Source organism: Mycobacterium paraense, assembly GCF_002101815.1.
Classification (GTDB): Bacteria; Actinomycetota; Actinomycetes; order Mycobacteriales; family Mycobacteriaceae; genus Mycobacterium; species Mycobacterium paraense.
The window spans coordinates 57,672-168,642 of sequence record NZ_LQPM01000008.1; the positions used below are offsets into that span (position 1 = coordinate 57,672).

General features: G+C 69.2%; 114 protein-coding genes and 2 pseudogenes (2 of these 116 only partly in view). 78 read left to right on the forward strand and 38 right to left on the reverse strand.

The window, feature by feature from the left end:
* On the forward strand, positions 1-341 hold the 3' portion of the coding sequence (locus tag AWB89_RS06975; RefSeq protein ID WP_085098320.1) for a manganese catalase family protein. The gene continues 553 nt to the left of window position 1, outside the view; the window shows 341 of its 894 coding nt (coding positions 554-894); the start codon falls outside the window, past its left edge; it ends in the stop codon at positions 339-341.
* 59 nt (positions 342-400) lie between these two features.
* Here the strand turns inward: AWB89_RS06975 and AWB89_RS06980 are convergent, their stop codons facing one another.
* The gene (locus AWB89_RS06980) at positions 401-979 is read right to left on the reverse strand and encodes a hemerythrin domain-containing protein (protein WP_085098323.1); all 579 of its coding nucleotides are present in this window, start codon (positions 977-979) and stop codon (positions 401-403) included.
* Between the two features lie 87 nt (positions 980-1,066).
* Positions 1,067-2,158, reverse strand: a complete 1,092-nt coding sequence (locus AWB89_RS06985; RefSeq protein ID WP_085098326.1) for a F420-dependent hydroxymycolic acid dehydrogenase — start codon at positions 2,156-2,158, stop codon at positions 1,067-1,069.
* A gap of 51 nt (positions 2,159-2,209) precedes the next feature.
* On the opposite strand from AWB89_RS06985, the gene AWB89_RS06990 reads away from it, so the two are divergent.
* Both AWB89_RS06990 and AWB89_RS06995 read left to right on the forward strand, forming a co-directional pair.
* On the forward strand, positions 2,210-2,815 hold the full coding sequence (locus AWB89_RS06990; RefSeq protein ID WP_085098329.1) for a GNAT family N-acetyltransferase: 606 nt from the start codon (positions 2,210-2,212) through the stop codon (positions 2,813-2,815).
* A 45-nt stretch (positions 2,816-2,860) separates the two neighbouring features.
* The gene (locus tag AWB89_RS06995; protein WP_085172479.1) at positions 2,861-3,217 is read left to right on the forward strand and encodes a hypothetical protein; all 357 of its coding nucleotides are present in this window, start codon (positions 2,861-2,863) and stop codon (positions 3,215-3,217) included.
* Positions 3,218-3,254: 37 nt separating this feature from the next.
* Here AWB89_RS06995 and AWB89_RS07000 read toward each other — a convergent pair whose 3' ends face one another.
* Positions 3,255-3,929 carry a TetR family transcriptional regulator gene (locus AWB89_RS07000; RefSeq protein ID WP_085098335.1) on the reverse strand — a complete coding sequence of 225 codons (675 nt, stop codon included), beginning with the start codon at positions 3,927-3,929 and terminating at the stop codon, positions 3,255-3,257.
* Positions 3,930-3,999: 70 nt separating this feature from the next.
* Between AWB89_RS07000 and AWB89_RS07005 the strand changes: the two genes are divergently transcribed.
* Genes AWB89_RS07005 through AWB89_RS07020 form a run of 4 tightly spaced genes read left to right on the forward strand, consistent with a single transcriptional unit; the run spans position 4,000 to position 7,846 of the window.
* Positions 4,000-5,094: a ferredoxin reductase gene (locus tag AWB89_RS07005; RefSeq protein ID WP_085172481.1), complete on the forward strand. Its 1,095-nt coding sequence runs from the start codon at positions 4,000-4,002 to the stop codon at positions 5,092-5,094.
* A 26-nt stretch (positions 5,095-5,120) separates the two neighbouring features.
* Positions 5,121-6,227 carry a fatty acid desaturase family protein gene (locus AWB89_RS07010; RefSeq protein WP_085172483.1) on the forward strand — a complete coding sequence of 369 codons (1,107 nt, stop codon included), beginning with the start codon at positions 5,121-5,123 and terminating at the stop codon, positions 6,225-6,227.
* A gap of 54 nt (positions 6,228-6,281) precedes the next feature.
* Positions 6,282-6,806 (forward strand): SRPBCC family protein, encoded by a 525-nt coding sequence (locus AWB89_RS07015; protein WP_172405519.1) that lies wholly within the window; start codon positions 6,282-6,284, stop codon positions 6,804-6,806.
* Positions 6,806-7,846: an LLM class flavin-dependent oxidoreductase gene (locus AWB89_RS07020; protein WP_085172487.1), complete on the forward strand. Its 1,041-nt coding sequence runs from the start codon at positions 6,806-6,808 to the stop codon at positions 7,844-7,846. The genes AWB89_RS07015 and AWB89_RS07020 overlap by 1 nt, the downstream gene beginning before the upstream one ends.
* Here AWB89_RS07020 and AWB89_RS07025 read toward each other — a convergent pair.
* The gene (locus tag AWB89_RS07025; protein WP_085172489.1) at positions 7,843-8,946 is read right to left on the reverse strand and encodes a DUF1214 domain-containing protein; all 1,104 of its coding nucleotides are present in this window, start codon (positions 8,944-8,946) and stop codon (positions 7,843-7,845) included. The genes AWB89_RS07020 and AWB89_RS07025 overlap by 4 nt on opposite strands.
* Positions 8,943-9,518: a TetR/AcrR family transcriptional regulator gene (locus AWB89_RS07030; protein WP_085172491.1), complete on the reverse strand. Its 576-nt coding sequence runs from the start codon at positions 9,516-9,518 to the stop codon at positions 8,943-8,945. Before AWB89_RS07030 ends, AWB89_RS07025 begins: the two co-directional genes overlap by 4 nt.
* A gap of 28 nt (positions 9,519-9,546) precedes the next feature.
* Between AWB89_RS07030 and AWB89_RS07035 the strand changes: the two genes are divergently transcribed.
* Entirely contained in the window at positions 9,547-10,782 is a 1,236-nt protein-coding gene (locus AWB89_RS07035) for a sulfotransferase family protein (protein WP_085172493.1), read from the forward strand.
* 33 nt (positions 10,783-10,815) lie between these two features.
* Positions 10,816-11,706, forward strand: a complete 891-nt coding sequence (locus AWB89_RS07040) for an alpha/beta fold hydrolase (protein ID WP_085172495.1) — start codon at positions 10,816-10,818, stop codon at positions 11,704-11,706.
* 22 nt (positions 11,707-11,728) lie between these two features.
* Here AWB89_RS07040 and AWB89_RS07045 read toward each other — a convergent pair whose 3' ends face one another.
* Both AWB89_RS07045 and AWB89_RS07050 read right to left on the reverse strand, forming a co-directional pair.
* A complete protein-coding gene (locus AWB89_RS07045; RefSeq protein ID WP_066917306.1) occupies positions 11,729-11,941 on the reverse strand; it encodes a TOBE domain-containing protein in 213 nt (70 codons plus the stop codon).
* A gap of 38 nt (positions 11,942-11,979) precedes the next feature.
* Complete coding sequence (locus AWB89_RS07050; RefSeq protein ID WP_085172497.1) at positions 11,980-12,597, reverse strand: TetR/AcrR family transcriptional regulator; 618 nt, start codon at positions 12,595-12,597, stop codon at positions 11,980-11,982.
* A 125-nt stretch (positions 12,598-12,722) separates the two neighbouring features.
* On the opposite strand from AWB89_RS07050, the gene AWB89_RS07055 reads away from it, so the two are divergent.
* On the forward strand, positions 12,723-14,039 hold the full coding sequence (locus AWB89_RS07055) for a cytochrome P450 (protein ID WP_085172730.1): 1,317 nt from the start codon (positions 12,723-12,725) through the stop codon (positions 14,037-14,039).
* A gap of 4 nt (positions 14,040-14,043) precedes the next feature.
* Here AWB89_RS07055 and AWB89_RS07060 read toward each other — a convergent pair whose 3' ends face one another.
* The 3 genes from AWB89_RS07060 to msrA form a co-directional block, all read right to left on the reverse strand.
* Positions 14,044-15,258: a PucR family transcriptional regulator gene (locus AWB89_RS07060; RefSeq protein ID WP_085172499.1), complete on the reverse strand. Its 1,215-nt coding sequence runs from the start codon at positions 15,256-15,258 to the stop codon at positions 14,044-14,046.
* A gap of 80 nt (positions 15,259-15,338) precedes the next feature.
* Positions 15,339-16,952 carry a benzoylformate decarboxylase gene (mdlC, locus tag AWB89_RS07065; protein WP_085172501.1) on the reverse strand — a complete coding sequence of 538 codons (1,614 nt, stop codon included), beginning with the start codon at positions 16,950-16,952 and terminating at the stop codon, positions 15,339-15,341.
* Positions 16,953-17,153: 201 nt separating this feature from the next.
* A complete protein-coding gene (gene msrA / locus AWB89_RS07070) occupies positions 17,154-17,669 on the reverse strand; it encodes a peptide-methionine (S)-S-oxide reductase MsrA (RefSeq protein WP_085172503.1) in 516 nt (171 codons plus the stop codon).
* Between the two features lie 234 nt (positions 17,670-17,903).
* Here msrA and AWB89_RS07075 point away from each other — a divergent pair, with 234 nt between their 5' ends.
* The 3 genes from AWB89_RS07075 (at position 17,904) to AWB89_RS07085 (ending at position 19,897) form a co-directional block, all read left to right on the forward strand.
* Entirely contained in the window at positions 17,904-18,407 is a 504-nt protein-coding gene (locus tag AWB89_RS07075) for a nuclear transport factor 2 family protein (RefSeq protein WP_085172505.1), read from the forward strand.
* A complete protein-coding gene (locus tag AWB89_RS07080; protein ID WP_085172507.1) occupies positions 18,408-19,439 on the forward strand; it encodes an NAD-dependent epimerase/dehydratase family protein in 1,032 nt (343 codons plus the stop codon).
* Between the two features lie 74 nt (positions 19,440-19,513).
* Complete coding sequence (locus AWB89_RS07085) at positions 19,514-19,897, forward strand: DUF427 domain-containing protein (protein ID WP_085098380.1); 384 nt, start codon at positions 19,514-19,516, stop codon at positions 19,895-19,897.
* On the opposite strand, the gene AWB89_RS07090 is transcribed toward AWB89_RS07085, so the two are convergent.
* A complete protein-coding gene (locus AWB89_RS07090; RefSeq protein ID WP_085172509.1) occupies positions 19,877-20,284 on the reverse strand; it encodes a nuclear transport factor 2 family protein in 408 nt (135 codons plus the stop codon). The two genes, AWB89_RS07085 and AWB89_RS07090, sit on opposite strands and share 21 nt — an antisense overlap.
* Positions 20,285-20,374: 90 nt before the next feature.
* Between AWB89_RS07090 and AWB89_RS07095 the strand changes: the two genes are divergently transcribed.
* Together AWB89_RS07095 and AWB89_RS07100 are read left to right on the forward strand one after the other, a co-directional pair.
* Complete coding sequence (locus AWB89_RS07095) at positions 20,375-21,286, forward strand: DNA-3-methyladenine glycosylase family protein (protein ID WP_085172511.1); 912 nt, start codon at positions 20,375-20,377, stop codon at positions 21,284-21,286.
* Positions 21,287-21,359: 73 nt separating this feature from the next.
* The gene (locus tag AWB89_RS07100) at positions 21,360-21,908 is read left to right on the forward strand and encodes a Dps family protein (protein ID WP_085098389.1); all 549 of its coding nucleotides are present in this window, start codon (positions 21,360-21,362) and stop codon (positions 21,906-21,908) included.
* Here the strand turns inward: AWB89_RS07100 and AWB89_RS07105 are convergent.
* Positions 21,905-23,338, reverse strand: coding sequence for a chloride channel protein (locus tag AWB89_RS07105; RefSeq protein WP_139830685.1), 1,434 nt, complete (start codon positions 23,336-23,338; stop codon positions 21,905-21,907). The two genes, AWB89_RS07100 and AWB89_RS07105, sit on opposite strands and share 4 nt — an antisense overlap.
* A 111-nt stretch (positions 23,339-23,449) precedes the next feature.
* On the opposite strand from AWB89_RS07105, the gene AWB89_RS07110 reads away from it, so the two are divergent.
* The 8 genes from AWB89_RS07110 (at position 23,450) to AWB89_RS07145 (ending at position 31,487) form a co-directional block, all read left to right on the forward strand.
* Entirely contained in the window at positions 23,450-24,412 is a 963-nt protein-coding gene (locus AWB89_RS07110; RefSeq protein WP_085172513.1) for a pirin family protein, read from the forward strand.
* A gap of 2 nt (positions 24,413-24,414) precedes the next feature.
* The gene (locus AWB89_RS07115) at positions 24,415-25,050 is read left to right on the forward strand and encodes a TetR/AcrR family transcriptional regulator (RefSeq protein ID WP_085098395.1); all 636 of its coding nucleotides are present in this window, start codon (positions 24,415-24,417) and stop codon (positions 25,048-25,050) included.
* Positions 25,051-25,188: 138 nt separating this feature from the next.
* On the forward strand, positions 25,189-26,130 hold the full coding sequence (locus tag AWB89_RS07120) for a class I SAM-dependent methyltransferase (RefSeq protein ID WP_085172732.1): 942 nt from the start codon (positions 25,189-25,191) through the stop codon (positions 26,128-26,130).
* Between the two features lie 15 nt (positions 26,131-26,145).
* Entirely contained in the window at positions 26,146-27,087 is a 942-nt protein-coding gene (locus tag AWB89_RS07125; RefSeq protein ID WP_085172515.1) for a class I SAM-dependent methyltransferase, read from the forward strand.
* Positions 27,087-28,013: an SAM-dependent methyltransferase gene (locus AWB89_RS07130; protein ID WP_085172517.1), complete on the forward strand. Its 927-nt coding sequence runs from the start codon at positions 27,087-27,089 to the stop codon at positions 28,011-28,013. The genes AWB89_RS07125 and AWB89_RS07130 overlap by 1 nt, the downstream gene beginning before the upstream one ends.
* 146 nt (positions 28,014-28,159) lie before the next feature.
* Positions 28,160-29,599: an aldehyde dehydrogenase family protein gene (locus AWB89_RS07135; RefSeq protein WP_085172519.1), complete on the forward strand. Its 1,440-nt coding sequence runs from the start codon at positions 28,160-28,162 to the stop codon at positions 29,597-29,599.
* 54 nt (positions 29,600-29,653) lie between these two features.
* Complete coding sequence (locus AWB89_RS07140; RefSeq protein WP_085172521.1) at positions 29,654-30,514, forward strand: SDR family oxidoreductase; 861 nt, start codon at positions 29,654-29,656, stop codon at positions 30,512-30,514.
* A gap of 4 nt (positions 30,515-30,518) precedes the next feature.
* Positions 30,519-31,487 carry an NADPH:quinone oxidoreductase family protein gene (locus AWB89_RS07145; RefSeq protein WP_085098412.1) on the forward strand — a complete coding sequence of 323 codons (969 nt, stop codon included), beginning with the start codon at positions 30,519-30,521 and terminating at the stop codon, positions 31,485-31,487.
* Between the two features lies 1 nt (position 31,488).
* On the opposite strand, the gene AWB89_RS07150 is transcribed toward AWB89_RS07145, so the two are convergent.
* The 4 genes from AWB89_RS07150 to AWB89_RS07165 form a co-directional block, all read right to left on the reverse strand.
* Entirely contained in the window at positions 31,489-33,207 is a 1,719-nt protein-coding gene (locus tag AWB89_RS07150) for a PE-PPE domain-containing protein (protein WP_085172523.1), read from the reverse strand.
* A 191-nt stretch (positions 33,208-33,398) separates the two neighbouring features.
* Positions 33,399-35,060 carry a PE family protein gene (locus AWB89_RS07155; protein WP_085172525.1) on the reverse strand — a complete coding sequence of 554 codons (1,662 nt, stop codon included), beginning with the start codon at positions 35,058-35,060 and terminating at the stop codon, positions 33,399-33,401.
* A 102-nt stretch (positions 35,061-35,162) separates the two neighbouring features.
* The gene (locus AWB89_RS07160; protein ID WP_085098421.1) at positions 35,163-35,984 is read right to left on the reverse strand and encodes a tyrosine-protein phosphatase; all 822 of its coding nucleotides are present in this window, start codon (positions 35,982-35,984) and stop codon (positions 35,163-35,165) included.
* A complete protein-coding gene (locus AWB89_RS07165) occupies positions 35,977-37,197 on the reverse strand; it encodes an acyl-CoA dehydrogenase family protein (protein ID WP_085172734.1) in 1,221 nt (406 codons plus the stop codon). Before AWB89_RS07165 ends, AWB89_RS07160 begins: the two co-directional genes overlap by 8 nt.
* A gap of 78 nt (positions 37,198-37,275) precedes the next feature.
* Between AWB89_RS07165 and AWB89_RS07170 the strand changes: the two genes are divergently transcribed.
* The 4 genes from AWB89_RS07170 to AWB89_RS07185 all read left to right on the forward strand — a co-directional run bounded on the left by AWB89_RS07170 (position 37,276) and on the right by AWB89_RS07185 (position 40,701).
* Positions 37,276-37,737, forward strand: a complete 462-nt coding sequence (locus tag AWB89_RS07170; protein ID WP_085172736.1) for a nuclear transport factor 2 family protein — start codon at positions 37,276-37,278, stop codon at positions 37,735-37,737.
* Between the two features lie 112 nt (positions 37,738-37,849).
* Positions 37,850-38,941, forward strand: a complete 1,092-nt coding sequence (locus AWB89_RS07175) for a Re/Si-specific NAD(P)(+) transhydrogenase subunit alpha (RefSeq protein ID WP_085098423.1) — start codon at positions 37,850-37,852, stop codon at positions 38,939-38,941.
* Positions 38,942-39,280: an NAD(P) transhydrogenase subunit alpha part 2 gene (locus tag AWB89_RS07180; RefSeq protein WP_085098426.1), complete on the forward strand. Its 339-nt coding sequence runs from the start codon at positions 38,942-38,944 to the stop codon at positions 39,278-39,280.
* The gene (locus AWB89_RS07185; protein WP_085098429.1) at positions 39,277-40,701 is read left to right on the forward strand and encodes an NAD(P)(+) transhydrogenase (Re/Si-specific) subunit beta; all 1,425 of its coding nucleotides are present in this window, start codon (positions 39,277-39,279) and stop codon (positions 40,699-40,701) included. Before AWB89_RS07180 ends, AWB89_RS07185 begins: the two co-directional genes overlap by 4 nt.
* Positions 40,702-40,714: 13 nt before the next feature.
* On the opposite strand, the gene AWB89_RS26940 is transcribed toward AWB89_RS07185, so the two are convergent.
* Complete coding sequence (locus AWB89_RS26940; protein WP_108637325.1) at positions 40,715-40,840, reverse strand: hypothetical protein; 126 nt, start codon at positions 40,838-40,840, stop codon at positions 40,715-40,717.
* Positions 40,841-41,001: 161 nt separating this feature from the next.
* On the opposite strand from AWB89_RS26940, the gene AWB89_RS07190 reads away from it, so the two are divergent.
* The gene (locus AWB89_RS07190) at positions 41,002-41,625 is read left to right on the forward strand and encodes a TetR/AcrR family transcriptional regulator (protein ID WP_085098432.1); all 624 of its coding nucleotides are present in this window, start codon (positions 41,002-41,004) and stop codon (positions 41,623-41,625) included.
* Between the two features lie 12 nt (positions 41,626-41,637).
* Here AWB89_RS07190 and AWB89_RS07195 read toward each other — a convergent pair whose 3' ends face one another.
* On the reverse strand, positions 41,638-43,158 hold the full coding sequence (locus tag AWB89_RS07195; RefSeq protein WP_085172737.1) for a PE family protein: 1,521 nt from the start codon (positions 43,156-43,158) through the stop codon (positions 41,638-41,640).
* 133 nt (positions 43,159-43,291) lie between these two features.
* Entirely contained in the window at positions 43,292-44,191 is a 900-nt protein-coding gene (locus tag AWB89_RS07200; RefSeq protein WP_085172527.1) for an alpha/beta hydrolase, read from the reverse strand.
* A 104-nt stretch (positions 44,192-44,295) separates the two neighbouring features.
* Here AWB89_RS07200 and AWB89_RS07205 point away from each other — a divergent pair, with 104 nt between their 5' ends.
* The 5 genes from AWB89_RS07205 to AWB89_RS07225 all read left to right on the forward strand — a co-directional run bounded on the left by AWB89_RS07205 (position 44,296) and on the right by AWB89_RS07225 (position 48,421).
* Positions 44,296-45,396: an NAD(P)H-dependent amine dehydrogenase family protein gene (locus AWB89_RS07205; protein WP_085172529.1), complete on the forward strand. Its 1,101-nt coding sequence runs from the start codon at positions 44,296-44,298 to the stop codon at positions 45,394-45,396.
* Between the two features lie 17 nt (positions 45,397-45,413).
* Positions 45,414-46,154: a glucose 1-dehydrogenase gene (locus tag AWB89_RS07210; RefSeq protein WP_085098441.1), complete on the forward strand. Its 741-nt coding sequence runs from the start codon at positions 45,414-45,416 to the stop codon at positions 46,152-46,154.
* Between the two features lie 106 nt (positions 46,155-46,260).
* A complete protein-coding gene (locus AWB89_RS07215) occupies positions 46,261-46,680 on the forward strand; it encodes a WhiB family transcriptional regulator (protein WP_085098444.1) in 420 nt (139 codons plus the stop codon).
* Positions 46,681-46,705: 25 nt separating this feature from the next.
* Positions 46,706-48,055, forward strand: a complete 1,350-nt coding sequence (locus AWB89_RS07220) for an FAD-binding oxidoreductase (RefSeq protein ID WP_085172531.1) — start codon at positions 46,706-46,708, stop codon at positions 48,053-48,055.
* Positions 48,056-48,070: 15 nt separating this feature from the next.
* Complete coding sequence (locus tag AWB89_RS07225) at positions 48,071-48,421, forward strand: hypothetical protein (protein WP_085172533.1); 351 nt, start codon at positions 48,071-48,073, stop codon at positions 48,419-48,421.
* On the opposite strand, the gene AWB89_RS07230 is transcribed toward AWB89_RS07225, so the two are convergent.
* Genes AWB89_RS07230 through AWB89_RS07245 form a run of 4 tightly spaced genes read right to left on the reverse strand, consistent with a single transcriptional unit; the run spans position 48,418 to position 51,176 of the window.
* The gene (locus tag AWB89_RS07230; RefSeq protein WP_085098453.1) at positions 48,418-48,948 is read right to left on the reverse strand and encodes a TetR/AcrR family transcriptional regulator; all 531 of its coding nucleotides are present in this window, start codon (positions 48,946-48,948) and stop codon (positions 48,418-48,420) included. The genes AWB89_RS07225 and AWB89_RS07230 overlap by 4 nt on opposite strands.
* Before the next feature lie 31 nt (positions 48,949-48,979).
* On the reverse strand, positions 48,980-49,813 hold the full coding sequence (locus AWB89_RS07235) for a thioesterase family protein (protein WP_085098456.1): 834 nt from the start codon (positions 49,811-49,813) through the stop codon (positions 48,980-48,982).
* Between the two features lie 19 nt (positions 49,814-49,832).
* Positions 49,833-50,651 (reverse strand): SMP-30/gluconolactonase/LRE family protein, encoded by an 819-nt coding sequence (locus AWB89_RS07240; protein ID WP_085098458.1) that lies wholly within the window; start codon positions 50,649-50,651, stop codon positions 49,833-49,835.
* 33 nt (positions 50,652-50,684) lie between these two features.
* Positions 50,685-51,176 carry an SRPBCC family protein gene (locus AWB89_RS07245; protein WP_085098461.1) on the reverse strand — a complete coding sequence of 164 codons (492 nt, stop codon included), beginning with the start codon at positions 51,174-51,176 and terminating at the stop codon, positions 50,685-50,687.
* A 98-nt stretch (positions 51,177-51,274) separates the two neighbouring features.
* On the opposite strand from AWB89_RS07245, the gene AWB89_RS07250 reads away from it, so the two are divergent.
* The 3 genes from AWB89_RS07250 to AWB89_RS07260 are packed head-to-tail and all read left to right on the forward strand — an operon-like array spanning position 51,275 to position 54,247.
* The gene (locus AWB89_RS07250) at positions 51,275-52,165 is read left to right on the forward strand and encodes an acyl-CoA thioesterase (protein ID WP_085172535.1); all 891 of its coding nucleotides are present in this window, start codon (positions 51,275-51,277) and stop codon (positions 52,163-52,165) included.
* 15 nt (positions 52,166-52,180) lie between these two features.
* Positions 52,181-53,095 (forward strand): LLM class F420-dependent oxidoreductase, encoded by a 915-nt coding sequence (locus tag AWB89_RS07255; protein WP_085098466.1) that lies wholly within the window; start codon positions 52,181-52,183, stop codon positions 53,093-53,095.
* Complete coding sequence (locus AWB89_RS07260; protein ID WP_085172537.1) at positions 53,096-54,247, forward strand: acyl-CoA dehydrogenase family protein; 1,152 nt, start codon at positions 53,096-53,098, stop codon at positions 54,245-54,247.
* A gap of 69 nt (positions 54,248-54,316) precedes the next feature.
* Here the strand turns inward: AWB89_RS07260 and AWB89_RS07265 are convergent, their stop codons facing one another.
* Positions 54,317-54,982 (reverse strand): DUF427 domain-containing protein, encoded by a 666-nt coding sequence (locus AWB89_RS07265; protein ID WP_085172738.1) that lies wholly within the window; start codon positions 54,980-54,982, stop codon positions 54,317-54,319.
* Between the two features lie 65 nt (positions 54,983-55,047).
* Between AWB89_RS07265 and AWB89_RS07270 the strand changes: the two genes are divergently transcribed.
* From AWB89_RS07270 to AWB89_RS07330, 13 genes are all read left to right on the forward strand, one after another.
* Positions 55,048-56,217 carry a CaiB/BaiF CoA transferase family protein gene (locus AWB89_RS07270; protein ID WP_085172540.1) on the forward strand — a complete coding sequence of 390 codons (1,170 nt, stop codon included), beginning with the start codon at positions 55,048-55,050 and terminating at the stop codon, positions 56,215-56,217.
* Between the two features lie 91 nt (positions 56,218-56,308).
* Complete coding sequence (locus tag AWB89_RS07275; protein ID WP_085098475.1) at positions 56,309-56,860, forward strand: hypothetical protein; 552 nt, start codon at positions 56,309-56,311, stop codon at positions 56,858-56,860.
* Positions 56,860-57,564 (forward strand): NIPSNAP family protein, encoded by a 705-nt coding sequence (locus tag AWB89_RS07280; protein ID WP_085098787.1) that lies wholly within the window; start codon positions 56,860-56,862, stop codon positions 57,562-57,564. The genes AWB89_RS07275 and AWB89_RS07280 overlap by 1 nt, the downstream gene beginning before the upstream one ends.
* Entirely contained in the window at positions 57,561-58,772 is a 1,212-nt protein-coding gene (locus AWB89_RS07285) for a cytochrome P450 (protein WP_085172543.1), read from the forward strand. Before AWB89_RS07280 ends, AWB89_RS07285 begins: the two co-directional genes overlap by 4 nt.
* 1 nt (position 58,773) lies before the next feature.
* Positions 58,774-59,742, forward strand: a complete 969-nt coding sequence (locus tag AWB89_RS07290; protein WP_085172545.1) for a zinc-binding dehydrogenase — start codon at positions 58,774-58,776, stop codon at positions 59,740-59,742.
* Positions 59,739-60,479, forward strand: a complete 741-nt coding sequence (locus AWB89_RS07295; RefSeq protein ID WP_085172547.1) for an HpcH/HpaI aldolase family protein — start codon at positions 59,739-59,741, stop codon at positions 60,477-60,479. Before AWB89_RS07290 ends, AWB89_RS07295 begins: the two co-directional genes overlap by 4 nt.
* Positions 60,476-60,874, forward strand: coding sequence for a nuclear transport factor 2 family protein (locus tag AWB89_RS07300; protein ID WP_085172549.1), 399 nt, complete (start codon positions 60,476-60,478; stop codon positions 60,872-60,874). The genes AWB89_RS07295 and AWB89_RS07300 overlap by 4 nt, the downstream gene beginning before the upstream one ends.
* Positions 60,871-61,599 (forward strand): SDR family NAD(P)-dependent oxidoreductase, encoded by a 729-nt coding sequence (locus AWB89_RS07305; protein WP_085172551.1) that lies wholly within the window; start codon positions 60,871-60,873, stop codon positions 61,597-61,599. Before AWB89_RS07300 ends, AWB89_RS07305 begins: the two co-directional genes overlap by 4 nt.
* Positions 61,581-63,071, forward strand: a complete 1,491-nt coding sequence (locus AWB89_RS07310; RefSeq protein ID WP_174627815.1) for a flavin-containing monooxygenase — start codon at positions 61,581-61,583, stop codon at positions 63,069-63,071. Before AWB89_RS07305 ends, AWB89_RS07310 begins: the two co-directional genes overlap by 19 nt.
* Positions 63,068-64,009: an alpha/beta hydrolase gene (locus tag AWB89_RS07315; RefSeq protein WP_085172555.1), complete on the forward strand. Its 942-nt coding sequence runs from the start codon at positions 63,068-63,070 to the stop codon at positions 64,007-64,009. Before AWB89_RS07310 ends, AWB89_RS07315 begins: the two co-directional genes overlap by 4 nt.
* A 20-nt stretch (positions 64,010-64,029) precedes the next feature.
* On the forward strand, positions 64,030-65,337 hold the full coding sequence (locus AWB89_RS07320; RefSeq protein ID WP_085172557.1) for a hydroxyacid-oxoacid transhydrogenase: 1,308 nt from the start codon (positions 64,030-64,032) through the stop codon (positions 65,335-65,337).
* Positions 65,338-65,340: 3 nt separating this feature from the next.
* Positions 65,341-65,796 (forward strand): acyl-CoA thioesterase, encoded by a 456-nt coding sequence (locus AWB89_RS07325; protein WP_142282480.1) that lies wholly within the window; start codon positions 65,341-65,343, stop codon positions 65,794-65,796.
* A 60-nt stretch (positions 65,797-65,856) separates the two neighbouring features.
* Positions 65,857-66,297 (forward strand): SRPBCC family protein, encoded by a 441-nt coding sequence (locus AWB89_RS07330; protein ID WP_085098502.1) that lies wholly within the window; start codon positions 65,857-65,859, stop codon positions 66,295-66,297.
* Here AWB89_RS07330 and AWB89_RS07335 read toward each other — a convergent pair.
* Complete coding sequence (locus AWB89_RS07335) at positions 66,294-66,998, reverse strand: GntR family transcriptional regulator (protein ID WP_085098506.1); 705 nt, start codon at positions 66,996-66,998, stop codon at positions 66,294-66,296. The two genes, AWB89_RS07330 and AWB89_RS07335, sit on opposite strands and share 4 nt — an antisense overlap.
* A gap of 138 nt (positions 66,999-67,136) precedes the next feature.
* On the opposite strand from AWB89_RS07335, the pseudogene fadD5 reads away from it, so the two are divergent.
* The 14 genes and pseudogenes from fadD5 to AWB89_RS07405 all read left to right on the forward strand — a co-directional run bounded on the left by fadD5 (position 67,137) and on the right by AWB89_RS07405 (position 82,840).
* A pseudogene (gene fadD5 / locus AWB89_RS07340) lies at positions 67,137-68,806 on the forward strand (fatty-acid--CoA ligase FadD5).
* Between the two features lie 159 nt (positions 68,807-68,965).
* Entirely contained in the window at positions 68,966-69,820 is an 855-nt protein-coding gene (locus tag AWB89_RS07345) for an MlaE family ABC transporter permease (RefSeq protein ID WP_085098512.1), read from the forward strand.
* Position 69,821: 1 nt separating this feature from the next.
* Entirely contained in the window at positions 69,822-70,691 is an 870-nt protein-coding gene (locus AWB89_RS07350) for an MlaE family ABC transporter permease (protein WP_085098515.1), read from the forward strand.
* 2 nt (positions 70,692-70,693) lie between these two features.
* Positions 70,694-72,034 carry an MCE family protein gene (locus AWB89_RS07355; protein WP_085098518.1) on the forward strand — a complete coding sequence of 447 codons (1,341 nt, stop codon included), beginning with the start codon at positions 70,694-70,696 and terminating at the stop codon, positions 72,032-72,034.
* Positions 72,031-73,071, forward strand: a complete 1,041-nt coding sequence (locus AWB89_RS07360; RefSeq protein ID WP_085172561.1) for a virulence factor Mce family protein — start codon at positions 72,031-72,033, stop codon at positions 73,069-73,071. The genes AWB89_RS07355 and AWB89_RS07360 overlap by 4 nt, the downstream gene beginning before the upstream one ends.
* Positions 73,068-74,657 carry a virulence factor Mce family protein gene (locus AWB89_RS07365; RefSeq protein WP_085172563.1) on the forward strand — a complete coding sequence of 530 codons (1,590 nt, stop codon included), beginning with the start codon at positions 73,068-73,070 and terminating at the stop codon, positions 74,655-74,657. The genes AWB89_RS07360 and AWB89_RS07365 overlap by 4 nt, the downstream gene beginning before the upstream one ends.
* Positions 74,654-76,273, forward strand: a complete 1,620-nt coding sequence (locus tag AWB89_RS07370; RefSeq protein ID WP_085098528.1) for a virulence factor Mce family protein — start codon at positions 74,654-74,656, stop codon at positions 76,271-76,273. Before AWB89_RS07365 ends, AWB89_RS07370 begins: the two co-directional genes overlap by 4 nt.
* A 152-nt stretch (positions 76,274-76,425) precedes the next feature.
* Positions 76,426-77,565: a virulence factor Mce family protein gene (locus tag AWB89_RS07375; RefSeq protein WP_085098530.1), complete on the forward strand. Its 1,140-nt coding sequence runs from the start codon at positions 76,426-76,428 to the stop codon at positions 77,563-77,565.
* Positions 77,559-79,109: an MlaD family protein gene (locus AWB89_RS07380; RefSeq protein ID WP_085172565.1), complete on the forward strand. Its 1,551-nt coding sequence runs from the start codon at positions 77,559-77,561 to the stop codon at positions 79,107-79,109. The genes AWB89_RS07375 and AWB89_RS07380 overlap by 7 nt, the downstream gene beginning before the upstream one ends.
* Entirely contained in the window at positions 79,079-79,942 is an 864-nt protein-coding gene (locus AWB89_RS07385; RefSeq protein WP_372515355.1) for an Mce protein, read from the forward strand. The genes AWB89_RS07380 and AWB89_RS07385 overlap by 31 nt, the downstream gene beginning before the upstream one ends.
* On the forward strand, positions 79,939-80,928 hold the full coding sequence (locus tag AWB89_RS07390; protein WP_085172567.1) for an RDD family protein: 990 nt from the start codon (positions 79,939-79,941) through the stop codon (positions 80,926-80,928). The genes AWB89_RS07385 and AWB89_RS07390 overlap by 4 nt, the downstream gene beginning before the upstream one ends.
* Complete coding sequence (locus tag AWB89_RS07395) at positions 80,925-81,479, forward strand: mammalian cell entry protein (protein WP_085098539.1); 555 nt, start codon at positions 80,925-80,927, stop codon at positions 81,477-81,479. Before AWB89_RS07390 ends, AWB89_RS07395 begins: the two co-directional genes overlap by 4 nt.
* A complete protein-coding gene (locus AWB89_RS07400) occupies positions 81,446-82,159 on the forward strand; it encodes a hypothetical protein (RefSeq protein WP_085172569.1) in 714 nt (237 codons plus the stop codon). Before AWB89_RS07395 ends, AWB89_RS07400 begins: the two co-directional genes overlap by 34 nt.
* 3 nt (positions 82,160-82,162) lie before the next feature.
* Positions 82,163-82,840, forward strand: a complete 678-nt coding sequence (locus AWB89_RS07405; protein WP_085172571.1) for a YoaK family protein — start codon at positions 82,163-82,165, stop codon at positions 82,838-82,840.
* On the opposite strand, the gene AWB89_RS07410 is transcribed toward AWB89_RS07405, so the two are convergent.
* The 4 genes from AWB89_RS07410 to AWB89_RS07425 all read right to left on the reverse strand — a co-directional run bounded on the left by AWB89_RS07410 (position 82,837) and on the right by AWB89_RS07425 (position 87,005).
* A complete protein-coding gene (locus AWB89_RS07410; RefSeq protein ID WP_142280217.1) occupies positions 82,837-83,946 on the reverse strand; it encodes a phosphodiester glycosidase family protein in 1,110 nt (369 codons plus the stop codon). The two genes, AWB89_RS07405 and AWB89_RS07410, sit on opposite strands and share 4 nt — an antisense overlap.
* 79 nt (positions 83,947-84,025) lie before the next feature.
* Positions 84,026-85,420 carry a YhgE/Pip domain-containing protein gene (locus AWB89_RS07415; RefSeq protein ID WP_085172575.1) on the reverse strand — a complete coding sequence of 465 codons (1,395 nt, stop codon included), beginning with the start codon at positions 85,418-85,420 and terminating at the stop codon, positions 84,026-84,028.
* Between the two features lie 36 nt (positions 85,421-85,456).
* Entirely contained in the window at positions 85,457-86,182 is a 726-nt protein-coding gene (locus AWB89_RS07420) for a pirin family protein (protein WP_085172577.1), read from the reverse strand.
* A 10-nt stretch (positions 86,183-86,192) separates the two neighbouring features.
* The gene (locus tag AWB89_RS07425; protein WP_085172579.1) at positions 86,193-87,005 is read right to left on the reverse strand and encodes a MarR family transcriptional regulator; all 813 of its coding nucleotides are present in this window, start codon (positions 87,003-87,005) and stop codon (positions 86,193-86,195) included.
* Between the two features lie 104 nt (positions 87,006-87,109).
* Here AWB89_RS07425 and AWB89_RS07430 point away from each other — a divergent pair, with 104 nt between their 5' ends.
* On the forward strand, positions 87,110-88,249 hold the full coding sequence (locus tag AWB89_RS07430) for an NAD(P)H-dependent amine dehydrogenase family protein (protein WP_174627816.1): 1,140 nt from the start codon (positions 87,110-87,112) through the stop codon (positions 88,247-88,249).
* On the opposite strand, the gene AWB89_RS07435 is transcribed toward AWB89_RS07430, so the two are convergent.
* Positions 88,250-88,822, reverse strand: coding sequence for a TetR/AcrR family transcriptional regulator (locus AWB89_RS07435; RefSeq protein WP_085172744.1), 573 nt, complete (start codon positions 88,820-88,822; stop codon positions 88,250-88,252).
* Positions 88,823-88,929: 107 nt separating this feature from the next.
* Between AWB89_RS07435 and AWB89_RS07440 the strand changes: the two genes are divergently transcribed.
* On the forward strand, positions 88,930-89,799 hold the full coding sequence (locus AWB89_RS07440) for an SDR family oxidoreductase (protein ID WP_085172583.1): 870 nt from the start codon (positions 88,930-88,932) through the stop codon (positions 89,797-89,799).
* Here the strand turns inward: AWB89_RS07440 and AWB89_RS07445 are convergent.
* Together AWB89_RS07445 and AWB89_RS07450 are read right to left on the reverse strand one after the other, a co-directional pair.
* Positions 89,790-91,220, reverse strand: coding sequence for an alpha/beta hydrolase domain-containing protein (locus AWB89_RS07445; protein ID WP_085172585.1), 1,431 nt, complete (start codon positions 91,218-91,220; stop codon positions 89,790-89,792). The genes AWB89_RS07440 and AWB89_RS07445 overlap by 10 nt on opposite strands.
* Positions 91,217-92,342 (reverse strand): annotated as a pseudogene (locus tag AWB89_RS07450) (sigma-70 family RNA polymerase sigma factor). Before AWB89_RS07450 ends, AWB89_RS07445 begins: the two are co-directional and overlap by 4 nt.
* Between AWB89_RS07450 and AWB89_RS07455 the strand changes: the two are divergent.
* Genes AWB89_RS07455 through AWB89_RS07470 form a run of 4 tightly spaced genes read left to right on the forward strand, consistent with a single transcriptional unit; the run spans position 92,290 to position 96,544 of the window.
* Entirely contained in the window at positions 92,290-93,129 is an 840-nt protein-coding gene (locus tag AWB89_RS07455; protein ID WP_085172589.1) for an alpha/beta hydrolase, read from the forward strand. The pseudogene AWB89_RS07450 and the gene AWB89_RS07455 sit on opposite strands and share 53 nt — an antisense overlap.
* A gap of 45 nt (positions 93,130-93,174) precedes the next feature.
* Positions 93,175-93,924 (forward strand): DUF2786 domain-containing protein, encoded by a 750-nt coding sequence (locus AWB89_RS07460; protein WP_085098579.1) that lies wholly within the window; start codon positions 93,175-93,177, stop codon positions 93,922-93,924.
* Positions 93,921-94,421: a TIGR04338 family metallohydrolase gene (locus AWB89_RS07465; RefSeq protein ID WP_085172591.1), complete on the forward strand. Its 501-nt coding sequence runs from the start codon at positions 93,921-93,923 to the stop codon at positions 94,419-94,421. Before AWB89_RS07460 ends, AWB89_RS07465 begins: the two co-directional genes overlap by 4 nt.
* Entirely contained in the window at positions 94,418-96,544 is a 2,127-nt protein-coding gene (locus tag AWB89_RS07470) for a beta-glucosidase (protein WP_174627817.1), read from the forward strand. The genes AWB89_RS07465 and AWB89_RS07470 overlap by 4 nt, the downstream gene beginning before the upstream one ends.
* Before the next feature lie 44 nt (positions 96,545-96,588).
* Here AWB89_RS07470 and mymT read toward each other — a convergent pair whose 3' ends face one another.
* Complete coding sequence (mymT, locus tag AWB89_RS07475) at positions 96,589-96,735, reverse strand: copper-binding metallothionein MymT (protein WP_082958757.1); 147 nt, start codon at positions 96,733-96,735, stop codon at positions 96,589-96,591.
* A 109-nt stretch (positions 96,736-96,844) separates the two neighbouring features.
* On the opposite strand from mymT, the gene AWB89_RS07480 reads away from it, so the two are divergent.
* Complete coding sequence (locus tag AWB89_RS07480; protein WP_085172594.1) at positions 96,845-97,504, forward strand: O-methyltransferase; 660 nt, start codon at positions 96,845-96,847, stop codon at positions 97,502-97,504.
* A gap of 5 nt (positions 97,505-97,509) precedes the next feature.
* Here AWB89_RS07480 and AWB89_RS07485 read toward each other — a convergent pair whose 3' ends face one another.
* The gene (locus tag AWB89_RS07485; protein WP_085172596.1) at positions 97,510-98,493 is read right to left on the reverse strand and encodes an NAD(P)H-dependent flavin oxidoreductase; all 984 of its coding nucleotides are present in this window, start codon (positions 98,491-98,493) and stop codon (positions 97,510-97,512) included.
* 152 nt (positions 98,494-98,645) lie between these two features.
* Here AWB89_RS07485 and AWB89_RS07490 point away from each other — a divergent pair, with 152 nt between their 5' ends.
* On the forward strand, positions 98,646-99,086 hold the full coding sequence (locus AWB89_RS07490; RefSeq protein WP_085172598.1) for an SPW repeat protein: 441 nt from the start codon (positions 98,646-98,648) through the stop codon (positions 99,084-99,086).
* 67 nt (positions 99,087-99,153) lie between these two features.
* Here AWB89_RS07490 and ilvD read toward each other — a convergent pair whose 3' ends face one another.
* Positions 99,154-100,881, reverse strand: coding sequence for a dihydroxy-acid dehydratase (gene ilvD, locus AWB89_RS07495; RefSeq protein ID WP_085098593.1), 1,728 nt, complete (start codon positions 100,879-100,881; stop codon positions 99,154-99,156).
* A gap of 77 nt (positions 100,882-100,958) precedes the next feature.
* On the opposite strand from ilvD, the gene ricR reads away from it, so the two are divergent.
* From ricR to AWB89_RS07520, 5 genes are all read left to right on the forward strand, one after another.
* Positions 100,959-101,249, forward strand: a complete 291-nt coding sequence (gene ricR, locus AWB89_RS07500) for a copper-sensing transcriptional repressor RicR (RefSeq protein WP_085098596.1) — start codon at positions 100,959-100,961, stop codon at positions 101,247-101,249.
* Between the two features lie 119 nt (positions 101,250-101,368).
* Complete coding sequence (locus AWB89_RS07505; RefSeq protein WP_085098599.1) at positions 101,369-102,610, forward strand: MFS transporter; 1,242 nt, start codon at positions 101,369-101,371, stop codon at positions 102,608-102,610.
* A gap of 118 nt (positions 102,611-102,728) precedes the next feature.
* The gene (locus tag AWB89_RS07510; protein WP_085098602.1) at positions 102,729-103,718 is read left to right on the forward strand and encodes a L,D-transpeptidase; all 990 of its coding nucleotides are present in this window, start codon (positions 102,729-102,731) and stop codon (positions 103,716-103,718) included.
* Positions 103,719-103,824: 106 nt separating this feature from the next.
* Positions 103,825-104,412: an LmrA/YxaF family transcription factor gene (locus tag AWB89_RS07515; protein ID WP_085172600.1), complete on the forward strand. Its 588-nt coding sequence runs from the start codon at positions 103,825-103,827 to the stop codon at positions 104,410-104,412.
* Complete coding sequence (locus tag AWB89_RS07520) at positions 104,409-106,640, forward strand: molybdopterin-dependent oxidoreductase (protein WP_085172602.1); 2,232 nt, start codon at positions 104,409-104,411, stop codon at positions 106,638-106,640. Before AWB89_RS07515 ends, AWB89_RS07520 begins: the two co-directional genes overlap by 4 nt.
* A 9-nt stretch (positions 106,641-106,649) precedes the next feature.
* On the opposite strand, the gene AWB89_RS07525 is transcribed toward AWB89_RS07520, so the two are convergent.
* Entirely contained in the window at positions 106,650-108,635 is a 1,986-nt protein-coding gene (locus AWB89_RS07525) for a M13 family metallopeptidase (RefSeq protein ID WP_085098611.1), read from the reverse strand.
* 42 nt (positions 108,636-108,677) lie between these two features.
* On the opposite strand from AWB89_RS07525, the gene AWB89_RS07530 reads away from it, so the two are divergent.
* The gene (locus AWB89_RS07530; protein WP_085172604.1) at positions 108,678-109,352 is read left to right on the forward strand and encodes a hypothetical protein; all 675 of its coding nucleotides are present in this window, start codon (positions 108,678-108,680) and stop codon (positions 109,350-109,352) included.
* On the forward strand, positions 109,349-110,038 hold the full coding sequence (locus tag AWB89_RS07535) for a hypothetical protein (protein ID WP_085172606.1): 690 nt from the start codon (positions 109,349-109,351) through the stop codon (positions 110,036-110,038). The genes AWB89_RS07530 and AWB89_RS07535 overlap by 4 nt, the downstream gene beginning before the upstream one ends.
* On the opposite strand, the gene AWB89_RS07540 is transcribed toward AWB89_RS07535, so the two are convergent.
* Positions 110,039-110,575: a transcriptional regulator gene (locus tag AWB89_RS07540; protein WP_085098620.1), complete on the reverse strand. Its 537-nt coding sequence runs from the start codon at positions 110,573-110,575 to the stop codon at positions 110,039-110,041.
* Positions 110,572-110,971, reverse strand: the final stretch of a protein-coding gene (locus AWB89_RS07545) for an MMPL family transporter (protein ID WP_085172608.1). Its footprint extends 2,624 nt past the window's final position; only the last 400 of its 3,024 coding nucleotides appear in the window; its start codon lies beyond the right edge, outside the window — the gene reads right to left on this strand; it ends in the stop codon at positions 110,572-110,574. Before AWB89_RS07545 ends, AWB89_RS07540 begins: the two co-directional genes overlap by 4 nt.

Consider the following 110,971-nt stretch of genomic DNA (forward strand, 5'->3'; position numbering starts at 1 on the left):
CCTTCTTGATGACCCGCGAGGTCACCCACTACCAGCAGTTCACCGCCGCGCTCAACGAACTCCCGGTGAACTTCCCGCCGGGGCAGTTGCCGGCCGACCCCCGCTTCCAAAACGTCGCGTTCAACATGTCCGACGGTGGGGAGTCGGTTCGCGGACCCTGGAACCAGGGGCAGGGCCCGTGGCCCAAGGGCATGGAATGGGAGTACGTCGAGAAGCCGGAGCAGCAGTGGCTGGGCGGCACCGCTCGCCAGAACAAGGGCGCCGAGCAGAACCCGTCGGGGTCACCCGCCGTCAACGCGGAAAAGCCGTTCACCCACGAACAGCGGATTCCCACAAGCTGATTGGATGCACGAGGCCGGGTGTCGATCGCTTCGACACCCGGCCTGGTGCGCTCGGCTCTCTAGTGCACCTGCGGGTCCGGCGGGTTGTCCTCGCTCCGGCCGGTGACGGCGTCGCGCACGTGGTCGACGACCGCGGCACCCATCCCCACCGTCTTCAGCACGGCCGGGTTGGGCGGCGTGGCCGGATGCGGGCGGGTCGGCGCCATTTTCTTTGCGGCCTCCAGCTTTTCGCCGATTTTCTCCAGATCCTCTCGGCCGATCACCACCTCGACCTGCGGCCACACCACCTCCTGCTCGTAGGCGATGTGTTCCCGGGCCGCTTTCACGAACTCTTGCAGCGCCTCGTGGTAGTCGGGATCTCCCGGCTTGCCGTCCTCCAGCCGCTGCAGCAGCTTCTTTCCGGCCTGCTCCTGCTCGATCGCCTTGTCGGCGAGCGAATCACCGATCGCGTTGCGCACCGCGGGCCAGAAGAATTGCTCCTCGATCGCCTCGTGCTGGGACTCGGCGATGATGAGGTTGTTCACCATGGTCTCCAGCCCGCTGCTCTCGGCGCCGGTCCCCGACGGCGCCCCGTCGAGGGTCTCCAGCAAGCCGAGCACACTCTGGTGGTCCTGGCGAAGAAAAGTGATCGCGTCCATGTCGTGCCTTCCGTGAGATTGGCGTGCGGGTACCCGGGTGTGATGTCTTGAAACGCGAGGGACGGCGGCGAAAAGCCTTGAGCGCCTTTAGTGGAGTCTGGGCAGCACGTTGCCGCGGTAGAAGTTGATGGCGGCGACGGGATCGTCCTGCGGGAAGTGTAGGAACGGTACCGCTCCGGCGTCGAGAACCTTCTGCACGGCAGCGACGTGCGGGGCGGGGTCGGTGCCGACCGTCCAGTTGGCCAGGACCTTGTCAATCGGGTTCGACGCCGCGGCGTGCTGGATCTCGACGGGGTTCGGTTGATCGACGGCCCCGGCGGTGAAGCGCCACAGGGTGGCGGCGCGGGTGGCCTGGCCGTTGTCGCCGACCACGGCGAACAACTCGGCGCGCTTGCCGAGGTTGGCGGCGTCGCGTCCGGCGGCCTGGGCTCCGGCGCTGAACGCGGCCAACAACTTCGCATCGGTGACCTCGCGGGCCTGGGTGATCCAGCCGTCGCCGTATTGACCGGCCAGTGTTGCGCTCTTGGGGCCGCTGGCGGCGACGAAGATCGGCGGCGGCGTGGCCGGGGTGTCGTAGAGCTTCAACGAATTCGTCCGAAAGTAGCGGCCGGCGAAGGATATTCGCGAACCACTCCACAGTTGCCTGATCAATTCGATGGCCTCGACCAGGCGGTCGTGGCGCTCACGGTAGTTGCCGTACGCGTCGGTGGTGGCCTGTTCGTTGAGACGCTCGCCGGTGCCCAGGCCCAGGAACACCCGGCCCGGGCTGAGGATGGCCAGGGACGCGAACGCCTGGGCCACCGTGGCGGGGTGATAGCGGTAGGTCGGGCAGGTCACCCCGGTGCCGAACGAGATGCGGCTGGTGGCGTTGCCGACCAGCGCCAGGGTCAGCCACGGAAACATCGAGTGCCCCTCGTCGTCCTGCCACGGCTGGATGTGGTCGCTGGCCCAGGCGTACTGGAAGCCGGCCTGCTCGGCGGCCTGCGCCTGCGCCACCAGCTGATCGGTACGGAATTGCTCATGGGAGAGCACGATTCCGACGCTCTTGCCCGCCGGCGGCGGAGCGGTGGGCTTGTGATCGGATCCCGATTTTCCGCAGGCTTCCGATATTCCGACGGGGCCGAGCACGCCCGCACCGGCGGCTATCCGCCCGAACGCCCGCCGCGAGATGCCGGTCACCGGATCGGCATACCCGTCCCGTCGCGCATCACACCCACTAGCCTGACGTGGGTGACCCCGCAAGTGCGCCCGGCGCGCAAAGCCGACGTTCGCGAGCTGTCACGCACCCTGGCGCGGGCCTTCTACGACGACCCCGTCATCATGTGGATCCTTCCGGACGAGCGCGCGCGCTCTGCGCAGGCGGCCCGGTTGTTCGCGGCGATGACCCGCCACCATCATCTGGCCGGTCGCGGCGTCGAGGTGGCCTGCGACGGCCCGGGCATCGGCGCGGCGGCGCTGTGGGACCCACCCGACCGCTGGCGGCATTCGCGCCGCGAGGAGTTCTCGATGATGCCGAGCTTCATCCGCGTGTTCGGGTCGCGTTCGGCCAGGGCGCGCGGAGTGCAGGAACTGATGAAGCGCCTGCACCCCGAAGAACCCCACTGGTATCTGGCCGTGCTGGGCAGCGACCCCACCGTGCGCGGCCAGGGCTACGGGCAGGCGCTGATGCGGTCGCGGCTGGACCGCTGCGACGCGGAGTACTGCCCGGCGTATCTCGAGTCGAGCAAACCCGAGAACGTTCCGTACTACGAACGTTTCGGCTTCACGGTCACCCAGGAGATCCGGCTGCCCCACGGGGGTCCGCCGATCTGGGCGATGTGGCGTACGCCGCGGTGAGCCCTCACCGCGTTTAAGCGCGGGGCACCCGGGCAATCGTTGCGTATGGCTAGCGACACTGGCGACTTTCCCGAAGAGGGCGGCCCGGGTGACACCCTGAGCGCGAGCGAGGGCACCGACTCTGACGAGCTGCGCAACGACGACGGCGACATCGTCGTCGACCCGCCCGAGGACTGGAGCGAAGCGAATCGCTTCGGGATGACGGCTCGCGAGGAGCGCGAAGGCGAATCCCTCGACGATCGACTGGCCGAGGAAGAGCCGGACGTTTCCGCCGACGCGGCCCTCGGGGCCGGCGCGGGCGACGACGGTGGTCCCGGGCGCGCCCACCACGGCCAGATCGACGGCACCCCCGAAGACGGGGACTCCCTGTACGACGTTGTCGACGAGCAGCCCGAGCAGTGAGTGCTCGGTTGTTCACTCCGCGGACGCGGCGTTCGCCTTAGGGACTGCTCCGCCAGCCGGCGATCCCGATGGTGATCATCCGCAGCTGCTTGACCGCCGCCCGCCGGATGTCTTCCAGCGCCTCGGTGGTCTGCGCGTCCTCGATCGCCTCGGCGATGACGATCATCGAATTGACGAACAGGGTCGCCAGGATGTTCAGGTCCTCGGTGCTCCAGGCGTTGAGGCCGGTGAAGCGGGCGAGGTCGGTGGCCAGCTCGGAGGTGATCAACCGCAGCTCGGTGCGGATCGCGTAGCGCAGCACGGTCACCCCGCCCGAGCGTTCCCGGTAGATGAAGCGCCAGTGCTCGCGCCGCTCGGTGATGCTGGCGACGACGATCTCCACCGACGACTCGATCACCCGGTTCGGGTCCAGCTTGCCGGCGCGCGCCCCCCGCAGGGTGTCCCGCAGGGTGCGAAACGATTCGTCGATCAGGACCAGCCCGAGCGCCTCCATCGATTCGAAGTGCCGGTAGAAGGCCGCCGGCACGATCCCGACCTCGCGGGTCACCTCGCGCAGGCTCAGGCTGGAAAAGCTGCGGTCCTGCAGCAGCTTGAGCGCCGCGGCGATGATCGCGCGACGCGTGGCCTCCTTGCGCTCCTCACGCGACGGGTTCTCGCGGGAGCGCTCGCGGCCCGACCGATGCGGCCGTGAGCTAGGAGTACGGCTGTTCACTATGTGAACCCTACCACAAACAGGCACAAAACCCTTGACTACCAGGGCAGTGCCGTCGCACGGTGTACATATGTTCACTCAAACAGCGACTCGAAATCTCGCGCAAAGCTTGCGGAAGCGAGTGCTGGGTTCAGACCTGCTGGACCTGCTCACCGGTCCGCACGGCGTGGACCGCTACACCGAGCTGGTGGCGCCGACCTGGACGCTGGGCGAGGCCCGCGCCAAGGTCGTCGACGTCCGCCGCACCACGCCGCGCAGCGTCACGCTCACGCTCGCCCCCAACGCGACCTTCACCTCCAACCACACCCTTCAGGCCGGCCAGTACGTCAACCTCACCGTCGACATCGACGGTCGCCGGCACACGCGCTGCTACTCACCGGCCAACGCCGAAGGCGGCAGCACCCTCGAGCTGACGATCGGCCACCACGACGGCGGGCTGGTGTCGAGCTACCTCTACGAGCGGGCCCACCGCGGCATGGTGGTCGGCCTGGCCGGCGTCGGCGGCGACTTCGTGTTGCCCGCGGTGCGGCCGCGCCGGATCCTGCTCGTCTCCGGCGGCAGCGGCATCACGCCGGTCATGGCGATGCTGCGCACGCTGATCGCCGAGCGCCACGACGGCGAGGTCGCCTTCGTGCACTACGCCCGCACGCCCGCGGAGGCGTGCTACCGCGACGAACTGGCCGCCCACCGCGATCGGTCCGGCGTCCGCGTTCTGCACGGGTACACCCGCTCCGGCGCCGGGGACCTGGTCGGCCGCTTCTCACCGGAGCACCTGGCCGCCGCCCTGCCCAACCCCGACGCGGTGTTCGTCTGCGGGCCAACGGCTTTGGTCGAGGCGGTGCGCGAGCACTGCGACAACGTGTACACCGAGAGCTTCGTGCCGCCGGCCTTCGACGCTCCGGCCGACCCGTCGGGCGGCCGAATCGCCTTCGCGGACAGCGGGATCGACGTCGTCGACGACGGCCGGTCGCTGCTGGAGCAGGCCGAATCGGCCGGCCTGACGCCCCAGAACGGATGCCGGATGGGCATCTGCCACACCTGCACCCGGCGCAAAACCGCCGGAACCGTGCGCAACCTGGTCACCGGCGCGGTGTCCACCCAACCCGACGAGGACGTGCAGATCTGCGTGTCCGTCCCGGTCGGAGACGTCGATCTAGCCCTCTGACTCTCACGATGGAGAGGAGAAATGCCATGTCAGACACCAAGATAACCCTGACCCCCGAGCAGGCCGAGGCGTTCGGCCGCGAACTCGACGCCATCAAGGAACGCGTGGTCGCGGACCTCGGCGAAAAGGATGCCGACTACATCCGCCGCGTCATCAAAGCTCAACGCGCGCTGGAAGTCGGCGGCCGGGCACTGCTGTTCCTGCCGCCCGCGTGGCCGCTGGGCACCGCGATGCTGGGCGTGTCCAAGATCCTGGACAACATGGAGATCGGCCACAACATCATGCACGGCCAGTACGACTGGATGCGTGACCCGGCGATCTCCGGCCGGTCCTTCGAGTGGGACACGGCCTGCCCCGCCGACCAATGGCGGCACTCGCACAACTACATGCACCACACGCACACCAACATCGTGGGGATGGACCGCGACATCGGCTACGGCATCCTGCGGATGAGCGAGGACCAGCGCTGGCATCCTTACTACCTGGGCAACCCGGTGTACGCATTCCTGCTGATGGTGCTGTTCCAGTACGGCGTCGCCCTGCACGAGCTGGAGACCGAACGCATCCGCTCCGGCGAGATCCGGCTCGCCGACAAGCGCGAGGTGTTGCGCGAGATCTGGAAGAAGACGCGCCGGCAGACCCTCAAGGACTACGTCGCCTTCCCGCTGCTGGCCGGGCCGTTCGCCCCGTTCGTCTTCGCGGGCAATCTCTCGGCGAACCTGATGCGCAACGTGTGGTCGTACATGATCATCTTCTGCGGTCACTTCCCGGACGGCACCCAGGAGTTCACCGTCGAGGAGACCAAGGAGGAGTCCCGCGGCATGTGGTACTTCCGCCAGGTGCTCGGTTCGGCAAACCTGACCGGGGGCAAGCTGTTTCACCTGCTGTCCGGCAACCTCTCGCACCAGATCGAGCATCACCTGTTCCCGGACATGCCGGCCCGCCGGTATGCCGAGATCGCGCCCGAGGTGCAGGAGATCTGCCAGCGCTACGGCATCCCCTACAACCGGGGCCCGCTGCCGCGGCAGTTCGCCACCGTCGTCCGCAAGATCGTCAAGCTGACCTTCCCGGACTCGTGGACGCGGAAGCCCAGCCCCGACCGGCCCGCCGATCGGGTCCCCGTCGCCGCATAACGTCTCTGTCCCGCTTCTCACCGGAGCATTGCCTCCGGCCCGTTCCGGGGGACAATGAGGTGCGTGGAATGGACCGGTGCGCGCTACGCGGACACCCCCACGGTGGAGGCCTCGACGTGGATCGACGCCGACCCGGCGCGGGTCTGGGACCTGGTCTCCGACATCGAGCTGATGCCGACGTTCAGCAACGAGCTGAAGGCGGTGGAGTGGGTCGAGGGAGCGGACCGGCCCCGGCCCGGCGCCCGGTTCGTCGGGCACAACGAGCACGAGGCGTTCGGGCAGTGGAGCACCACCTCGCAGATCGTGGCCTGTGATCCGCCGCGCGAATTCGCTTGGGCGGTAGGGGAAATCGAAAACCCGTCGGCGACCTGGCGATTTCGGCTGAAGCCCCGCGACGGCGGCACCCTGCTGAGCTTCTGGATGCGGATGGGACCGGGGCGTTCGGGCCTTTCGGTGGCCATCGACTCGATGCCCGACAAGGAAGAAAAGATCGTGTTCGTGCGGATGCGCGAGTTTGAGGCCGCGATCACCAAGACGCTCGCCGCGCTCAAGAGGCTGGCCGAACGCGGAGTGCGTTGATGCGCACGGCGACGACGGTCGAGTTTTCCGGCGCCGCAACCGAAGTCGTCACTCTCGCCGTCGAGGCGGAAAAGCTGGGACTCGACGTGTGCTGGGTGGCCGAGGCATGGGGTGCGGACGCGCCGTCGGCGCTGGGCTACCTCGCGGCGCGTACCGACCGGATGCTGCTCGGTTCCGGCATCCTGCAGGTCGGCACCCGGTCGCCCGTGCTGGTGGCCCAGACCGCGATCACGTTGTCCAACCTCTCGAACGGCCGATTCCTGCTCGGGCTGGGTGCGTCGGGTCCGCAGGTGATCGAGGGCCTGCACGGCGTCTCGTTCAGCCGGCCGATGGCGCGCATCGCCGAGACCGTCGACGTCGTGCGGCAGGCGTTCGGCGGCGGCAAGATCTCCCACTCCGGGAAGGAGTTCCAGATCCCGCGGCCCGGTGGCGAGGCGGTGCCGATGCGGTTGTCGACCCGGGCCGAGCACCACATCCCGATCTACCTGGCGACGCTGTCACCGGCGATGCTGCGGCTGACCGGGCGGATCGCCGACGGCTGGCTGGGCACCAGCTTCGTGCCGGAGGGCGCCGGCGACGCCTACTTCGCGCACCTGGACGAGGGGCTGGCCGCCGCCGGACGCGGTCGCGCCGACATCGACATCTGCCAGGGCGCCGAGGTCGCCTTCGCGGCGGACGAAGACGAGCTGCGCGGCATGGTCGCGGGCCGCAAAAAGGAGCTCGCGTTCAGCCTCGGTGGCATGGGCTCGTCGAGCACGAACTTCTACAACCGGGCCTACAGCCGCCAGGGCTGGGCCGACGTGGCGGCCGAGGTCCGCGAACGCTGGCAGCGCGGCGACCGCGACGGCGCGGCCGGCCTGGTGACCGACGAGATGGTGCTGGCCACCACGCTGATCGGCACCGAGGCGATGGTGCGATCGCGGCTCGGCGTCTGGCGCGACGCCGGCGTCAACACCGTGCGGCTGTATCCCGCCGGTGACACGCTGGATGCCAAACTGAACACCCTGGGCCGCGCGATCGAGCTCGTCCGCGACGCCTAGTGCGCCGCTGTCGGCGCCTCGGACAGCTTGACGATTTGCACGTCGGGGCGCTGCGGCACCGCATCGGCCAAAAACCAGCGGAAGGCGAGGTTGCCTCGCGGATAGCCCAGCGTGGTCAGCGAATTCGGGTGGGCCGTCAGCGTGTTCGCCAAGACGATGGTCACCGAGCCGTCGCTGTTGAGCGCGGCGCTGTGCCCGTTGACCGAGCACCGCGCATCCGACGCGCCGTAGGTCGCCATGAACTGGTTCCACACCACCATGTTCCAGAATCGGCACGCCGGCGGCCGGTGTGTGATCACCAGCGCCTCGTCGTCGTCGAGCACGAAGCTGCCGTAGGCGTAGCACGCGTCGCGCGCCGACCAGCCGAAGTTGGCGTCGGGCACCTGATAAGGATCGGCGAATTCGTTGGCGGCGTGGGCGGTTTCGTGGCCGAGCGCGTGTTGGTCGTCGGCGCGCGTACCGACGGCCAGCGGGACGATGGCGAACATCGTGCGCAGCCAGGCGGCGGCTGCGCGCAAACTCGCGGCAGTCTCGGCGTCGCCGTGCCGAATCGGATCCGGCTCGTCGAGCGCCTCGATGTGCCAGACCACCGGGCGGCCGGTCAGCGGGTCGGCCTGATAGTCGCGAGTCATCAACACGGCCGCGTCGGGCGTCGGCGGGAATTCGAAGCTGAAGTTGCCGTCGGCGTCGACGTCGAGGTCACTGTCGCGGACGATCGACACGACCCGGTCCGACCAGGCGCCCGGCGACGGCTCGTTGTAGGCCGTGACCGAAAAGTACACGCTGTCACCGCGATTGCCACTGATGCGGTACCGCCGCTCCGGATCGACCGGGCACAGGTAGTAATAGGCGTCGGTGTTGTCGCCGCCCCAGCGGCGGTCCCGGCGAAACGGCGTGTTCACCGCGACGAACTGCGGCCGGCCGGGCTCGGGAAACAGGTAGGCGTCCAGGGCGACGCCCAGCGTGGTGGCGAGCATCCGGTAGCCGTCGGCGACGTGGCGGTCATCGGTCACCGCCCGGTCGCCCTCGAGGAAGCCGCGGTCGAGACCACCGAGGGTGGCCAGTAGCTCTTGCCACGCGGCCGTCGATTCGTGCGTCATGCGCTGATTCCCTTCAGAAGCAAGGCGGTGGTGCGATCGACCCACGCGTCGTCGAGTTCGGCGACGCGCGTCAACAGGCCCATCAGCGTGATGCCGGCAATGGCCTCGGTCAGCTCGGCGGCGGTCACGTCGGGCCGGACCTCGCCGCGGCCCGCGGCCCGCTCGAGCAGCTCGGCGAGGCCGCCGCCGATGATGCCGGCGAACCGCTCCAGCAGCGCCGAGTGCAGGCTCGGATCCGCGGCCATCTCACCGACCAGGCCCGGCAGGGCCGACCGGGCGGCCGGCGTCGTCAGGAAAGCCATTGAGCGGCGGACCATTTCGCGCAGGTCCTCGGGCAACGTTCCGGTGTCGGGCAGCTCGGTCGCCGCGCCGATCGGGAACACCGCCTCGTGCACGAGGTGCGCCTTGCTCGGCCAGCGGCGGTAGATCGCGGGCTTGCTGGTGCCGGCCCGTTGGGCGATCGCGGAGACCAACAGCCCGGCATAACCCGTCTCGGCGAGCAGTTCGACGGTCGCGCTCAGCACCGCGCCGTCGATGCGTGGGTCACGGGGCCGGCCAAAATCCACTACCATTACGAAACCGAGAGTAACATAAGTCGCCGTGACCGACGCCGTTCGCCTTGACGACCTCGCCCAGCCCCGGTTCAGCCCCGAGGCGCAGCAGATTCTCGACATGATGGCCACGCTGGCCCCGGACGCGCCGCTGGACTCCGACGCGCTGCATGCCCGGGCCGCCGCCGACACCGGCCTGGACGATTTCGGTCCGGCGGACTACCGCGAACGGCTCGACGTCTACCTCGCCGCGCTGCGCGACATCGACGGGTTGCACCCGGCAGGCGCGGTCAACTTCTACGCGCAGCTATTGCAGTTGCTCAAGAACCGGCTGTTGTTCACCGACCTGCTGAGCAGGCACCCCGACATCGACGACCTCGCGCTGGTGCCGCCGATCGTGATCGCCGGCCTGCCCCGCACCGGCACCACCCACCTGCACAACCTGCTGGCGGCGGCGCCCACCTTCCGCACCATGCCGTACTGGGAAAGTGTCGAACCGTTTCCGCTGCCGGCCGAGGCGGGCGTCGAACCCGATCCGCGGCGGGTCCGGATGGATGTCGGGGTCGGCGTGATCAACACCGTGATGCCGCATTTCCCGCTCATGCACGAGATGACCACCGACCACGTCCACGAAGAAATCCAGTTGCTGGCCAACGACTTTTCGACGATGCTCTTCGAGACGCTGGCCGACGCGCCGCGCTGGCGCGACTATTACCAGGCCCACGACCAGACGCCGCACTACGAATACCTCGCCCGGCAACTCAAGGCCATGCAGTTTCTGCGCGGCGGGCGACGCTGGCTGCTCAAGTCGCCCCAGCACCTCGAGCAGGTGCCGGTGTTGGACCGCGTCTTCCCCGGCAGCATCGTGGTGTTCACCCACCGCGACCCGGTCCCCGTGGCGCTGTCGATGATCGCGATGATCACCTACTCGGCGCGCATGCACCGCTCACCCGTTCCGGTGCCGCAGATCGCGCGGTACTGGGTCGACCGGCTCGACCAGATGCTGGCGGCACTCGTCCGCGACCGCGACACGATCGGTCCGGACCGCTCGATCGACATTCGCTTCGACGATTTCATGGCCGACGAACTCGGCGTCGCCGAGCGGGTATACGCGCTGGCCGGCGAGCCGTTCACCGAACCGGCGCGCGCGGCGGTCGCCGGCTACCTGTCGGGCCACCAGCGCGGCCGGCTGGGCAACGTCGAAACGTCGCCCGAGATGTTCGGGCTCATGGAGGACGAGCTGCGCTCGCGGTTCGCGCCCTACGTGGAACGGTTCCTGGCCTGATCCGTTTTGCGGCATCGAGTACCTTCTCAACACATGGTCGCTATGCCCGCGCTGGACGGTGTCGAACACAGGTACATCGAGCTCGGGGACGGTGTCACCATCCACGTCGCGGACGCCGGTCCGGCCCATGGGCCCGCGGTGATGCTGGTGCACGGCTTTCCCCAGAACTGGTGGGAGTGGCACAAACTGATCGGCCCGCTCGCCGCCGACGGTTATCGCGTGCTGTGTCCCGACCTGCGCGGCGCGGGGTGGAGCTCGGCCCCGCCGTCCCGGTACCTCAAGGACGACATGGCCGACGACCTGGCCGCGGTCCTGGACCGGCTGGGCGTTGCGACCGTCAAACTGGCCGCCCACGACTGGGGCGGCCCGGTCGCGTTCACCATGATGCTGCGCCACCCGGAGAAGGTCACCGGATTTTTCGGGATGAACACCTCGGCGCCGTGGACCAATCCCAACCTCAAGCTGCTGCGCAACGTCTGGCGGTTCTGGTACCAGGTCCCGATCGCGCTGCCGGTGATCGGCCCGCGCGTGGTCGGCGATCCGAAGGCCCGGTTCTACCGGATGCTGGCCTCGTGGGTCGGCGGGGACTACCTGGTGCCCGAGGACGAGGTCCGCTTCTACATCGAGTGCATGCGCCAGCCCGGGCACGCGTTGGCGGGCTCGCGGTGGTATCGCACCTTCCTGAGCACGGAGCTGTTCCGCTGGCTGCGCGGCGAATACAACGACGCGCGCGTCGACGTACCGGTCCGCTGGCTCAGCGGCACGAAGGATCCCGTGCTCACCGTGGACCTGCTGGACGGATACGCCGACCGCATCAGCGATTTCGAGGTCGAGATCGTCGAGGGCGCCGGGCACTGGATCGTCGAGGAGCGCCCCGAGCTGGTCCTCGACCGCCTGAAGGCCTTCCTGCGCGCCGAAAGTTAAAGCGCCGGGCCGACTTTGGTCGTCATTCGACGCCGATGGTGACCTCGGTGGACTTGATGAACACCGTCGCGGGCTGACCGACCGCCAGGCCGAGGTCGGTCGCCGCGTCCTTGGTGACCGACGACGTGACGATCTGGTCGCCACCGTCGAGCTTGACCTTCACGATGGCCATCACGCTGCCGAGGTCGACCTCGGTGATGGTTCCCTTGAGCTGGTTTCGCGTCGACAGCCGCATCGCAATCCTCCAAGTCCGGTTGGGGGTTCGCGACGAGCCTAGCTTCGCGGGCCCAGCAGGGCTATGGACGCGTCGACCGCGGGTTCGACGATTTCGCGGACGGGCCGGCCGTCTTCGACGGACAGCGCGGTCAGTTCCCGCAGGCCGCCCAGCAGGATCACGGCCAGCGGCGCGGTCAGCGGAGGCAGCTGCGCGCGGCGAAACCCCGGGCTGGCGCTGAGGTCGATCAGCAGGTTGGACAACAACTGCACGCCGCGCCGCTGGACCGGGCGGGCGACGTCGCCCAGCGACGGCAGCTCGCGAATCAGGCTCAAGGTGATGGCCGGGCGGGCCTCCATGTGTTCGACGTACGCCTCGACGGCCTGACGAATCTGTCGGTGCCAGTCCGCCTCGGGATCGACCGCGGCGGCGATGCTCTCGCCGAGCTTCTCGATGTCGTCGCGGAGCAACTCGAGGAAGCACTCCTCCTTGCTGGCGAACTGGTCGTAGAACGTGCGCTTTGACGTGCGGGCGTGGCGGACGACGTCGGCGACGGTGCTGGCGCGGTAACCACGCTCGCCGATCGAGGCGGCGAGACCGTCGAGCAGGCGAAGGCGAAAGGGATCCGATCCGGCCGGGGCGTCGGCGAGGACCGCAGTGTCGACCGTTGATGTCACAGGCGGCGCCCCCTTCGCGAACACGGCACCTTGTCAGGCTTGGTACCACAGAGTACCGTATCGGGAAAGGATTTGGTACACCGCGGTACCAACCCCGATGGGGAGAAATGGGGAGCATCACCGCCATGAGCGACGTCGTCACCGCCCCGCCGGCCGTTCGCCTACCGCCGGCCACCCGGATGCCGAAACTGCTGCAGGGCATCTTCTTTGCGGTCTCGCGCCGGTGGATGATCCAGCGGCTGGCGCGCCGACACGGCAACGTGTTCACGGTCAACATCCCGATCTATGGCCGCGTGGTGGTGGTCGGCGACTGGAGGCTGGCCAAGCAGGTGTTCACCACCAGCCCGGAAGAGCTCGGAAACATCCAGCCCAACCTGAGCCGGCTGTTCGGCTCCGGGTCGGTGTTCGCGCTCGACGGCGACGATCACCGCCGGCGTCGACGCCTGCTGGCGCCGCCGTTTCACGGCAAGAGCATGAAGAACTACGAGGCGATCATCGAAGAGGAGACGCTGCGAGAGTCGGCCGGCTGGCCGGAAGGCGCGCCCGTGGCCACGCTGCCGTCGATGATGCGCATCACGCTCAACGCCATCCTGCGCGCGGTGTTCGGGGCCGAGGGCGCCGAGCTCGACGAGCTGCGCCGGCTGATCCCGCCGTGGGTCACCCTGGGTTCGCGCCTGGCGGCGCTGCCGAAACCCGAGCGCGACTACGGCCGGTTCAGCCCGTGGGGCCGGCTGGCCGAGTGGCGCCGCCAGTACGACGTCGTGCTCGACCGCCTGATCGACGCGGAGCGGGCCGATCCCCATTTCGACGAGCGGACCGACGTGCTGGCGCTGATGCTGCGCAGCACCTACGAGGACGGTTCGGCGATGTCCCGCAAGGACATTGGCGACGAGCTGCTCACGTTGCTGGCCGCCGGGCACGAAACCACCGCCTCCACGCTGGGCTGGGCTTTCGAACGGTTGAGCCGCCACCCGGATATCCTGGCCGCCCTGGTTGACGAGGCGGACAACGGCGGCTCCGAGCTGCGCCAGGCGACGATCCTGGAGGTCCAGCGGGCGCGCACGGTCATCGATTTCGCCGCCCGCCGCGTGTACCCGCCGGTCTTTCAACTCGGTGAATGGGTCATCCCCCACGGGGACTCGATCATCATCAGCATCGCGCAGATCCACAACGACCCCAGCGTCTTTCCCGACCCCGAACGCTTCGACCCGCAGCGCTACATCGAAAACAAGCCGTCCTCGTTCGCGTGGATTCCGTTCGGCGGCGGCACCCGGCGCTGCGTGGGTGCGGCGTTCGCCAACATGGAGATGGACGTGGTGTTGCGAACGGTGTTGCGCAACTTCACCATTGAGACCACCACGGAACCCGGGGAACGGTGGCACAGCCGCGGCGTCGCGTTCACCCCGAAGGACGGCGGACGCATCGTGGTGCACCGCCGCTGAGCAGCTAGCCTTCGGGACGCGGCGCTGCCGGCTTGGGGGCGCGGCGGGCGGTTTCCAACGCGATGCACAGTTCCGCCGCGGCACGTGGATCGGTGAGCACTCGGCCGGTCCGGTGCTCGAGTTTGCGCAACCGTTGGCGCACCGTGTTGGGGTGCACGTACAGCGCGCCCGCCGCGCGTTCGGCGGAACCGCCGTTGTCGAGCCATGCCTCGAGCGTGTCGAGCAGCACGTCCCGCTCGTGGTCCGCCAAATCGTCCAGAGGGCCGAGGACCGTGGCCGACAGGCGGGCCATCACATCCGGGTCGGCCACGGCCGTCACCGCCATCACGTCGCGGTCGAAGACCGTGACGCTCGCGCGGTCAGGACGGGAGCCCGTCATCGCGATTCGCGCGTATCGCAACGCGACCGCGGTTTCCCCGAGGTCGCTGATCGGCGGGCTGATGCCGATTCGGGGCGCCCGATACGCGCCGAGTTCCTTGAGCACGAGGTCGAGCATCCGCGGACCAAGCTGCAGGATGCCGACCTCGATGTCGGGCTGCAACCGCCAGGCGGAGGCGATTCCCTTGGCGGCCAAGCGACTCTCGATGTCGGGCAACACGGAGCGTCCGATGCTGGACAGTTCCGCGCACACGACGACGTACGGTCCGCGCAGCGAAATCCTCAGTGCGTCGGCGGTATTCCAGATATCCAGGTTGTCCGGCAGCCGGCCGTCGATGAGCGCCTGCACCATCGCCGAACGCTCCCGCTGGCGGCCGACGACTTGGCGGGCTATTTCTTCCTGGTACCCGCTGACCATGGCCGTGGTGAACTCGTCCAGCACCATCCACATCGCCGAGGCGGCGTGCACCAATCCGCCGTCGCTTACCGTGGCGGACCGCGCCGCTTCGGCGCGCAGTTCGTCCCACAGAAAGCGTGCGCACTTCCGGTAGGAATCCATGACCGCCGGCAACGGCACACCGGCGGCCGCCCGGTTGCGGCCGGTGGCCGCGGCCGCGCTCGTGTCGTAGGCGCGCCCGGGTTGACCGAACGCGCCCAGGATGAAGTCGAGGTGGCTCCGCACGGTGCTGCGCAGTTGGTCGTCGGTCACCAATGCCACGGTCCGGTGGAAGTCGACGTCGCGGCGCATCAGCCCCAGCATGGTGTCGGCCAGTTCGTCGGCGCGTGAGAGCAGGGCGGCACCGAGTTCGGCGAGTTGCGCGTCCGCGGAATCGGCGGCCATAGCCGCAGCCTAATGGGCGTCAGGGCATCAGCACCTGTCCCGGCCCGGTCGTGCTGATCTCCGCGGCCCGCATTGCGGCATCAGCCCAGATGCGCGAGTTGGGGTTTGGTCGGCACCACGATCACCGTCGGTCCGTCGGCTCCAAGCGCGGCCTGGAATTCGTTCACCAGCTGTTCGGTGTCCGCCACGGTGACGGCGCGGCATCCGAAGCCCGTTGCCAGCGCGTGGATGTCGAGACCGGGCAGATCCAGACCGGGCACACCCGGTGTCTTCTCAAGTAGCGCAAACGATTTCAAGACCGAATACTCGCCGTTGCGCATCACGACGAACACGATCGGTAGTTTGTGTTGCGCCGCGGTCCAGATCGCCTGGATCGAATACTGGAACGAGCCGTCGCCGATGGTCGCCACGACAGCGCGTTTGCGACCGGCTGCGCGGTCGCCGAGCGCGACGCCGACCGCGCCCGGCACTCCCCAGCCGATGCCCCCGCTGCCGGTGGCGAAGAAGGAATGCGAACGCAGGGTGGGCAGCCAGCGGGCCTGCTCGGCCATCGTCGACGTCGACTCGTTGACCAGCGCGGCTTCCGGCGGCTTCACCGTGTTCAGTGCGGAGTACACCTGTGCCGGCGTCAGCGGGGCGGCGGCGGGTTCCACCGTGCCCGGGGTGCGGTCCAGCGGCTTGGGCGTCGGCCGGTCGGTCTTGGCCTCGATCAGCGGGGCGAGCTGTTGCAGGGCCAGCAACGTGTCGCTCAGCAGGCTGTCGCCCACCGGCGCGGCACCGGCCAGCCATGGGTCCGCGGTGATGTGCAGCAATTCGGTGCCCTCGGGCAAGAAGTCGCCGGCCACGTACGGGTAGTAGCGGAAGACCTGAGCGCCGACGACGACGACCAGATCGTGGCCGCGCAGCACCGCGTTCACTTCCGCGATCGTCATCGGCAGCATGCCCTGGTAGAGCGGATGGTCTTCGGGGAAAGACACGCGGTCCGGCAGGGCACTGGAATACACCGGGGCGTGCACCTGCTCGGCGAACGCGACGGCGGCGTCCCACCCGCCGGCCCGGTCGACTTCGGGACCGACGACCAGCAGCGGCCGCCGCGCCCGGTTGATGCGCTCGGCGAAGTCACCAAGGCGCGCGGCGTCGGGCGCGCTGCGGCTGCTGGCCGTCCGGACCACCGCCGGCCCGAGTGCTGGCCTGTCCCAGTCATCGAGGGGGATCGACAGGTACACGGGGCCGGCGGGCGGCTGGACCGCGACGGTGTAGGCCCGCATGAACGCCGCCGGCACGTCCTCGGCGCGGGTCGGTTGGTATGCCCACTTGACCCACGGAAGGGGAAGCAGCGTTTCATCGGTGTTGGTCAAATATGGCTCGCACAAGATCATTTCGCGGGTTTGCTGTCCGGCGGTGACGATCATCGGGGTGTTGCTCTTATACGCACTGATTAGGCTGCCCATCGCGTTTCCGGTGCCCGCCGCGGTATGCAGGTTCACTAGCGACGGTTTGCCGCTCGCCTGTGCGAAGCCGTCGGCCATGGCCAGCACCGACGCCTCCTGCAGGCCGAGGACGTAGGTGAAGTCGTCGGGGAAGTTCTTCAAGAACGTCTGCTCGGTCGAACCGGGGTTGCCGAACACCGTCGTCAATCCCAAGTTGCGCAGCAGGTCGTACGTCACATCCCAGACGGTGCTTTGAGACGGCATGAGCCCGAACTTCCCTTCGCAGTGCACATTCGGCGAATAGAGCGAGCGCCCGCCTGCGCGGGCGCTCGATCCCTGTGCCTAGATTGTCGGGTGTACGGGCGGCGTTGTCGATGTGGAGGCGGACAGCATCGCGGCGAGAGGACAGTGGTTGTCGACACTCCCGCTGCGGGACGGCCCGCGGGAACGCGGGTTACCCGTTGACTATTGACCGGCGGCGGCCCGGCGCGGCAACTTCCAACCGGGACGCACGAAGTGGCAGGTGTACCCGCTGGGGTAGCGCTGCAGGTAGTCCTGGTGCTCGGGCTCGGCCTCCCAGAAATCCCCGGCCGGGCTGACCTCGGTCACGACCTTGCCGGGCCACAGGCCGGACGCCTCGACGTCGGCGATGGTGTCCAGCGCGACCCGCTTCTGCTCGTCGTTGACATAGAAGATGGCCGACCGGTAACTGGTTCCCACGTCGTTGCCCTGGCGATTCTTCGTTGTCGGATCGTGGATCTGGAAGAAGAACTCCAGCAGCGTGCGGTAGTCGGTGAGGGTTGGGTCGTAGACGATTTCGACGGCCTCGGCGTGCGTGCCGTGATGACGGTAGGTCGCGTTGGGGACGTCACCGCCGCTGTATCCGACCCGCGTCGAGATCACGCCGGGCTGCTTGCGGATCAAATCCTGCATGCCCCAGAAACAGCCGCCGGCGAGAAGCGCCCGTTGATACTCCGCCATGTCTGTCCTCCTCGCCGTCCAGTGAGACCGCCTTAGATTATTCCGCATCGTCGGCGCGCCCACCGGAGTCGCTGGTGAGAGCCACGGCGTCGCGCGCCGAGCGTGAAACTGCTGCGCAAAATCGGCGAAAAACTCGCAGCAGTTTCACGTTCGGCGAGGGCCCGAGATGCGGCGGTCCGGGCCGCCGGGCGTCCACCCTCGACAAATGTCAATAGAACGTGTTCTAGTTTCGGCATGACTACGTCAGCGTTCTCCCGTAGCGAACTGGCTACCGCGTTCGAGAAGTTTGAGGCGACGGTCGCCCGGGCCGCCGAAACCAGGGACTGGGACGCGTGGGTCGAGCAGTACACGCCCGACGTCGAGTACATCGAGCACGCGGCGGGCACCATGCGCGGCCGCGACGAGGTGCGCGACTGGATCAAGGAAACGATGACGACCTTCCCGGGCAGCCACATGGTCGCGTTCCCGACGTTGTGGTCGGTCATCGACGAGTCCACGGGACGGGTGATCCTCGAGCTGGACAATCCCATGCGCGACCCGGGCGACGGCAGCGTCATCAGCGCGAGCAACATCACGATCATCACGTACGCCGGCGACGGCCTGTGGAGCCGTGAGGAGGACATCTACAACCCCCTGCGCTTCCTGCGCGCGGGAATGAAATGGTGCCGCAAGGCCGAGGCCCTCGGCACGCTCGACGAGGACGCCGCGCGCTGGATGCAGCAATACGGAGGAGCGTAAGTGAGCACGAAACCCAAGCTGGTCATCGGCGCCAACGGCTTCCTGGGCTCGCACGTGACCCGCCAGCTCGTCGCCGGCGGCGCGCAGGTACGCGCGATGGTGCGCCCGACCGCCAACACCCGCGCCATCGACGATCTCGAGCTCACCCGCTTTCATGGCGACGTCTTCGATACCGACACCGTGCGCGAGGCGATGGACGGCGTCGACGACGTCTACTACTGCGTCGTCGACACCCGCGCCTGGTTGCGCGACCCGTCGCCGCTGTTTCGCACCAACGTCGAGGGCCTGCGCAACGTACTCGATGTCGCCGTCAAGGAACCCGGTCTGCGCAGGTTCGTCTTCACCAGCACCTACGCGACCGTGGGCCGGCGACACGGTCACGTGGCGACCGAGGAGGACATCATCGACCCGCGCGGCCTGACCCCCTATGTCCAATCCCGGGTCCAAGCCGAGGACCTGGTGATGCGATACGTGGCCGACGCCGGGCTGCCCGCCGTCGCGATGTGCGTCTCGACGACGTACGGCAGCGGGGACTGGGGAGGCACCCCGCACGGCGCCTTCATCGCCGGCGCGGTGTTCGGCAAGCTGCCCTTCCTCATGAACGGCATCGAGCTGGAGGTCGTCGGGGTCGACGACGCCGCCCGGGCGATGATTCTGGCCGCCGAGCGTGGCCGCATCGGCGAGCGATACCTGGTCTCCGAGCGGATGTTTGCGCTCAACGACGTCGTGCGGATCGCGGCCGAGGAGGCCGGCGTGCCACCGCCGCAACGCGCGATCTCGGTGCCCGTGCTGTATGCCCTTGCCGCGGCGGGCACGCTGAGGGCCCGACTCACCGGCAAGGACTCCGAACTCAGCCTCAAGTCGGTGCGGATGATGCGCGCCGAGGCTCCCGTCGACAGCGGCAAGGCGAAGCGGGAGTTGGGCTGGCAGCCGCGCCCGGTAGAGGAATCCATCCGCGAGGCGGCCCGATTCTGGGCGGCGCTGAAGGGCGCGCAGAACCCTCGAAAAGACAAGGCCGCCCAGGCCGAGTAGTGTCGGGCGTCCCGGTCGGGAAGCGTTGGGTCCAGGCGGTTGTTGCAACCCCTATCCGCGTCTGAGGAGGAACCATGAGCCACCCCGAAATCAAAGAACCGAGCGCCGGGCATCCGATCACCATCGAGCCGACGAAAGGCCGGGTGCAGGTGCGCATCAACGGCGAACTCGTCGCGGACACGACCGCGGCGCTGGAGCTGCGCGAGGCGACTTTGCCTGCGGTGCAATACATTCCGATGAGCGACGTGGTCGCCGACCGGCTGTCCCGCACCGACACCAGCACCTACTGCCCGTTCAAGGGTGACGCCAGCTACTACAGCGTGACGACGTCCGCCGGCGAGACCGTCGACGACGTGATCTGGACGTACGAGCAGCCGTATCCCGCCGTCGCCGCCATCGCGGGGCACGTCGCCTTCTACCCCAACAAGGCCGAGATTTCAGTAGCCCACACTGGGTGACTGGGGCAGCGCGCGCGCTTGGGCGCGCGTGTCGCTGTATTCGCGCATCGAGACGATCAACCCGTCGCGGATCTCGAAGATGCAGGCGAAGGGGCTGTCGTATTCGACCCCGTCGGTGTTGACGCCGGTTGCCTGGGCTTCGACCACCACCGCGTCGCCGTCGGCGAAGCAACTGCGCAGTTCGACGCTGAGCTCCAAGCTCCGTTTGCGCCACTCGACCGATTGCCGCAACGTCGCCTTGTCGAACGATATGCGGGTGTACAGACTCCAATAGGTGAAGTCGTCGCTCAGCAGCGAGAAGCCCTCGTCCAGGTCGGCCCCCTCGGTCAGGCTCTGCAAGAACATCCAGGCGAGCTCCGTGTGCGGGCCATCGAATGGCGTCATCACATCGCAATATTGACTTGACGGATAGTTTGCGGTCAAACCGCGCGATCCTTGCAAAAGGTTCGGACTTATCGGGATTGAGAAAGGCGTCGGGTGCAGAGCGCGCGAACGGTCACGTTCCCCGGGGCTGCCAGCTACGGGCACACCCTCGCGCCCCTGCGGCGGGGTCCCCGAGATCCGTGCTTCCGGACGCCCGGCGACGGCGCCATCTGGCGAACCAGCCTGCTGCCCACCGGCCCGGTCACCGCACGGATCACCCGCGCGGCCGCCAACGCCGCCCATTGCGTGGCGTGGGGCGACGGTGCGCAGCAATTCGTCGAGATGCTGCCGGCGATGCTGGGCGCCGACGACGACGCCTCGGACTTCGTGCCGCGCGATCCGACGGTCGCCGCGGCGCATCGGCGCGTCCCCCACTTGCGGCTGGGCCGTACCGGGCTGGTGCTGGAAGCCTTGATCCCGGCGATCATCGAGCAGCGGGTGCCCGGCGCCGACGCGTTTCGGTCATGGCGTCTGCTGGTGTCCAAGTACGGCACCCCCGCGCCCGGGCCGGCCCCGGACGGGATGCGGGTGCCGCCCTCGGCCGAGGCGTGGCGGCACATCCCGTCGTGGGAGTTTCATCGCGCCAACGTGGATCCGGGCCGAGCGCAGACCGTGGTGGGCTGCGCCCGCCGCGCGTCGTCGTTGGAGCGACTGGTGGCGCGGCCGGCGGAGCAGGCCCGCCGGGCGCTGACGTCGCTGCCGGGGGTGGGTGAGTGGACCGCCGCCGAGACCGCGCAGCGCGCGTTCGGTGACGCCGATGCCGTGTCGGTGGGTGACTACCACGTCCCGAAGATGATCGGCTGGACCCTGTTGGGCCGCCCCGTCGACGACGCGGCGATGCTCGAACTGCTCGAACCGATGCGACCGCACCGCCACCGCGTGGTTCGGCTGCTGGAAGCCAGCGGGCTGGCATACGAGCCCCGGCGGGGGGCGCGGCTGCCGGTGCAGCACATCAGCGAGATCTAGCTCGCGTTTCCGGCAACTGCCATCGGGTAACCCCTCTGGAAGACGTGACCGTGTGTGAACCAGGGAGGGATCGATGACACAGTTCACCATTCCGGGACTGACCGACAAACAGGCAGCGCGGCTTACCGAACTGCTGCAAAAGCAACTGAGCACCTACAACGACCTTCACCTGACGCTCAAGCACGTCCATTGGAACGTGGTGGGCCCCAACTTCATTGGCGTGCACGAGATGATCGACCCGCAGGTCGACGCGGTCCGCGGATTCGCCGACGACGTTGCCGAGCGCATCGCCGCCCTGGGGGCGTCACCGCAGGGCACGCCGGGAGCGATCATCAAGGACCGCACCTGGGACGACTATTCGGTGGGCCGCGACAGCGTCCAGGCGCACCTGGCCGCGCTGGACCTGGTCTACACCGGTGTCATCGAAGACATCCGCAAATACATCGAGGAGACCGAGGAACTCGACCCCGTCACCCAGGACCTGCTGATCGATCAGGCGGGGCACCTGGAGAAGTTCCAGTGGTTCGTCCGGGCCCACCTGGAGAGCGCGGGCGGGAAGCTCACCCACGAGGGCTCGTCCACCGAGCGGGACGCCGCCAGCAGCGCGCGCAGCGCCTCCTAACGCGCGCGCTCGGCGGCCGCGGTGTCCCGGTTCAGCCGCTGCGCCTCGTAGATGGTGACGTTGGTGCGGGACATCACCAGCGCCGCGATTCCGACGGCGAGGATCGCCCCCGGCACCACCGAGAACGAGCCGGTCATCTCGGCGACCATGATCATGATCGCCAGCGGTGCGCGGGCGACGCTGCCGAAGCAGGCCATCATCCCCACGACGACGAAGATGCCCGGTTCGTGGGGCACGCCGGGCAGGCCGGACAGCTCGCCCAGCCGCCAGACCGCGGCGCCCACGAAGGCGCCGATGACGATCCCCGGGCCGAAGAGCCCGCCGGAGCCGCCGGTGCCGATCGACAGCGACGTGGCGACGATCTTGGCGACCGGCAAGACGACGACGATCCACAGCGGGATCGCCATCAGCGAGCCGCGGTCGGCGGCCAGCTGCGCCCAGCCGTAGCCGCTGCTGAGGATCTGGGGAATCAGCAGGCCCAAGAGGCCGACGAGGAGTCCGCCCAGCGCCGGCTTGAGCACCGGCCCGCCCGGCAGGCGATGGGTGAGCCGCACCGTGGTGTGGAAGGTGCGGGCATACAGGTAACCGACCGCCGCGGCGGCGAGCCCGATCACCACGAACCACAGCAGCGGCCAGGACTTCTCGAAGCGGTATTCGGCGTCGATGTAGCCGAACAGCGGATCGAAGCCCAGGAACGCCCCGAGCACCGCATACGCCGTCCCCGAGGTGATGAACCCGGGTAGCAGGAAGCGGTAGTCGAAATCGTCGCGGTAGGGGATGGACGCGGCCAGCACCGCGCCGCCCAGCGGGGCGGCGAAGATCGCCCCGATGCCCGCGCCGATGCCCAGCGCCACCGCCGTCCGGCCGTCCTCGTCGGACAGGTGCAGCCGCCGGGTGAGCAGCGAGGAGAAGCCGGCGGAGATTTGTGCCGTCGGGCCTTCCCGGCCGGCCGAACCGCCCGAGCCGATGGTGAGCGCGCTGGCCGCCATCTTCACCAGCACCGCGCGGAAGCGGATGGCGCGGGGATCGCCGTGCACCGCCTGGATGGCTTCGTCGGTCCCGTGACCGGTGGCCTCCGGGGCCAGCTTCGCCACGATGAACGCCGACAGCAACGCTCCGCCCGTCGTCACCAACGGCAGCGCCCACGGGCGTTGAAAGCCCGCCGATCCGTGGCTGCCGCCCTCCCCGACGGGCGTCGGAAGGTGGTAGCCCGCGAGGTAGCCCAGCAGGAAGTCGGCGGTGTACTTCAGGGCGAAATAGAAGACGACGGCACCCAGGCCGGCGATGAAACCGATCGTGACGCCCAGCAGCAGCCACTTCTGCAGGTAGCCCGACTTGCGGATCGAGGCCCCGAATCGTCCGCCGGCGGCCGGTGCCGAGGCCACGTGGGCCTCGGCGGTTTGGGGTTCGTCGTCCGGAGGTCCGCTCACGGCGCCGACCTGACCCCAAGCACCACGTCATCTTAGGACGACCCACGACGGCGGGGAATAACCGGACCGGAGTCCGGTTATATGGGGCAGCATTTATCGAAGGAGGTAGACATGCCTGCCGTAACCGCAGACACGCTCACGCTGCCACGCGTCGGCGCCGCAGGCCCCGGCGACACCGATCGGCCGGTCCGGTCGATCACCACGGGTCCGCGGGGCTACGAGGGCGAGGGCTTCCCGGTCGTCCGCGCGTTCGCCGGGGTCAGCGCGGCGGCCCTGGATCCCTTCGTGCACATGGACCAGATGGGGGCGGTCGAATACCAGCCGGGCGAACCGCGGGGCACCGATTGGCATCCGCACCGCGGGTTCGAAACCGTGACGTACATGATCGACGGCAAATTCGCCCACCAGGACTCCCACGGCGGCGGCGGCCTGATCTCCGATGGCGCGACGCAATGGATGACGGCCGGGTCGGGCATCCTGCACATCGAGACCCCGCCGGCCGAACTGGTGGAAAGCGGTGGGGTCTTTCACGGCGTCCAGCTGTGGGTGAATCTGCCGAAGCGGGACAAATTCGCGCCGCCCCGGTACCAGGCGATCGAGGGCGCCGACGCCGCGCTGCTCGCCTCGGACGATGGCGGAGCCCTGGTCCGCATCGTCGCGGGCGAGATCGACGGCCACCGCGGACCTGGCCTCACCCACACGCCAATCACGTTGGCGCACGCGACGATTGCGCACGGCGCTCGGCTCAACATTCCGTGGCGGCGCGACTTCAACGCGCTGGTGTACGTGCTGTCCGGGAGCGGCTCCGTCGGTCCCGTCGCCCACCCGATTCGGTCGGGGCAATTGGCGGTGCTCGGGCCGGGCGATCGGATTACCGTCGGGGCCCCTGGCGAGGCAATTGATGTGCTGCTGCTGGGCGGGCGGCCCATTCGCGAGCCGGTATTCCACTACGGTCCTTTCGTGATGAACAGCCGCGCGGAATTGATCGAGGCGCTGGAGGACTACCAGGCGGGAAAGTTCGGCACCATTCCGCCAAATGCTTTAATGCCGCACCATGGCGGTGGCACAATTTAGCAATGTCGGCAAAGGCGAGTCGCAGGCCTGGGCGCCCGCCCGCCGCCAAGGCGGATGAGACTCGCCAACGCATCATCCAAGCCGCTCGTCTGGTGTTCAGCGAACGCGGTTACGACGGCGCGACGTTTCAGGCGATCGCGGCACAGGCCGACCTGACCCGCCCCGCGATCAACCACTACTTCTCCAGCAAACGCGTGCTGTTTCGGGAAGTGCTGGACGAGACCAACAGATTCGTCATCGGGGCCGGCATCAAACAGGCGGAGCGGGAGACCACTCTGATCGGGCGGCTGACGGCGTTCATCTCCGCCGCGGTCCGCGCCAATTCCGAAAATCCCGCCGGATCGGCGTTCTTAATCACCGCCGTGCTGGAATTTCAGCGGCACCCGGAATTGCGGCCGGGCGAGAACGATTCCGTGACGCTCAGTCGCGATTTCCTGATGCGCGTCGTCAACGATGCGATCGAGCGCGGCGAGGTCATCCCGGGCACCGACCCGTCGGCCTTGGTCGAGACGCTGCTCGTGGTGATCTGCGGCGTGGGCCTGTACGCCGGGTACGTGCGCAGCTACCAGGCGATGTTGGGCGTCACCGGGATGCTGCGGCAGCTCTTGGAAGGCGCGCTCTGGCGCCCTGAAACCTAGTCCGACGGTGACGACCCGCCGCGCCCGGCGATGCCGCGCTTGCGATCGCCACGAGCCGGTTGGCGCCGGTCCGGGCGCAGTGAAGTTGCGCACAAAGCGTATAGGCTAACTAACTTACTCGGTAGCATGGTTCGGGTGATGACTGATCTGGATGCGTCGTTACCTCCTTCATTACGGACTGCCGGCGACAGCTGGGCGATCACCGAATTGGTCGGCGCCACCGCGTTGGGCGTCGCCGCGGCGCGTGCGGTGGAGACGTCCGGGGCCGATCCGCTGATCCGCGACGAATTCGCTCTCCCGTTGGTCTCGTCGGCCGGCCCGGCCTGGGCCCGGCTGGCCGACCCCGAGCTGGCCTGGCTGGACGGCGATCCGCACGGGAAGCGCGCGCACCGGATCGGGATCGACTACCAGGCGGTGCGCACGCATTTCTTCGACGAGTACTTCGAGGACGCCGCCCGCGCGGGGATTCGGCAGGTCGTAATCTTGGCGGCCGGGCTCGATTCGCGGGCCTACCGGTTGAAGTGGCCGCCGGGCACCGCCGTGTACGAGATCGACCAGCCCAAGGTGCTGGAGTACAAGACCGGAATTCTCGAGCAGCAGGGCGCGGCTCCCACCGCGAGCAGGCGCCCCGTCCCGATCGACCTGCGCGACGACTGGCCCGCGGCCCTGGCCGCCGCCGGATTCGACCCAACGCAACCGACGGCGTGGCTGGCGGAGGGGTTGCTGCCCTACCTGCCGAGCGACGCCCAGGACCGCCTGTTCGAGATGTTCACCGCGCTCAGCGCGCCGGGCAGCCAGGTCGCCGTCGAGGTGTTCGGGATGAATTCGCGCAGCAATTCGCAGCGCTGGCTGCGGATGCGGGAGCGGCTCGGGCTGGACGTCAACGTCCAGGCGCTGACCTTTCACGAACCCGACCGCACGGACGCGATCCAGTGGCTGTCCGACCACGGCTGGCAGGTGAACGCCGTGGACAACCGTGAAGAGATGGCCCGATTGGGCCGATCGGTTCCCGACGACCTGGCCGACGAGGCGGTGCGCAGCACCTTGCTGCGAGCGCGTCTTGACGAGCCGAACACCTGATAGAGGAGCAACCCGATGAGCTCACTGCGCACCCACGACGACACCTGGGACATCAAGACCAGCGTCGGCAGCACCGCGGTCATGGTGGCCGCGGCCCGCGCCGTCGAAACCGAGCGGCCCGACCCGCTGATCCGCGACCCGTACGCCAGGATGCTGGTCAGCAACGCCGGCGCCGGCGTCCTGTGGGAGGCGATGCTCGACCCCGAGGTCGCGGCCAAGGTGGAAGCGCTCGACGAGGATTCCGCCGCCCACCTGCACCACATGCGCGGCTATCAGGCCGTGCGGACGCACTTCTTCGACACCTACTTCAACGACGCGGTCGCCGCCGGGATCCGCCAGATCGTGATCCTCGCGTCCGGGCTGGATTCCCGCGCGTACCGGCTGGACTGGCCGGCCGGCACCACGGTCTACGAGCTCGACCAGCCCGAGGTGTTGGCCTACAAATCCGGGACGCTGGCCGACAACGGCGTGACGCCGTCCGCCGATCGCCGCGAGGTCGCCATCGACTTGCGGCAGGACTGGCCGGCGGCGCTGCGGGCCGCGGGCTTCGACCCGACTCAGCGCACCGCGTGGCTGGCCGAGGGGCTGCTGATGTACCTGCCCGCCGAGGCCCAGGACCGGTTGTTCACCCTGATCGGCGAGCTGAGCCCGGCCGGCAGCCGGGTCTCGGCCGAGACTGCACCCAACCACGCCGAAGAGCGCCGACAGCAGATGCGGGAGCGCTTCAAGAGGGTGGCCGACGAGATCGGCCTCGAGGAGACCGTCGACGTCGGCGAGTTGATGTACCGCGACGAAAACCGCGCGGACGTCACCGAGTGGCTCAACGAACACGGCTGGCGCGCGACGGCCGAGCACTCGATCGACGCGATGCGCAGGCTGGGCCGGTTCATCGAGAATGTCCCGCTGGCCGACGACAAGGACGCGTTCTCCGACTTCGTCGTCGCGGAACGGCTGTAATGCCGCGCACCGCGGACGATTCCTGGGACATCGCCACCAGCGTCGGGGCGACCGCGGTGATGGTGGCGCTGGCCCGTGCCGCCGAGACGGCCAGCGCCGAGCCGCTGATCTCCGATCGGTTCGCCGAGGTGCTGGTGTCTACTCCCGAACTCGAGGGGGTTCGGGAGCAGGTCGCCGCCTGGTGGACGCCGGACCCCGACGACGAGGCCGCGGATTTCACCGTCGACTCCCGGCACATGATCAATTACCAGGCGGTGCGCACCCATTTCTTCGATGCGTACTTCGCCGAGGCGGCGGCCGCCGGGGTTCGCCAGGTGGTGATCCTCGCCGCCGGCCTGGACTCGCGCGCCTACCGGCTGGACTGGCCGGACGGCACCGTGGTCTACGAGATCGATCTGCCCAAGGTGCTTCAGTACAAGGCCGAAACGCTGGCCGCACACGGGGCCGCCCCCGTCGTCGACCGGCGGCCGGTGCCGGTGGACCTTCGCCACGACTGGCCGCAGGCGCTGCGCGACGCCGGCTTCGATGCCACCAGCCCGACCGCCTGGCTGGCCGAAGGGCTGCTGCCGTTCCTGCCGGCGGCCGCGCAGGAGGCCATGTTCGCCTCCATCGACAAGCTGAGCGGGCCCGGCAGCCGGGTGGCCGTCGAAATCTTCGGGGTCGACCGGGACAAGCGCCGCGAAGCGGAGCAGAGGTGGCAGGAATTGCGGGCCAAGCGCGAGGCCCGCGGCCAGGACACCTCGTTCAACCCGTTCGACCTGTGGTTCGACGACGAGGGCCGGCCCGACTGCGCCGACTGGTTCGCCGCCCACGGCTGGACGACCCGCGCGACGAGCGCGCTCGATGAGGGTCTGCGCCTGGGCCGCGCCCCGCAGTCGGAGGAGAGGCCGTTCACGAACAGCTTTGTGACGGCTACCAAACCCTGAGCTGAAATGCCGCCCGCCGGATCGGGCTGATCCGGTCGGGGCGGATCCTTCCTATTGCTCCCCCAACCGGGTGGTTAGGATCGCGGTTAACACCGATGAGCGGCCACCCGCGTTGCAGCGGGCGACTCTGCTCGGGAAGGACAACGATGACCACCGAATCGGTTGCACCGAAGACATCGGAATCCACGAACGGCGCCCACTCTCACTCCGAGGCTCGGCCCGTCGACGTCCCGGCCACGGTGGCTCGGCTCCGCAAGACCTTCGCCACCGGCCGCACCCGCGACATCGAGTGGCGCAGGCGGCAGTTGCTGCAACTGGCGAAGCTGATGGAAGAGAACGAGGCGGCGATCGCGGCCGCTCTCGCCAAGGACCTGGACCGCGGCCCGTTCGAGTCGTTCATCGCCGACGTTGCGACGACGGCCGGGGAGGCGAAGTTCGCGGCCAAGCGCGTGCGCAGGTGGGCGCGCCGCAAGTACCAGTTGCTCGAGGTGCCGCAGCTGCCCGGCCGCGGCTGGATCGAATACGAGCCCTACGGCACCGTGCTGATCATCGGCGCGTGGAACTACCCGTTCTATCTGACGCTGGGTCCGGCGGTCGGGGCGATCGCCGCGGGAAACGCCGTCATCCTCAAGCCGTCGGAGATCGCCGCGGCGTCGGCGCACCTGATGGCCGAGTTGGTGCCGCGCTATCTCGACAGGGACGCGATCGCCGTGGTCGAGGGCGACGGCTCGGTGAGCCAGGAGCTGATCGCGCAGGGCCTGGACCGCGTGTTGTTCACGGGGGGCACCGAGATCGGCCGCAAGGTGTACGAGGGCGCCGCACCCCACCTGACCCCGTGCACGCTGGAGCTCGGCGGCAAGAGCCCGGTGATCGTGGCGGAGGACGCCGACGTGGAAGTCGCGGCCAAGCGGATCGCCTGGATGAAGCTGCTCAACGCCGGGCAGACCTGCGTCGCACCCGATTACGTGCTGGCGGACGCGAAGATCCGCGACGAGCTGGTCAGCAAGATCGGCGCCGCCATCACGAAATTCACGGCGGACAAGCCCAACGGCATGCGGATCGTCAACCAGCGCCAGTTCGACCGCATCAGCGGCTACCTCTCCGGTGACGACGGCAAGGTCATCGTCGGCGGCAAGTGCGACCCGTCGAGCCTGCGCATCCAGCCCGCGGTCGTCGTCGACCCCGATCCGGACGGCCCGCTGATGCAGAACGAGATCTTCGGGCCCGTACTGCCGGTGATCACCGTCCAATCCCTGGATGAGGCAATACGTTTCGTCAACTCGCGGCCCAAGCCGCTGTCCGCCTACCTGTTCACCAAGACGCGCGAGACCCGCGAGCGGGTGATCAAGCAGGTGCCGGCCGGCGGCATGCTGGTCAACCACCTGGCCTTCCAGGTGTCGACGGCCAAGCTGCCGTTCGGCGGCGTCGGCGCATCGGGCATGGGCGCCTACCACGGCCGCTACGGCTTCGAGGAGTTCAGCCACCGCAAGTCGGTGTTGACGAAGCCGACCCGGCCGGACCTGTCGAAGTTCATCTACCCGCCGTACACCGCGCGAGCCTTCAAGATGGCTCGCAGGATGTTCTGACACCACCCCGATTCCCTTATCACCCAAGTCCTTTGAACAGGAGAGAGGAACCTGATGCCTGGAGTGCAGGATCGCGTCATCGTCGTCACCGGAGCCGGTGGGGGATTGGGCCGTGAATACGCCCTTGCCCTGGCCCGTGAGGGCGCCAGCGTCGTCGTCAATGACCTCGGCGGGGCCCGCGACGGCACCGGCGCCGGCCACAACATGGCCGACGAGGTGGTCAAGGAGATCAAGGACGCGGGGGGCCGGGCGGCCGCCAACTACGACAGCGTTGCGGACCCCGAGGGCGCCGAGAACATGATCAAGACCGCGCTCGACGAGTTCGGCGCCGTGCACGGCGTGGTGAGCAACGCCGGCATCCTGCGGGACGGCACCTTCCACAAGATGACGTCCGAGAACTGGGACGCGGTGCTCAAGGTGCACCTCTACGGCGGGTACAACGTGATCCGCGCCGCCTGGCCGCACTTCCGGGAGCAGAGCTACGGCCGCGTGGTCGTCGCCACCTCCACCAGCGGTCTGTTCGGCAACTTCGGGCAGACCAACTACGGGGCGGCCAAGCTGGGCCTGGTCGGCCTGATCAACACGCTGGCGCTGGAGGGCGCCAAGTACAACATCAAGGCCAACGCGGTCGCCCCGATCGCGGCCACCCGGATGACCGAGGACATCCTGCCGAAGGAGGTGCTCGAAAAGCTCACCCCCGAGTACGTCGCACCGGTGGTGGCCTACCTGTGCACCGAGGAATGCCCCGACAGCGCATCGGTTTTCGTCGTCGGCGGCGGCAAGGTGCAGCGAGTCGCGCTCTTCGAGAACCAGGGCATCAACTTCGACAAGCCACCGTCGGTGGACGACATCGCCTCGCACTGGACGGAAATCACCGACCTGTCCTCAGCGCAAAAGGCCGGCTTCAAGCTGTAGGGCCATGAAAGCCTGTGTGGTGCAAGAGCTGTCCGGCCCGGACGGCATGGTCTTCACCGATATCGAGGACGTCGCCGAGGACGGCAACCACGTCGTCATCGACGTCCGCGCCGCCGGGGTGTGCTTTCCCGACCTGTTGCTGGCCAAGGGCGAGTACCAGCTGAAGCTGCCCCCGCCGTTCGTCCCGGGCATGGAAGCCGCGGGCGTGGTGCGCTCCGCGCCGGAGGGGTCGGGATACCGCGTGGGCGAGCGGGTTTCGGCGTTCGGCATCCTGGGCGCCTACGCCGAGCAGGTGGCCGTTCCGGTGCCCAACGTGATGCGCAGCCCCGCGGAACTCGATGACGCCGAAGCGGTTTCGCTGCTGGTCAATTACAACACCATGTACTTCGCGCTGGCCCGCCGCGCCGCGATGCGGCCGGGCGACACGGTCCTGGTGCTGGGCGCCGCCGGCGGGGTGGGCACGGCGGCGATCCAGGTGGCGCAGGCGATGGGCGCGAAGAAGGTGCTGGCCGTGGTGCACCGCGAGGCCGCGGCGGACTATGTCGCTTCGCTCGGTGCCGATCTGGTGGTGCCGCTGGTCGACGGCTGGGCCGACAAGGTGCGTGATTACACCCAGGGCCGCGGGGTCGACATCGTCGTCGACCCCATCGGTGGGCCGGCCTTCGACGACGCGATTCGTGTGCTGGCGATCGATGGCAAGCTGCTGGTGATCGGCTTTGCCGCCGGCGGCATTCCGACGGTGAAGGTCAACCGGCTGCTGCTGCGCAACGTCAGCGTGGTGGGCGTCGCGTGGGGCGAGTACCTGAACAAGGTCCCGGGTTCGGCGGCCCTGTTCTCGTGGGGGCTGAGCCAGTTGGTTTTCCTTGGGCTGAAACCGCCTCCGCCGCAGCGTTATCCGCTGTCGGAGGGTGCGGTCGCGCTGCAAAGCCTGGCCGACGGCGGCGTGCTCGGCAAGGTCGTGCTGGAGCCCTAGATCACTGGGGACCGGGGCTGGGCGTTCCGGTGAAGATCGTCTCGGCGGCGTTGACGAAGGTGAGAGCCTCGAAACCGCCCGCCAGGGTGACCAGGCCGACATCGGCCGCGATCGGCCGGCCGAAGGCATCCATGAGCCCCTGAACGGGATTGACCGTGATCGCCTCGTTGATCCCGTCCAGGAACAGGTTGAAGTCGTAGGACGGGATAGACACCGCGACGGCCGTTGCGATGTCTGCCGTCGGAAGCAGCGTCGCGTAGGCCGTCGAGACGTCGGTCGTCAGGGTGCCGACGATGTTGTTGTTCGCCGACTGAAGCGCCTGAATGACGCTCGTGATCGACGTCGGCATCGACGCCGACGGCGGCAGCGTCAGGGCGGTGAGGCCCGATGTGGCGGCCCCGGGAAGCCCGCTTGCCAGGGTGGACAGGTCGTGAGTGAAGGCGTTGACTCCCTGCGCGGTGGCGCCGGGGAAGAGCGACACCAATTCGGTCGTTGCGCTCAGCGGCGGCAGGAACCCGAACGGGGTCTGGATATCGGCGGGGCTGGTGGACCAGCCGAAGTTGGGGTCGCCGTAGCCCCAGTTGACGAGGAGCTTGAGGTCCGGCTGGATCAGGTCCGCCAGCGGGTTGCCGATGACCGGGAGCAACCGCAGCGGCGTCAGCAGCGGCAGGTTCTCCGTGGGAATCATGTTGTACGTGGTCATCGACGGGTCCCCGGACTGCCCCAGCGTGACGGCTGACGCAAGCTGAGTCGCCGTCAGGTGCGGGTAGGTGCCGTGGATGAACACGATGCCGGCGAGGGCGTTGAGGTCCGAGAAGATGTCGATCGGATAGCGCGGGAAGTCGGCGAAGCCGTCGTACTCGAGCGACCAGATGGTGGTCGGGAAGTCGTTCGAGGGCGTTGAGGTGCCGAACGTGATGCCCAGGCTGGGCAGGCTCAGGCCGGGGAAGCGCGCGAGCAGGCCGCCGTTGGGGTTCGCCGGGTCGCCGAGCAGGGTGAAGTACGCCTGGATCGGGTTCCCACCTGTTCCGTTGGTGAAGCCCTCGGCGAGGAGCTTCGGCATTTCCAGCGAGGCGATGATCGAGCTCTGCGAGTAGCCCAGGATGGAGACGGAACCGCTGCCGCCATGCAGGAATGGAGTGATCTGCAGGTTGACCGCGTTGTCGAGCGCGGTGACCCCGCGTGCCAGCGATATGTCCAGCGTCAGGTCCTTGACGCCGGTGTACGGGTACAAGCCCTCGGCCGTGGTCACCGGGATGGTGAGCGCGCTGGTGAAGTTCGTCAGGTAGCGGCTCGTGACGTTGGCGATGTAGCTCGACGGCGGATTGGCGGTGCCGCTGCCGGTCATGATCAGGATCGCGCTGACGGCCGGGTCGGCCGACTGTTGCACCGCCGTGAAGGCGGGGGCGGCCGCGCCGGACAGGCCTAGCGTGCCGGCGATCTGGGCTTCGGCTTGCGCGTAAGCGTTTCCGGCGGCGGCCAGCGTCGCGGTGAACTGACCGTGGAACGCGGACGCCTGCTGGAGCAGCGCCTGATACTCCTGACCGAACGAGCCGAAGAACTGGGCGGTGATGGCCGACACTTCGTCTTGGGCCGCTGCGGCGAGGTTCGTCGTCGAGCCTGCGGCGGCCGCCCGGGCCTCGTTGATGGCCGACCCGATCGTGGAAGCATCCTGTGCGGCCGTAGCGAAAATTTCCGGCTGCGCAACTAAATTCGTCATCGCCTCTTCCCTTTCGAACGCAGGGGCACGCGTGGTGGTCCCGCCGACGCCGCCAACCCGATGACCAGGCGCATCGCCGGAACCGGCACGCAGTCAGCTTAGGAGCGATCGCACCTTGCCGTTGGCATTTTGCGCCGTTGTCTTTGGGCAATCCGCGTTGTCTTCAGGCAATCCGCCTGCCGCACGCCGCGTTAGGGGACGAGGCTCTGGATGTCCTTGACGTTGCTCGCGAGCGCCGAAACGATCGTCAGGGCTTCGACCCCACCCGCCACCGTCCCCAAGCCGACGTCGGCGGCGATCGGATAGCCGATCGCGTTGATGAGGTTGCCCTGCCCGAGCTGGCTCAGGAAGAGCTCGGAGTCGTAGAAGGGCAACTCGGTGGCGAGGGAGTAACCGATGTCGGCGGTCGGCAGCACGACGGCGTAGTCGGTCGACACGATCCGGTTGACGGTGTCGAAGACCTGTTGCGGTGACGGGAAGTTGGGCGGCGTCGTCGTCGGGCCCGGTGCGCTCGGCAGGGTGAGCTGCGGAACGACCGCGGGGGGCTGCGCCGCGATCTGCTGCATGTCGAGCGAGAAGTCGTGGATTCCCTGCTGGGTGCCGGCGGCCAGCGCGTTAAAGACGGTGCCCGGGTTGGCATCCGGGAACAGACCGAACGGCGTCGGCACGTCCGCGTAGCTCGTCGAGTACCCGAGGGTGGGGTCGGGACCGTAGCCGAGATTGACCAACACCTTCAGGTCCGGTTGGAGCAGGTCCACCAGGGGCTTGCCGATGACCGGGATGGCGCCCAGCGGCTTCAGCAGCGGCAGCTCCGCCGTGGGAATCATGTAGTAGGTGGTGTTGCCGGTGTAGCCCGGGGACGTCGGCAGCTGAATGGCGTTGTCGACCTGGAGGGGCGTGAGATCCAGATACGTGGTGTGCACGAAGACGATGCCCGCGACCGCGTTGAGGTCGGCAAGCAGATTGATCGGGTACCGCGGGAAGTCGGCGAACCCGTCGTACTCCAGCGTGTAGTTGGCCACGTGGTAGGGCGTGTTGGCGTTCATCGCGGGGTAGAAGTCCAATCCCAGCGCGGGCAGGGACAGGTTTGGGAAACGCGACAGCAGGCCGCCGTTGGGGTTCACCTCGTTGCCGGTCAGCACGAAGTTGAGCATGTTGACGGGCGGCGGGTTCGCGCCGAAGAGCGAGGTGCCGTTGGCGAGGTTCTGCATCTCCAGCGAGGAGATGATGGCGCTCTGCGAGATGCCGAAGACGGTTACCGATTGCCCCTGATTGTGGATCGTGTTGTACAGCGTGTTGTCGAGGATCGTCACGCCCTCGGCCACCGACTGATTCAGGGGCAGGCTCTTGACGCCGGTCAGCGGGTAGAGCTGCTCGGGCGTGAACAACGCTTGCAGCGCGTTGGCCGAACGGACGTAGAGGGCGTTGGCCCGGGTGACGAATGACGTTGAGGGGATGGGAACCCCGGTGCCGCCGATGAAATACGACACCTGGTTGGCCGGGAACGGGGGAATCGTGGCGGCCGGCAGCGGCGCGGCGGGCGCGGGCCCGCCCAGCCCCAGGGTGGCGGCGATGCCGGCCTCGGCCTCCGCGTAGGCGAGCCCGGCGGACGCCAGCGTCTGCTGGAACTGGTTGTGAAACGCCGCGAACTGCGCGACGACGGCCTGGTACTCCTTGCCGACGGCGCCGAAGACGTTCGCGATGGCCGCCGACACCTCGTCGCCGGCCGCGGCCGCCACGCCCGATGTCGGAGCCGCGGCGGCGGCGGTCGCGGCACTGAATGCCGAGCCGATCCCCTCGATCTCCGTCGCGACCGTTGCCAGCGCCTGCGGATCAGCGATCACATACGACATCGGCCCCATCCTCTCCGGACAACAGACGGACCCCGCCAGCGTAAGGTGCTCCGGCGATCCTGTCCGGCGTTTGAGTCCCGCGCGCGAGCGAGGGTGGTCGGCTCAGCCGAGCAGCGCGCCGCGCAGGCGGTCGACGTCCGCCTCGGTGATGCCGGCGTCGCTGAGATAGGCGCTCAGCGAACCGAATTCGTCGTCAATGGTTTGGCGGGCGGCGGCGAGGTACTCCGGGCGGACGCCGAGCACCCCGTCGGACAGCCGCGCCTCGGTGAAGGTCACCACCTCCGGGGTCAGCTCGGTGTCGCCGCGCTGCTGGATCATTTCGAAGATGTGCGCCCGAAGCTCGGGGACGGCGTCGTTGCTGCGCAAGAAGTCGGCGACGATGGCGTCGCGATCGACCCCGACGGCCTCCAGCACCGTCGCGATGACGAAGCCGGTGCGGTCCTTCCCCGCGAAGCAGTGCGTGAGCACCGGGCGCCCGGCGGCCAGGAGCGTGACGACACGGCGCAGCGCGCGCTGCGCCCCGTTGCGCGTGGGGAATTGGCGGTATTCGTCGGTCATGAAGCGCACGGCGGTCTCGTTCACCGACTCCTCGGAGCCGTCGGACTCGCCCCGCAACAGCCGCTGGAACGCCTCTTCGTGCGGGGCGGCGGCCTCGGCTTCCTGGTCGGACAAGTCGGGCACCGGCAGCAGGTGGATCTCGACGCCGTCGGGCACCAGCCCCGGGCCGCGCCGGGCGACCTCCCGCGACGCGCGCAGGTCGGCGACGTCGGTGATGCCCAGCCGGCGCAGGGTGTCCCGCCCGTCGTCGTCGAGGCGGCTCAGCTCGCCGGACCGGAACAGCCGTCCGGGCCGCAGCGCGGCGACACCGTCGGCGACGTCACGAAAGTTCCACGCGCCGGACAGTTCTCGGACGGCTTCAGTCATGCGCGGTGACCGCCGCGGCGAGCCCGGATTTCTCCCGGCCGATCTCGGCGCGCGCGATGGTGCGCATGTGCACCTCGTCGGGACCGTCGAAGAGTCGCATGGCCCGGTGCCAGGCGTACGACCGGGCGAGCACGGTGTCCTCGCTGACGCCGGCGGCGCCGTGCACCTGGATCGCGCGGTCGATGACGTCGCAGGCCACCTGCGGCGCCACCGCCTTGATCTGCGAGACCAACAGGTGCGCGGCGCGGTTGCCGTGCTGGTCGATCGTCCACGCCGCCTTCTCGCACAGCAGCCGGGCCTGGTCGATCTCGTTGCGGGACTTGGCGATTGCCTCGCGCACCACGCCCTGCTCGGCCAGCGGGCGACCGAACGCCACCCGGCTGTTCGCCCGGTCCACCATGAGCGCCAGCGCGCGTTCGGCGCCGCCGAGCGCCCGCATGCAGTGGTGGATGCGGCCCGGGCCGAGCCGGGCCTGGGCGATCGCGAAGCCGCCGCCCTCCTCGCCGAGCAGGTTGGTGGCCGGAACGCGGACGTTGTCGTAGATGATCTCGCAGTGCCCGGGCTGGTCCTGGTAGCCGAACACGGTGGTCGAGCGGACGACGGTCACGCCGGGGGTGTCGGTGGGCACCAGGACCATCGACTGCTGCTGGTGGCTGGCCGCCTCCGGGTTGGTGCGGCCCATCACGATGAGGATCTTGCAGCGCGGGTCGGCGGCCCCGGACGTCCACCACTTGCGGCCGTTGATGACGTAGTCGGCGCCGTCGCGCTGGATGGAGGTCTCGATGTTGCGGGCGTCGCTGCTGGCGACCGCCGGTTCGGTCATCGAGAAGGCGCTGCGGATCTCGCCGGCCAGCAGCGGCTCCAGCCACTGCTTGCGCTGCTCCTCGGTGGCGAACAGGTGCAGCGTCTCCATGTTGCCGGTGTCCGGCGCCGCGCAGTTGAGCGCCTCGGGCGCGATCTCGAGGCTCCAGCCCGTCAGTTCGGCCAGCGGGGCGTATTCCAGGTTGGTCAGTCCCGACTCGGCCGGGAGGAACAGGTTCCACAGTCCCTGTTGTTTGGCCTTGCGTTTGAGCTCCTCGATGACCGGCGGAACCGTGTGGTCGTTCGGGCCGGCCTCGTGACGGTATTTGTCGTATTCGGCCTCGGCCGGGAAGACGTTCTCGATCATGAAGTCGGACAGTCGCTTGTGGTAGTCGCTGGCTTTGGCAGACATCGCGAAGTCCATGACCGTCACGATAGGACACCGGCCGTGAGCAGGCGGTGCTGAGGGCGGGCGAGCACGATGTACGTCATGACCGAATCCCGCCCCCCGTTCCCCCCGTTCACCCGCGAAACTGCGCTGCAGAAAGTCCAGGCGGCCGAGGACGCCTGGAACACCCGCGATCCCGAGCGGGTCAGCCTCGCCTACACGCCCGACTCGCAATGGCGCAACCGCGGTGAACACATCGTGGGCCGCGACGAGATCGTCGCGTTCTTGACCCGCAAATGGGAGCGCGAACTCGACTATTCGCTGCGCAAGAGCCTGTGGGATTTCCACGACAACCGCATCGCCGTGCGGTTCCAGTACGAGTGCCACGATCACGGCGGCCAGTGGTACCGCAGCTACGGCAACGAGCTGTGGGAGTTCAGCCCGTCCGGGCTGATGGCGCGCCGCGAGGCCAGCATCAACGACGTGCCGATCGACGAGTCCGAGCGCCGGTACTTCGGCCCCCGGCCCGCGTCCGAGCACGGGCACGATATTCCGCTCTGGTAGGCGCGGCAGCCCGGCGACGATGCAGGCCGCACAGCGGCGTGAGGTGGAGCCGGGCCATCAGGTTAGGGTGTCTGCGGCAAGCCCAAGACATAAGGAAGTGGATGTAGGCGCCATGACAGATGCGCAGACGACGGTGGGGGTGGTCGCCGAGTCCGGGGCCGACGAGCGGCGCGTCGCGTTGGTCCCCAAGGCGGTCGCGTCGCTGGTCGACAGCGGTGTGGCCGTGGTGGTCGAGGCGGGCGCCGGCGAAGGCGCGCTGCTTCCCGACGAGCTCTACACCGAAGCGGGGGCCAGCATCGGCGACGCCTGGGCCGCCGACGTGGTCGTCAAGGTGGCACCGCCGACGGCCGACGAGGTCGGCAGGCTGCGCGGCGGGCAGACGCTGATCGGCTTCCTGGCGCCCCGGAACCCCGACAACCTGATCGGCGCGCTCACCGACGCCGGTGTGCAGGCCTTCGCGCTCGAGGCCATCCCGCGGATCTCGCGGGCCCAGGTGATGGACGCGCTGTCGTCGCAGGCCAACGTCGCCGGCTACAAGGCCGTGCTGCTGGCGGCCTCGGAGTCGACGCGGTTCTTCCCGATGCTGACGACGGCGGCGGGCACCGTGAAGCCGGCCTCGGTGCTGGTGCTCGGTGTCGGCGTCGCCGGGCTGCAGGCGCTCGCCACGGCCAAACGGCTGGGCGCGCGCACCTCCGGCTACGACGTCCGCCCGGAGGTGGCCGACCAGGTGCGGTCGGTGGGCGCGCAGTGGTTGGACGTCGGCATCGACGCGGCCGGCGAGGGCGGGTACGCCCGCGAGCTCACCGAAGACGAACGCGCCCAGCAGCAGCAGGCGCTGGAAAAGGCGATCAGCGGTTTCGACGTGGTGATCACCACGGCCCTGGTGCCCGGCAAGCCGGCGCCGCGGCTGGTGACCGCCGCCGCGGTCGAGGCGATGAAGCCGGGCAGCGTGGTGGTGGACCTGGCCGGGGAGACCGGCGGCAACTGCGAGCTGACCGAGCCCGGCCGGACGGTGGTCAAGCACGACGTGACCATCGCCGCGCCGCTGAACCTGCCGGCGACGATGCCCGAGCACGCCAGCGAGCTCTACAGCAAGAACATCACGGCGCTACTGGACCTGTTGATCACCGACGGCAAGCTGGCCCCCGACTTCGACGACGAAGTCATCGCGGCATCCTGCGTCACCCGGGGGAAGGACTCCTAGATGTACGACGAGCTGCTGGCCAACCTGGCGATCCTGGTGCTGTCCGGGTTCGTCGGCTTCGCGGTCATTTCGAAGGTGCCCAACACGTTGCACACGCCGCTGATGTCGGGCACCAACGCCATCCACGGCATCGTGGTGCTGGGCGCGCTGGTGGTGTTCGGGTCGGTCGAGCACCCGTCGCTCGCCGTGCAGATCATCCTGTTCGTCGCGGTGGTGTTCGGCACGCTGAACGTCATCGGCGGTTTCATCGTCACCGACCGGATGCTGGGCATGTTCAAGGGCAAGAAGAAAGCGTCGGCCGTCAAGGCCGACAAGACCGAGGAGCCGGCGGCGAAATGAACTACCTCGTCACCGTCCTCTACATCATCTCGTTCGCCCTCTTCATCTACGGCCTGATGGGCCTGACCGGCCCGAAGACGGCGGTGCGGGGCAACCTGATCGCCGCGGTCGGCATGGCCATCGCGGTCGCGGCGACCCTGATCAAGATCCGGCACACCGAGTCGTGGGTGCTGATCATCGCCGGTCTCGTCGTGGGCGTCGTGCTCGGCGTGCCGCCGGCCCGGCTGACGAAGATGACCGCCATGCCGCAGCTGGTGGCGTTCTTCAACGGCGTCGGCGGGGGCACGGTCGCGCTGATCGCGCTGTCGGAATTCATTGAAACGAGCGGCTTTTCGGCCTTCCAGCACGGCGAGTCGCCGACCGTGCACATCGTGGTGGCGTCGCTGTTCGCCGCGATCATCGGGTCGATCTCGTTCTGGGGCTCGATCATCGCCTTCGGCAAGCTGCAGGAGATCATCTCGGGATCGCCGATCGGCTTCGGGAAGGCCCAGCAACCCATCAACCTGCTGCTGCTGGCCGGTGCGGTGGCCGCCGCGGTGGTCATCGGCCTGGGCGCGCATCCCGGCACCGGCGGGGTGTCGCTGTGGTGGATGGTCGGCCTGCTGGCCGCCGCCGGCGTGCTCGGCCTCATGGTGGTGCTGCCCATCGGCGGCGCCGACATGCCGGTGGTCATCTCCCTGCTCAACGCGATGACGGGGCTGTCGGCCGCCGCGGCCGGCCTGGCGCTGAACAACACCGCGATGATCGTGGCGGGCATGATCGTCGGCGCCTCCGGTTCGATCCTGACCAACCTGATGGCCAAGGCGATGAACCGCTCGATCCCCGCGATCGTCGCGGGCGGATTCGGCGGCGGCGGTGTGGCGCCCAGCGGCGACGGCGGCGGCGACAAGCACGTCAAGTCCACCTCGGCCGCGGACGCGGCGATCCAGATGGCCTACGCCAACCAGGTGATCGTGGTGCCCGGGTACGGCCTGGCCGTCGCGCAGGCCCAGCACGCGGTCAAGGACATGGCATCGCTGCTGGAGGACAAGGGCGTGCCGGTGAAGTACGCCATCCACCCCGTCGCCGGCCGCATGCCCGGGCACATGAACGTGCTGCTGGCCGAGGCCGAGGTCGACTACGACGCGATGAAAGACATGGACGACATCAACGACGAGTTCGCGCGCACCGACGTCGCGATCGTCATCGGCGCCAACGACGTCACCAATCCGGCGGCCCGCAACGAGACGTCCAGCCCGATCTACGGCATGCCGATCCTCAACGTGGACAAGGCGAAATCGGTGATCGTTTTGAAGCGGTCGATGAATTCGGGATTCGCGGGCATCGACAACCCGCTGTTCTACGCCGACGGCACGACGATGTTGTTCGGGGACGCGAAGAAGTCGGTGACCGAGGTCGCCGAGGAACTCAAGGCGCTCTAAATCTGCCTCGCGGTTAGACGGGCGGGTAGGCCGGCGGCGGATACCCGTTGCCGTCGACGACACCGCGCAGACCCCACGGCACGTACTTGAAGAAGAACTCGATCTCGTCGCTCATGTCATAGTCCGGACTCGGATCCATGTCCCCACCTCTCGACTCGCGACCAGTTCGACACACCATGGTAGTCGCAGAGCCGCCGGTGCGACAGGCGGCGGTGGCCTTAAACTGTCCAACCAGTTGATTGATACTTTGCCTTAACCGGGTCGCACCGCGGCCCGCCGCAGCGACGATAGAGAGTACGAATGCCATCCGAGAACGGGGTGACCCGCCGCGAGGAGTTGCTGGCCGTCGCCACCAAGCTGTTCGCCGCGCGCGGCTATCACGGCACCCGGATGGACGACGTCGCCGACGTGATCGGGCTGAACAAGGCAACCGTCTACCACTACTACGCCAGCAAGTCGCTGATCCTGTTCGACATCTACCGCCAGGCCGCCGAGGGCACCCTGGCCGCCGTGCACGACGACCCGTCCTGGACGGCGCGCGAGGCGCTCTACCAGTACACCGTCCGCCTGCTCACCGGCATCGCCGGCGATCCCGAGCGGGCCGCGGTGTATTTCCAAGAGGCGCCGTACATCACCGAATGGTTCACCGCCGAACAGGTCGCCGAGGTCCGCGAGAAGGAGGCCCAGGTTTACCAGCACGTGCACGGGCTCATCGACCGCGGCATCGCCAGCGGCGAGTTCTTCGAGTGCGACTCGCATGTGGTGGCGCTGGGCTACATCGGCATGACGCTCGGCAGCTACCGATGGCTGCGGCCCAGCGGGCGGCGCACCGCCAAGGAGATCGCCGCCGAGTTCAGCACCGCGCTGCTGCGGGGGCTGATCCGCGACGAATCGATCCGCAACGACAGTCCGCTCGGCCCGTAGCCCGGCCAAGCCTCAGCCGAAGTTGGGCGGCGGAATGAGGTGCAGCACGTTGCCGGCGGCGCCGCTGAGTACGGACAGCAGCGTCGTGCTCGACTGGCCCAACGAGATGTTCAGGCCCGGATTGATCGACGGCACCCACGGATAGGTGTTCGGGAAGTACGACGGGGACAACAGCCCCGACTCCACGCCGATTTCGACGGCGGCGCCGTACGGACCTTGCACCGCGCCCAGGGCGAGGTCGGGGATGACCGTGAAGGGATTCGGGATGTCGAACAGCCCTGCCGGAGTCGGAATGTTGGCGTAGTTGGCGCCGGGTCCGTAGTCCGCGTAGCCCAGGTCGACGAGAACCCGCAGGTCCGGCTGGAAGATGTCGGCGATCGGCGGGCCGGCGTAGGGGATGGCGCGGATCGGCTCCAGCAGCGGCAGGTTCTGCGACATGAGCATGTAGTACTTGGTGCTGCCGGTGTAGTCGGGCGAGGTCGGCAGCTGCACCGCGGTCGCGACCTGGGTCGCCGTCAGGTCCGGATAGCTCCCATGGACAAAGAAGTAGCCCATGAACGCGTTGAGGTCGGAGACGAGGTTGAGCGGGTACTGGGGCAGGTCGGCGATGCCGTCGTACTGGAGCGTGTAAATCGAGGTCGGGTACGGGGAATTCGGCGGGGTCGCGCCGTTGAACGCGACGTCCAGGAACGGGATGTAGAAGCCGGGGAAGCGCTCCAGGATCCCGCCGACGGGGTTGTTGGGATCGCCGATCAGGACGAAGGACAACTGGCCGGGATTCGAGAAAGGCGAGCCCGCGGCCATCAGGTTGCGTATCTCGTTGGTGGCGATCGTGGCGCTCTGCGAATAGCCGAAAACGACGGCGCTGTTGTTCGGCTGGCCGTTGAGCGTGGAGTAGATCGCGTTGTTGAGCAGCGTGACGCCCTTGGCGACGGATTGGCCGAACGTCATGTTGCCGAGGTTCGGTGTCACCGGCCAGAACTGCTCGGGCGTGAAGAGACCCTGGACGATCGCGGATCCGAACGCCGGTTTGATGTAGGCGTTGTAGACGCTGTTGACGTAGAAGGGGTCCGGCTGCGGGTTGTTGGTGCCGCCCATGATCAACGCGTACAGCGGGTCCCCGGCCGGCGAAGTGACCATCGACGCCAGCACACTGGGGCCCGTCGACGCGCCACCGGTGAGCGCCGTCGTGCCCAGCATCGCCCGCAGCGGCGCGGTGACCTCGTTGGAAATCCCCGCGACGAGCGCCGCGTTGGCGGCCTCGGCCTGCGCGTAGCTGCTCGCGGCGGCCGCCAGCGCCCGGGTGAATTCGGTGTGGAAAGTGGCGGCCTGGGAAAGGGTCGCCTGGTATTGCTGGCCGTAGGCGCCGAACAGAGTCGCGATCGCCGCCGACACCTCGTCCTCGGCCGCCGCCACCAGGCCGGTTGTCTGGCCCGCCGCGCCGGCGCGGGCGGCGTTGATCGCCGATCCGATGGTCTGCACGTCGGCGGCCGTCGAGGCCAGCGTCTCGGGTGTGCTGATTAACTGCGACATCTCCCCGTCCTTCCCCACAGACTGGGACCCCGCCCGGTCAAACAGACTTATCCGCGACCGTGGGTATTAGGTACTGACCGAGACTAGAGCCGTCCCGGCAGGAAATCTGGCGTTTTGCGCAAGTTTGCCGGAGCTACATCTGCGCGTGCTTCAGATGCCGGTCGAGGAACGCGATCTGGTCCTGCACCACGCGCCCGAACGCGTCGTCCACATAGATCGCAAAGTGGCCCTCGGGATACATCCTGACCTCGCCGCGCGGCGCCTTGGCCGCATAGCGCAACGTGGGCACCGCGGGCGCCACCGAATCGGCTTCGCACACGCAGAACAGGATCGGGCAGCCGATCTTTGCGGCGGCGCGCCCCGGCCGGTAGGTGATCACCTTCAACGCGAACCGGGCGGCGACCTCGTTCGGCACCGACTGGCCCTCGGGAACCAGCCGCAGATAGCCGGGGTAGGCGTCGGGGGCGTTCATCAAGGCGACCTCGCCGGGTTTGCCCGCCGCGGCCACCAGCACCGGTGGCCGGCCGAGCCGGGCCGCGATGAGGTCACGCGCCGCCAGGACACCGATGCGCGCGAAGATCACCGGGCTCAGCGTGCGCGCGGACGCGACGCCGTCGGTGAACGGGCACTGGGCCACGACGGCCTTGATGCCCGGCACCCGCGCCGCCGTCGCGATCACGTGCCCGCCGCCAAACGACGTGCCCCACAGGCCGATTCGATCGGGGTCGATGCCGTCCAGGGTGCGCCCGTACGCGATCGCCGCCGCCCAGTCCGCGAGCTGCATCTTGATGTCGAGCAGTTGGCGCGGCCGGCCCCCGCTGTCGCCGAAGTTGCGGTAGTCGAACACCAGGCAGGCGTAGCCGGCGGCGCTGAACCGTTCGGCATAGGCGTCCAGGCGCATGGTGCGCACCGCACCCAAGCCGTGCGCCATCACCACCAGCGGCGCCGGACCGCCGCCATTGGAGGGGCGGTAGAGCCATGCGCTGATCCGGTCGTCGCCGGAGACGAATTGGACGTCCTCGCGTTGTGCCACAGCTTGTCAATTCTGCCCGGTGCGATATCGGGTCCGGTAGGCGCCTGAGAAGTAGTGGACTACTGTCTAGAAACGTTTCGAGCGTTCGAGGGACGGAGACTCTGATGGCCATCCGCGTCGCGCACGTCGGCACCGGAAATGTCGGGGGGCTGGCCCTGGCCGAACTGATCACCAACCCGCGGTTCGAGCTGACGGGCGTCTGCGTCTCCACGCCGGAGAAGGTCGGCAAGGACGCCGGGGAACTGTGCGGCGTCGGCCTGGATACCCCGACCGTGACGGGCGTCGCCGCGGTCGGCGACCTCGACGCGATTGTCGCCACCAAGCCCGAGTGCGTCGTCTACTGCGCGATGGGCGACACCCGCCTGCCCGACGCGATGGCCGACGTGATGCGCATCCTGGCCGCCGGGATCAACGTCGTCGGGTCCTCGCCGGGCCTGCTGCAATACCCGTGGGGCGTGATGCCCGACAAGTACATCGCCCGCGTCGAAGACGCTGCGCGGCAAGGAAATTCGAGCGTCTTCATCACCGGTGTCGATCCCGGGTTCATCAACGACCTCATCCCGTTCGCGCTGGCGGGCACCTGTCAGAGCATCGAGCAGGTGCGCTGCATGGAGATCGCCGATTACGCCACCTACGACGGCGCCGAGGTCATGCACTACATGGGGTTCGGCAGGCCCCTCGACGAGATGCCGATGCTGCTGCAGCCGGGAGTGCTCAGCATTGCCTGGGGCACGGCGATCCGTCAGCTGGCGGCCGGCCTCGGCATCGAGATCGACGAGATCACCGACTCGTGCCAGCGCGAACCGGCGCCCGAGGACTTCGAGATCGCGGTCGGGCCCGTGGCCAAGGGCACCATGGCCGCGCTCCAGTTCGAGATCCGCGGCATGTCCGCGGGCCACCCGGCCATCGTCATCGAGCACATCACCCGGTTGCGCCCCGACCTGCGGCCCGACTGGCCGCAGCCGGCTTCCGGCGGCGGCTCCTATCGCGTCGAGATCACCGGGGAACCGTCCTACGCCGTCGACGTCGTCCCGAGCAGCCGCAAGGGCGACCACAACCACGCCGCGATCGTCGGCGCGGCCGGGCGCATCGTCAACGCCATCCCCTCGGTGATCGCGGCCCCGCCCGGCATCCGCACCACGCTCGACCTTCCGCTGGTCACCGGCAAAGGTCTTTACGCCCCGAACAACCTGGTAGTCACGTAACCGAAAGGAGCCCCGCAGTGGGACGGGTAGACGGCAAAGTTGCGCTCATCAGCGGTGGCGCCCGGGGGATGGGCGCCTCGCACGCGCGGATGCTCGTGGACGAGGGCGCCAAGGTGGTGATCGGCGACATCCTCGATGACGAGGGCAAGGCGCTGGCCGACGAGCTCGGCGAGGCCGCGCGGTATGTCCACCTTGACGTCACCCAGCCCGACCAGTGGGACGCCGCGGTGGCGACGGCCACCGGCGAATTCGGCAGGCTCAACGTGTTGGTCAACAACGCCGGCATCGTGGCGCTGGGGCAGCTCAGAAATTTCGATCTGGGCAAGTGGCAGAAGGTGATTGACGTCAACCTGACCGGCACCTTCCTGGGCATGCGGGTCGCCGTCGATCCCATGACCGAGGCCGGGGGCGGGTCGATCATCAACGTGTCGTCGATCGAGGGCCTGCGCGGCGCGCCCGCGGTGCACCCGTACGTCGCGTCGAAGTGGGCGGTGCGCGGCCTGGCGAAGTCGGCGGCACTGGAACTCGCGCCGTTCAACATCCGTGTCAACTCGATACACCCGGGTTTCATCCGCACCCCGATGACCGCGAAGCTGCCCGAGGACATGGTCACCGTCCCGCTGGGCCGCCCGGGCGAGTCGCGCGAAGTGTCGACGTTCGTGCTGTTCCTCGCCAGCGACGAGTCCTCCTACACGACAGGCAGCGAGTTCGTCATGGACGGCGGACTGGTCACCGACGTGCCGCACAAGGCGTTCTGACCCTTCCCGGCCGCTTCCCTATTCGACGTGTGTTTAAGCCCCGCGATCGCGGGGAATTACGCATTGACCTGCGGGGAGTCCTCGGGCCGGAAGAAGGGATCAGCTCATGTCAGTGTCAACCCTCGCCGGTCGGAGAACGTACGGTACCGGCGTCCGCGGGCTCGTCCGCAGCGCGGACGAGGACGACCCGGCCCGATGGGTGTCGCGAGCGTTGTGCACCGCCACCGACGGTGACGGCCTCTTCGTCACCGGTGCCGCCCAGCGCAAGGCCGCGGCGTTCTGCCGGCGCTGCCCGGTCATGCGGGAGTGCGCGGCGGAAGCGTTGGACAACAACGTGGAATTCGGTGTGTGGGGCGGCATGACGGAGCGCCAGCGGCGAGCCCTCCTGCAGCGGCATCCCGAGGTGGCGTCCTGGTCGAAGTTCCTGAGCAGCGTCGAGTCGACCGAGTTGCGCCGCATGCTGCGGGTCGGGGGGCGCCCGGCCGTCGCGTCCGGCGCGGAGGACATGTCGCTGTTTTGGCTCTAGTCGGCGCGGTGCTATAACCGCGAGCATGCCGGGCAGCCTTGCGGACCTGACGGGGATCGTCGGTTCCAATCACGTCATCACCGATACCGACGTGCTGGCCGGCCGCAGCATCGACCACACCGGCCGCTACCGCGGGCGGGCCAGCGCGCTGGTGCGGCCCGGGTCCGCGGAGGAGGTCGCCGCGGTGCTGAGGGTGTGCCGCGACGCCGGGGCGAACGTGACGGTGCAGGGCGGCCGCACCTCGCTGGTGGCCGGCACCGTCCCCGAGCACGACGACGTGTTGCTGTCCACCGAACGGCTTGGCGCCGTCGGCGACGTCGACACCGTCGAGCGCCGCGTCGAGGCAGGCGCCGGCGCGCCGCTGGCCGCCGTTCAAAGTGCCGCCACCGCGGCGGGTTTGGTGTTCGGCGTGGACCTGGCGGCGCGCGACACGGCGACGGTCGGCGGCATGGCCTCGACTAACGCCGGCGGCCTGCGGACGGTCCGGTACGGCAACATGGGGGAGCAAGTCGTCGGCCTGCAGGTGGCGCTGCCCGACGGTTCGCTGATGCGCCGCCACAGCCGGGTGCGCAGCGACAACACCGGCTACGACCTGCCGGCGCTGTTCGTGGGCGCCGAGGGCACCCTGGGCGTGATCACCGCGCTGGACCTGCGGTTGCACCCCACGCCGTCGCATCGGGTGACGGCGGTCTGCGGGTTCGCCGACCTCGAGGCGCTGGTCGACGCCGGCCGCTGTTTTCGGGACGTCGACGGGATCGCGGCGCTGGAGCTGATCGACGGCCGCGCCGCGGCGCTGACCGCCGAACACCTCGGCGTCGGCCCACCGGTAACCGCCGACTGGCTGCTGCTGGTCGAGCTGGCCGCCGACCACGACCAGACCGATCGCCTCGCCGACCTGTTGGGCGGCGTGCGGCTGTGCGGCGAACCCGCGGTGGGCGTGGATGTCGCTGCGCAGCAACGGTTGTGGCGCGTGCGGGAAGCCCTCGCCGACGTGCTCGGGGTGTACGGGCCGCCGCTGAAGTTCGACGTGTCGTTGCCGCTGTCTTCCATCGGCGAATTCGCAAGGGCGGCGGCCGATTTGATCGGCACGCACGCCCCCGAGGCGTTGCCGGTGCTGTTCGGCCACATCGGCGAGGGCAACCTGCACCTCAACGTGCTGCGCTGCCCGGCCGAGCGGGAGCGGGAGCTGTACGAGCCGATGATGGACCTCATCGCGCGGTCCGGGGGCAACGTCAGCTCCGAGCACGGCGTCGGCAGTCGCAAGCGCCCGTACCTGGGCATGTCGCGGGAGCCGGCCGACATCGCCGCGATGCGGGCGGTCAAGGCGGCGCTGGACCCGACCGGCTACCTCAACGCCGCGGTGCTGTTCGACTGACATACGCTGGAATTCATGGCATCTGGAATCTTCGACACCCCCATTGCCGGAATCATCAACCGTTTCTTTGGCGGCATGATCGACGCGCCCGTCGTCGGGCCGCTGGTGCGACGCGGGTTGATCAAGATTCGCTACGTCGGCAGGCGTTCGGGTAAGACGATCCAGACCCCGGTCGGGTACCGGCGCTCCGGCGACGGCATCGTCATCAACGTCATGTCGCCCGACAGCAAGACCTGGTGGCGCAACTTCCTCGGCGCGGGCGGGCCCATCACGCTGCTCAACTTCGACGGCGCCGACCGCACCGGACACGCGGTCGCCAGCCGCGACGAGAGGGGCCGCGTCAGCGTCGCGGTGCAGCTCGACTAGGTGCTGCCCTTGATCCCGACGGCGTGACGCAACTGCTCCAGGAACTGGTCGGCGTCGTCGCTTCGGACGATGTAGTGCGAGATCGCGATCCTGATGACCGTCGCCGCCTTCACCGCGGCATTGGGTCCGGACAGGTGCCGTTGCAGCCCGGCGCGCATCTCCGGGATGACGCGGCCGAACTGGGCGACGGTGTGCTCGGGCTCGACGTCGACCATGCGCACACCGGAGTACGAATGCTGGAACTCGACGATGAAGCGCAGCACGGCGTCGAGCTTGTCGACCCCCTTCAGCCCGGCGGTGGCCCTGACCAACCCGCTCTCGAAGGCCTGCCGCTCGTATTGTGAAAACGCCGACAGCAGTTCCTCTTTGGACGCGAACCAGCGGTACAGCGTGGGGCGCGACACCCCCGCCTGGGCGGCCACCTCGGACAGGCTCAGCTTGGTCTGGCCGTTGCGGCCGAGTACTTCGGCGGTGGCATCGAGGATGCGCTGACGCGTCGAGGTGTCGATCTCTGCCGCTTGGCTCATAACAGAAACTTTACGAAGTATCGCCAACGTGTCACGGTTTTTTCGTTTCCCGGCCAGGCCGCGCGCGCACCAGCACGGACTGCTGGATGGCGCCGACGGCGCCGCGCTCGTCGAACAGCGTGCCGACCGTCGTCCCGATGCCGTCCGGCCCGTAGCTGGTTTCCGCGCGAATGCCGATCCAGTCGCCGTCGGGGATCCGGAACACGTGCACGGCGAGGTCGGTGTTGAGGAAGGTCCACTTGGTGATGTCCAGCTTGCTGCCGATGCCGTTGGCGCAGTCGGCCACCGCGAAGAGCCGCTCCAGCGGCGTCATGGTCTCGCCCTTGACGAGATCCACGGTCGGGTTGATCCAGGACTCGCCCGGGCCCTCACTCAGCGGTTCGGTGAGCCAGAGCCACTCGAGGCTGTGCACGTAGTTGCGGTCCCATTCCCGCGCCTTGAGGTTGCGGTTGCGGGCCTCGGTCCGCGGTCCCGGCAGCGGGGCCGCCGAGTGGGCGACCGCCCGGGTGTCCTGCTGCTGCAACCGCCACGCGCTGGCGCGGGCCACCGGCCGCGGTTGGCCGTCGGGACCCGGGGCGAGCATCTCGGCGCTGACCAATTCGATCTGCTTGCCGCCGCGCTGCACCTGCGAGCTCACCCACAGGTCGCCCTCGGCCGGCACCCCGCCCAGCAGGTCGATGACGACCCGGGACAGCCGGGTGTCGGCGCGCTGGTCGCACCGTTCCAGCGCCCGCACCAGCAGCGCCGACACCGGCCCGCCGTGCTGGATCGCCGCCGACCAGGTGCCGCGGGCCAGGTCGGTGGCCCGGAACTTTTCACCCAGCGGGTCGGTGTCGTCGATCAGCTCGTAATAGGAATCCGTCACTCGTCCACCTCTCGCGGTGTCAGGGTAGGCCAGCGCCGGGCGTGTCGACCGTCACGGCGTCCAGCCGGGACAGCTTGGTGCCGATCAGGCGCCGCGGATAGGCGTCGGTGCTGGACAGCAAGAACAGCGTGCGGCGCGAGGGGCCGCCGAGGGCGCACGCGATGGCCACCCGCTCGCCCATGTCGATGCGGTCGGTCACCGCGCCGCCCTCGGTAATCCGCTCGAACTGGTGGGCCAGCGTCATCGACGCCCACACCCCGCCCTCGGCGTCGAGCGCGATCCCGTCGGGCGGCCCGTCGAGGCCGTCGGCGAACACCCGGCGCCCGCCCAGCCCGCCGTCGGCGTCGATGGTGAAGGCGCTCAGCCGGCGGGCTGTCGATTCGGCGACGATCAGCGTCTTCCGGTCGGGGGTGATCACCATGCCGTTGGGAAAGTCCAGGTCCTCGGCGACGACGGTGGCCGAGTCGTCGGGATCGAGGCGGATGATCGCGCCGCCGGAGAACGCCTGACATCCGATGTAGGCCCGCCCGGTGTCGTCGACGACCATGTCGCCCAGATTGGCCGGCGTCAGGTGCGCGAGATCGGCGACGGGGACGACCGTTTCGCCGTCGTAGCGCAGCACCTGCCGGTCTTCGGTCGAGGCGATCAGCAGTGACCCGTCGGGGCGGAACCCCAGGCCGGACGGCGAGCGCCCGGGCAGGGGCAACGTGGTGAGCGTGCCGCGCAGGTCCGCGGTGTGGACGGCCTCGCCGAGCATGTCGGAGAACCACAGCAGTCCCTCGAACCACCGCGGGCCTTCACCGAAGCAGAAGCCGTTGGCCAGGGGCTCGGGAATCATCCGGCCACGCCTTTACAAAACATCGGGAAAGTGTCACGCAGGACGTGCACCGGTGTCAATCTCGCCCAGTTCGCGCGCCACGGCCTCGTGATAGGCGTCGATGCGCGCCGGGTTGGCCTGCTGAAAGAGTTGATCGGGCAGCGGCGCGTGCTTGTAGGCCTCGATCGCCATGGTCCGGGAGAACAGGGTGACGTCCCGGCCCGGCCTGGTGAACCGATAGGTGACGGTGATCCGGCCTTCGAGCCCGCCGTTTCCGTCGCGGTCGTGGCCGAGGCGGCCCACCGAATTGAACACGAACAGCGAGGGCCGGTCGGCGATGGCCAGCTGCCAGCTGAAGATCCGCTCGCCGTCCGGGCCGGCCTCCTCCCAGGTGTCACCGACCTCGAGCGGCAGCTCCGGCAACTTGCCGATGTGCGCGCTGCCGGGGTACGTCTTCGTCCAGTTCGCCGGATTGGTCACGAAGTCGTACACCGCCTCGGCGGGATGGGCAAAGGCGGTCTCCGAGGTGCTCGTCACGATGCCCAATTGCGTTGCCTCCCTTGTGTCTGTTAGCCAAGCTTTACAAATCCTACTCAAAGTGTCACGCTGAGCCCTGAGCTGCTGGCGCGAGAGATGGAGCGGAGTTGACTAAAGCTTCCGAGGAATCCGAGCAGACCGAGTGGACGGTGCAGGGCCTGCTGGATCTCTTCGACGTGCGGGCCGACGGGCAGGATCGGTTCACCGGTGACACGGGTATCGCCGCGGGCGACGAACGGCAGGTGGTGGAGGGCACCCAGGTGCTCGCCCAGGCGATCGTCGCGGTGGCCAAACGATTCCCGGACAAGTCCGTGCGCTCGGCGCACGCGGTGTTCTCCCGCGCGGTCACCGTCGGGCCGCCGATCGAATTGGTGCTCGACGTGGTGGCCGAGGGCCGGTCCACCGCGACCGCCGTGGTCGCGGTGCATCAGAACGGCCGGCGCTGCCTGAGCATCACCGTGCTGGCCGACGTGCCCACCGACGACGTCATCCGCCACCACCTGCCGCGTCCCGAGGTGGCCGCGCCGGCGGACGCCCACCACTCGCCGATGCCGATGGTCGGTCGCGAACTGCGCCTGGTCGACGTCGTCGACGTGAACAGCCCCGACGAGGTCGGGCCGCCGGAGCTGTACGCGTGGCTGCACTACGAACCGATCCCGACCCGGGACGACCTGGCCAAGGCGCTGCTGGCGTACTTCACCGGCCACCTGGGGATTTCGACCACCATGCGTGCGCACCCGGGCATTGGCACGGCCCAGGCGCACCTGACGGTGTCGACCGCGCCGATGAGCATCTCCGTCGCGTTCCACGAACCGGTGCGCTGGGAGGGCTGGCTGCTCTACAGCCACGAGAGCACCCAGGTCGGCGCGGGCATGTCCTACGTGCGCGGCACGGTGCATTCCGAGGAGGGCGAGCTGCTGTGCTCGTTCGCCCAGGAGGCGCTGATCCGTCCGCTGCGCACCAGCGACACCGCGATCGATTCGCGCGCGCGGTTCTAACGTCTGGCCGCCCGCATGCGCTTCACCATCACCCACCCGATGCACAGCCACCCGTACAACCCGGAGCTGGTGAGCGGGGAGGGCATCGCCACGGTGGCGGCGGCCACCGAGGCGGCCGGGATCCACGGGTTCGGCTTCACCGACCACCCGGCGCCGTCGCAGCGCTGGCTGGAGGCCGGCGGGCACGACGCGCTGGATCCTTTTGTCGCGCTGGGTTATGCGGCCGCCCGCACAACGACCCTGCGGCTGATCCCCAACATCGTGGTGCTGCCGTATCGAAACCCGTTCGTGGTGGCCAAGTCCGGGGCTTCGCTGGACCTGCTTTCGGGCGGCCGCTTCACGCTGGCCGTCGGCGTGGGTTACCTCAAGCGTGAATTCGCGGCGCTGGGCGTGAACTACGACGAGCGCGCCGAGCTGTTCGACGAAGCGCTGCAGGTGATCCGGGCGATCTGGACCGGTGACGACATCACCTTCGAGGGAAAGCATTTCACCGCCCGGGGCATCACGGCGCACCCACGGCCGGCGAGCTGCCCGCCGATCTGGATCGGCGGCAACACCACGACCGCGCGCCAGCGCGTCGCGCAGCACGGCGACGGCTGGTGCCCGTTCCCCGCGCCGCCGCAGCTGGCCCAGACCGCGGGCACCGCGGTGATCGACTCCGTGCAACGCCTCACCGAGGGCATCGACGATCTGCGGCGGCGCTGCGACGCGGCGGGCCGCGACTGGTCCGCGATCGACGTCACGTTCACCAACTTCGAGGGCGGCAGCCCCGCGTCCGACGGGTTCAACGCCGACGCGTACCTCGATGGACTGGAAAAGCTTGCGGCCGTGGGCGTGACGTGGGTGAGCGTCCATCTGCCCGGCGACAGCGTGGCGCACGCGCTGGAGACCCTCGACCGGTTCCGGACTCAAGTGGTTGACGCGATCTAAATGGACTTCTCGCACGTCGAACTCTCCACGCAGGACCAGGAATTCCTTGACGAGACCCGGGCCTTCATCACCAAGCACGTCACCGACGAGGTGCTCGCCCGCCAGCTGGAATTCGGCGAAAACTTCGACGAGCACGTGCATTTGGCGCTCGGCGAGGCCGGTTACCTGGCCTCGGACTGGAAGGCGGAGGGCGACGGGGGCTTCAGCCCGGTTCGGCGGCGCATCTTCCAGCTGGAGATCGCCCGCGCCCACACGCCGTGGTACCACTGGGGCACCACGTCCGTCGTCGCGCGGCTGGTGCAGCAATTCGGCGCGCCGGAGCTGGCCGGCAAAGTGGTGCCCGGTGTGCTGTCCGGCGAGATCCGGCTGTGCCTGGGGTACACCGAGCCCGAGGGCGGCTCCGACGTGGCCACCTGCAAGACGCGGGCGGTGCGCGACGGCGACGCGTGGGTCATCAACGGCTCCAAGATGTTCACCTCGAACGCGCAGAACGCCCGATACGTCTTTCTGCTCACCAACACCGACCCGCAGGGGCGGAAACACAAGAACCTGACCATGTTTCTGGTGCCCCTGGATTCGCCGGGCATCGAGATCCAACCGATCCGCACGCTCGACGGCGACCGCACCAACATCGTCTACTACAGCGACGTGCGCGTCGACGACCTCTACCGCATCGGCGAGGTGAACGGCGGCTGGACGGTGATGCGCGCGGCGCTCGACTCCGAGCACGGCATCGTGGACCAGGAAGACCATGGCCTGCAGTACGTCGCGGCGATGGCGGGCCACGGCGACATCATGGCCGAAGTGGTCGACACGGTCGCGGCGCTGGTTTCCGACGTGGACGACGAGTCGGTGAAATACCGGCTGGGGCGCGCCGTCGCGCGAATGGAGGCGGCGCTCTCCACGCCCGGGATGTTCGGGCGCGTGGCGATCGCGCAGACGATGCGCGACATCACCCCGGACCTGATGGACATCCTGGGGACCGCGTCGGCGCTGCCCACCGACACCCCCGGCGCCGCGAGTAACGGAGCGGCAGAACACCTTTACCGCCTCTCGCTACCGCTCGGGATCTACGGCGGAACCCTCGAGGTGTTCCGCAACATGATCGCGCAGCACGCGCTGGGGCTCGGTCGTCCCAGTTACGGCGGCTGAGTTCACCGCGAAAGTGCAACTACCGACGCCGCCTCTCGAGAAATGCGTCGCCAGTGGCACTTTCGCGGCTCAGGTGAGCGGCAGTTGGGCCGTCACGTCCACCCGGGCTTCGTCGAAACTCAGAAATCCCTTGATGGGCAGGCTTTCCGGGTACGGCTCGTCGTAGCTCCACGCGACGTCGTCGACAGGACCCATCGACCAGTAGGTGGCGAAGCCCTTGTAGTTGCAGTAGCTCGACGTCTCGGATCGCCGCAGCAGCTCGGTGCGCACGTGCTTCGGGTCGACGTAGAGGCGGGGCGCGAGGGCGGTTTCGAACAGGATCAGCGTGTCGTCGGTGTCGACCAGCGCGGTGCCGTTGACCGAGACGCGCAGCCGGCGCCGCGTTGGGCGGCAGTCGATGCGGTGGTACGGATTCGGCGGGTAGTGCACCAGCTCGCGGCCCTCCTCCCGCCAGGTGTCGACGGCGTCCCACGGCACGTGGACGAAGCCGGGGGCATCGGGCTCGGGCTCGGCCGGCAGGTCGCCGACCGCGTCGGCCGGGAAGGCGTAGCTCAGCGGGCGGCCACGCCGGTGCACCAGCAGCGCCCGCTCGGTGTCGATCACGGGGCGTCCGTCCTTGAAGGCCTGGACGCGCCGCGGGTGCGGCTCGACGTACACCACCTCGGCGGGTATCGCCGGCGAGAACCGCCCGGCCGGATCGCTGCTGAGCGGACCGCGTCCGGCTACCAGGCTCATGGTGTTCCTTTCGTCGCGCTCGAACGTCACGCTAGCGCTCGGCCGGCATGGTGTAGAAGTAACCCATGGCCGGACCGGTGGAAGGCATCAAGGTCGTCGAACTCGGGGTCTGGGTGGCCGGACCGGCCACCGGCGGGATCCTGGCCGACTGGGGCGCGGACGTGATCAAGATCGAGCCGCCGACCGGTGACCCGGGCCGCCTGTTCGGCCGGATGCTGGGGTGCGACCTCGGGGTCAACCCGCCGTTCGAAATGGACAACCGGTCCAAGCGCAGCGTCGTCCTGGACCTCACCACCGACGAGGGCCGCGACACCGCCCTCGAATTGCTCGGCGACGCCGATGTTTTCGTGACCAACGTGCGGCCCGCCGCGCTGCAACGCCTCGGGCTCGACTTCGAGTCGGTGTCGGCCCGCAACCCCCGCCTGGTCTACGGCCTGATCACCGGGTACGGCGAGACGGGGCCCGACGCCGACCGCGCCGCCTACGACGTGGCCGCGTTCTGGTCGCGGGCTGGGGTCGCCCACCTGCTCACCCGCCCCGGCGACACGCCCCCGTTCCAGCGCGGCGGCATGGGCGACCACTCCGCCGGGATGACCCTGGCCGCGGCGGTGTGCGCGGCGCTGCTCGCCCGCGAACGCACCGGCGCCGGCCAGCTGGTGAGCACCTCGCTGTACCGCCAGGGCGTCTACACCGTCAGCTTCGACCTCAACACCTATCTGCTGACCGGCCAGCCCATCGCGATCGGCCAGCGGGAATCGATGGGCAACCCGTGCATGAACAACTACGCCGCCGGCGACGGGCGGCGGTTCTGGATCGTCGGGCTCGAGGCCGACCGGCACTGGCCCCCGCTGTGTCGCGCCGTGGGCCGGCCCGAGTGGACCGACGATCCGCGATTCGCCGACGCCCGATCCCGCGCCGTCAATGCGGTCCAGCTCATCGCCGAGTTGGACGGGATCTTCGCGACCCGCCCGCTCGACGAATGGGCGCAGGTCTTCGCGGGCGAACCCGACCTGTTCTGGTCGCCGGTCAACGCGCTCGAGGACGTCGTGGCCGACGAGCAGTTCCACGCCGCGGGCGGCATCGTCGACGTGCCCGATGGGGAGGCCTCGGTCGCGATGGTGGCCACACCGGCGGATTTCCATGGCACGCCGTGGTCGCCGCGTTCCGCGGCGCCGCAACTGGGTCAGCACACCGACGAGGTGCTCGCCGAACTCAAGGCCCGCCGCGGCTCGTGACCGGTCCGCGAGACCTTTACAAATTTAGCCTGAAGTGTCACGCTGTCCGGTGACAACAAGCCCAGGACGAGCGCTGCAGGAAACGCCCACGATGGTCACCCCAACGTTCCACATCGGCCACAAGAGCCGGGTCAGGTCCGCACGATCGGCCCGCGCCGACGGTGACTGTCTGCGCTACCGGTTGGACGTCGTCGCGGCCAGCACCGCCGACGTCGTGGCGTCCGCCGGCGGTTGGCTCTACGACCGGGTGATGGCCGGCTGGGAGGTGACCGTGCTGCTGCCGCACGGCTGCGACACCCGCGCGCTGCGGATCCTCGGGGTGCGCCCGGTGGACGCCGACGAGCGGCCGGACCCGGCGGGCGCAGCGAGCCACAGCCTGGCGGTCAGCGCCGAGGCATTCAGCGCCGACGCACGGGTGCGGGAGCAGGTGCTCGAGGCCATGGGCGACCGGCTGACCGAGCTCGCGTTGTGGGGTGACGGGTGGCCGCTGGCGGTCGATCGCGCGATGACCCGCACCCAGCACGTCCTCAGCATGGCGGCGCGCCGATTCAAGGGCTACGCGCTCGCCGAGGCCGGGATCGGCTGCGGCCCAGCCGATCCGGTCGAAACGCTGCTGTGCGACGCGGCGACCCGGCTCTCCTGATGAAGAAGTACTACGGCCACACCCTGCTTTACCTGCACGAGACGATTTCGCTGGGATCCGGGCGAAGCGACGGCTTCACCGAAACCTTCACCGACATCTACCGGCCGATGATGGACGAGCTCGGCGCCCGGCTGTTCGCGATCTGGGAGACCACCCCGTACAACGGCCACTGGCCACAGGCCACGATCATCTGGGAGATCGACGGATTCGCAGACTACGCCCGCATCGGCGCCGCCCAGGCGTGCGGCGGCAGCCACGAGACCGCGGCCGGCAAGTGGGCGGCGTACCTGTCCGACATCGGCGCCTCGGGGGAGGGCCGGATCATGTACCCCGGTCCCAGCAACAAGACGCTGGCACAGCTTCGCGAGTCGAATTTCGCTGCGCCGCTGGTGATCCAGGAGATCATGCAGACCAAGCCGGGGCGCCAGGACGACTACATCCGCGAGCTGGAGCGCCTGTATGTCCCCTGGTCGGAGCGCACCGGCAAGCGCTGGCTCGGCTCCTTCACCACGACATTCCGCTACAACGAGGTCATCCACTACTGGGCGCTGGACGGCGGCTGGGAATGCTTCGCCAATCACTACCCGTCCTGGAAGGACAGCCCGCCCGCGGAGATCGTCACGTGGATGAGCGTGGCGCCGGCCCTGCGCGACGGCTGGGAAGACTCCATCCTGCAGGCCCTACCCCCCTCACCACTGCAGTGAGCTTTTCGTACGATCCGTTCGACGCGCAGGTGATGGCAAATCCGTTGCCCTACTACCGGATCCTGCGCGACCAGCACCCGGCGTACTACATGCCGCAGTGGGACACCTTCGCGCTGTCCCGCTTCGACGACATCTGGCGGGTCCTGGAGGTCAACGACGGCACGTTCGTGGCGTCGGAAGGGACCCTGCCCGCGGCGGCCGTACTGGCCAAGCACAACACCGGACCGGTCGACGACCCGCCGCTGCACCCGCTGCCGTTCCACGCCGTGTTCGACGCGGACCTCTACGGCCAGATCCGTCGCGCGCATTCGGCGCCGCTGCGGCCCCGGGCCGTCGCGGGGCTGGAGGACAGGATTCGCGCGCTGGCCAACGAACGCCTCGACGAGCTGCTGCCGCGCGGCTCGTTCGACCTGACCCAGGACTACGGCGGCATCGTGGTCGCGTCGATCGTCTGCGAATTGCTCGGCATACCAACCGATCTCGCACCGCAGGTGCTGGCCGCCGTGAACGCCGGCAGCCTCGCGGAGCCCGGGGTGGGCGTGGACACCGCCGAGGCGCGGCCCAACTACATGGAGTTCCTGGTGCCCGCGGTGCAGCGCCGCCGCACCGACGCTTCCGGTGATCCGCTCGGCGTCGTCGACGGACTGCTCGGCTACCGCCTGCCCGACGGCAGCGAGCTCGACGACATCGAGGTCGCCATGCAGATGCTCTGCATCTTCATCGGCGGGACCGAAACGGTACCCAAGATCGTCGCCCACGGCCTGTGGGAGCTCAGCCAGCGGCCCGAGCAGCTGGCCGCCGTGCGCGCCGACCCCGACAACAACGTGCCGGTCGCGCGCGAGGAGATGATCCGGTTCTGCGCCCCGGCGCAGTGGTTCGCCCGAACCGCGCGCAAACCCTTCACCATTCACGGCCAGACGATCCGGCCGGGCCAGCGCGTCATCACGCTGCTGGCCTCCGCCAATCGCGACGAACGAGAATACCCACAGCCCGATGAGTTCATCTGGAACCGGCCCATCCGTCGCTCGCTGGCCTTCGGCCGCGGACAGCACTTCTGCATCGGCTACCACCTCGCCCGGCTGGAAGTCGCTGTGCTGCTGGCCGAATGGCTTCGCCGGGTGCCCGACTACACGATCCACGGCGACGCCGCCGCCCGCCTGCCGTCCAGCTTCCAGTGGGGATACAACAAGATCCCGGTGGAGGTCTGACGTGTGGTCCTACCGGATCGTCGCGCCGTACCTGTTCGAGCGGACGTCGATCCCCGACAACACGGTCGAGCACCTGACCGACGGGCAAGTGCTGCTGCAGTTTTCGGCCGCCGGCGTGTGCGGCAGCGACCTGCCGGCCTTCCGCGGCAACCGAGGCCGGCTCCCGGGCGACGACGGACGCAGCGCCGCCGAGAAGGACGGCTTCCCGATCCACGAGGTGGCCGGCGAAGTCATCGCCAGCCGGCACCCCGACCACCGCGCCGGCGATCGCGTGGTCGGCTGGGCGTCCCGGTTCGACGGCCTGATGGAACGTGTGATCAGCGACGGCAACATGCTGACGCCGTACGACCCCGCGCTGAGCGCGGCGGAGGCGGTCGGCCTGCAGCCGCTGGCCTGCGTCCTGTACGCGTGCGAGCAGCTGCCGGACCTGTCCGGGCGGCACGTCGCGATCATCGGCCAGGGCTCGATCGGGCTGCTGTTCTCCTATGTCGCCAAGGCGGCCGGCGCCCGGCGCGTCACCGGGGTCGATCCCGTCGACCGCAGCGGCCACGCAACGGCTTTCGGGGTCGACGACCCGGTGCGGGCCACCAGCGACCGCTGGGTGAGCCAACTGGCCCCCGGCGACCGCGCCGACGTCGTCATCGAGGCGGTGGGGCACCAGGTGGCGACCCTGGGACACGCCATCGAGGCCGCCGCACCCGGCGCCACCGTCTTTTACTTCGGCGTGGCCGACGACGAGGCCTACCCGATTAACATGCGTCTGATGCTGCGCAACAACCTGACGCTGAAATCCGGTGTCACCCAGGAACGGCGACGCGTCCTGGACCTCGCCGCCAAGTTCGCCGACGAGCACCCCGGGCTGCTCCGCACCTATCTGACGCACACCTTTGGTGTCGACGACGTGCAGGCCGCATTCGACCTGGCCTGCCGGCCAGACCCCGACCGCATCAAGATCGCGATCGCGGGATGAGTGGCTTCGATCGCAACAACCCGGGCCCGATATGGGGCGGCTGGATCACCGGGCCGACGGAGCTCGCGCCGGAGGAATTCGCCCGGGCCGGTTACGACTACGTGGGTTTCGACGCCCAGCACGGCTACCTCGACGACGCCGACATCGCGCGCATGCTGCGCCGCATCGAGCACGTCCCGATCGGCACCGTGGTGCGGCTGCCCAACGCCGACGCGGCGCCGATCGGGCGGGTGCTGGACGCCGGCGCCGACGCCGTCGTCATCGCGATGATCGAGTCGGCGGATCAGGCCGCCGCCGCGGTGGCGGCCACCCGCCACCAGCCCCGGGGAATCCGCAGCTTCGGCCCGCTGCGTGCCAGCCTCGGCCACGACGCCGCCGCCCTGGAATCCCGCGTCAGCGTGTTCGCGATGATCGAGACGGCCGCGGCGCTGTCGGGCCTCAGCGAGATCTGCGCCGTCGAGGGCCTGGCCGGCCTGTATGTCGGGCCCGCCGATCTGGCCCTGTCGATGGGCGTGGATGTCGTTGGCGCAACCCAGCATCCGGCGATCATCGACGCCATCGCCCGCATCCACGCCGCCGCCACCACCGCGGGTCTGCTCACCGGCGTTCACGCGGGAAACGGCACGACGGGCCGCACGATGGCGAAGCTCGGATTCCGGATGATCACCCTGGCGGCCGAATCGCAGGCGCTGCGGCGCGGGGCCGCCGAGCATCTCCGCGAGGCGACCGGACAATGACCGACGAGCACACCGCGATCCGCGAGGTGATCGCCGCCTACGCGCTGGCCCTCGACGCCGGGGACATCGACCAGTGCGTGGCGCTGTTCCTCCCCGACGCCGAGTTCCTGGTCTACGGCCGGACTTTCGCGGGCCACGACGGCATCGCCCAGATGTTCCGGGACGCGCCGCGCGGGTTGCACCACACCGGAGTGTCGCGGATCGACGTCCGCGGCGACACCGCCACGGCCCGGTCGCAGGTGCTGTTCGTCAGGTCCGGTGACCTGCACCTGCGACCCGCCCTCTACGACGACGAGCTGGCGCTCACCGACGGGCGGTGGCGCTTTCGGCGCCGGCGGTGCCAGTTCGTCACCAGCCGCGGCCTGTCCGACACCCCCGAGGTCACGTCGTCATGAACCAACGCGTCGCGCTGGTGACCGGCGCCGCCGGCGGGCAGGGCTGGGCCATCGCCAAGCGGCTGCACGCGGACGGCTATTCGGTGGCCGCCTGCGACCGGCGCGCCGCCGAACTCGCCGCCGCGGTCGACGAACTCGGTGACGACGGCATGATCGGGATCGAGCTCGACGTCACCTCCCAGCCACAGTGGGAGGCGGCGGTCCGCGCGGTGGTCGAGCGCTTCGGCGGGCTGAGCGCGCTGGTCAACAACGCCGGCGTCCTGCACCGCGCCGCGCTGGCCGACGAGACCGCCGAGGGCTTCGAAAGCTCCTGGCGGGTCAACTGTTTCGGCGCGTTCCTCGGGATCCAAACGGTGCTGCCGCAGCTGCGCGCCGCCACGAACGCGGCCGTCGTCAACATCTGCAGCACCGGCGCCATCCGCCCCTTCCCGCGGCACAGCGCCTACGGTTCCGCCAAGTGGGCGCTGCGGGGCCTGACCCAGAACGCAGCCGCCGAACTCGCCCCGCTCGGCATCCGGGTCAACGCGGTGTTCCCGGGGCCCATCGCGACCCCGATGCTCGACGACGCCACCCAGCTGAGGCTCGCCGCGTCGTCGGCGTTCGGGCGGATCGGGCAACCGGGCGAGATCGCGGACGCGGTCGCATTTCTCGTCTCCGATGCGGCCTCGTTCATCACCGGCTCGGAGCTGGTCGTCGACGGTGGCCAATGCCTGCAGATCCGATGAGCCCGGGCCTGTCCGTCGGCATCATCGGTGCCGGACCGGGCGGCCTGGCGCTGGGGATCCTGCTCGCGCGGGCCGGCTTTCGTGACTTCACCATCTTCGACCGCGAGGACGACGTCGGCGGCACGTGGCGGATCAACACCTATCCGGGCCTGGCCTGCGACGTCAAGTCTCACCTGTACTCGTATTCGTTCGACCTGAACGCGCACTGGTCGCGGCTGTGGTCCGCGCAGCCCGAGATCCTCGAATACTTCGAGAGGTGCGCCGACAAGCACGGCCTGCGGCCACACCTGAAGCTGCGCACCGAAATCCGCTCCGCGCGTTGGGAAGAGGATGCCCAGCGTTGGTGCCTGACCACCGCGGACGGCCAACGCCACCGCTTCAACATCGTGGTCTCCGCCGTCGGCCTGTTCACCCGGCCGCTCCTCCCGGACCTGGTGGAGGAGGAGCCGTTCACCGGAACGGTGATGCACTCGTCGCGGTGGGATCACTCCGTCCCGCTCGAGGGCGCGCGGATCGCCGTGCTGGGCACCGGATCGACGGCCTCGCAGCTGGTGCCGGAACTGACCAAGGTGGCCGCCAAGGTGTACTCCGTGCAACGGTCGCCGACCTGGATACTGCCCAAGCCCGACCGGCATTACACGCGCCGGGAGCGCTGGATCTTCGCGCACGTTCCGTTCGCCAAGAAGCTGTACCGGACCCGGCTGTGGCTGCGCAGCGAGGCCAACATTTCGGTGATCGAGCACGGCAGCGAAAAGACCAAGGACTTCACCGCGCTCGCGCTCGGCCTGCTCGAGCGGACCGTCGCCGACGCGGAATTGCGCCGGAAGCTGACCCCGAACCATCCGATGGGCTGCAAGCGCCTGGTCTTCTCCTCGGACTTCCTGCCCGCCCTGACCCGGCCCAACGTCGAGGTGCTGGACAGCCCGGCCCGCTGCCTGCGCGCGCGCAGCCTGGTCACCGAGGACGGCACCGAACGCGATGTCGACGTCGTGGTGTGCGCCACCGGTTACGCCGCCGCCGATTACCTGGGTGAGCTGGACGTGTGCGGCGAGCGCGGCGTGACGCTGCGGGAGGTGTGGCGCGACGGGGCGCACGCGTATTTCGGCATGGCCGTTCCCGGCTTCCCGAACTTCTTCATGCTGTACGGGCCGAACACCAACGTCGGCTCCAACAGCGTGATCTTCATGCTGGAGGCCCAGGCCCGCTACATCGTGCGGGCGCTGAAATACCTGCGGCGCAAGAACAAAAGGTACATCGCGGTGCGGCCGGCCGCGCTGGGCGACTTCATGGCCAAGGTCGACCGGTGGATGGTCGGCACGGTGTGGACCACCCAGTGCAGCAACTACTTCCGCGCCGCCAACGGGCGCGTGGTGACCCAGTGGCCGCGCAGCGCGCGTACGTTCTGGGGGATGACGCGCAGATTCAAGCCCGCCGACTTCAGCTTCCGGGCCGAGGGCGCGGGCCCTCGATGACCGAGCTGGACGGGTTCGGGCGCCTGCATCCCGCGCTGCGAGCCGTCGCGACGACGCGAACCGACTTCTCGCCGGAGGCGATCCGGCTCATGCGCGAACCGTTCAACGAGCGCCGCCGGGCGGCCGCCGAACAGACCGACGCCCAGGGCGTCCGGATCGTCGACGACACCGTGGCGGCCGGGTCCGGCGCCGTCGCCGTGCGGATCTACCACGGCGCGCCGGAGAGTCCGGCCCCCGTTCTGGTGTACTGCCACGCCGGGGGGTTCGCGCTCGGCAACCTCGACACCGATCACCGGCAGTGCGTGGAACTCGCGCGCCGGGGCCGCTGCACGGTGGTCTCGGTCGACTACCGGCTGGCGCCCGAGCACCCGTTTCCCGCGGCTCTCGACGACGCGGTCGCCGTGTTGCGCTGGGTGGCGGCCAACGCGGCGGAACTGGGCGTCGACCCGGCGCGCCTGGCCGTCGGGGGCAGCAGCGCCGGGGCCGCCCTGGCCGCGTGCCTGGCGCACGGCGCCGCCGACGGCTCGCTGCCGGCGGTGGCGTTCCAGCTGCTGCACCAGCCGGTGCTGGACGATCGAGAGACCGCGTCGAAGGCCGAGTTCTGCGCCAGCCCGGCCTTCGACGGCGAGGCGGCCGAGCAGATGTGGCGGTACTACCTCGGCCCCGACAGCGGGGTCGCGCCCGCGGCCGTGCCCGCCCGTCGGGGCGAATTCGGCGGTCTGCCACCGGCTTTGATCACCTGCGCGGAGATAGACCCGTTCCGCGACGAGGCGGTCGACTACGCGGTGGCGCTGCTGCGCGCCGGGGTCTCCGCCGAACTGCACGTGTTTCCGCGCGCCTGCCACGGGTTCGATTCGCTGCTGCCCGACTGGTCCGATTCCCAGCGGCTGTTCACCCTGCAGGGCGACGCCTTGGCGAGGGCCTTCGGCTCTCGTTGAACGCCCGAGATAATGGCGCCATGGCGTGCTGCGAATACCCCACCCCCGACCAGGACTGCGACGGCGCCTTCACCATCGACGCGTCGCGGGTGACCTTCGGGCGGGGTTGCCTGGCGGAGGTCGGTGACCGGGCCGGCGCCCTGGGGCTGCGGCGGGTGGCGCTGTTCTCCGACGCCGCCGTCGCCGGACTGCCCATCTTCGCCAAGACGCGCGATTCGTTGGTGGCGGCCGGGTTGGACGTCGTCGCCTATACCGACGTCCACGTCGAGCCCACCGACGCGTCGTTCAAGGACGCGGCGCGGTTCGCGCAGGACTGCAACCCCGACGGCTACGTATCGCTGGGCGGGGGGTCGGTCATCGACACCTGCAAGGCCGCCAACCTGTACGCCACCCACCCCGCCGACTTTCTCGCCTACGTCAACAAGCCGGTCGGCGAGGGCCAGCCCGTCCCCGGCCCGCTCAAGCCACATATCGCCTGCCCGACCACGGCGGGCACCGGCAGCGAGGTCACCGGCATCGCGATCTTCGACCTCGTCTCGATGTCGGCCAAGACCGGCATCGCTTCGCATGCGCTGCGTCCGACCGAGGCGCTGGTCGACCCCGACTGCACCGCGACCCTGCCCCGCGAGGTCGTCGCCGCGGCGGGCCTCGATGTGCTGTCGCACGCGTTGGAGTCCTACACCGCCCGGCCCTATGTGCGGCGGCGCGCCGCCGAACGCCCCAGCCTGCGACCCATGAGCCAGGGCGCCAATCCGTGGAGCGATCTCGGCTGCCGCGAGGCGCTGCGCGTGCTGGGCCAGTTTTTGGAGCGCGCCGTCGACGACGCCTCCGACGCCGAGGCACGCGAAGAGATGATGTGGGCGGCCACGCTGGCGGGCATCGCGTTCGGCAACGCGGGCGTTCATGCACCGCACGGCATGGCCTACGCGGTGGCCGGGCTGGTCCGCGACTTCCGCCCCTCGGGCTACCCGGCCGAGGAGCCGCTCGTGCCGCATGGCATGGCCGTCATCCTCAACGCGCCGTCGTCGTTCCGCTTCACGGCTGAGGTCAGCCCCGAGCGGCACCTGGAGGGCGCCCGGCTGCTCGGCGCCGACACGCGGGGCGCCGGCGCGACCGACGCGGGCGAGGTGCTCGCCGCCGAACTCATCCGCATCATGCGGGCCGTGGGCATGCCCAACGGGCTCGGTGGCGTGGGCTACACCGACGACGACGTGGCGGCCCTGACCGAGGGGGCCCACCCGCAGCAGCGCCTGTTGCAGAACGCGCCGCGCGAAATGAGCAAACCGGTTCTGGCGGACCTGTTTCGGCAAGCGTTGCGGTACTGGTAGAGCATGAGCTCAACTCCGTCGGACGACCTGACCAGCGCCGACTTCCCGGTGCTGTGGCCGGTGGGCACGCGCTGGGCCGACAACGACATGTTCGGCCACCTCAACAACGCGGTCTACTACCAGCTGTTCGACACCGCGATCAACGGGTGGATCAATACGACCACCGGGCTCGACCCGCTACGCACGCCCGCGCTCGGCATCGTCGCCGAATCCGGCTGCCGCTACTTCTCCGAGCTGCATTTCCCGCAAGCCCTCACGGTCGGACTCGCGGTGACGCGCCTGGGCCGCAGCAGCGTCACCTACCGGCTCGGCGTCTTTCGCGGCGGCGACGCCGAACCTCGACCGACCACCGCGCTCGGGCACTGGGTGCACGTCTACGTCGACCGGACCAGCCGCAAACCGGTGCCGATCCCGGACGCCATCCGCGCGCTGCTGGCCACGGCCTGCGTGGACCGCTGAGCCCGAAAAGCGCTCGGGGCGGCCGATTTCGGCACGCGCGCGCCCCGCTATGCTTCGCCAATGCCAGTTCTGAGCAAGACCGTCGAGGTCAGCGCCAACGCCGCGTCGATCATGGGGATCGTCGCCGACTTCGAGCGCTATCCGGAATGGAACGAGGAGATCAAGGGCCTGTGGGTGCTCGCCCGCTACGACGACGGGCGCCCCAGCCAGGTCCGGCTGGATGCCGATTACCAGGGCATGCAGGCCACGTTCATCCAGGCGGTCTACTACCCGGGGGAAAACCAGATCCAGACGGTCCTGCAGCAGGGCGACCTGTTCTCCAAGCAGGAGCAGCTGTTCAGCGTCGTGGAAACCGGGGCGGCCAGCCTGCTGACGGTGGACATGGACGTCGAGACCACCCTGCCGGTGCCCGCGCCGATGGTGAAGTCGCTCGCCGGCAACGTGCTCGACCACCTCGCGGAGAACCTGAAGCAGCGCGCCGAGCAGCTCGGCGCCGGCTAGTCACCGGCCCCTTCGAAGATTCCGCTGCGGTCCAGCATTTCGTTCAGGCGGTTCGCCGCGTCGGTGAACTGCCAGACGGTGTGCTCGATGACCGCGGCGGCGTCATGCCGGCGCAGCGCGGCCACCAACTGCCGGTGGTTTTCGACCGCGTCCGTCCCCCATTTCGGATCCGCGGCATAGACGAGCACCGGCATGTAGCGCGCGGCGTTGAGCAGGAACCACGCCAACTTGATCCGGCCGCTGGCCTGGTTGAAGACGCGGTGGAAGGCGAACTCGATGCCCGCGATGGTCTCGGCATCGCTGGAGCCGACGGCGGCTTCGAGCGCGTTGTTGATGCGCTCCAGCTCGTCGATCTCGGCGTCGGTGATGTGGTCGGTGGCCGCGGCGGCCAGCTCCGTGGCGATCGTCGCCTGCAGCCAGAAGATGTCCTGGATGTCCTGGCGGCTCAGCGGCAGCACCACGTGACCGCGGTGCGGCTCCAGCTGCACCATGCCCTCGCCGCGCAGCTTCAGCAGCGCCTCGCGCACCGGCGTGACGCTGACCCCGAGCTCGGCGGCGGTCTCGTCGAGCCGGATGAAGGTGCCGGGGCGCAGCGCCCCCGACATGATCGCCGCCCGCAGGTGGCCCGCGACCTCGTCGGAGAGCTGCGCCCGACGCAGTGGGCGCCGGGCCCTCGGCTGCATAGATGTCGGTGCGTTCACGCGGACTGCCAGGGGTTTCGCCGGGTTGGCGGGTCTTGTCTTTGCGGCACTAAAGCCATAGTGTGACCCACACAACACTATGTTTTATCAAATATCAACCTGGCGCAAGCGGTGCGAGAGGTGAAGGGGAGGCGGTAGTTGACCGCGCAACTGGCCAGCCATCTGACGCAGGCAACCGAGCAGCCATACCTGGCCCGGCGGCAGAACTGGTGCAACCAACTCGAGCGGCACGCGCTGATGCAACCCGACGCGACGGCGCTGCGGTTCTTGGGGAACACGGTCACCTGGGGCGGGCTGTACCGCCGGGTCTCGGCGCTGGCCGATGCGTTGAGCCGCCGCGGAGTCGGCTTCGGCGACCGGGTCATGATCCTGATGCTCAACCGCACCGAGTTCGTCGAGGCGGTGCTGGCCGCCAACGCTCTCGGCGCCATCGCCGTCCCGCTGAACTTCCGGCTCACCTCGGCCGAGATCGTCTTCCTGGTCGAGGACTGCGAAGCGCGCGTACTGATCACCGAATCGGTGCTGGCCCCGGTGGCCACCGGCGTGCGCGACATCCAGCCGATGATCGACACCATCGTCGTGGCCGGATCGGCGACCGACGACAGCGTCTTCGGCTACGAGGACCTCATCAACGAGCCCGGCGATCCGCACCCACCCGTCGACATCCCGAACGACTCACCGGCGCTGATCATGTACACCTCGGGCACCACCGGCCGGCCCAAGGGCGCGGTGCTGACCCACGCCAACCTGACCGGCCAGACGATGACCGGGCTCTACACCAACGGCGCAGATATAAGTAGCGACGTCGGTTTCATCGGTGTCCCGTTCTTCCACATCGCCGGGATCGGCAACATGCTCACCAGCATGCTGCTCGGCATCCCCACGGTGATCTATCCGCTGGGGGCGTTCGACCCCGGTCAACTGCTCGACGTGCTGGCGGCGGAGAAGGTCACCGGCCTGTTCCTGGTCCCCGCGCAGTGGCAGGCGGTGTGCGCCGAGCAGCGGGCGCGCCCGCGCGAGCTGAGGCTGCGGGTGATGTCGTGGGGGGCCGCCCCGGCGCCGGACGCGTTGCTGCGCGAGATGTCGGCAACCTTCCCCGGCACCCAGATCCTGGCGGCGTTCGGCCAGACGGAGATGTCGCCGGTCACCTGCATGCTGCTCGGCGAGGACGCGATCCGTAAGCGCGGCTCGGTGGGCAAGGTGATCCCCACGGTCGCCGCACGCGTGGTCGACGAGAACATGAACGACGTGCCGGTCGGCGAGGTGGGCGAGATCGTCTACCGCGCACCGACATTGATGAGCGGCTACTGGAACAACCCGGAGGCCACGGCGGAGGCGTTCGCCGGCGGTTGGTTCCACTCCGGCGACCTGGTCCGGATGGATGAGGACGGCTACGTCTGGGTGGTCGACCGCAAGAAGGACATGATCATCTCCGGCGGAGAGAACATCTACTGCGCGGAGGTCGAGAACGTTCTCGCCGGACATCCCCAGATCGTCGAGGTTGCCGTCATCGGCCGGGCCCACGAGAAGTGGGGCGAGGTGCCGATCGCGGTCGCGGCCGTCGCCGGCGAGGAGTTGCGGCTCGAAGAACTGCACGGGTATCTGGCCGAGCGGCTGGCCCGCTACAAGCATCCGAAGGCGCTCGAGATCGTCGATGCGCTGCCCCGCAACCCGGCCGGAAAGGTCCTCAAGACTGAGCTGAGGGTGCGTTACGGGGCCGCCACCATAACCGAAAGCGCTTCTGCGGCAAGGGATTTGGAGAGCGGAGAGGGAGATTGACGGAAACTGTAACGTTTGCCCGCTGTTGACGAAGGGTTAATTGTGCGCATGCAGTTCACACGGTCTCGGCCATCGGGTACATTCCTGTGGTCTCCGTTACTACTTGCGGGTAGGGAGCCGATGGTCACAGACGACGAAGGGTTCGGGCGAGGTGGGGGCGTCCCCAGCCCCGTCGGGGCTAGGGGGGAATGCGTGCGGGCTCGCGGTGGCGAGGGGAGGGGGCAGCGGTGACTTCGACGACGGAGAGTCGGCGGGGCCCCTACCTGGTCGGCTACCTGCGCGACCAATTGGAGACGCCGCTGACCCTGATCGGCGGATTCTTCCGGATGTGCGTCCTGACCGGAAAAGCGCTGTTCCGCTGGCCTTTCCAATGGCGCGAGTTCATCCTGCAGTGCTGGTTCATCATGCGGGTGGCGTTCCTGCCGACCATCATGGTGTCGATCCCGCTGACGGTTCTGCTGATCTTCACCCTCAACGTGCTGCTGGCCCAGTTCGGCGCGGCCGACCTGTCCGGCGCGGGCGCCGCCATCGGCGCGGTCACCCAGCTGGGCCCGCTGACCACGGTGCTCGTGGTGGCCGGCGCCGGCTCGACGGCCATCTGCGCGGACCTCGGCGCCCGCACCATCCGCGAGGAGATCGACGCGATGGAAGTGCTCGGCATCGACCCGATCCACCGGCTGGTGGTGCCCCGGGTGATCGCCGCGACCCTGGTCGCCACGCTGCTCAACGGCCTCGTCATCACCGTCGGCCTGGTGGGCGGCTACCTCTTCGGCGTGTACCTGCAGAACGTGTCGGGCGGGGCCTACCTCGCCACCCTGACCACCATCACCGGCCTGCCCGAGGTCATCATCGCCACGGTCAAGGCCGCCACGTTCGGCCTGATCGCCGGCCTGGTCGGCTGCTTCCGCGGGCTGACCGTGCGCGGCGGGTCCAAGGGGCTGGGGACCGCCGTCAACGAAACCGTGGTGCTGTGCGTGGTCGCGCTGTACGCGGTCAACGTGGTCCTGACCACCATCGGTGTGCGTTTCGGAACGGGGCGCTGACATGTCGACCGGCACCGTTCTGCGCTCCCGCTTCCCGCGGGCGGCCGAAAACCTCAACCGCTACGGCGGTGCCCTCGGCCGCGGGATCGACGACATCGGGCAGATGGCCTGGTTCGGCGCGGTCGCCCTCGGACACATCCCGCACGCGCTGCGCAACTACCGCAAGGAGACCCTGCGGCTGATCGCGCAGATCGGCATGGGCACCGGCGCGATGGCCGTCGTCGGCGGCACCGTCGCCATCGTCGGTTTCGTGACCCTGTCGGGTAGCTCCCTGGTCGCCATCCAGGGGTTCGCGTCCCTGGGCAACATCGGCGTCGAGGCGTTCACCGGATTCTTCGCCGCGCTGATCAACGTGCGCATCGCCGCACCCGTCGTGACCGGCATCTCGATGGCCGCCACCGTCGGGGCCGGCGCCACCGCCGAGCTGGGCGCCATGCGGATCAGCGAAGAGATCGACGCCCTCGAGGTGATGGGTATCAAGTCGATTTCGTTCCTGGCCACCACCCGCATCATGGCCGGCCTGGTGGTGATCATCCCGCTCTACTCGCTGGCCATGATCATGTCGTTCCTGTCGCCGCAGATCACCACCACCGTGATCTACGGGCAGTCCCACGGCACCTACGAGCACTACTTCCGGACCTTCCTGCGCCCCGACGACGTGTTCTGGTCCTTCGTGGAGGCCATCCTCATCACCGCCGTCGTGATGATCACGCACTGCTTCTACGGGTACAACGCCGGCGGTGGGCCCGTCGGCGTCGGCGAGGCCGTGGGCCGATCGATGCGTTTCTCGCTGGTGTCGGTGCAGGTCGTCGTGTTGGCCGCAGCGTTGGCGCTCTACGGCGTCAACCCGAACTTCGCTTTAACGGTGTAGCCATGACGTCACCCGCCGGAAAGATCAACGCCCCCCGCAACCCGCCGTACAAGCTGGCCGGGGTCGCCATGCTCGTCGCCGCCGCGGTGGCTCTCGTCTTGGTCTACGGGCAGTTCCGCGGCGACTTCACCAAGAAGGAACACCTGACGATGGTGGCCTCCCGGGCCGGGCTCGTCATGGATCCGGGCTCCAAGGTGACCTACAACGGGGTGGAGATCGGCCGGGTCGCCAACATCTCCGAGATCGTGAAGGACGGCAAGCCGGCGGCCAAGTTCAGCCTCGACGTGTACCCGCGCTACCTCAAGCTGATCCCGTCGAACGTGAACGCCGACATCAAGGCGACGACGGTGTTCGGTGGCAAGTACGTGTCGTTGACGACGCCGAAAAACCCGTCCCCGCAACGGATTACGCCGCAGACCGTGATCGACGCCAGGTCGGTGACGACGGAGATCAACACGCTGTTCCAGACCATCACCGAGATCGCGCAGCAGGTGGACCCGGTCAAGCTGAACCTGACGCTGAGCGCCGCCGCCCAGGCGCTGACCGGGTTGGGTGATCGGTTCGGTCAGTCGGTCGTCAACGCCAACGCGATCCTCGACGACGTCAACCCGCAGATGCCGCAGGCCCGCCACGACATCCAGCAGCTCGCCGGTCTGGGTGACACCTACGCCAACGCCGCGCCGGACCTGTTCGACTTCCTCAACAACGCGGTCGTCACGTCGCGCACGATCAACGCGCAGCAGAAGGATCTCGACCAGGCGTTGCTGTCCGCGGCCGGCTTCGGCAACACCGGCGCGGACATCTTCGAGAGAGGCGGGCCGTACCTGGCGCGCGGGGCCAAGGACCTGGTGCCCACGGCCCAGCTGCTGGACACCTACAGCCCGGAGCTGTTCTGCACCGTCCGCAACTACCACGACATCGAGCCCACGGCCCGGTCGTTCCTCGGCGGCAACGGCTATTCGCTCAACGCCGACACGAAGGTGCTGTCCGGGCTGGGCTTGTTGCTCAACCCGCTGTCGGCTGTGACCCTCGTGGGCCTGATCGGAATCTTCGCGCTGCCCACCCAGGGACTTGCGGGCCTGGGGAACATCGCCACCCTGATCGGCGGGGCGCCGAACCCGTACGTGTGGCCCGAGAACCTGCCGCGCGTGAACGCGCGCGGCGGCCCCGGCGGTGCGCCGGGTTGCTGGCAGCACATCACGCACGACCTCTGGCCCGCGCCTGAGCTGGTGATGGACTCGGGCAACAGCATCGCGCCGTACAACCACCTCGACACCGGTTCCCCGTACGCGATCGAGTACGTCTGGGGCCGCCAAGTAGGGGACAACACGATCAACCCATGAAAATCACCGGAACCATCGTCCGACTCAGCATCTTCTCCCTGGTGCTGCTGATCTTCACTGTGATGATCATCGTCGTGTTCGGTCAGATGCGCTTTGACCGCACCTACGGGTACTCCGCGGAGTTCACCAACATCAGCGGCCTGCGGCAGGGCCAATTCGTCCGGGCCTCGGGCGTGGAGATCGGCAAGGTCAGCTCGGTCGAGCTGGTCGACGGCGGCCGGCGCGCGCGGGTGAATTTCAGCGTCGACCGTTCGATCCCGCTGTACCAGTCGACGACGGCGCAGATCCGCTACCTCGACCTGATCGGCAACCGGTACCTGGAGCTCAAGCGCGGCGAGGGCGAAGGCGCCGACAAGGTCCTGCCCCCGGGCGGCTTCATCCCCGTGTCCCGGACGTCGCCGGCGCTCGACCTCGACGCGCTGATCGGCGGCTTCAAGCCGCTGTTTCGGGCGCTGGACCCGCAGAAGGTCAACACCATCGCGACGGCGCTGATCACGGTGTTCCAGGGTCAGGGCGGCACCATCAACGACATCCTCGACAACACCGCGCAGCTGACGTCCCAGCTCGGGCAGCGCGACCAGGCGATCGGTGAGGTGATCAAGAACCTGAACGTCGTCCTGGACACGACGGTCCGGCATCGCCAGCAATTCGATCAGACGGTGAACAACCTCGAGGTGCTGATCACGGGGCTGAAGAACCACGCCGAGCCGCTGGCCGGCGGGACCGCGCACATCAGCAACGCCGCCGGGACGGTGGCCGACCTGCTGGCCGAGGACCGCGGGTTGCTGCACAGCACCCTGAACTACCTCGACGCCGTCCAGCAGCCCCTCATCGATCAGCGCGAGCAGCTGAACGACTTCATCCACAAGGTGCCGACCGCGCTGAACATGATCGGGCGCACCATCGGTTCCTACGGCGACTTCGTCAACTTCTACGCCTGCGACATCACCCTCAAGATCAACGGGTTGCAGGCCGGTGGTCCGGTGCGGACGGTCAAGCTCTTCAACCAGCCGACGGGTAGGTGCACGCCGCAATGAGGACGCTGGAGCCTCCCAACCGGATGCGCATCGGCCTGATGGGCATCATCGTGACGCTGCTCGTCATCGGCGTCGGCCAAAGCTTCACGAGCGTGCCCATGCTGATGGCCAAGCCGCACTACTACGGGCAGTTCACCGACACCGGCGGCCTCAGCAAAGGCGACAAGGTCCGCATCGCCGGCATGGACGTCGGCAAGGTGGAAAGCCTCAAGATCGACGGCGACCACATTCTGATCAAGTTCAATCTCGGGTCCCAACGGATCGGCACCGAGAGCCGGCTGGCGATCAAGACCGACACCATCCTCGGCAAGAAGGTCCTCGAGATCGAGAACCGGGGCAGCCAGACGCTGCGGCCCGGGGACTCGTTGCCGATCGGCCAGAGCACGACGCCCTACCAGATTTACGACGCGTTCTTCGACGTGACCAAGGCCGCGCAGGGTTGGGACATCGACACGGTCAAGCAGTCGCTGCACGTGCTGTCGGAGACGATCGACCAGACCTACCCGCACCTGAGCGCCGCGCTGGACGGCGTGGCCAAGTTCTCCGACACGATCGGCAAGCGCGACGAGCAGGTCAAGCACTTGCTCGGGCAGGCCAACCAGGTGGCCAGCATCCTGGGGGATCGCAGCGAGCAGATCGACCGGCTGCTGGTGAACGCGAAGGTGTTGCTGGCCGCGTTCAACGAGCGCGGCCAGGCGATCAACGCGCTGCTGAGCAACATCGCCGCCTTCTCCGAGCAGGTCAAGGGGTTCATCAACGACAACCCCAACCTCAACCACGTGCTGGAGCAGCTGCGCACGGTCAGCGACATCCTGGTCCAGCGCAAGGACGACCTCGCCGCCGGTTTCACCGAGGTCGGCAAATTCCTGCCATCGCTGAACGAGGCCATCGCGTCGGGACCGTTCTTCAAGGTGGTGCTGCACAACCTGTTCCCCGGTCAGATCGTGCAGCCGTTCATCGACGCCGCGTTCAAGAAGCGCGGCATTGACCCCGAAAACTTCTGGCGCAGCGCCGGTCTGCCGGAATTCCGGTGGCCCGACCCGAACGGCACCCGGTTGCCCAACGGCGCGCCGCCGCCGGCGCCGCCGGTGCTGGAGGGCACGCCCGATCACCCCGGCCCGGCAGTCCCGCCCGGTTCGCCCTGCTCGTACACGCCGGCCAACCCCGGCGGCAACGTCACCGTCGGCGACGAGGGCCTGCCGCGGCCGTGGAACCCGTTGCCGTGCGCGGGCGCGAGCATCGGCCCCTTCGGGGGCGTGAACTTCCCGGCGCCCGTCGACGTCGCGACGTCGCCGCCGAACCCCGACGGCCTGCCACCGACCCCGGGCATCAACATCGCCGGGCGGCCGGGTGACCCGCCGCCCAACGTCCCGGGCACGCCGGTGCCGCTGCCGACTCAGGCGCCGCCGGGCGCGCGCACCGAGAACCTGGGACCGGCCGGCCCGACGCCGCCCCCGTCGACGTTCGCGCCGGCCCTGCCGCCCGGACCGCCGGCACCGCCCGGGCCGGGGAACCAGCTGCCGGCACCGTTCATCAACCCCGGCGGCACGGGAGGTAGCGGCATCACGGGAGGTAGCCAGAATTGAGCACCATCTTTGATGTCCGCAACATCCGGCTGCCGAAGATGTCCCGGACGTCGGTGATCATCGGGTCGCTCGTGATCGTGCTGGCGTTGGTGCTGGCGTTCGTCGGCTGGCGGCTGTACCAGAAGCTGACGAATAACACCGTCGTCGCCTACTTCCCGGCCGCCAACGCGTTGTACCCGGGCGACAAGGTTCAGATCATGGGCTTGCGGGTGGGCACGATCGACAAGATCGAGCCGGCCGGCGACAAGATGCGGGTCACCTTCCACTACGAGAACAAGTACAAGGTGCCCGCCAACGCGTCGGCGGTGATCCTCAACCCGACCCTGGTGGCGTCGCGCGCGATCCAGCTGGAGCCGGCCTACAAGGGCGGCCCGGTGCTGGCCGACAACGCGGTGATCCCCGAAGAGCGCACCCAGGTGCCGGTGGAGTGGGACACCCTGCGCAACAGCATCACCAACATCATCTCCAAGCTCGGCCCGACGCCCGAGCAGCCGAAGGGCCCGTTCGGTGAGGTCATCGAGTCCTACGCGAACGGGCTGGCCGGCAAGGGCAAGCAGATCAACACCACGCTGAACAGCCTGTCGCAGGCGTTGACCGCGCTCAACGAGGGCCGCGGCGACTTCTTCGCGGTGGTGCGCAGCCTCGCGTTATTCGTCAACGCCCTGCACCAGGACGATCAGCAGTTCGTCGCGCTGAACCAGAACCTGGCCGACGTCACCGGCCGGCTCGCCAGCTCCGACGGCGCCCTGGCCGACGCGATCTCGCAGTTCGACAGCCTGCTCTCCACCGTGCGGCCCTGGCTGGACCAGAACCGCGAGGTGCTGACACACGACGTCAACAACCTGGCGACGGCGACGAACGCGCTGTTGCAACCCGATCCGCTGAACGGTCTGGAGACCGCCCTGCACGTCCTGCCGACGGCCGCGGCGAACATCAACCAGATCTACCACCCGACGCACGGGTCGGTGGTGGCCGTCCCGGCGATCACCAACTTCGCCAACCCGATGCAGTTCATCTGCAGCTCGATCCAGGCCGGCAGCCGGCTGGGTTACCAGGAGTCCGCCGAGCTGTGCGCGCAATACCTGGCGCCGATCCTCGACGCGATCAAGTTCAACTACTTGCCGTTCGGCCTCAACATCGCCAGCACGGCCGAGACGCTGCCCAAGGATGTCGCCTACTCCGAGCCTCGCCTGCATCCGCCGGACGGATATAAGGACACCACCGTCCCGGGCATCTGGTCACCGGATACGCCGACGTCGCACCGCAACACCCAGCACGGGTGGATTGTGGCCCCCGGCATGCAGGGGCAGCAGGTGGGACCGATCACGCAGGGCCTCATGACGCCCGAGTCGCTTGCCGAACTGATGGGTGGGCCCAACATTCCGCCCGTGCAGTCGACCCTGCAGACCCCGCCCGGGCCGCCGAACGCCTACGACGAGGGCCCCTCGCCGGTGATCGGTCAAAACCCGCCGCAGGTGCCGATACCCCCGCCGCCGCCGGGGCCGGAGGTGGCCCCCGGCCCGGTCGCTCCGACGCCCGCGCCGGTCGGGGCGCCGGCCCCCAACGCCGGTGGGCCGGCGGCGCCCGCCGCGGCTGACCTAGGGGGTGGCCAGTGAGGCGCGTGACGAGCGCGGTACCCGCGAGGAGCAAGCCGAACAATGGGCCAGTGAGGCCCGTGACGAGCGCGGTACGCGCGAGGAGCAAGCCGAACAATGGGCCGGGGAGGCGCGTGACGAGCGCTGGGCCGGTGAGTGCGATTGGTCGCCGGATGCGTCACCGGGCCTGGCAGGGGCTGGTGCTCGGGGTGGCCGCGCTGGTGCTGAGCTCGTGCGGATGGAAAGGGATCTCCAACGTGGCGATCCCGGGCGGCCCGGGCAGCGGCTCGGGCGCGATGACCATCTACGTGCAGATGCCGGACACGCTGGCGATCAACGGCAACAGCAAGGTGATGGTCGCCGACGTCTTCGTCGGCTCGATCAAGGCCATCAACCTGAAGAACTGGGTGGCCACGCTGACGCTGGGGATCGACAAGAACGTCAAGCTGCCGAAGAACGCGACGGCGAAGATCGGTCAGACCTCGCTGCTGGGTTCGCAGCACGTGGAGCTGGCGTCGCCGCCCAACCCGGTGGGGCAGCTCAAGGATGGCGACACCATCCCGCTGAAGAACTCGACGGCGTTTCCCACCACCGAGCAGACCCTGGCGAGCCTGTCGCTGATCCTGCGCGGCGGCGGCATCCCCAACCTGGAGGTGCTGCAGAACGAGGTCTTCAACATCTTCAACGGGCGCGGTAACCAGATCCGGGCCTTCCTGGGCAAGCTGGACACCTTCACCGACCAGCTGAATCAGCAGCGCGATGACATCACCCACGCCATCGACTCGACCAACCGGCTGCTGACCTACGTGGGCGGCCGGGCCGACGTGCTGGATCGGGTGCTGACCGACGTCCCGCCGCTGATCAAGCACTTCGCCGACACCAAGCAGCTGCTGATCAACGCCGTCGACTCGGTGGGACGGCTCAGCCAGGCCGCCGACCAGTATCTGTCGGAGGCGAGAGCCCCGCTGCACCAGGACCTGCAATCGCTGCAGTGCCCGCTCAAGGAGCTCGGCCGGGCGTCGCCCTACCTGATCGGGGCGCTGAAGCTGATCCTGACGCAGCCCTACGACATCGACACCATTCCGAAGCTCATGCGGGGCGACTACCAGAACATTTCGATCACCCTGGACGTCACCTACAGCTCGATCGACAACGCGTTCCTGACCGGAACCGGGTTGTCGGGGGCGCTGCGGGCGCTCGAGCAGTCGTACGGGCGGGACCCGGAGACGATGATCCCCGACGTCCGCTACACGCCGAACCCGAACGACGCGCCCGGCGGCCCCCTGGTGGAAAGGGCGGACAGGAATTGCTGACTCCTTTCATCAGACGCCAGCTGATCGCGTTCGGGATCCTGACCGTGGTCTCGATCCTGGTGCTCGGCGTGTACTACCTGCAGATCCCGAGCCTGGTGGGCATCGGCCGCTACACGCTCAAGGCGGACCTGCCCGCCTCGGGCGGCCTGTACCCGACGGCGAACGTGACGTACCGCGGCATCACCATCGGCAAGGTCACCGACGTTGAGCCCACCGAGTCGGGCGCGCAAGCGACGATGAGCATCGACAGCCGCTACAAGATCCCGACCGACGCCGTCGCGAACGTGCACTCGGTGTCGGCGGTCGGTGAGCAGTATCTGGACCTCGTGTCGACGGGCAATCCCGGCAAGTACCTCTCGTCCGGGCAAACGATCACCCGCGGCACGGTGCCCGCCGAGATCGGGCCCGCGCTGGACACCGCCAACCGGGGGCTGGCCGCCCTGCCGAAGGAGAAGATCGGCCAGCTGCTCGACGAGACCGCGCAGTCGGTCGGCGGGCTGGGCCCGGCGCTGCAACGGCTGGTCGACTCCACCCAGGCGATCGTCGGTGATTTCAAAACCCAGATCACCGACGTCAACGACATCATTCAGAACTCCGGGCCGATCCTGGACAGCCAGGTCAACTCCAACGCGGCGATCGAGCGTTGGGCGCGCAACCTGAACAACCTGTCCGCGCAGGCCGCGCGGGAGGACAGCCACCTTCGCAGCGTGCTGCGCCAGGCCGCGCCGACCGCCGACCAGGTCAACTCGGTGTTCAACGATGTGCGCGACTCGCTGCCGCAGACGCTGGCGAACCTCGAGGTCGTGTTCGACCTGCTCAAGCGCTACCACACCGGTGTGGAGCAGGTGCTGGTCTTCCTGCCCCAGGGCGCCTCGATCGCGCAGACGGTGGCCGCGCCGTTCCCGAACCAGGCCGCGCTCGACCTGGCGTTGTCGATCAACCAGCCCCCGCCCTGCCTGACCGGCTTCATTCCGGCGGCGGAGTGGCGGTCCCCGGCGGACACCAACCTGGCGCCGTTGCCGTCGGGCACCTACTGCAAGATCCCGATGGAGACCCCGGCCAACAGCGTGCGCGGATCGCGCAACATCCCGTGCACCGACATCCCGGGCAAGCGAGCGGCCACGCCGCGCGAGTGCCGTGACCCCAACCCGTACGTGCCGGCGGGCACCAACCCCTGGTACGGGGACCCGAACCAGATCCTGACGTGCCCCGCCCCCGCGGCGCGCTGCGACCAGTCGGTGCGGCCCGGCATGGTGATCCCGGCACCGTCGGTGAACAACGGCCTCAACCCCGCTCCGTCGGACCGGGTCCCAGGCACGCCGCCGCCGACCAGCGACCCGTTGTCGCGGCCGGGGAGCGGCACCGTGCAGTGCAACGGCCAGCAGCCCAACCCCTGTGTCTACACTCCGAGCGGGCCCCCGGCCGCCATCTACAGTCCGCAGAGCGGTGAACTGGTGGGGCCCGATGGGGTGAAATACTCCGTCGAGAACTCGACCAAAACAGGAGACGACGGATGGAAGGAGATGCTGGCGCCGGCCGGCTGAACCCCCCACCCATGCCGAGGTTTCGTCGACTGCGCAGGCCCTCCCAGAGATCCAGTCCGAAGAATCACCAGGAGCCGGCGGCTGCTGCCGAGGAGACCACCCTCGAGGCGACGGCCGAGGATTCGACCGAATCCGAGGACGGAACCGAGCGGACCAGCCCGGAGGCGACGGCCGAGGATTCGACCGAATCCGAGGACGGAACCGAGCGGACCAGCCCGGAGGCGACGGCCGAGGAGCCGGAGGCGGCGGAAGCCGAAGCGACGGCGCCGGCGGCGATCGACGCGCCGGAACCGCAAGGCGAAGCCACCGCTGCGGCCGCCGGTATCGAGCGCCGTCCGTCACGCATGGGTCGCTGGTGGCTCTCCGGCATTGCGGCGGCACTCGTCCTGTTGGCCGCCGGCCTCGGCGCGGGCGGCTACTTTGCCCTGCGCTACCACCACCAAAGCCAAGTAATCGCCCGCAACGACGCCGCGGCGCTCAAGGCGGCGGTGGATTGTGTGTCGGCGACTCAGGCCCCGGACACCAATGCGATGGTCCAGAGCGAACAGAAGATCATCGAGTGCGGCACGGACGCGTACCGCTCCCAGGCGCTGCTGTACACGAACATGATCGTTCAGGCCTACCAGGCCGCCAACGTCCACGTTCAGGTGTCCGATGCGCGCGCGGCGGTGGAGCGTAACAACGACGACGGCACGGTCGACGTGCTCGTCGCGATGCGCGTGAAGGTGTCAAGCGACCAGTCGCAAAAGGAAACCGGCTACCGCCTGCGGGTGCGGATGGCATTCGCCGAAGGGCAGTACCGGATTTCCAAGCTCGACCAGGTGACGAAGTGACGGTGGTGGTCGAGGAGATCCAGGCTCGGACTGAAACCACGGTGGCCGTACCGGAGTCACCGCGGGATGCCCTGGCCCCCTGGCCAATTCGAGCGGCCGCGTTCGCCGTCGACGTCCTGCCATGCGTCGCCGTGGCCACGACGATGGCGTTGGTCGCCTGGACCGTGGCCGCGCAGTCCGCTTGGTGGTGGGTGTGTGTCTCGGTCGGCGGGCTGGCGATCCTGCTGATGTTGGCCGACCGGTTGCTGCTGCCGACCCTGACCGGCTGGAGCCTGGGACGTGGCCTGTTCGGAATCGCGGTGGTGCGCAGCGACGGCACGACCATCGGGCCGTGGGGGCTGCTGCTGCGCGACCTGGCCCACCTGCTCGACACCGCATCGGTGGTGGGATGGCTTTGGCCGCTGTGGGATTCGCGGCGCCGCACCTTCGCCGACATGCTGCTGGGCACCGAAGCGCGCCGCGTCGAACCCGACGACGAGGCGCTGGCAAAGTGGCGGCGCTGGACCACGGTGGCGGTGCTGATCGCGACGGCGGTGTGCCTCGCCGGGGTCGCCGTGGGCTACCTGGTGGTGTACTCCCGCGATCGGGCGAGCGATCACAGCAGGGCGCAGATCGAGGCGCAGGGCCCCAAGATGGTCGCGCAGATGCTGACGTACGACCCGAAGTCGTTGCGCGACGACTTCGCTCGCGCCCGGTCGCTGGCGACCGACAAGTACCGAGGCCAGCTGGCGGCGCAGCAGGACGTGGTCCAGAAGGGCAATCCCGTCATCAACGAGTACTGGCCCACCGACTGGTCGGTGCAATCGGTCACGCCGGATCGCGCGACGATGCTGCTGTTCCTGCAGGGGCGGCGCGGCGCGGGGTCCGACGAGCGCTACATCAGCGCGACCGTTCGGGTGGAATTCGCCAAGGGCGCGGACGCGCATTGGCGCGTTGACGACCTCGCCGTGCTGACCAAGCCGAAACCGCCGGGAAGCGGAAAATGAGCCCCCGCCGCAAGTTTGAGCCCGGCGAGGAGTCGCTGCTCGTGGCGCGCCCGGCGCCGCCGTCGCGACCGTGGTGGATGCCGGCCGTCGGCGCGGGCGCCGCGGTGCTGATGATCGTGTCGATCGCGGCATGCACGCTGATGCTGATTTCCCACGAACGCCGGGCGCGCGTCGCGTCGAAGGAGCGCGAGGTGCTCGCCTACGTGGGCGGGTTCATGACCCAGTTCACCTCCATCGACCCGTATCACGCCAACGACTATGTGAACCGGATATTGGCCCAGGCGACAGGCGATTTCGCCAAGCAGTACCACGAGAAGGCAAACGAGATCCTGCTGCAGGTCGCCCGGGCCGAACCCGCGACCGGCACCGTCCTGGGCTCCGGCCTGGAGCGGTGGAACGACGACGGCAGCGCCACGGTGATGGTGGCCACCGACGTGACCTCCAAGTCGCCGGACGAAAAGCAGGTATTCGACAACACGAATCGTTGGACGGCAACCGTCACGCAGGAAGGGAATCAGTGGAAGATCAGCAACCTGCTGCAGGTGACCTGACCGCCGACGCGGAAGAGACCGAAGAATCCTCGGGCGAGGACGCGGCTGAGACCGGCGAAAGCTCCGACGAGGCAACGGAATCCGCAGGCGTCGCCGACGCGGCCACGCCGGACGAGGAAGAGGCGGGGACGGGCGCCAAAGCAAAGCGGCGCCGGCGCAAGATCCTGGCCGGCAAGCGGCTCGCCATCGCGATCGCGTTGGCCGCCGTGCTGTTCGTCGGTTCCGCGGCGTTCGCGGGTGCGGCGGTGCAGCCGTACCTCAGCGACCGCGCCACGGCCGCAACAAAGCTGAAGGTGGCGCGCACCGCGGCCAACGCCATCACGACGCTGTGGACCTATACCCCGGAGAACATGGACGGCCTCGCCGACCGCGCGGCGGCCTACCTCAGCGGTGACTTCGAGGCCCAGTACCGAAAGTTCGTCGACGCGATCGTCGGGCCCAACAAGCAGGCCAAGGTGACCAACAGCACCGAAGTCACCGGCGCGGCGGTCGAATCGCTGGACGATCCGAACGCGATCGTCATCGTGTACACCAACACCACCTCCACCAGCCCGCTGACCAAGAACATCCCGTCGCTGAAATACCTGTCCTACCGGCTGTTCATGAAGCGGGTAGGCAGCCGCTGGCTGGTGACGAGGATGACCACCATCACCTCGCTGGACCTGACCCCGCAGGTCTAGCCCGTGCCCGTCGCGTCGCCGGTCTCCGAACGCTCGACCGTCGCGGCGCTGCTGTTGTTGACGTTTGCCACCGGCCTGGCCGACGCGATCAGCATCCTGGTCCTCGGCCACGTCTTCGTGGCGAACATGACCGGCAACGTCATCTTCCTCGGCTTCTGGCTGGCACCCAGAACCAACATCGACCTGACCGCGGTCGTGGTGGCCCTGCCGACGTTCGTCTGCACGACGATCGTCAGCGGCCGGTTGGCGCGGCATTTCGGCGAGCGGGTGCGGCCGTGGGTAACGACCGTGCTGGCAACCGAAATCGCGTTGTTGGTCACGTTGTCGGTCCTGGCGGGCGCCGGCGTGCTGCACTACCACGACAACACCAAGCTGATCATGATCGGCCTGCTCGCGGTGACGTTCGGCCTGCAGCACTCGAGCGCGCGCCAGTTCGGGATCCAGGAACTGTCCACCACGGTGCTGACGTCGACGATCGTCAGCCTCGGCCTGGACAGCCACCTCGCCGGCGGGACCGGCGCCCGCGAAAAGCTGCGCTTCAGCGTGGTTTTCACGATGTGCGCCGGCGCCCTGGTCGGCGCGACGATGTCACGGTTCGTCGTCGCGCCGGTGTTCGCGGTCACGGCGGCGGTCGTCGCGGCGAGCCTGCTGATCTTCCGCTTCGGGCCCGCCGACGGCTAGTTGAAGGCCAGCCAGCTCGGCAGCGCCCGTTCGTGGGAGTCGCACAGCACCTGGCGGGTGTCGCACGAGCCGCGCGGTGACCCGGCGCCGGCCCACATGCCGCCCGTGTCGCGCCGGAGCACGATGGCCGACGACCCGCCGCCGTCGAGCAGCACGGCGGTGTCGCTGCCCAGGCCGCGGAACAGGTCCTGGATGTTGTCCGGGGTGTAGCTGCCGCCCTCGAAGACGTACATTTCGTCCCGCTGCTTCACGTAGGCGAGGGCCGTCCGCGCCGCGCTCGGACCGCCGTCGTTGAGCTGGCCGGTCTTGCCGGGGGACAGCAGGCCGATCCCCGATACCGCGACGAACCGCTCGTTGCGGTTCAGCAGGTCCGCGACCACCGGGGTGGCGACGTCGTAATCCTGTGGGTTCTTGGCGCGCAACATATACGGCGCGCCACCGGCCGGCAGGATCATTGTCGACAGGGCGCTCCAGCTCTCGCCCCCGCCGGAGAGGCCCTGCTTGCCCGGATACGCGACGGTGCCGGTGACCGCCTGGTTCGCCCGGCCCTGGCCGTGGGTGTTGTCGACGAAGGCGCCCAGCGGGGAACTGCAGCCGGTCTGGCGCCAGGAGCCGGCCTTCTGCGGCCGGATGTCGAAGAAGTTCGCGTTGATCGCGATCGTCGGCTGCCCCAGCCGCTGCCAGGCCTGCAGCGGCGTGTAGACCTCGGACGCCTGCCACAGCCCCTCGCCGGTGCGGGCGCCGGGATTGTTTTCGCAGCGGGCCTGGTCGCCCTGGTGGGTATCCACCAGCAGGTGCGGCGCGAGCCGTCCCGCCGCGTTCTTGATGACCATCAGGTGGCCGCCGTTGTTCATCTCATACCAGCTGCCACCGGCGTTGAGCATCGGCGTCGGGTGGCCGGGGCCGAAGTTATAGACGAGGTAGGAGCCCCTGGTGGTCTCGATGGCATTGGCCAGCAGGTCGCGCCCGTCGGCGGCGCGGGCGACGGGTTGGCCGGTGGTGCACGCCAGCACGGCGCACGCGGCCACCGCGGCGCAGCAGGCCGCCAGCCGGCGCAGGCTGGCAAGGGGCGTCAGCACGGTGGACCTTTCGGCACTGATGGCTATGCAACATTAATACCATCAGTCACAACAGTCACACTGTCAACTTAGATAACGAACGCGTGACGCTTGGGCCGCGCTCGAATTACGTTTGCTCGCTTGAACTTTCGCTCTCGGCGTCGGCCTGGCTCTCCGCGGCGTTCTCCCGCTTGCTGACGCGGGCCTGGTGCTCCGCCTGGTGTTGCGCGGCGATCGCCAGTTCGACCGCCCCCGGGATGCGGTGGAAGCCCTGGCGGTCGTAGAGCTTCGTGACGATGCCGCCCAGCAACAGCCCGATCACCAGGCCGATCGCCGTCAACCAGAGTGCTTGGGACAGGCCGGAATCGGCCCGGCCATCGAGGTAGACCAGCGACCGCACGCCCAGGAAGACCTGGTGCATCGGCTCGAATTCGGCCAGCCAGCGGAAGAACTGCGGCGTGGCCTCTAGGGGGACGGTGGCGCCCGCGGACGGCAGCCCGAGGATCACGAAGATCAGCATGCTGACGAGCAGGCCCATCGAGCCCAGCACCGACAATATGGAGCTCGACGTGATGCCCACCGCGATGATGGCGAACACCCCGAACGCCCACAGTTGCCAGCCGAGCGGAATGGGCATGCCGAGCCCGTGCGCGATGGCGAGGTAGACCGCCGAGGTCAGCAGCGCCAGCGCCACCATGATGGCCCATTTGAGCAGCAGCGTCTGGAATCTCGAGATCCGGACCTGTTCGGCGAATCGGTACACCGGGCCCCATTCCGCGGGCACATAGCCGAGCAGCGCGTCCACCAGCGTGCTGACCACGACGCTGCCGGTGAAACCCGCGAGCAGCAGCAGCAGCGCGAAATAGAAGGCCGACAACCCATTACCGGTGCCGTTGGGCAGCGGGTTGTACACGTTCGCCTTGACCTCGATCGGATTGGCCAGCCCCAGCGCCGACGCGCCGGTCAGCGGCGCGCCGCCGGTCTGCGCCGCGACATCGGCCGTAAGTCGTTGCCCCACTTTGCCATTGGCCACGGCCATCGCCTGGGTGAGGGTTTGTCCCGCGATGCTGGATCCGAGCGTGCCGGCGCGCGGGTTCGTCGAGATCGTCACCGACGGCCGGGTGACGCGGCCGGGCGTGACGGCGCCGGCCCCGTATTCGTGCAGGTTGGACGAGAAGGTCGGCGGAATGACCAGCTCCCCGTAGACCTGGGCGGTGTCCAGCAGCCGCTGGGCGGCGTCGTGGGACACCACCCGGACGTCGAACTTGTCCTTGTCGAGCCCGGCGACCATGCCGTCGGCGATCTGCGCCCCGAACGGCCCGGCGTCCTCGTTGACCACGGCGACGGGAAAGTGCCGCAGGTTGGTCATCGGGTTGAGGATGCCGCCGAGGTACAGCGCGCACAGCGCCGACATCAGCGCCAGCGTCACGACGATGGGCAGTGCCCAGAACCGGACGGTCCGAACTGCCTTGATATTCCGCTTGGGGTTGGGCGCCGCGTGCCGCGGCTGCGATTGAGACATGCGGGCTCCTGTCTGTCGTGCCCACTCTATGTGGTCTCAGCCGCCCAACCGTGCATGCATCTCCCAGATCACCAGCTCCGCCGGCTCCGTCGCTGTGACGCGCGTCCCGTCGGTGTCGGTGCACCGGACGGCATCGCCCTCGTCAAGGTCGCCGATTTCGTCCGCGCCGACCCGGCCCCGCGCGACGAATACGTGCAGGTAGGGCGCCCGCGGCAGGTCCACCGAGTCGCCGGGCCGTAGCCGCGTACCGTGCAGGGCGGCGGCGCGGTTGTGCAGCGTGATGGCCGCCTCGACGCCGGGAATGCCTGAGGCGATGGTCACAAGCCCGCCCGACAGCTCCTCGCCACCGATCTCGTGCTGCTGGTAGCTCGGTGTGATGGCCGTCTCGTCGGGGACCACCCACATCTGCACGAAATGGACTGGCTCCGTGGGGGAGTCGTTCTTCTCCGAGTGCAGGATGCCGCTGCCCGCCGACATGCGTTGGGCCAGCCCGGGATAGATGACCCCGTGGTTGCCGGTGGAGTCCCGGTGGGTCAGCTCGCCGCGCAGCACCCAGGTCACGATCTCCATGTCGCGGTGCGGGTGCGTGCCGAATCCCGTTCCGGGCGCGACGATGTCGTCGTTGTTGACCAGGAGCAGCCCGTGGTGGGTGTTGTCGGGGTCGTAGTGGTCGCCGAACGAGAACGAATGCCGCGACTTCAGCCAGGACGTCGTGGTCACGGTCCGATCGGCCGCACGCCGGATCTCGACTGTTGCGGGCATGGGATCCAGCCTAGGCCAACATCGCCTGCGCTCGCCGCAGCGCGGCATCCAGCGCGGCCAGCGTCAGCCCGCTCGAGTGACCCAGGTGGATCTCGATCTGGTATTCCGGCTGGCCGTCCTGGCCGAAGATCGGCAGCACGACGAATTCCGTTGTCGCCAGCTCGGTTTCGAGCGTGCCGGTGACGGACTGCAGCGTCACCATGGTCATCAGGGTGGTGAGCTGGCGGGTCACCCGGGCGGTCGGCTCCAGCGACGCCAGCACGTCGGCCAGGCGGTGGTGCAGCGAGGAGTGGGTGTCGTCGAACCGCCACGCCCCGTAGCCGCGGGCCCGGATGTCGGCGAGCACCCGCAGCTGCTGGGCGATTTCGGCGCGCGTCAGCCGCGGCCGGACGCGGTGCAGCCAGCCCTCGACGAAGTCGTCGTCGCGCCACGCCATGGCGACCAGGCCGAACGGCGGGTCGATCGGGAAGCGCTGACCGACGGCGTGTTCGCCGTCGGTGCCGTGACCGACCGTGTCGACGGTGGTCAGGTGGCGGTCGGTGATCCTCGACATCGAGCAGCCGGCGCCCAGCGCGTCGTGGAGGAAGCGCAGCGCGTCGCGCCCCCGGTCCAGCAGCGGGAACTGCGCGCGCAGCCCGTGCACCAGGCCGAACAAGCCGCTGCCCAGCACGTAGCGGCGGTCCTCCCGGCGCGCCACCCAGGCGCGCCGCTCCAGTTCGGCCAGCAGCAGGGCGCAGGTCGAGGTGCTGATCCGGCAGGACTTCGCCAGCTCCGCCGAGGTGAGCCCGTGCGGTGAATCCGCCAGTGCCGCAAGCACATCCATCACGCGGGCGGTGGGCGGTGACTTGGCGGTTGACTCACCCACGCGCCGCTCCTTACGATCCGTCCAAAATCCCAGGATAGTAGTCCTAATATTAGGAGAACATGGTGTTGAAGGTGGGAGTTTGGGGGCCGGGTTCCATGGGGGTCATCGCCCTGCGCGGCGTCATCGACCACCCGGAGCTGGAGCTGGTTGACCTCGTCGTGCACAGCGACGCCAAAGCGGGCCGCGACGCCGGCGAGCTGTGCGGGACCGCGCCGGTGGGTGTCGTTGCCACGCAGGACCCGGCGCCGATGCTCGCCGGTGATGCCGACGCGGTGGTGTACGCCGCCGGTGCCAACCTGCGGCCGCTCGATGCCATCGAGGACATGGCGTCCATCCTGCGGTCCGGCAAGAACGTGGTGTCGTGTTCGGTGGTGCCGCTGGTGTTTCCCGATGCCCTCGACGGGGCGTTCACCGATCCCCTGCGGCGGGCCGCGCTGGACGGCGGGGTGTCGTTCTTCACCACCGGCATCGACTCCGGGTTCGCCAATGACGTGCTGCCGCTGGTGCTCTCGGGTGTGTCCCGCGTCATCGAGTCGGTGCGGGTGACCGAGATGTTCAACTACGCCACCTACCCGGACCGCGCCGCGGTCTACGAGATCCTCGGCTTCGGCAAGCCGCCGGAATACCAGGCCTTCGCGGCCCAGCCGGGGATCTTCACCTTCGGCTGGGGCCCCGTGCTGCATCAGCTGGCCGCCGGGTTGGGCGTCAAGATCGACAACATCGAGGAGAGCAACGAACGCCTCCCCGCCGCCGAGTCCTTCGACACGCCCACGGGCCACATCGGGGCGGGAACGATCGCGGCCATGCGCTCCACCCTGACCGGGCACGTCGGGGGGAAGCCGACTTTCGTTCTCGATCACGTGACGCGAATGCGCGACGACATCGCCCCGGACTGGCCCCAACCCCACATCTGTATCCCTCCAAAGGATCTCGGCTACGGCGCGGCGTCGGGGCGCGGCCTGTATCGGGTCGAGATCGAGGGCTCCCCGAGCATGCGTTGCGAATTCGAGATGGCCGAGGACCACGACCACGACCTCGGCGCGCGCATCGCCGGCGCATCGCGGATGGTCAACGCCGTCCCCGCGGTGTGCGCTGCGCCGCCCGGCCTGCTGTCGGCGCTGGATCTGCCGCTGATCACCGGGGCCGGTCTGGTCCGTCCGGTGCAGGGGCCCCCACCCGACAGCCGGTTGTTCTCCGGCTAGTTACCGCGCGGCCGGCAGCAGGGCGATGAGCGTGTCGATGAGTTGCTCGGCGTCGGTGTGCCATTTGTCCCAGACCAGGTGGCCGCTCAACTCCAGGCCCGTGATGCCGTGGGCACCGGTCAGCAGCAACGCCCCGTAGCGGCGCGCCCGCTTGGCGCCGACGATGCGGCCCACCAGATCCAGGAACAGATCCTGCGCCCGCTCGGCCGCGCGGGCCACCGCGGTGGGATCTCCCGCGGGCGTGGTGAACATCAGGCGGTACAGGTGCGGCCGGGTCCGGCCGACGGCGACAAACGCGAGCAAGGCGGCGCGCAGCGACTGCTCGGGCGGGTCGTCGCCACCGACCAGGACTTCGAGCGCGTCACCCAGTTCGCTCCACGCCTTCGTGGCGAGGGCGGTGAGCAGGGCGTCCTTGTCGGCGAAGTGGCGGTAGGGCGCCGAGCGCGAAACGCCGGTGCGCGCGCCCACTTCGCGCAGCGTGACCGCTTCGGGTCCGCCGAGGTCCAGCAGCACCTCAGCGGCGTCAAGGAGCGACCGGCGAGTCGCCGCGGCGGCCTCTGATCGTGTCGCCATCCGCAGAAGCATAGGCGCCCGCCGTTTGAGTTGACACCGTCAACAAAGCTGCTAGATTTCTGTTGACGTTGTCAACTCAACGTCTCGACCTCACGATGGAGATGGTTATGACTGCTGCGAACGACCCCGAACGGCGCGAGCTCGTCGTCGTCACCGGCGCCTCGGCCGGCATGGGCGCGGCCACCGCGCGGGAATTGGCGCGCCGCGGCTTCCACGTGCTGGCCGGCGTCCGTCGTGAGGTCGACGCGGATGCGTTGCGGGCCGAGGGGATTGAGCCCCACCTCCTCGACATCACCGAGGAATCCGACGTGGCGGCGATCGCCGACCGGGTCGCCCGCGATCCGATGCGCCGGCCTTTGCGCGCGCTGGTCAACAACGCCGGGATCGCCGTCAACGCGCCGGTGGAGACGCTGCCGCTGGACGAATGGCGCCGGCAATTCGAGGTGAATCTCTTCGGTCACATCGCGATGACGCAGGCGCTGTTGCCCGCCCTGCTGCGCAGCTGCGGCACCGTCGTCAACATCAGCTCGGTCGGCGGGCGGGTGGCGCTGTCGACGTACGGCGCCTACGCGGGTTCGAAGTTCGCGCTGGAGGCCGTCAGCGACGCCTTGCGGCGCGAGGTCGCCCAGTTCGGCGTCAAGGTCGTCGTCGTCGAACCCGGCGGGGTGAAGACGGAGATCACCGAGCGTGGAATCGCCACCGCCGATCGGCTCAGCGCCGCAATGACCGCCGACCAATGGGACCGCTATGGCGATCTGGCCGAGGCCGCCAAGGCGCAGGCCCGATCGTTCACCGCGGCGGGCGTGACGGCCGAGCGCGCCGCGCGGGTGATCGCCAAGGCGGCCACGGCATCTCGGCCCCGCACCCGTTACACCATCGGGCGTGACGCCGCCGTCCTGGTGCGGGTGGCCCGCCTGACCTCAGACCGGCTGCTCGACCGGATGCTGCGGCTCAACCTTCGGCCGCACTACGCGTGAGCGTCGGCGCGGGGATACGTCGCGGCGGCGAGTTCGAGGATTTCGGGGCGATCGGCCGGCAGGATGAATCCCGAGCCGATCGCCCCGTCCAACGCCGCGGTGAAGCCCTCGAGGTATTGCTCGGCCCCGCCCGGATAGAGCCGGTCCAACGTGGCGGCGTCGAACGGCTCGCCCGAGCCGAAGATCGCGGCCATCAGGCTCTCCTCGCCGGCCCCCGAGCTGGGCAGGCCGGAGGTCCGGGCGATCGGAACGTCCACCCACGGCGTCCGGACGCCGCCGCACGCGACGCCGTTGGGGTCCAGGACGGCCCGCGGCGGGTCGCCGTCACGCACCTCGATCGGCGGCGCTGCCGGCGCCGGCTCGCCGGTCCGCACCCAGGTGTGCAGCGCGGCGATCGCCGCCTGCACCACGTAGTGGTGCTGCGGCGCGAAGTTGATGTAGTGGCCCAGCTGCTGGCCCATGAGCGTCTTGGTCGGCGCGTAGGCCGCCACGACGGCATCGAGCGGCGCCGAGCCGTCGTCGATCGGCGCCACCTGGATCGTGTAGTTGTCGGCGTGCGCGGCGCCCGCGATCTCCCAGACCCGCAGCCATTGGTCGTCGGGCTGCCTGGCGAGGTAGTAGCCGTGCCGGGGCCCGCCGAGCAGGTCGGTCTCGGTGATGATCGTGACCAACGGGACGCCCAGGTCGGTGCGGAACGCGACCGCGTCGGGCGAGGCGGCCTGCGATTCGTCGAAGATGGAAGCGCCGTCCAGCGGCGCCGCCGAGGCGAACCGGGAATGCACCAAATAGCCGTCGTAGCTTCGGGTGAGCGGAGCGACGGCGTTGACGTAGGTGGTCAGAAACATCGCGGATTGCGACTCGCCCACGGCGATCACGTGGCGCACGCTCAGGTCGCCCAGCGCGCCGTGGCGGACCAGCTCGCCGATCTGGGAAAAGATGTCGTAGGAGAACTCGTCGCCGGGGTGGTGCAGCGCCGCATACCGGCCCGGGTCCTGGCTCTTCAGCGACATGTCGAAGCCGAGCATGCTGGCGCCGCCGCCCTCCACTCCCACCCGCTGGGCCGAGACCGCGACGTAGGCGTAGCCCGCGCGCAGGATCTCGCGGTGGGCCATCATCCACACCGCCGGGGCGTCGATGCCGCCGCTGACATTGAGCCATTCGACGAGCACGGTGCCGTTGAAATCGGAGCGCCGCGCGGGGGTCAGCGCCACGATCCGCGTCGTGTATTCGGCGGTGCCGCTGGGCGTTACGTCCCACCGGCCGTCGGCGCCCAACTCGGCGGCGGGCGCGTAGGACGAGGCCGTGCCGGAGACGAAGAATTCCTCGGCGACGTAGCCGGCGGCGGCGATGTCGAAGGCGCCCAGCAACAGCAACGGTGTGCCGGGCGCGGGCGCGACGAGCGGGCGATGCGGCGTCGTCACAGCGAACTCGGGAGCCCGAACTTTTCGAACAGGGCGTCGTCGAGGAACGCCACCACGTGCGACACCCGACCGTCCCGCACGTCGAGCACGTGCAGCTGGAACGGCACGTGCACGTCGCCGGCGCGCATGTACATGGCCGCGCCGAGCTGGCCGTTGGCCACCAGCGGGAGCAGGCGCATGTCCCCGGGGTGCTCGGCGGGGCACTGCTGGTGAATGAGCGTGACGATGTCCCGCGGCCCCTGGTACCAGCCGGCGTAGGGCGGCATCTCCCAGACCGCCTCCGCGGTGAACAGCTCCACCAGCCGGTCGATGTCATAGGCCTCCAAGGCGGCGATGTAGCGGTCCAGCAGGTCCTGCGCCTCGGGCGAATCCGGCGGCGTCAGCCGGTCGCCGGAGCTGGGCTGGACGGCCTCGAGCTGGGTGCGGGCCCGCTGCAGCAGGCTGTTGACGGCGGTGGTGGTGGTGCCGATCGCCGCGGCCACCTCGGCGGCCTTCCACTGCAGCACGTCGCGCAGCAGCAGCACCGCCCGCTGCCGGGGCGAAAGGTGTTGCAGCGCCGCGACAAAGGCCAACCGCACCGACTCCCGAGACCCGACGATGACCGACGGGTCCGCCGGGTCGTCCGACAGCTCCGGCAGCGGCTCCAGCCAGGGCACCTCACGGCGCTCGACCAGCTCCGCCGTCGGGTCCGAGCTGGGCGCCCCCAAGCCGGTGGGCAACGGGCGCCGCTCGCGGCCCTCCAGCGCCGTCAGGCAGGTGTTGGTCGCGATGCGGTGCAACCACGTCCGCATCGAGGACCTGCCCTCGAACCGGTCGTAGGCCTTCCAGGCCCGCAGCAGCGTCTCCTGCACCAGGTCCTCGGCGTCGTGCAGCGACCCGGTCATCCGGTAGCAGTGCGCGAGCAACTCGCGCCGGTACGGCTCGGCGTCGGCCGAGAAGTCCCCGCCGACCGCCGGGTCGGCGTCGACGTTTCCGGATTTTTCGGTGAGCAGCCTCACCCGGATGAGCCTACGCAGTGTCTCCGACAGAGTCTTTATTTAGCCCCACCCCCCGAGCCACTACGCTGCCCATGATGACTACGCGCACTGAACGGACCTTCGACGGCGTCGGCGGCGTGCGCATCGTCTACGACGTCTGGACGCCCGACACCGCGCCGCGGGCGGTGGTCGTGCTGTCGCACGGCCTCGGCGAATACGCCCGCCGCTACGACCACGTCGCGCAGTGTTTCGGCGACGCGGGGCTGGTCACCTACGCGCTGGACCACCGCGGGCACGGCCGCTCCGGCGGCAAGCGCATGCTGGTGCGGGACATCTCCGAGTACACGACGGATTTCGACACCCTTGTCCGCATCGCCACCCGCGAGCACCACGGCCTCAAATGCATCGTGCTCGGGCACAGCATGGGCGGGGGGATCGTCTTCGCCTACGGGGTCGAACGCCCGGACAACTACGACCTGATGGTGCTCTCGGCGCCGGCGGTGGCGGCCCAGGAGCTGGTGTCGCCGCTGATGGTGCTCGCGGCCAAGGTGCTCGGCGTCGTCGTGCCCGGCCTTCCGGTGCAGGACCTCGACGTCGACGCCATCTCCCGGGACCCGGCGGTGGTGGCGGCCTACAACGCCGATCCCCTGGTGTATCACGGCAAAGTTCCCGCCGGCGTGGGGCGCGCGCTGCTGCAGGTCGGCGAGACCATGCCGCAGCGGGCGCCGGCGTTGACCGCGCCGCTGCTGGTGGTGCACGGCTCCGACGACCGGCTCATCCCCGTCGACGGGAGCCGCCGGCTGGTCGAATGCGTGGGGTCGACCGACGTCGAGCTGAAGGTGTACCCCGGGCTGTACCACGAGGTCTTCAACGAGCCGGAGCAGCGGCAGGTGCTCGGCGACGTCGTCTCGTGGATCACCGCCCGGCTCTGAGCGGCCGTCGGCGGACTGTCGTCTCGTTGCGTTAGTTTGGCGCACATGACTGACGACAAAATGCTGGCTCGCATCGCCGCGCTGTTGCGTCAGGCCGAGGGCACCGACAACTCGCACGAGGCGGACGCCTTCATGAGCGCCGCGCAGCGGCTGGCGACGGCGGCCTCCATCGACCTGGCGGTGGCGCGGTCGCACGCGGCCAAGCGCTCGCCGGTGCAGGCCCCGACGCAGCGGACCATCACCATCGGCGCGGCCGGCACCCGGGGGCTGCGGACGTACGTGCAGCTCTTCGTGGTGATCGCCGCCGCCAACGATGTGCGCTGCGACGTGGCGTCGAACTCGACGTTCGTCTACGCGTACGGGTTCGCCGAGGACATCGACGCGACGCACGCCCTCTACGCCAGCCTGGTCGTCCAGATGGTGCGGGCGTCGGACGCCTACCTCGCCTCCGGCGCGCATCGGCCCACGCCGACGATCACCGCGCGCCTGAACTTTCAGCTCGCGTTCGGGGCCCGGGTCGGTCAGCGGCTGGCCGAGGCCCGGGAGCAGGCCACCCGCGAGGCGACCAAGGATCGCCGCCGACCGCCCGGCACCGCTATCGCCTTGCGGGACAAGGAACTTGAGCTGCGCGACTTCTACCGTGGCGCGTCGAAGGCGCGCGGCACCTACCAGGTCAGTCGCGCGACGGCGGGGTACTCGTCGGCGGCGCGGCGCGCGGGGGACCGGGCCGGCCGGCGGGCGCGGCTCGGGAACAGCCCCGAACTGCCCGGAGCGCGGAGCGCGCTGCGCCGGTGACAGCGGCCCGCGATTCGCAGCGCGCCAGGGTCTATGCGGCCGAGGACTTCGTCCGCAGCCTTTTCGACCGCGCCGCCGAGCACGGGTCGCCCGCCGTCGAGTTCTTCGGCACCCAGTTGACGCTGCCGCCGGAGGGGCGCTTCGGGTCGGTGGCCGCCGCCCAGCGCTACGTCGACGACGTGCTCGCGCTGCCGTCGGTGCGGCGACGCTGGCCGGACGTCGCGCCGCTGCGGGTGCGGCCGCGCCGCGCCGCCACCGCGGCGCACTACGAAAACCGCGACGGCGCAGGCACTATCGCGGTTCCCGACCGCGACACCGCCGACTGGGCGCTGCGCGAGCTGGTGATGCTGCACGAGGTGGCGCACCATCTGTGCCGGGCCGAGCCGCCGCACGGGCCGGAGTTCGTCGCGACGATCTGCGAATTAGCCGAGCTGGTGATGGGGCCGGAACTTGGGCACGTGCTGCGCGTCGTGTACGCCAAAGAGGGTGTGCGATGAGCGGTCTCGACGATCCCGACGCCCGGGCCCGCGAGGTCGAGGCCCAGATGACCGACGACGAGCGGTTCTCGTTGTTGGTCGGGGTCATGGGCGCCGGGGAGCTGTGGCCGCTGCGCGACGAACGCATCCCGCCGGGTGTCCCGATGAGCGCGGGGTACGTGCCGGGGATCCCGCGGCTCGGCGTCCCGGCGCTGTCCATGAGCGACGCCGGGCTCGGCGTCACCAACCCCGGCTACCGCCCGGGCGACACGGCCACCGCCCTGCCCGCCGGGCTGGCGCTGGCCGCCAGTTTCGATCCCGCGCTGGCGCGCGCCGCCGGCGGCCTGATCGGCCGGGAGGCCCGCAGCCGTGGGTTCAACGTGCAGCTCGCCGGGGCCATGAACCTCGCCCGCGACCCGCGCAACGGCCGCAACTTCGAATACGTCTCCGAGGACCCGCTTTTGACGGCGACCATCGCCGCCGAATCGGTCAAGGGCATCCAGGGCGAGGGCGTCATCTCGACGGTCAAGCACTACTGTTTGAACGCCAACGAGACCAACCGGCACTTTCTGGACGCGGTCATCGAACCCGACGCGCACCGCGAATCCGACCTGCTGGCCTTCGAGATGGCCATCGAACGTTCAGAGCCGGGCGCCGTGATGGCCGCCTACAACAAGATCAACGGCGACTACGCCGCCGCCAACGACGTCCTGATCAATGGCGTGCTCAAGGGCGCCTGGGGGTATCGCGGCTGGGTCATGTCCGACTGGGGCGCGACGCCGAGCTGGGAATGCGCGCTGGCGGGCCTCGACCAGGAGTGCGGCGCGCAGATCGACGCGCTGCTGTGGCAGTCGGAGGCGTTCGGGGCTCCGCTGCGCGCCGCGCACGCCGAGGGCAGGCTGCCCGCCGGGCGCCTGTCGGACATGGTGCGCCGGATCCTGCGGTCGATGTTCGCGGTCGGAGTCGATCGTTCCGACGCCGCACCCGCACCGGACATGGCCGCGCACAACGAGATTGCGCTGCGGGTCGCCCGCGCGGGGATCGTGCTCCTGGCCAACCGCGGGGCGCTGCCGCTGGCGGCGGAGTCGAGCGCACGCATCGCCGTCATCGGCGGGTACGCGCACGTGGGTGTCGCGGCCGGCTACGGCTCGGCCGCCGTCGTCCCGCCCGGCGGGTACGCCGCGGTGGTCCCGATCGGCGGCCCGGGCCTGGAGGCCGGCCTGCGCAACCTGTACCTGCTGCCGTCGAGCCCGCTGAGCGAGCTGCGTCAACGACTTCCCCAGGCGCAGATCGAGTTTGACCCCGGCCTCGGCCCCGCGGAGGCGGCGCGGGCGGCGCGGCGGGCCGACGTCGCGATCGTGTTCGCCGTCCGCGCCGAAGGCGAGGGCTTCGACGGCGCCGACCTGTCGCTGCCGTGGGGCCAGGACGCGGTGATCGCCGCGGTGTCGGCGGCCAACCCGAACACGGTCGTGGTGCTCGAGACCGGCAACCCGGTGACGATGCCCTGGCGCGACTCGGTGAACGCCATCGTGCAGGCCTGGTACCCGGGCCAGGACGGCGGCCGCGCGATCGCGGAAGTTATTGTCGGCGAGGTGAATCCGTCCGGTCGGTTGCCGATCACGTTCCCGGCCGACCTCGGCCAGACGCCGCGCCCGGAGCTGCCCGATCCCGGCGCTCCGTGGGGCACGCCGACCACCATCGACTATTTCGAAGGGGCCGATGTCGGCTACCGCTGGTTCGCCAAGCGTGGGCTGACGCCGATGTTCGCGTTCGGTCATGGCTTGTCCTACACCAGGTTTGAGTATCGCGACCTGGTGGTGAGCGGCGGTGAGACCGTGTCCGCGAGCTTTACCGTCGCCAACGTCGGCGACCGCGCCGGGGCCGACGTCCCGCAGCTGTACCTGACCGCGGCCCCCGGCGAACGGTGCTTGCGGCTGCTGGGATTCGAGCGGGTGGAGCTCGAGGCCGGCGCCACCCGGCGGGTGAGCATCGAGGCCGACGCGCGCCTGCTCGCCCATTACGACGGCGGCGCGCGGGCCTGGCGCATCGCGCCGGGCGGATACACCGTGGCGGTGGGCGCGTCGGCCGGCGCGCTCGGGTTGGCGGGCGGGGTGGAGCTGGCCGGTCGCGCGTTCGGGCGCTGACTCGTGGTGGTCCGCGAGGCCCGGACGCACGACCGGCCCGGCAGCTACTCGACCGGCGTCAGCTCGTCGCCGCAGGTGCAGCGGTACGGCTCGCCCGCGCCCGAGCAGTGGCAGGGGACCTCGATGCGAACGCGGCATCCGCAGCCCTCGTGGCCACAGCTCAGCAGGGTTCCAGCCTCATAGGTTGCCATGTCAATCACCCTTCTCTCTCGTCGTGGACTCGCAGGGCCACTATATACCCCATGGGGGTATCCAGTAAATAGGTGGGTTGGCGCCCGGCGCCCGGGTAGCGTGGGCGCCATGACGGCAGACCCGACCCCGCAGGACGTCGACGCATTCTTGGACAGCACGGTGGTGGGCGACGACCCGGCCCTGACCGCGGCGCTGCAGGCCAGCGACGCGGCCGGGCTGCCGCAGATCGCGGTCTCGGCGCAGCAGGGCAAGTTCCTGTCGCTGCTGGCCGGTGCGATCGGGGCGCGGCGCATCCTCGAGATCGGCACGTTGGGCGGCTTCAGCACCATTTGGCTGGCGCGCGGCGCAGGACCCGAAGGTCGGGTGGTGACGCTCGAATACGAGCCGAAACACGCCGACGTCGCGCGGTCCAACCTGGAGCGCGCCGGCGTGGCCGACCGCGTCGAGGTGATCGTCGGCGCGGCGCTGGACACCTTGCCGACGCTGAACGGCGGCCCCTTCGACCTGGTGTTCATCGACGCCGACAAGGAGAACAACGCGGCCTATCTCGAGTGGGCGGTTCGGCTGGCCCGTCCCGGCTCAGTCATCGTGGTGGACAACGTCATTCGTGAAGGCCGGATCCTCGAGACCCAGTCCGCCGATGCCAAGGTGCGGGCGACGCGCCAGACGTTGCAGGCGATGGGCGAGAACCCGCGGCTGGACACGGCCGTGCTCCAGACCGTCGGGGCCAAGCAGTGGGACGGTTTTGCGCTCGCGGTGGTGCGCTGAGGCCGTCAGCGCGGGGTGAGGTCCTTGACCGCCTGCTCGGCGGAGGTGAGTTCGCTGATCCGCAAAGCGGTTTCGCCGGCATACAGCGCGGCGCTGTCCAACCAGGCGTCGGGCACCCCGGCCACCGGCGCCAGCGGGGTGAAGAACGGGCGGGCCGGCGACTGCAGGCGCATCAGCGCCCCCGCGTCGAAATAGCCCAGCACCGACAGCGGGCGGCTGGCGGCGTTGAGCGCGGCGGGCAGGGCCTTGGCCTTCCCGTCGTCGCCGCACCAGCGGCGGGTCGCCGCGTTGGGGATGACGCGGTGGCGCAGCGGCCAGCTCAGCCCGAAGAGGTTGGTCTCGATCGTCCTGTCCGCCCGCAGGATTCGCCGCTGATACTCCCGGCTCGCGTTGGCCTCGTGGGTCAACAGGAATCGCGTGCCGGCGACGACGCCGCCGGCGCCGGCGTCCAGGGCGGCTCGGGTGTCGGCGGCGGTGGCGATGCCGCCGGCCAGAAAGACCGGGCGCTCGCCGGCCACCCCGAGGGCTTGGGGGAGGAAGTCCAGGGCCGGCATGGTTCCCACCAGGTGCCCGCCGGCCTGCCGTCCCTGCGCGATCAAACCGTCCGCTCCCCAGCTGACCGCGGCGCGCGCCTGCGCCTCGGTCCCGACCATCACGAACACGAAGACTCCAGCCTGGCGCAGATGCTCGACGAGCCCCCGCTTTTCGCCGAAGGCCACCACCGCGGCGTCCACGCGGGCGTCGACGCAGACCTCGACGTGGCGGCGATGAACGAAGGGCATCAACAGGTTTACCGCGACGGCGCGCCCCGGCGCCCGGTCGCGCACCTGGTCGATCGACGCCCGGAGCTGGCGCGGGGTGGCGATGCCCAGGGTTCCCAGGCCGCCCGCGTTGGCGACCGCGGCCGCCAGCGGCGCGCCCGCCAGGCCCCCGCCCATTCCGGCCTGCGCCACCGGGACATCGAGCCGCAGTCGGTCGGCGATGTCCATGCCTCCCGACGCTACGCGGTCGGCTGATCGGGCGTTGCTCCACCGGGCGGATTTTCGTTGCTGGTGTGCGGCGAGCGAGCGTAATCTTGGGATAGATGGGTGGGTTAACCAATGAGCCCAATTAGCCTGCTGTGTAACAGAAAGGTTGCAAAATGAGTACAGTCCATTCATCGATCGATCATCATCCGGATTTGTTAGCTCTGCGTGCCCGCTACGAGCGGGTCGCCGAGTCGATGAGCGCGCACGTCACCTTCGGGATGGCGCTGCTGACGGCCCTGTACATCGCCGCGTCGCCGTGGATTGTCGGATTCAGCGGGACGGCGTCGCTTGCCACGAACGACCTGATCGCCGGGATCGCGGCGGCCTTCTTGGCGTACGGGTTCGCGACGACACTGGACCGCGCGCACGGCATGACCTGGACACTGCCGGTACTCGGCGTGTGGGTCATCGTCGCGCTCTGGGTCCTGCCGGGCTTCACGCCGAGCGCCGGCATGATCTGGTCGAACGTCGTGGCGGGTGGGCTGCTGGCCTTCCTGGGCCTCAACGCGACCTACTTCGGCATGCGCACGCGCGAGGTGGCCACCCACGCGTAGCAGCGAAATCGGTTAGAACGCAACCAGATTCGCCCTCCCCGGCCGGCCCCTACCGGTCGGGGAGCGGCTAGCCGCAGACCGCGCCGATTGCGGCCGAGCTGACCAACTTGACGTACTTGGCCAACACCCCGGTCTTGTAGCGGGGCGGGGGAGGCGCGAAATCCCTTCGCCGCGCCTCGAATTCGGCGGGGTCGGTCAGCACGTCGAGGGTGCGGGCGGCCACGTCGAGTCGGATCCGGTCGCCGTCGCGCAGCAGGGCGATCGGTCCGCCGTCGACCGCCTCCGGCGCGACATGCCCCACGCACAGGCCGGTCGTGCCGCCGGAGAACCGGCCATCGGTCAGCAGCAGCACGTCCTTGCCGAGGCCGGCGCCCTTGATCGCGCCGGTGATGGCGAGCATCTCGCGCATCCCGGGGCCGCCCTTGGGCCCCTCGTACCGGATCACCACCGCGTCGCCCTGGGTGATGGTGCCGTCCTCGAGGGCGTCCAGCGCGGCGCGCTCGCCGTCGAAAACCCTTGCGGTGCCCTCGAACACGTCGGAGTCGAAACCGGCCGTCTTGACCACCGCGCCCTCGGGAGCGAGCGATCCGTGCAGGATGGTGATGCCGCCCGTCGGGTGGATCGGGTTGTCCAGGGCCCGCAGCACCTTGCCGTCCGGGTCGGGTGGGTCGATGGCGGCCAGGTTCTCGGCGACGGTCCGGCCGGTCACCGTCAGGCAGTCGCCGCGCAGCAGGCCCGCGTCCAGCAGTGCCTTCATGATCACCGGCACGCCGCCGATGTGGTCGACGTGGGACATGACGTGCCGGCCGAACGGCTTGACGTCGGCCAGGTGCGGCACCTTCGAACCGATCCGGCTGAAGTCGTCGAGGGTGAGCGCGACGTCGGCCTCGTGGGCGATGGCCAACAGGTGCAGCACCGCGTTGGTCGAGCCGCCGAACGCCATCACCACCGCGATCGCGTTCTCGAAGGCCTCCTTGGTGAGGATGTCGCGGGCGGTGATGCCGCGCCGCAGCAGTTCCACGACGGCCTCGCCGCTGCGGCGCGCGAACCCGTCGCGGCGGCGGTCGGTCGCGGGCGGCGCCGCGCTGCCCGGCAACGACATGCCGAGCGCCTCGGCCGCGCTGGCCATGGTGTTGGCGGTGTACATGCCGCCGCAGGCGCCCTCGCCGGGGCAGATCGCGCGCTCGATGGCGTCGACGTCCTCGCGGGGCATCAAGCCGCGCGCGCACGCCCCCACCGCCTCGAAGGCGTCGATGATCGTGACCTCGCGTTCGCTGCCGTCGGACAGCTTGGCCACCCCCGGCAAAATGGAGCCGGCGTAGAGGAACACCGACGCCAGGTCCAGCCGCGCGGCGGCCATCAGCATTCCGGGCAGCGACTTGTCGCAGCCGGCCAGCAGCACCGAGCCGTCGAGGCGCTCGGCCTGCATCACCGTTTCCACGCTGTCGGCGATCACCTCGCGCGACACCAGGGAGAAATGCATCCCCTCGTGGCCCATCGAGATGCCGTCGGACACCGAGATGGTGCCGAACTCGAGGGGGTAGCCGCCGGCCGCGAACACGCCCTCCTTGACCGCGGTGGCGAGCCGGTCCAGCGAGAGGTTGCACGGCGTGATCTCGTTCCAGGACGAGGCCACACCGATCTGCGGCTTGGCGAAGTCCTCGTCGCCCATGCCTACCGCGCGCAGCATGCCACGGGCGGCGGCCTTCTCCAGGCCGTCGGTGACGTCACGACTACGCGGTTTGATGTCGGCGACCGGCGCCGAATCGGTGGGTGTGGCCTGCCCGGGACTCATCGTGCAAGTATGCCGGGCGCATCGCGTCCGCAAACGCGCGGGTCATACCCCGTCGGGGTATGGGGTAGACTCGAGCGGTGACGAGTGCACACGGATATTCGCAGCAGAAGGACAACTACGCCAAGCGGCTGCGGCGCATCGAGGGCCAGGTGCGCGGCATCGCGCGCATGATCGAGGAAGACAAGTACTGCATCGACGTCCTCACCCAGATCAGCGCGGTCAACAGCGCCCTGCGTTCGGTGGCGCTCAACCTGCTCGACGAGCACCTGAGTCACTGTGTCACCCGCGCGGTGGCCGAGGGCGGCAGCGACGCTGACGACAAGCTGGCCGAGGCCTCGGCCGCCATCGCGCGGCTGGTGCGTTCCTGATCGCCGGTTGGTAGGCGTGTTGAACCGCTAACTTGCGGGAACCTATTGTTGCGGTGCGTACGGTAGGTGCAGCGTGATCTCGCCAGCAGCCTTGCCCGGCCGATTGCGTGCCCTAACCGATGACTGCCATGACTGCCGCCACCCCCACTGCAGGGCGAACGTGGACGCCACGGATCGCCGCGCAGCTGGCTGTGCTGGCCGCCGCGGCGTTCACCTACGTCACCGCGGAAATCCTGCCGGTCGGTGCCCTGTCGGCGATCGCGCGCAACCTGCACGTCAGCGTGGTCCTGGTCGGCACCCTGCTGTCCTGGTACGCGCTGGTGGCGGCGCTGTCGACGTTCCCGCTGGTGCGCTGGACGGCCCACTGGCCGCGCCGGCGCGCGCTGGTTTTCAGCCTGGTCTGCCTGACGGTGTCGCAGCTGATCTCGGCGCTGGCGCCCAACTTCGCGGTGCTCGCCGTCGGGCGGGTGCTGTGCGCGGTCACCCACGGCCTGCTGTGGTCGATCATCGCCCCGCTCGCCACGCGGCTGGTCCCGCCGAGCCACGCCGGCCGCGCCACCATGTCGATCTACGTCGGCACCAGCCTGGCGCTGGTGATCGGGAGCCCGCTCACCGCCGCCTTGAGCCTGATGTGGGGCTGGCGGCTGGCCGCGGCCTGCGTCACCGTCGCCGCGGCCGTCGTCACCCTGGCCGCCTGGCTGTTGCTGCCCCAGCTGGTGCTCACCGACGACCAGCTCAAGTGCGTCGGTCCGCGCGCCCGGCACCACCGCAATCCCCGGCTGATCGTCGTCAGCCTCATCACCATGGTCGGGGTGACCGGCCATTTCGTGTCCTACACCTACATCGTGGTGGTCATCCGCGACGTGGTCGGCGTGCGCGGACCGAACCTCGCCTGGGTGCTGGCCGCCTACGGCGCGGCCGGGGTGATCGCCGTCGGCTTGGTGGCGCGGTCCCTGGACCGCCGGCCCAAGAGCGCCGTCATCCTGTGCATGGCGGGCCTGACCGCCGCGTTCACGGTGCTCACCGCGCTCGCCTTCGGCTTCGCACCCGCCGCGGCAACGGCCCTCGTCGGGACCGCCGCGATCGTGTTGTGGGGTGCCATGGCCACCGCCGTGTCGCCGATGCTGCAAGCCGCCGCGATGCGGAACGGCGCCGACGACCCCGACGGCGCGTCGGGCCTGTACGTGACGGCGTTCCAGGTCGGGATCATGGCCGGCTCGCTGGCGGGCGGCCTGATCTATGAGCGCAGCGTCGCGCTGATGCTGAGCGCCTCGGCGGGCTTGATGGCCGCCGCCCTGGTCGCCATGGCGGCCAACCGGCAGACGCTGGACGTTGCCCCGGCAAGCTCACGCAATTCATAGCTGCGCAGGTCAGCGCCACCAATCGGGCCGTACCCGGTCCGGTCGTCGCTCGCCGAAGAGGTAGCCGGCCTGCGCGCTATGCCACACTATTTCCCAGATAGCGACTGGAGGGATGCATATGTCGAAGGGCCTCTTCGCGGCGCTGAAGGCAGCCGGAGTGGCGTCAATGTTCGGTGTGCTGGTGCTCAGCGCCGGCCCCGCGCTGGCGGACCCGGATCCCGCCCCCGGCGACCCCGGGGTCGTCGCACCGCCCGGACCGCCCGCGCCGCCTGCGGCACCCGACCCGCTGGCCGCGCCGCCGCCCCCGTTCGCGCCGCCGCCGTTGCCCTTCCCGGGTGCGGCGCCCGCGGCGGCGGGTCCCGCCGCCGGGCAGAACCCGACGGCGTTCACCGGCACCCCGCCCTTCGGGCCGCCGGCGATCGTGCCGAAGAACGGTTCGACGGTGGGCGTCGGCCAGCCGATCATCATCAACTTCCCCGGGCGGGTCGACGACGCCGGCGCCGCGATCGACGCCGTGCACGTGATGTCGACCCCGCCGGTGCCGGGCAAGTTCTACTGGATGACCCCGACGCAGCTGCGCTGGCGGCCGCTGAGCTTCTGGCCCGCTCACACCGACGTGACCGTCGACGCGGGCGGCACCGTGTCCAGCTTCCACACCGGGGACACCCTGATCGCCACCGCCGACGACTCCACCCACCAGCTGACCGTGACGCGCAACGGCACCGTGGAGAAGACGATCCCCATGTCGATGGGCATGACGTCCGGCAACCACCAGACGCCCAACGGCACCTACTACGTCCAGGAGAAAATGCCCTCGGTGGTGATGGACTCCTCGACCTACGGGGTCCCGGTCAACTCGACCTACGGCTACAAGGTCACCGTCGAGCTGGCCGTCCGGTTCGACAACGTCGGGGACTTCGTGCACAGCGCCCCGTGGTCGGTGGACGACCAGGGCAAGCGGGACGTCAGCCACGGCTGCATCAACATCAGCCCGTCCAACGCGAGGTGGTTCTTCGACAACTTCGGGCCGGGGGATCCGATCATCGTGAAGAACTCCTCCGGCGGCGACTACAAGAAGAACGACGGCTCGGCCGACTGGATGAACTGATCGCTCCAACGCCGACGTAAAGGCCCCCACATTCGACGCGAAGGTGGGGGCTTTTGCTTGTGGTGGCCTCTTCCGTGGCCCGCCGGTTATGTATAGCATCATACATATGCGCAGCCCCCGCGAGCGGATGGTGGTGTCCGCCGCGCTGCTGATCAGGGAGCGCGGCGCGCACGCCACCGCCATCTCGGACGTGCTCGAGCACAGCGGCGCGCCGCGCGGGTCGGCCTATCACTACTTCCCGGGCGGGCGGACTCAACTGCTCTGCGAAGCCGTCGACTACGCGGGCGACCACGTCGCCGCGATCATCGCCGACAGCGAGGGCGGCCCCGAGCTGCTGGACACGCTGATCGACAAGTACCGCCGGCAGCTCCTGGAGACCGACTTCCGCGCCGGCTGCCCGGTCGTCGCGGTCTCCGTCGAAGCGGGCGACGGGTCCGATCGCGAACGCATGGCCCCGGTCGTCGAGCGCGCCGCGGCGGTGTTCGACCGCTGGTCCGACCTGATCGCCCAGCGCTTCATCGCCGACGGCGTCGCGGCCGACCGCGCCCGCGAATTCGCGGTGCTGGCGACCTCGGCGCTGGAGGGCGCGATCGTGCTGGCCCGGGTGCGGCGCGACCTCACCCCGCTCGACGTCGTCCGCCGCCAGCTGCACCGACTGCTCGAAGCCGAGCTCTCCGAAGGGAATTCGCGATGACCACCACCGACTGGCAGCCGACCGCCTGCATCCTGTGCGAATGCAACTGCGGGATCATCGTGCAGGTCGAGGACGGCCGGCTGGCGCGCATCCGGGGCGACAAGGAGCACCCCGGGTCGCAGGGGTACACCTGCAACAAGGCGCTGCGGCTGGACCACTACCAGAACAACCGCGCCCGCCTGAGGGCGCCGATGCGGCGCCGCGCCGACGGGACCTTCGAGGAGATCGACTGGGACACTGCGATCGTCGAGATCGCCGAGGGGTTCAAGCACATCCGCGATGCCTACGGCGGGGACAAGATCTTCTATTACGGCGGCGGCGGGCAGGGCAACCACCTGGGCGGCGCCTACAGCGGCGCGTTCCTGAAGGCCCTCGGTGCGCGCTACCGCTCGAATGCGTTGGCGCAGGAGAAGACCGGCGAGGCCTGGGTCGACGCGCACCTGTACGGCGGTCACACGCGGGGCGAGTTCGAGCACGCCGAGGTGTCGGTGTTCGTGGGGAAGAACCCGTGGATGTCGCAGAGCTTTCCGCGGGCCCGCGTGGTGCTCAACGAGATCGCCAAGGACCCGGCCCGCTCGATGATCGTCATCGATCCGGTCGTCACCGACACCGCGAAGATGTCCGACTTCCACCTGCGGGTGCGGCCCGGAACCGACGCCTGGTGCCTGGCGGCCCTGGCCGGGATCCTCGTCCAGGAAAACCTTTGCGACGAAGCGTTTCTCGCCGAGCACGTGCGCGGCGCCGACGCCGTCCGCGCGGCGCTGCGCGAGGTCCCGGTCGCCGACTACGCGCAGCGCTGCGGCGTCGACGAGGAACTGCTGCGCGCGGCCGCGCGGCGCATCGGCGCCGCCGCCAGCGTCGCGGTGTTCGAGGACCTCGGGGTGCAGCAGGCGCCCAACAGCACCCTGTGCTCGTATCTGAACAAGCTGCTGTGGATCCTCACCGGCAACTTCGCGAAAAAGGGTGGCCAGCACCTGCATTCGTCGTTCGCCCCGCTGTTCAGCCAGGTCACCGGGCGCACGCCGGTCACCGGTGCGCCCGTCATCGCCGGGCTGATACCGAGCAACGTGGTGCCCGAGGAGATCCTGACCGACCACCCGGACCGCTTCCGGGCCATGATCGTCGAGAGCAGCAATCCCGCGCACTCGCTGGCCAACTCGGCCGCGTGCCGCGAGGCCTTCGGCGCGCTGGAACTGATGGTGGTCGTGGACGTCGCGATGACCGAGACCGCGCGGCTCGCCCATTACGTGCTGCCGGCGGCGTCGCAGTTCGAGAAGCCCGAGGCCACCTTCTTCAACTTCGAGTTTCCCGCCAACACCTTTCAGTTGCGCCGGCCGCTGCTGCCGCCGCTGCCGGGTACGCTGCCCGAACCGGAGATCTGGGCGCGCCTGGTGCGCGCCCTCGGCGTGCTCGACGACGCCGAGCTGCGGCCGCTGCACGACGCCGCGCGGCGCGGCCGTCAGGCCTACGCCGAGGCGTTCCTCACCGCCGTGGCCTCCAATCCCACTGTGGCCAAACTGGTTCCGTACGTGCTCTACGAGACGCTGGGGCCCACGCTGCCCGACGGGTTGGCCGGCGCCGCCGCCGCGTGGGGGCTGGCCCAGAAGACCGCCATGGCCTACCCCGAGGCCGTCCGGCGAGCCGGCCACGCCGACGGCAACGCGCTGTTCGACGCGATCCTGTCCAGCCCGTCGGGCGTCACCTTCACCCGGCACGAATACGAGGACGACTTCGCGCTCATCGGCCACGCCGACCGCAAGATCGCCCTGGAGATCCCCGAAATGCTGGACGAACTAAGGGCTTTGGCGGCGGCGCCGCCGCGGCTGACCACCGCGGAGTTCCCGATCGTGCTGTCCGTCGGCGAGCGGCGCGCCTACACCGCCAACGACATCTTCCGCGACCCGTCCTGGCGCAAACGCGACGCCGACGGGGCGTTGCGGGTCAGCGTGGAGGACGCCCAGGCCCTGGGGCTCACCGACGGGCAACGGGCCCGGGTCAGCACCGCGGCGGGCAGCGCCGAGGTGGCCGTCGAGATCACCGAGACCATGCTGGCCGGGCATGCCGCGCTGCCCAACGGTTTTGGCCTCGACTACGTCGACGAGGACGGCAACACCGTCGTCCCGGGCGTCGCCCCGAACGCGCTCACCTCGACGGAATGGCGCGACCCCTACGCCGGCACGCCGTGGCACAAGCACGTGCCCGCCCGGATCGAAGCATGCTCGCGGTAGAGCGGGGCCCTAGTTCCAGATCCTGACCCGGCGCTGCGGCTCGAGGTACAGCGCGTCGCCCTCGGTCACGTCGAAGGCGTCGTAGAACGCGTCCATGTTGCGGACGACGCCGTTGCACCGGAACTCCGGTGGCGAATGCGGGTCCACCGCCAACCGCCGGATGGCCTCGGCATCACGGGATTTGGTGCGCCACACCTGCGCCCAGCCGTAGAAGACGCGCTGCACGCCGGTGAGCCCGTCGATCACCGGGGCGGGTTCGCCGTTCAGTGACAGCTGGTAGGCCAGCAGCGCGATGGACAGCCCGCCGAGATCGCCGATGTTCTCGCCGACGGTGAACGCGCCGTTGACGTGGTACTTGGCGTCGAGCGCCCTGGGCGTGTACCCGTCGTACTGCTCGATCAGGGCCTTGGTGCGGGCGGCGAACTCGGTGCGGTCGTCATCGGTCCACCAGTCGACCAGGTTGCCGTCGCCGTCGTACTTGGCGCCCTGGTCGTCGAAGCCGTGCCCGATCTCGTGGCCGATCACCGACCCGATCCCGCCGTAGTTGGCGGCGTCGTCGGCCTCGGCGTCGAAGAACGGCGGCTGCAGAATGGCTGCGGGGAAGACGATTTCGTTCATCCCCGGGTTGTAGTAGGCGTTGACAGTCTGCGGCGTCATGAACCACTCGTCGCGGTCCACCGGGCCGCCGAGCTTGGCCAGCTCGCGGTCGTGGTTGACCGCGTACCCGCGCTGGTAGTTGCCGTACAGGTCGTTGCGGTCGATCACCAGCGCCGAGTAGTCCCGCCACTTGGCCGGGTAGCCGACCTTGGCGGTGAACTTCTCCAGCTTGGTCAGCGCGCGCTCGCGGGTCTGCGGCGTCATCCAGTCCAGCTCGCTGATGGACAGGCGGTACGCCGCCTTCAGGTTGTCCACCAGGGCGTCGATGCGGGCCTTGGCGCCCGGTGGGAAATGCCGCTGCACGTAAAGCTTTCCGACGGCGTCGCCCAGCAGGCCCTCCACCAGCGACACCGCCCGCTTCCAGCGCTCGCGGATCTGCTCGGCGCCGGTCAGCAGGCGACCGTAGAAATCGAAGTCCGCGGCGACGAGGTCGTCGGTCAGCCAGGCCGCGCGGGCGCGGATCACCCGCCAGCGCGCCCAGCGCTTCCAGTCCTCGATGTCTTCGCTGGCCCACAGGGCCGCGAAGGCGGTCAGGTAATCAGGTTGGCGCACAACCACTTCCGCGAGGGCATCGGGGGAGCCGCCCAGGGCGAGCGCCCACCCGTTCCAGTCGAAGCCCGCCGCCTCGTCCGCCAGCCCGGCGAAGGCGCGCAGGTTGTAGGTGAGGTCGGCGTCGCGGCGCTTGACCACGTCCCAGTGCGCGGCCGCGAGTTTGCTCTCCAGCGCCACGATCCGGGCCGCGGTGTCGGCGTGATCGCCGCCGAAGACGAGGCCGAACATCCGCGCGATGTGCTCCGGGTAGGCGGCCAGCACGGCGGCGTGCTGCTCCTCGCGGAAGTACGACTCGTCGGGCAGGCCGATGCCGGACTGGGAGAAGTGCACCAGGTAGCGGGCGGAGTTCTTGGCGTCGGTGTCCACATAGAAGGCCACGCCGCCGCCGACCCCGGTGCGCTGCAGGGCGCCGATCACGGCGGCCAGCGCGTCGCGATCCGCGCAGTCGTCGATCAGCGCCAGCTCGTCGAGCAGCGGGGCCAGGCCGCGGCGCTCGACGGCCTGCTCGTCGAGGAAGCTGCCGTAGAGGTCGCCGATGCGTTGCGCATCAGTTTCCGCGGTGCCCGCGGTGGGTTCCTGCCGGCTGGCCTCCTCGATCAGGTCGCGGACCTGCTCCTCGGCGCGGTCGTAAAGCGCGCGGAAGGCGCCGTCGGTCGCCCGGTCCGGGGGGATCTCGTAGTCGGCCAGCCAGCGGCCGTTGACATGGCCGAACAGGTCGTCTTGGGGGCGGGCGTTCGCGTCGACAAAGCTCAGGTCGACGCCCGATCGGATGGCCTCTACAGTCACCCCGCCATCCTTCCATCTTCTTTTGGATGCAACGATCGGCCCATGTCAGACCGCGAAGACGACGCCGAACCCGCCGCCGAGGTCGATTCCGAAGACGACGTCGATGTCGAGGACGACGCCGAATCCGAGGACGAGGACGCCCCCGAGCCCGAGCCGGCGGCCCCCCGGATCTTCTCCCCGTACGGCGTCGCGTCCGCCGTCCTGGCCGTGCTGGCGGTGGCCGCCGTGGTGTTCGGCTACTTCATCTGGTCCGCGCACCGCGACGAGCTCGCCGAGCGCAGCTACCTGACCCGCGTCATGCAGACCGCCGCGGAGTGGACCGGCGTGCTGATCAACATGAACAGCGGCAACATCGACGCCAGCCTGCAGAAGCTGCACGACGGCACGGTCGGCGAGCTCAACACCGACTTCGACGCGGCCGTGCAGCCCTACCGGCAGGTGGTGCAGAAGCTGCAGTCGCAGAGCGCCGGCCGGATCGAGGCGGTGGCGATCGAGACGGTGCACCGCGACCTGGACACCCAGCCCGGAGTGTCGAGGCCGGTGGTGACCACCAAGCTGCCGCCGTTTGCCACCCGCACGGACTCGGTGATGCTGATCGCGACGTCGGTCAGCGAGAACGTCGGGGCCAAGCCGCAGGTGGTGCACTGGAACCTGCGGCTCGACGTCTCCAACGTCGACGGCAAGCTGATGATCTCCGGGCTGGGATCCATCCGATGAGGAACATCTGGCGACTGCTGGCCTTCGACATCGTGGCGCCCCTGGCCGCCATCGCAGCCCTGCTGGCGATCGGGATGGTCCTCGGCTGGCCGCTGTGGTGGGTGTCGGGATGCACGGCGCTGTTGGTGCTGATCGCCGAGGGCGTGGCCGTGAACTTCTGGCTGCTGCGCCGCGATTCGGTCAGCGTCGGCACCGACGACGACGCGCCCGGGCTGCGGCTGGCCGTGGTGGTGCTGTGCGCGGCCGCGCTGTGCGCGGCGGTGCTGACCGGCTACACGCACTGGACGCGTCCCGACCGCGACTTCAGGAAGGACTCCCGGGAGGTGGTTCAGGTCGCCACGGGGATGGCCGAGGCGATGGCGTCGTTCACGCCCAGCGCCCCGACCAGCTCCATCGACCGGGCCGCGGCGATGATGATGCCCGAGCAGGCCGACGCGTTCCGCGAGCAGTACAAGAAGTCGAGCGCCGATCTGGCCCAGCACAACGTCACGGCGCAGGCCGCCACGCTGGCGGCCGGCGTCGAGGCCCTCGGGCCGTCGGCGGCCAGCGTGGCCGTGATCCTGCGCGTGACGCAGAACGCGCCCGGCCAGCCTCCGAGTCAGGTCGCCCCGGCGCTGCGGGTGACCCTGGCCAAGAAGGGCGGCACCTGGCTGGTGGCCGACGTGCGGCCGATCAATTCGCGGTGATCAGTCGGATTCGGTCGGCCGCGCGGACTTCACCTTGACGAACCGATCCGACAGCCGGCGCATCCGGATCATCAGCGCGGACGTCGGGCTGATGCTGCCGTCGAGGTAGGTGCCCAGCTCCTCCGCCGACACCCCGATGCGCGACGCGAATTCCTGTTCGCCCAGGCCCGACCGGTCGATCAATAGCCGCACGTGGCGGGCGACCTCGGCGCGCTCGTTGGCCTCCAGGTGGGTGCGGGCGCGCTCCAGCACCTCCCACAGGGCCTTGGAGATGCCCGACGGCCGCGTCCCCTCGAGGACCTCCTCGACCTGGCGGGCGGTCCGCCCGTACGGGTCGCGCTTCAGGGCGGCGGCGATGCGCTTCCAGGTGGCGATGTCACCACTCTGCAGGGCCGACCGGATGGCGGCCGTCGGCCAGAACTCCACCGGCTGGTCGGGGTCCGGAAGCGGCCCGACGGGCCCGCCGTTGGATCTGCGCTGGTCGCCGGCGGGCCGCTGGGGTGGCGGCGCCGGGCGTCGCTCGGATGCCAACGTCACCTCGCCTCCTCCAGCATCGCTACGGCCACCGACAGGCAGCGCTGCTTGACATCTTCCCAGTCTGCCTTGGCGTCGGGTTCCGACCACCGGTCGTCGCCGAAATCGGAAGGGTGTGGATCCGCGAGCCGGCGGACTAGCTGCGTTGCCATCCATTCCCGCCTGGGCGTTTGACAACAGTAATAGCTGTCCATGCCCGCCAGCACCACCGCGGCGGTCTCGGGCTCGACGGTGTCCACCATGTCTGCAAAGTCGGCGTAATCGCGGCTGCTGTTACGGCACATGATCAAGTAGCCCTTGAGCCGCAGCGCCTCCGCGCCGGTCGGGACCAGCAGGCGGTCGCCGGTGGGCAGCTGCACGTTGGTGGTCTCCACCGGGCTGCGCCGCTCGTACCTCGGC

What these genes read in the sequence shown, in the direction of transcription:
- AWB89_RS06980 (WP_085098323.1), bottom strand. Translation starts at nt 979, where the DNA reads ATGGACGCGATCACTTTTCTTCGCCAGGACCACCAGAGTGTGCTCGGC.
- AWB89_RS06995 (WP_085172479.1), top strand. Translation starts at nt 2,861, where the DNA reads ATGGCTAGCGACACTGGCGACTTTCCCGAAGAGGGCGGCCCGGGTGAC.
- AWB89_RS07005 (WP_085172481.1), top strand. Translation starts at nt 4,000, where the DNA reads ATGTTCACTCAAACAGCGACTCGAAATCTCGCGCAAAGCTTGCGGAAG.
- AWB89_RS07010 (WP_085172483.1), top strand. Translation starts at nt 5,121, where the DNA reads ATGTCAGACACCAAGATAACCCTGACCCCCGAGCAGGCCGAGGCGTTC.
- AWB89_RS07015 (WP_172405519.1), top strand. Translation starts at nt 6,282, where the DNA reads ATGAGGTGCGTGGAATGGACCGGTGCGCGCTACGCGGACACCCCCACG.
- AWB89_RS07020 (WP_085172487.1), top strand. Translation starts at nt 6,806, where the DNA reads ATGCGCACGGCGACGACGGTCGAGTTTTCCGGCGCCGCAACCGAAGTC.
- AWB89_RS07025 (WP_085172489.1), bottom strand. Translation starts at nt 8,946, where the DNA reads ATGACGCACGAATCGACGGCCGCGTGGCAAGAGCTACTGGCCACCCTC.
- AWB89_RS07030 (WP_085172491.1), bottom strand. Translation starts at nt 9,518, where the DNA reads ATGGTAGTGGATTTTGGCCGGCCCCGTGACCCACGCATCGACGGCGCG.
- AWB89_RS07040 (WP_085172495.1), top strand. Translation starts at nt 10,816, where the DNA reads ATGGTCGCTATGCCCGCGCTGGACGGTGTCGAACACAGGTACATCGAG.
- AWB89_RS07045 (WP_066917306.1), bottom strand. Translation starts at nt 11,941, where the DNA reads ATGCGGCTGTCGACGCGAAACCAGCTCAAGGGAACCATCACCGAGGTC.
- AWB89_RS07055 (WP_085172730.1), top strand. Translation starts at nt 12,723, where the DNA reads ATGAGCGACGTCGTCACCGCCCCGCCGGCCGTTCGCCTACCGCCGGCC.
- AWB89_RS07060 (WP_085172499.1), bottom strand. Translation starts at nt 15,258, where the DNA reads ATGGCCGCCGATTCCGCGGACGCGCAACTCGCCGAACTCGGTGCCGCC.
- mdlC (WP_085172501.1), bottom strand. Translation starts at nt 16,952, where the DNA reads ATGCCGTCTCAAAGCACCGTCTGGGATGTGACGTACGACCTGCTGCGC.
- msrA (WP_085172503.1), bottom strand. Translation starts at nt 17,669, where the DNA reads ATGGCGGAGTATCAACGGGCGCTTCTCGCCGGCGGCTGTTTCTGGGGC.
- AWB89_RS07075 (WP_085172505.1), top strand. Translation starts at nt 17,904, where the DNA reads ATGACTACGTCAGCGTTCTCCCGTAGCGAACTGGCTACCGCGTTCGAG.
- AWB89_RS07085 (WP_085098380.1), top strand. Translation starts at nt 19,514, where the DNA reads ATGAGCCACCCCGAAATCAAAGAACCGAGCGCCGGGCATCCGATCACC.
- AWB89_RS07100 (WP_085098389.1), top strand. Translation starts at nt 21,360, where the DNA reads ATGACACAGTTCACCATTCCGGGACTGACCGACAAACAGGCAGCGCGG.
- AWB89_RS07110 (WP_085172513.1), top strand. Translation starts at nt 23,450, where the DNA reads ATGCCTGCCGTAACCGCAGACACGCTCACGCTGCCACGCGTCGGCGCC.
- AWB89_RS07115 (WP_085098395.1), top strand. Translation starts at nt 24,415, where the DNA reads ATGTCGGCAAAGGCGAGTCGCAGGCCTGGGCGCCCGCCCGCCGCCAAG.
- AWB89_RS07120 (WP_085172732.1), top strand. Translation starts at nt 25,189, where the DNA reads ATGACTGATCTGGATGCGTCGTTACCTCCTTCATTACGGACTGCCGGC.
- AWB89_RS07125 (WP_085172515.1), top strand. Translation starts at nt 26,146, where the DNA reads ATGAGCTCACTGCGCACCCACGACGACACCTGGGACATCAAGACCAGC.
- AWB89_RS07130 (WP_085172517.1), top strand. Translation starts at nt 27,087, where the DNA reads ATGCCGCGCACCGCGGACGATTCCTGGGACATCGCCACCAGCGTCGGG.
- AWB89_RS07135 (WP_085172519.1), top strand. Translation starts at nt 28,160, where the DNA reads ATGACCACCGAATCGGTTGCACCGAAGACATCGGAATCCACGAACGGC.
- AWB89_RS07140 (WP_085172521.1), top strand. Translation starts at nt 29,654, where the DNA reads ATGCCTGGAGTGCAGGATCGCGTCATCGTCGTCACCGGAGCCGGTGGG.
- AWB89_RS07145 (WP_085098412.1), top strand. Translation starts at nt 30,519, where the DNA reads ATGAAAGCCTGTGTGGTGCAAGAGCTGTCCGGCCCGGACGGCATGGTC.
- AWB89_RS07150 (WP_085172523.1), bottom strand. Translation starts at nt 33,207, where the DNA reads ATGACGAATTTAGTTGCGCAGCCGGAAATTTTCGCTACGGCCGCACAG.
- AWB89_RS07155 (WP_085172525.1), bottom strand. Translation starts at nt 35,060, where the DNA reads ATGTCGTATGTGATCGCTGATCCGCAGGCGCTGGCAACGGTCGCGACG.
- AWB89_RS07160 (WP_085098421.1), bottom strand. Translation starts at nt 35,984, where the DNA reads ATGACTGAAGCCGTCCGAGAACTGTCCGGCGCGTGGAACTTTCGTGAC.
- AWB89_RS07165 (WP_085172734.1), bottom strand. Translation starts at nt 37,197, where the DNA reads ATGTCTGCCAAAGCCAGCGACTACCACAAGCGACTGTCCGACTTCATG.
- AWB89_RS07170 (WP_085172736.1), top strand. Translation starts at nt 37,276, where the DNA reads ATGACCGAATCCCGCCCCCCGTTCCCCCCGTTCACCCGCGAAACTGCG.
- AWB89_RS07175 (WP_085098423.1), top strand. Translation starts at nt 37,850, where the DNA reads ATGACAGATGCGCAGACGACGGTGGGGGTGGTCGCCGAGTCCGGGGCC.
- AWB89_RS07180 (WP_085098426.1), top strand. Translation starts at nt 38,942, where the DNA reads ATGTACGACGAGCTGCTGGCCAACCTGGCGATCCTGGTGCTGTCCGGG.
- AWB89_RS07185 (WP_085098429.1), top strand. Translation starts at nt 39,277, where the DNA reads ATGAACTACCTCGTCACCGTCCTCTACATCATCTCGTTCGCCCTCTTC.
- AWB89_RS26940 (WP_108637325.1), bottom strand. Translation starts at nt 40,840, where the DNA reads ATGGATCCGAGTCCGGACTATGACATGAGCGACGAGATCGAGTTCTTC.
- AWB89_RS07190 (WP_085098432.1), top strand. Translation starts at nt 41,002, where the DNA reads ATGCCATCCGAGAACGGGGTGACCCGCCGCGAGGAGTTGCTGGCCGTC.
- AWB89_RS07195 (WP_085172737.1), bottom strand. Translation starts at nt 43,158, where the DNA reads ATGTCGCAGTTAATCAGCACACCCGAGACGCTGGCCTCGACGGCCGCC.
- AWB89_RS07205 (WP_085172529.1), top strand. Translation starts at nt 44,296, where the DNA reads ATGGCCATCCGCGTCGCGCACGTCGGCACCGGAAATGTCGGGGGGCTG.
- AWB89_RS07215 (WP_085098444.1), top strand. Translation starts at nt 46,261, where the DNA reads ATGTCAGTGTCAACCCTCGCCGGTCGGAGAACGTACGGTACCGGCGTC.
- AWB89_RS07220 (WP_085172531.1), top strand. Translation starts at nt 46,706, where the DNA reads ATGCCGGGCAGCCTTGCGGACCTGACGGGGATCGTCGGTTCCAATCAC.
- AWB89_RS07225 (WP_085172533.1), top strand. Translation starts at nt 48,071, where the DNA reads ATGGCATCTGGAATCTTCGACACCCCCATTGCCGGAATCATCAACCGT.
- AWB89_RS07230 (WP_085098453.1), bottom strand. Translation starts at nt 48,948, where the DNA reads ATGAGCCAAGCGGCAGAGATCGACACCTCGACGCGTCAGCGCATCCTC.
- AWB89_RS07240 (WP_085098458.1), bottom strand. Translation starts at nt 50,651, where the DNA reads ATGATTCCCGAGCCCCTGGCCAACGGCTTCTGCTTCGGTGAAGGCCCG.
- AWB89_RS07255 (WP_085098466.1), top strand. Translation starts at nt 52,181, where the DNA reads ATGCGCTTCACCATCACCCACCCGATGCACAGCCACCCGTACAACCCG.
- AWB89_RS07260 (WP_085172537.1), top strand. Translation starts at nt 53,096, where the DNA reads ATGGACTTCTCGCACGTCGAACTCTCCACGCAGGACCAGGAATTCCTT.
- AWB89_RS07265 (WP_085172738.1), bottom strand. Translation starts at nt 54,982, where the DNA reads ATGAGCCTGGTAGCCGGACGCGGTCCGCTCAGCAGCGATCCGGCCGGG.
- AWB89_RS07270 (WP_085172540.1), top strand. Translation starts at nt 55,048, where the DNA reads ATGGCCGGACCGGTGGAAGGCATCAAGGTCGTCGAACTCGGGGTCTGG.
- AWB89_RS07275 (WP_085098475.1), top strand. Translation starts at nt 56,309, where the DNA reads ATGGTCACCCCAACGTTCCACATCGGCCACAAGAGCCGGGTCAGGTCC.
- AWB89_RS07280 (WP_085098787.1), top strand. Translation starts at nt 56,860, where the DNA reads ATGAAGAAGTACTACGGCCACACCCTGCTTTACCTGCACGAGACGATT.
- AWB89_RS07295 (WP_085172547.1), top strand. Translation starts at nt 59,739, where the DNA reads ATGAGTGGCTTCGATCGCAACAACCCGGGCCCGATATGGGGCGGCTGG.
- AWB89_RS07300 (WP_085172549.1), top strand. Translation starts at nt 60,476, where the DNA reads ATGACCGACGAGCACACCGCGATCCGCGAGGTGATCGCCGCCTACGCG.
- AWB89_RS07305 (WP_085172551.1), top strand. Translation starts at nt 60,871, where the DNA reads ATGAACCAACGCGTCGCGCTGGTGACCGGCGCCGCCGGCGGGCAGGGC.
- AWB89_RS07310 (WP_174627815.1), top strand. Translation starts at nt 61,581, where the DNA reads ATGCCTGCAGATCCGATGAGCCCGGGCCTGTCCGTCGGCATCATCGGT.
- AWB89_RS07315 (WP_085172555.1), top strand. Translation starts at nt 63,068, where the DNA reads ATGACCGAGCTGGACGGGTTCGGGCGCCTGCATCCCGCGCTGCGAGCC.
- AWB89_RS07320 (WP_085172557.1), top strand. Translation starts at nt 64,030, where the DNA reads ATGGCGTGCTGCGAATACCCCACCCCCGACCAGGACTGCGACGGCGCC.
- AWB89_RS07325 (WP_142282480.1), top strand. Translation starts at nt 65,341, where the DNA reads ATGAGCTCAACTCCGTCGGACGACCTGACCAGCGCCGACTTCCCGGTG.
- AWB89_RS07330 (WP_085098502.1), top strand. Translation starts at nt 65,857, where the DNA reads ATGCCAGTTCTGAGCAAGACCGTCGAGGTCAGCGCCAACGCCGCGTCG.
- AWB89_RS07345 (WP_085098512.1), top strand. Translation starts at nt 68,966, where the DNA reads ATGCGTGCGGGCTCGCGGTGGCGAGGGGAGGGGGCAGCGGTGACTTCG.
- AWB89_RS07350 (WP_085098515.1), top strand. Translation starts at nt 69,822, where the DNA reads ATGTCGACCGGCACCGTTCTGCGCTCCCGCTTCCCGCGGGCGGCCGAA.
- AWB89_RS07355 (WP_085098518.1), top strand. Translation starts at nt 70,694, where the DNA reads ATGACGTCACCCGCCGGAAAGATCAACGCCCCCCGCAACCCGCCGTAC.
- AWB89_RS07360 (WP_085172561.1), top strand. Translation starts at nt 72,031, where the DNA reads ATGAAAATCACCGGAACCATCGTCCGACTCAGCATCTTCTCCCTGGTG.
- AWB89_RS07365 (WP_085172563.1), top strand. Translation starts at nt 73,068, where the DNA reads ATGAGGACGCTGGAGCCTCCCAACCGGATGCGCATCGGCCTGATGGGC.
- AWB89_RS07375 (WP_085098530.1), top strand. Translation starts at nt 76,426, where the DNA reads ATGCGTCACCGGGCCTGGCAGGGGCTGGTGCTCGGGGTGGCCGCGCTG.
- AWB89_RS07385 (WP_372515355.1), top strand. Translation starts at nt 79,079, where the DNA reads ATGGAAGGAGATGCTGGCGCCGGCCGGCTGAACCCCCCACCCATGCCG.
- AWB89_RS07395 (WP_085098539.1), top strand. Translation starts at nt 80,925, where the DNA reads ATGAGCCCCCGCCGCAAGTTTGAGCCCGGCGAGGAGTCGCTGCTCGTG.
- AWB89_RS07415 (WP_085172575.1), bottom strand. Translation starts at nt 85,420, where the DNA reads ATGTCTCAATCGCAGCCGCGGCACGCGGCGCCCAACCCCAAGCGGAAT.
- AWB89_RS07420 (WP_085172577.1), bottom strand. Translation starts at nt 86,182, where the DNA reads ATGCCCGCAACAGTCGAGATCCGGCGTGCGGCCGATCGGACCGTGACC.
- AWB89_RS07425 (WP_085172579.1), bottom strand. Translation starts at nt 87,005, where the DNA reads ATGGATGTGCTTGCGGCACTGGCGGATTCACCGCACGGGCTCACCTCG.
- AWB89_RS07435 (WP_085172744.1), bottom strand. Translation starts at nt 88,822, where the DNA reads ATGGCGACACGATCAGAGGCCGCCGCGGCGACTCGCCGGTCGCTCCTT.
- AWB89_RS07440 (WP_085172583.1), top strand. Translation starts at nt 88,930, where the DNA reads ATGACTGCTGCGAACGACCCCGAACGGCGCGAGCTCGTCGTCGTCACC.
- AWB89_RS07455 (WP_085172589.1), top strand. Translation starts at nt 92,290, where the DNA reads ATGATGACTACGCGCACTGAACGGACCTTCGACGGCGTCGGCGGCGTG.
- AWB89_RS07460 (WP_085098579.1), top strand. Translation starts at nt 93,175, where the DNA reads ATGACTGACGACAAAATGCTGGCTCGCATCGCCGCGCTGTTGCGTCAG.
- AWB89_RS07470 (WP_174627817.1), top strand. Translation starts at nt 94,418, where the DNA reads ATGAGCGGTCTCGACGATCCCGACGCCCGGGCCCGCGAGGTCGAGGCC.
- mymT (WP_082958757.1), bottom strand. Translation starts at nt 96,735, where the DNA reads ATGGCAACCTATGAGGCTGGAACCCTGCTGAGCTGTGGCCACGAGGGC.
- AWB89_RS07480 (WP_085172594.1), top strand. Translation starts at nt 96,845, where the DNA reads ATGACGGCAGACCCGACCCCGCAGGACGTCGACGCATTCTTGGACAGC.
- AWB89_RS07485 (WP_085172596.1), bottom strand. Translation starts at nt 98,493, where the DNA reads ATGGACATCGCCGACCGACTGCGGCTCGATGTCCCGGTGGCGCAGGCC.
- AWB89_RS07490 (WP_085172598.1), top strand. Translation starts at nt 98,646, where the DNA reads ATGAGTACAGTCCATTCATCGATCGATCATCATCCGGATTTGTTAGCT.
- ilvD (WP_085098593.1), bottom strand. Translation starts at nt 100,881, where the DNA reads ATGAGTCCCGGGCAGGCCACACCCACCGATTCGGCGCCGGTCGCCGAC.
- AWB89_RS07505 (WP_085098599.1), top strand. Translation starts at nt 101,369, where the DNA reads ATGACTGCCATGACTGCCGCCACCCCCACTGCAGGGCGAACGTGGACG.
- AWB89_RS07510 (WP_085098602.1), top strand. Translation starts at nt 102,729, where the DNA reads ATGTCGAAGGGCCTCTTCGCGGCGCTGAAGGCAGCCGGAGTGGCGTCA.
- AWB89_RS07515 (WP_085172600.1), top strand. Translation starts at nt 103,825, where the DNA reads ATGCGCAGCCCCCGCGAGCGGATGGTGGTGTCCGCCGCGCTGCTGATC.
- AWB89_RS07520 (WP_085172602.1), top strand. Translation starts at nt 104,409, where the DNA reads ATGACCACCACCGACTGGCAGCCGACCGCCTGCATCCTGTGCGAATGC.
- AWB89_RS07530 (WP_085172604.1), top strand. Translation starts at nt 108,678, where the DNA reads ATGTCAGACCGCGAAGACGACGCCGAACCCGCCGCCGAGGTCGATTCC.
- AWB89_RS07535 (WP_085172606.1), top strand. Translation starts at nt 109,349, where the DNA reads ATGAGGAACATCTGGCGACTGCTGGCCTTCGACATCGTGGCGCCCCTG.